This window comes from Variovorax sp. SG517 (genome assembly GCF_013376045.1).
Taxonomy (GTDB): domain Bacteria; phylum Pseudomonadota; class Gammaproteobacteria; order Burkholderiales; family Burkholderiaceae_C; genus Variovorax.
This window is the reverse complement of sequence record NZ_JABMJG010000003.1, coordinates 456,024-567,984: the sequence shown is the minus strand read 5'-3', so window position 1 is coordinate 567,984 and position 111,961 is coordinate 456,024. Positions and strand designations below refer to the sequence as shown.

105 protein-coding genes (2 of these 105 only partly in view) are annotated in these 111,961 nt (G+C 68.8%); 59 read left to right on the top strand and 46 right to left on the bottom strand.

Annotated elements, in window-relative coordinates:
* The 3 genes in view from FHT32_RS11945 to FHT32_RS11935 are tightly spaced (at most 38 nt apart) and all read left to right on the top strand, a layout consistent with a single transcriptional unit that may run on beyond the window.
* Positions 1-122: the end of a plastocyanin/azurin family copper-binding protein gene (locus FHT32_RS11945; RefSeq protein ID WP_176664833.1), read on the top strand. It extends 400 nt beyond the left edge of the window; only the last 122 of its 522 coding nucleotides appear in the window; its start codon lies off the left edge, out of view; the stop codon is at positions 120-122.
* Between the two features lie 11 nt (positions 123-133).
* Positions 134-589, top strand: coding sequence for a DUF411 domain-containing protein (locus FHT32_RS11940; RefSeq protein WP_176664832.1), 456 nt, complete (start codon positions 134-136; stop codon positions 587-589).
* A gap of 38 nt (positions 590-627) precedes the next feature.
* Positions 628-918, top strand: a complete 291-nt coding sequence (locus FHT32_RS11935) for a copper-binding protein (protein ID WP_176664831.1) — start codon at positions 628-630, stop codon at positions 916-918.
* Here FHT32_RS11935 and FHT32_RS11930 read toward each other — a convergent pair.
* On the bottom strand, positions 887-1,780 hold the full coding sequence (locus FHT32_RS11930; RefSeq protein WP_176664830.1) for an isocitrate lyase/phosphoenolpyruvate mutase family protein: 894 nt from the start codon (positions 1,778-1,780) through the stop codon (positions 887-889). The genes FHT32_RS11935 and FHT32_RS11930 overlap by 32 nt on opposite strands.
* 109 nt (positions 1,781-1,889) lie before the next feature.
* On the opposite strand from FHT32_RS11930, the gene FHT32_RS11925 reads away from it, so the two are divergent.
* The gene (locus FHT32_RS11925) at positions 1,890-2,786 is read left to right on the top strand and encodes a LysR family transcriptional regulator (RefSeq protein WP_176664829.1); all 897 of its coding nucleotides are present in this window, start codon (positions 1,890-1,892) and stop codon (positions 2,784-2,786) included.
* Here the strand turns inward: FHT32_RS11925 and FHT32_RS11920 are convergent.
* On the bottom strand, positions 2,783-4,078 hold the full coding sequence (locus FHT32_RS11920) for an FAD-binding oxidoreductase (protein ID WP_176664828.1): 1,296 nt from the start codon (positions 4,076-4,078) through the stop codon (positions 2,783-2,785). The two genes, FHT32_RS11925 and FHT32_RS11920, sit on opposite strands and share 4 nt — an antisense overlap.
* A gap of 41 nt (positions 4,079-4,119) precedes the next feature.
* On the opposite strand from FHT32_RS11920, the gene FHT32_RS11915 reads away from it, so the two are divergent.
* The 5 genes from FHT32_RS11915 to FHT32_RS11895 are packed head-to-tail and all read left to right on the top strand — an operon-like array spanning position 4,120 to position 9,277.
* Positions 4,120-5,151: a P1 family peptidase gene (locus tag FHT32_RS11915; protein ID WP_176664827.1), complete on the top strand. Its 1,032-nt coding sequence runs from the start codon at positions 4,120-4,122 to the stop codon at positions 5,149-5,151.
* Between the two features lie 17 nt (positions 5,152-5,168).
* Positions 5,169-6,566 (top strand): TAXI family TRAP transporter solute-binding subunit, encoded by a 1,398-nt coding sequence (locus tag FHT32_RS11910; RefSeq protein WP_176664826.1) that lies wholly within the window; start codon positions 5,169-5,171, stop codon positions 6,564-6,566.
* On the top strand, positions 6,556-8,349 hold the full coding sequence (gene pabB, locus FHT32_RS11905) for an aminodeoxychorismate synthase component I (protein WP_176664825.1): 1,794 nt from the start codon (positions 6,556-6,558) through the stop codon (positions 8,347-8,349). The genes FHT32_RS11910 and pabB overlap by 11 nt, the downstream gene beginning before the upstream one ends.
* A gap of 51 nt (positions 8,350-8,400) precedes the next feature.
* Positions 8,401-8,898: a MerR family transcriptional regulator gene (locus tag FHT32_RS11900; RefSeq protein WP_176664824.1), complete on the top strand. Its 498-nt coding sequence runs from the start codon at positions 8,401-8,403 to the stop codon at positions 8,896-8,898.
* A complete protein-coding gene (locus FHT32_RS11895; RefSeq protein ID WP_176664823.1) occupies positions 8,816-9,277 on the top strand; it encodes a carboxymuconolactone decarboxylase family protein in 462 nt (153 codons plus the stop codon). Before FHT32_RS11900 ends, FHT32_RS11895 begins: the two co-directional genes overlap by 83 nt.
* A 3-nt stretch (positions 9,278-9,280) precedes the next feature.
* On the opposite strand, the gene ettA is transcribed toward FHT32_RS11895, so the two are convergent.
* Positions 9,281-10,942, bottom strand: a complete 1,662-nt coding sequence (gene ettA / locus FHT32_RS11890) for an energy-dependent translational throttle protein EttA (RefSeq protein ID WP_176664822.1) — start codon at positions 10,940-10,942, stop codon at positions 9,281-9,283.
* A 300-nt stretch (positions 10,943-11,242) separates the two neighbouring features.
* Between ettA and FHT32_RS11885 the strand changes: the two genes are divergently transcribed.
* Complete coding sequence (locus FHT32_RS11885) at positions 11,243-13,030, top strand: DEAD/DEAH box helicase (RefSeq protein ID WP_176664821.1); 1,788 nt, start codon at positions 11,243-11,245, stop codon at positions 13,028-13,030.
* A gap of 86 nt (positions 13,031-13,116) precedes the next feature.
* Here the strand turns inward: FHT32_RS11885 and FHT32_RS11880 are convergent, their stop codons facing one another.
* Positions 13,117-13,857, bottom strand: a complete 741-nt coding sequence (locus FHT32_RS11880) for a hypothetical protein (RefSeq protein WP_256098969.1) — start codon at positions 13,855-13,857, stop codon at positions 13,117-13,119.
* On the bottom strand, positions 13,854-15,230 hold the full coding sequence (locus tag FHT32_RS11875; RefSeq protein ID WP_176664820.1) for a hypothetical protein: 1,377 nt from the start codon (positions 15,228-15,230) through the stop codon (positions 13,854-13,856). The genes FHT32_RS11880 and FHT32_RS11875 overlap by 4 nt, the downstream gene beginning before the upstream one ends.
* Before the next feature lie 121 nt (positions 15,231-15,351).
* Here FHT32_RS11875 and FHT32_RS11870 point away from each other — a divergent pair, with 121 nt between their 5' ends.
* Entirely contained in the window at positions 15,352-16,392 is a 1,041-nt protein-coding gene (locus tag FHT32_RS11870) for an endonuclease/exonuclease/phosphatase family protein (protein ID WP_176664819.1), read from the top strand.
* Between the two features lie 20 nt (positions 16,393-16,412).
* On the opposite strand, the gene FHT32_RS11865 is transcribed toward FHT32_RS11870, so the two are convergent.
* From FHT32_RS11865 to FHT32_RS11845, 5 genes are all read right to left on the bottom strand, one after another.
* Entirely contained in the window at positions 16,413-17,483 is a 1,071-nt protein-coding gene (locus tag FHT32_RS11865; protein WP_176664818.1) for an ABC transporter ATP-binding protein, read from the bottom strand.
* Between the two features lie 25 nt (positions 17,484-17,508).
* The gene (locus tag FHT32_RS11860; RefSeq protein ID WP_176664817.1) at positions 17,509-18,360 is read right to left on the bottom strand and encodes a carbohydrate ABC transporter permease; all 852 of its coding nucleotides are present in this window, start codon (positions 18,358-18,360) and stop codon (positions 17,509-17,511) included.
* Positions 18,357-19,238, bottom strand: coding sequence for a carbohydrate ABC transporter permease (locus FHT32_RS11855; protein WP_176664816.1), 882 nt, complete (start codon positions 19,236-19,238; stop codon positions 18,357-18,359). The genes FHT32_RS11860 and FHT32_RS11855 overlap by 4 nt, the downstream gene beginning before the upstream one ends.
* 46 nt (positions 19,239-19,284) lie before the next feature.
* Positions 19,285-20,667: an ABC transporter substrate-binding protein gene (locus FHT32_RS11850; RefSeq protein WP_176664815.1), complete on the bottom strand. Its 1,383-nt coding sequence runs from the start codon at positions 20,665-20,667 to the stop codon at positions 19,285-19,287.
* Positions 20,668-20,762: 95 nt separating this feature from the next.
* Positions 20,763-21,506: a FadR/GntR family transcriptional regulator gene (locus tag FHT32_RS11845; RefSeq protein ID WP_176664814.1), complete on the bottom strand. Its 744-nt coding sequence runs from the start codon at positions 21,504-21,506 to the stop codon at positions 20,763-20,765.
* Positions 21,507-21,655: 149 nt separating this feature from the next.
* Here FHT32_RS11845 and FHT32_RS11840 point away from each other — a divergent pair, with 149 nt between their 5' ends.
* From FHT32_RS11840 to FHT32_RS11820, 5 genes are all read left to right on the top strand, one after another.
* On the top strand, positions 21,656-23,392 hold the full coding sequence (locus FHT32_RS11840; protein ID WP_176664813.1) for an IlvD/Edd family dehydratase: 1,737 nt from the start codon (positions 21,656-21,658) through the stop codon (positions 23,390-23,392).
* Positions 23,393-24,301, top strand: coding sequence for a 2-dehydro-3-deoxygalactonokinase (locus FHT32_RS11835; protein WP_176664812.1), 909 nt, complete (start codon positions 23,393-23,395; stop codon positions 24,299-24,301).
* On the top strand, positions 24,298-24,945 hold the full coding sequence (locus tag FHT32_RS11830; RefSeq protein WP_176664811.1) for a 2-dehydro-3-deoxy-6-phosphogalactonate aldolase: 648 nt from the start codon (positions 24,298-24,300) through the stop codon (positions 24,943-24,945). Before FHT32_RS11835 ends, FHT32_RS11830 begins: the two co-directional genes overlap by 4 nt.
* A 30-nt stretch (positions 24,946-24,975) precedes the next feature.
* The gene (locus FHT32_RS11825) at positions 24,976-25,713 is read left to right on the top strand and encodes an aldolase (protein WP_176664810.1); all 738 of its coding nucleotides are present in this window, start codon (positions 24,976-24,978) and stop codon (positions 25,711-25,713) included.
* Between the two features lie 194 nt (positions 25,714-25,907).
* Positions 25,908-26,219: a hypothetical protein gene (locus FHT32_RS11820; protein WP_176664809.1), complete on the top strand. Its 312-nt coding sequence runs from the start codon at positions 25,908-25,910 to the stop codon at positions 26,217-26,219.
* A 42-nt stretch (positions 26,220-26,261) separates the two neighbouring features.
* Here the strand turns inward: FHT32_RS11820 and FHT32_RS11815 are convergent, their stop codons facing one another.
* From FHT32_RS11815 to FHT32_RS11800, 4 genes are all read right to left on the bottom strand, one after another.
* Positions 26,262-26,978, bottom strand: a complete 717-nt coding sequence (locus FHT32_RS11815; RefSeq protein ID WP_176664808.1) for an SDR family oxidoreductase — start codon at positions 26,976-26,978, stop codon at positions 26,262-26,264.
* A gap of 43 nt (positions 26,979-27,021) precedes the next feature.
* A complete protein-coding gene (locus FHT32_RS11810; protein WP_176664807.1) occupies positions 27,022-28,443 on the bottom strand; it encodes an MATE family efflux transporter in 1,422 nt (473 codons plus the stop codon).
* Between the two features lie 18 nt (positions 28,444-28,461).
* Positions 28,462-29,775: an MFS transporter gene (locus FHT32_RS11805; RefSeq protein WP_176664806.1), complete on the bottom strand. Its 1,314-nt coding sequence runs from the start codon at positions 29,773-29,775 to the stop codon at positions 28,462-28,464.
* 111 nt (positions 29,776-29,886) lie between these two features.
* A complete protein-coding gene (locus FHT32_RS11800) occupies positions 29,887-30,342 on the bottom strand; it encodes a MarR family winged helix-turn-helix transcriptional regulator (RefSeq protein WP_176664805.1) in 456 nt (151 codons plus the stop codon).
* Between the two features lie 75 nt (positions 30,343-30,417).
* Here FHT32_RS11800 and FHT32_RS11795 point away from each other — a divergent pair, with 75 nt between their 5' ends.
* Positions 30,418-30,966: a PaaI family thioesterase gene (locus FHT32_RS11795; protein WP_176664804.1), complete on the top strand. Its 549-nt coding sequence runs from the start codon at positions 30,418-30,420 to the stop codon at positions 30,964-30,966.
* On the opposite strand, the gene FHT32_RS11790 is transcribed toward FHT32_RS11795, so the two are convergent.
* Together FHT32_RS11790 and FHT32_RS11785 are read right to left on the bottom strand one after the other, a co-directional pair.
* Positions 30,963-31,310, bottom strand: a complete 348-nt coding sequence (locus FHT32_RS11790; RefSeq protein WP_176664803.1) for a hypothetical protein — start codon at positions 31,308-31,310, stop codon at positions 30,963-30,965. The two genes, FHT32_RS11795 and FHT32_RS11790, sit on opposite strands and share 4 nt — an antisense overlap.
* A gap of 22 nt (positions 31,311-31,332) precedes the next feature.
* Complete coding sequence (locus tag FHT32_RS11785; protein ID WP_176664802.1) at positions 31,333-32,046, bottom strand: hypothetical protein; 714 nt, start codon at positions 32,044-32,046, stop codon at positions 31,333-31,335.
* A gap of 240 nt (positions 32,047-32,286) precedes the next feature.
* Here FHT32_RS11785 and FHT32_RS11780 point away from each other — a divergent pair, with 240 nt between their 5' ends.
* The 6 genes from FHT32_RS11780 to FHT32_RS11755 all read left to right on the top strand — a co-directional run bounded on the left by FHT32_RS11780 (position 32,287) and on the right by FHT32_RS11755 (position 37,686).
* Positions 32,287-33,348, top strand: coding sequence for a Fe(3+) ABC transporter substrate-binding protein (locus FHT32_RS11780; RefSeq protein WP_176664801.1), 1,062 nt, complete (start codon positions 32,287-32,289; stop codon positions 33,346-33,348).
* Positions 33,349-33,470: 122 nt separating this feature from the next.
* Positions 33,471-35,153, top strand: coding sequence for an iron ABC transporter permease (locus tag FHT32_RS11775; RefSeq protein WP_176664800.1), 1,683 nt, complete (start codon positions 33,471-33,473; stop codon positions 35,151-35,153).
* Positions 35,150-35,833 (top strand): ABC transporter ATP-binding protein, encoded by a 684-nt coding sequence (locus FHT32_RS11770; protein WP_176664799.1) that lies wholly within the window; start codon positions 35,150-35,152, stop codon positions 35,831-35,833. Before FHT32_RS11775 ends, FHT32_RS11770 begins: the two co-directional genes overlap by 4 nt.
* Before the next feature lie 112 nt (positions 35,834-35,945).
* Entirely contained in the window at positions 35,946-36,629 is a 684-nt protein-coding gene (locus tag FHT32_RS11765) for a glutathione S-transferase family protein (RefSeq protein ID WP_176664798.1), read from the top strand.
* A gap of 66 nt (positions 36,630-36,695) precedes the next feature.
* On the top strand, positions 36,696-37,109 hold the full coding sequence (gloA, locus tag FHT32_RS11760) for a lactoylglutathione lyase (RefSeq protein ID WP_019654873.1): 414 nt from the start codon (positions 36,696-36,698) through the stop codon (positions 37,107-37,109).
* A 22-nt stretch (positions 37,110-37,131) separates the two neighbouring features.
* Positions 37,132-37,686 carry a DUF1697 domain-containing protein gene (locus FHT32_RS11755; RefSeq protein WP_176664797.1) on the top strand — a complete coding sequence of 185 codons (555 nt, stop codon included), beginning with the start codon at positions 37,132-37,134 and terminating at the stop codon, positions 37,684-37,686.
* A 16-nt stretch (positions 37,687-37,702) separates the two neighbouring features.
* Here the strand turns inward: FHT32_RS11755 and FHT32_RS11750 are convergent, their stop codons facing one another.
* The 4 genes from FHT32_RS11750 to FHT32_RS11735 all read right to left on the bottom strand — a co-directional run bounded on the left by FHT32_RS11750 (position 37,703) and on the right by FHT32_RS11735 (position 41,745).
* Positions 37,703-38,434, bottom strand: a complete 732-nt coding sequence (locus tag FHT32_RS11750) for a haloacid dehalogenase type II (protein WP_176664796.1) — start codon at positions 38,432-38,434, stop codon at positions 37,703-37,705.
* An 11-nt stretch (positions 38,435-38,445) separates the two neighbouring features.
* Positions 38,446-39,081 (bottom strand): bifunctional 4-hydroxy-2-oxoglutarate aldolase/2-dehydro-3-deoxy-phosphogluconate aldolase, encoded by a 636-nt coding sequence (gene eda / locus FHT32_RS11745; RefSeq protein WP_176664795.1) that lies wholly within the window; start codon positions 39,079-39,081, stop codon positions 38,446-38,448.
* A 54-nt stretch (positions 39,082-39,135) separates the two neighbouring features.
* On the bottom strand, positions 39,136-40,986 hold the full coding sequence (gene edd, locus FHT32_RS11740) for a phosphogluconate dehydratase (protein WP_176664794.1): 1,851 nt from the start codon (positions 40,984-40,986) through the stop codon (positions 39,136-39,138).
* Between the two features lie 195 nt (positions 40,987-41,181).
* Positions 41,182-41,745: an OmpA family protein gene (locus FHT32_RS11735; RefSeq protein ID WP_176664793.1), complete on the bottom strand. Its 564-nt coding sequence runs from the start codon at positions 41,743-41,745 to the stop codon at positions 41,182-41,184.
* 135 nt (positions 41,746-41,880) lie between these two features.
* On the opposite strand from FHT32_RS11735, the gene FHT32_RS11730 reads away from it, so the two are divergent.
* Entirely contained in the window at positions 41,881-42,579 is a 699-nt protein-coding gene (locus tag FHT32_RS11730; RefSeq protein ID WP_176664792.1) for a gamma-glutamylcyclotransferase, read from the top strand.
* Entirely contained in the window at positions 42,576-43,115 is a 540-nt protein-coding gene (locus FHT32_RS11725; protein WP_176664791.1) for a superoxide dismutase family protein, read from the top strand. Before FHT32_RS11730 ends, FHT32_RS11725 begins: the two co-directional genes overlap by 4 nt.
* Before the next feature lie 28 nt (positions 43,116-43,143).
* Here FHT32_RS11725 and FHT32_RS11720 read toward each other — a convergent pair whose 3' ends face one another.
* Positions 43,144-43,713 carry an NTP transferase domain-containing protein gene (locus FHT32_RS11720; RefSeq protein ID WP_176664790.1) on the bottom strand — a complete coding sequence of 190 codons (570 nt, stop codon included), beginning with the start codon at positions 43,711-43,713 and terminating at the stop codon, positions 43,144-43,146.
* 29 nt (positions 43,714-43,742) lie between these two features.
* Here FHT32_RS11720 and pdxH point away from each other — a divergent pair, with 29 nt between their 5' ends.
* Entirely contained in the window at positions 43,743-44,396 is a 654-nt protein-coding gene (gene pdxH, locus FHT32_RS11715) for a pyridoxamine 5'-phosphate oxidase (RefSeq protein WP_176664789.1), read from the top strand.
* 12 nt (positions 44,397-44,408) lie between these two features.
* On the opposite strand, the gene FHT32_RS11710 is transcribed toward pdxH, so the two are convergent.
* The 6 genes from FHT32_RS11710 to msrA all read right to left on the bottom strand — a co-directional run bounded on the left by FHT32_RS11710 (position 44,409) and on the right by msrA (position 50,430).
* Complete coding sequence (locus FHT32_RS11710) at positions 44,409-45,620, bottom strand: OmpA family protein (protein ID WP_176664788.1); 1,212 nt, start codon at positions 45,618-45,620, stop codon at positions 44,409-44,411.
* The gene (locus tag FHT32_RS11705; RefSeq protein WP_176664787.1) at positions 45,614-45,994 is read right to left on the bottom strand and encodes a hypothetical protein; all 381 of its coding nucleotides are present in this window, start codon (positions 45,992-45,994) and stop codon (positions 45,614-45,616) included. Before FHT32_RS11705 ends, FHT32_RS11710 begins: the two co-directional genes overlap by 7 nt.
* Before the next feature lie 179 nt (positions 45,995-46,173).
* Entirely contained in the window at positions 46,174-47,127 is a 954-nt protein-coding gene (locus FHT32_RS11700) for an AEC family transporter (protein ID WP_176664786.1), read from the bottom strand.
* 157 nt (positions 47,128-47,284) lie between these two features.
* The gene (locus FHT32_RS11695; RefSeq protein ID WP_176664785.1) at positions 47,285-49,393 is read right to left on the bottom strand and encodes a TonB-dependent receptor; all 2,109 of its coding nucleotides are present in this window, start codon (positions 49,391-49,393) and stop codon (positions 47,285-47,287) included.
* An 81-nt stretch (positions 49,394-49,474) separates the two neighbouring features.
* Positions 49,475-49,855, bottom strand: a complete 381-nt coding sequence (locus FHT32_RS11690; RefSeq protein WP_176664784.1) for a hypothetical protein — start codon at positions 49,853-49,855, stop codon at positions 49,475-49,477.
* Between the two features lie 23 nt (positions 49,856-49,878).
* A complete protein-coding gene (gene msrA / locus FHT32_RS11685) occupies positions 49,879-50,430 on the bottom strand; it encodes a peptide-methionine (S)-S-oxide reductase MsrA (protein ID WP_176664783.1) in 552 nt (183 codons plus the stop codon).
* A 101-nt stretch (positions 50,431-50,531) separates the two neighbouring features.
* Here msrA and FHT32_RS11680 point away from each other — a divergent pair, with 101 nt between their 5' ends.
* The 4 genes from FHT32_RS11680 to FHT32_RS11665 are packed head-to-tail and all read left to right on the top strand — an operon-like array spanning position 50,532 to position 53,890.
* The gene (locus FHT32_RS11680; protein ID WP_176664782.1) at positions 50,532-51,254 is read left to right on the top strand and encodes a TetR/AcrR family transcriptional regulator; all 723 of its coding nucleotides are present in this window, start codon (positions 50,532-50,534) and stop codon (positions 51,252-51,254) included.
* A 21-nt stretch (positions 51,255-51,275) separates the two neighbouring features.
* Positions 51,276-51,953, top strand: a complete 678-nt coding sequence (locus tag FHT32_RS11675) for a protein-L-isoaspartate O-methyltransferase (protein ID WP_176664781.1) — start codon at positions 51,276-51,278, stop codon at positions 51,951-51,953.
* 19 nt (positions 51,954-51,972) lie between these two features.
* Positions 51,973-52,317 (top strand): rhodanese-like domain-containing protein, encoded by a 345-nt coding sequence (locus FHT32_RS11670; protein WP_176664780.1) that lies wholly within the window; start codon positions 51,973-51,975, stop codon positions 52,315-52,317.
* 22 nt (positions 52,318-52,339) lie between these two features.
* Positions 52,340-53,890, top strand: a complete 1,551-nt coding sequence (locus tag FHT32_RS11665) for a TolC family outer membrane protein (protein ID WP_176664779.1) — start codon at positions 52,340-52,342, stop codon at positions 53,888-53,890.
* A gap of 37 nt (positions 53,891-53,927) precedes the next feature.
* Here the strand turns inward: FHT32_RS11665 and FHT32_RS11660 are convergent, their stop codons facing one another.
* Together FHT32_RS11660 and FHT32_RS11655 are read right to left on the bottom strand one after the other, a co-directional pair.
* Positions 53,928-55,319: a 3-deoxy-D-manno-octulosonic acid transferase gene (locus FHT32_RS11660; RefSeq protein ID WP_176664778.1), complete on the bottom strand. Its 1,392-nt coding sequence runs from the start codon at positions 55,317-55,319 to the stop codon at positions 53,928-53,930.
* 12 nt (positions 55,320-55,331) lie between these two features.
* Positions 55,332-56,714, bottom strand: a complete 1,383-nt coding sequence (locus tag FHT32_RS11655) for a phosphomannomutase/phosphoglucomutase (RefSeq protein WP_176664777.1) — start codon at positions 56,712-56,714, stop codon at positions 55,332-55,334.
* Positions 56,715-56,827: 113 nt separating this feature from the next.
* Here FHT32_RS11655 and FHT32_RS11650 point away from each other — a divergent pair, with 113 nt between their 5' ends.
* The 3 genes from FHT32_RS11650 to FHT32_RS11640 are packed head-to-tail and all read left to right on the top strand — an operon-like array spanning position 56,828 to position 59,935.
* Positions 56,828-58,432 (top strand): DNA-3-methyladenine glycosylase 2 family protein, encoded by a 1,605-nt coding sequence (locus FHT32_RS11650; RefSeq protein ID WP_176664776.1) that lies wholly within the window; start codon positions 56,828-56,830, stop codon positions 58,430-58,432.
* 6 nt (positions 58,433-58,438) lie between these two features.
* Positions 58,439-58,936, top strand: a complete 498-nt coding sequence (locus FHT32_RS11645) for a methylated-DNA--[protein]-cysteine S-methyltransferase (protein WP_176664775.1) — start codon at positions 58,439-58,441, stop codon at positions 58,934-58,936.
* A 45-nt stretch (positions 58,937-58,981) separates the two neighbouring features.
* Positions 58,982-59,935, top strand: a complete 954-nt coding sequence (locus FHT32_RS11640; RefSeq protein ID WP_176664774.1) for a DMT family transporter — start codon at positions 58,982-58,984, stop codon at positions 59,933-59,935.
* A gap of 18 nt (positions 59,936-59,953) precedes the next feature.
* Here FHT32_RS11640 and FHT32_RS11635 read toward each other — a convergent pair whose 3' ends face one another.
* Positions 59,954-60,619, bottom strand: a complete 666-nt coding sequence (locus FHT32_RS11635; RefSeq protein WP_176664773.1) for a DUF1345 domain-containing protein — start codon at positions 60,617-60,619, stop codon at positions 59,954-59,956.
* Between the two features lie 235 nt (positions 60,620-60,854).
* Between FHT32_RS11635 and FHT32_RS11630 the strand changes: the two genes are divergently transcribed.
* Together FHT32_RS11630 and FHT32_RS11625 are read left to right on the top strand one after the other, a co-directional pair.
* On the top strand, positions 60,855-61,679 hold the full coding sequence (locus FHT32_RS11630; protein WP_176664772.1) for a hypothetical protein: 825 nt from the start codon (positions 60,855-60,857) through the stop codon (positions 61,677-61,679).
* 99 nt (positions 61,680-61,778) lie between these two features.
* Entirely contained in the window at positions 61,779-63,392 is a 1,614-nt protein-coding gene (locus tag FHT32_RS11625; protein ID WP_176664771.1) for a class I adenylate-forming enzyme family protein, read from the top strand.
* Here the strand turns inward: FHT32_RS11625 and FHT32_RS11620 are convergent.
* From FHT32_RS11620 to FHT32_RS11610, 3 genes are read right to left on the bottom strand one after another with little or no spacing between them, the layout of a single operon-like run.
* Positions 63,374-64,927 carry a long-chain fatty acid--CoA ligase gene (locus FHT32_RS11620; protein WP_176664770.1) on the bottom strand — a complete coding sequence of 518 codons (1,554 nt, stop codon included), beginning with the start codon at positions 64,925-64,927 and terminating at the stop codon, positions 63,374-63,376. The genes FHT32_RS11625 and FHT32_RS11620 overlap by 19 nt on opposite strands.
* A 4-nt stretch (positions 64,928-64,931) precedes the next feature.
* Complete coding sequence (locus FHT32_RS11615; RefSeq protein ID WP_176664769.1) at positions 64,932-66,068, bottom strand: DUF5938 domain-containing protein; 1,137 nt, start codon at positions 66,066-66,068, stop codon at positions 64,932-64,934.
* Positions 66,069-66,101: 33 nt separating this feature from the next.
* Positions 66,102-66,905, bottom strand: a complete 804-nt coding sequence (locus tag FHT32_RS11610) for an SDR family NAD(P)-dependent oxidoreductase (protein ID WP_176664768.1) — start codon at positions 66,903-66,905, stop codon at positions 66,102-66,104.
* A gap of 241 nt (positions 66,906-67,146) precedes the next feature.
* On the opposite strand from FHT32_RS11610, the gene FHT32_RS11605 reads away from it, so the two are divergent.
* A complete protein-coding gene (locus FHT32_RS11605; protein WP_371132166.1) occupies positions 67,147-67,782 on the top strand; it encodes a TetR/AcrR family transcriptional regulator in 636 nt (211 codons plus the stop codon).
* Between the two features lie 13 nt (positions 67,783-67,795).
* On the opposite strand, the gene FHT32_RS11600 is transcribed toward FHT32_RS11605, so the two are convergent.
* The 3 genes from FHT32_RS11600 to FHT32_RS11590 form a co-directional block, all read right to left on the bottom strand.
* Entirely contained in the window at positions 67,796-68,755 is a 960-nt protein-coding gene (locus tag FHT32_RS11600) for a LysR substrate-binding domain-containing protein (RefSeq protein WP_176664766.1), read from the bottom strand.
* A gap of 73 nt (positions 68,756-68,828) precedes the next feature.
* Positions 68,829-70,256: an FAD-binding oxidoreductase gene (locus FHT32_RS11595; RefSeq protein WP_176664765.1), complete on the bottom strand. Its 1,428-nt coding sequence runs from the start codon at positions 70,254-70,256 to the stop codon at positions 68,829-68,831.
* A gap of 24 nt (positions 70,257-70,280) precedes the next feature.
* Positions 70,281-71,597 (bottom strand): MFS transporter, encoded by a 1,317-nt coding sequence (locus tag FHT32_RS11590; RefSeq protein ID WP_176664764.1) that lies wholly within the window; start codon positions 71,595-71,597, stop codon positions 70,281-70,283.
* A gap of 359 nt (positions 71,598-71,956) precedes the next feature.
* Here FHT32_RS11590 and FHT32_RS11585 point away from each other — a divergent pair, with 359 nt between their 5' ends.
* Both FHT32_RS11585 and FHT32_RS11580 read left to right on the top strand, forming a co-directional pair.
* On the top strand, positions 71,957-72,556 hold the full coding sequence (locus FHT32_RS11585; RefSeq protein ID WP_176664763.1) for a cytochrome P460 family protein: 600 nt from the start codon (positions 71,957-71,959) through the stop codon (positions 72,554-72,556).
* Between the two features lie 212 nt (positions 72,557-72,768).
* On the top strand, positions 72,769-73,152 hold the full coding sequence (locus FHT32_RS11580; RefSeq protein WP_176664762.1) for a helicase SNF2: 384 nt from the start codon (positions 72,769-72,771) through the stop codon (positions 73,150-73,152).
* Between the two features lie 137 nt (positions 73,153-73,289).
* On the opposite strand, the gene FHT32_RS11575 is transcribed toward FHT32_RS11580, so the two are convergent.
* Positions 73,290-76,205, bottom strand: coding sequence for a winged helix-turn-helix domain-containing protein (locus FHT32_RS11575; protein ID WP_256098967.1), 2,916 nt, complete (start codon positions 76,203-76,205; stop codon positions 73,290-73,292).
* 210 nt (positions 76,206-76,415) lie between these two features.
* Between FHT32_RS11575 and FHT32_RS11570 the strand changes: the two genes are divergently transcribed.
* On the top strand, positions 76,416-77,708 hold the full coding sequence (locus FHT32_RS11570) for an epoxide hydrolase family protein (RefSeq protein ID WP_176664761.1): 1,293 nt from the start codon (positions 76,416-76,418) through the stop codon (positions 77,706-77,708).
* A gap of 40 nt (positions 77,709-77,748) precedes the next feature.
* On the opposite strand, the gene FHT32_RS11565 is transcribed toward FHT32_RS11570, so the two are convergent.
* From FHT32_RS11565 to FHT32_RS11550, 4 genes are all read right to left on the bottom strand, one after another.
* Positions 77,749-78,837, bottom strand: a complete 1,089-nt coding sequence (locus FHT32_RS11565; RefSeq protein ID WP_176664760.1) for an ATP-binding protein — start codon at positions 78,835-78,837, stop codon at positions 77,749-77,751.
* Between the two features lie 157 nt (positions 78,838-78,994).
* A complete protein-coding gene (locus FHT32_RS11560) occupies positions 78,995-79,372 on the bottom strand; it encodes a response regulator transcription factor (protein WP_132797513.1) in 378 nt (125 codons plus the stop codon).
* Positions 79,373-79,509: 137 nt separating this feature from the next.
* Positions 79,510-80,157 carry a response regulator transcription factor gene (locus tag FHT32_RS11555; RefSeq protein ID WP_176664759.1) on the bottom strand — a complete coding sequence of 216 codons (648 nt, stop codon included), beginning with the start codon at positions 80,155-80,157 and terminating at the stop codon, positions 79,510-79,512.
* Positions 80,158-80,198: 41 nt separating this feature from the next.
* Positions 80,199-85,331, bottom strand: coding sequence for an AAA family ATPase (locus FHT32_RS11550; protein WP_371132165.1), 5,133 nt, complete (start codon positions 85,329-85,331; stop codon positions 80,199-80,201).
* Positions 85,332-85,751: 420 nt separating this feature from the next.
* Between FHT32_RS11550 and FHT32_RS11545 the strand changes: the two genes are divergently transcribed.
* A complete protein-coding gene (locus FHT32_RS11545) occupies positions 85,752-86,564 on the top strand; it encodes an alpha/beta fold hydrolase (protein ID WP_176664758.1) in 813 nt (270 codons plus the stop codon).
* 25 nt (positions 86,565-86,589) lie between these two features.
* Here FHT32_RS11545 and FHT32_RS11540 read toward each other — a convergent pair whose 3' ends face one another.
* Positions 86,590-87,381 carry a transporter substrate-binding domain-containing protein gene (locus FHT32_RS11540; RefSeq protein WP_176664757.1) on the bottom strand — a complete coding sequence of 264 codons (792 nt, stop codon included), beginning with the start codon at positions 87,379-87,381 and terminating at the stop codon, positions 86,590-86,592.
* Positions 87,382-87,716: 335 nt separating this feature from the next.
* Between FHT32_RS11540 and FHT32_RS11535 the strand changes: the two genes are divergently transcribed.
* From FHT32_RS11535 to FHT32_RS11525, 3 genes are all read left to right on the top strand, one after another.
* Entirely contained in the window at positions 87,717-90,731 is a 3,015-nt protein-coding gene (locus FHT32_RS11535; RefSeq protein ID WP_256098966.1) for a PAS domain-containing protein, read from the top strand.
* A gap of 148 nt (positions 90,732-90,879) precedes the next feature.
* Positions 90,880-91,719, top strand: coding sequence for a phosphate/phosphite/phosphonate ABC transporter substrate-binding protein (locus tag FHT32_RS11530; protein ID WP_176664755.1), 840 nt, complete (start codon positions 90,880-90,882; stop codon positions 91,717-91,719).
* A gap of 85 nt (positions 91,720-91,804) precedes the next feature.
* Positions 91,805-92,509 carry a glutathione S-transferase N-terminal domain-containing protein gene (locus FHT32_RS11525; RefSeq protein ID WP_176664754.1) on the top strand — a complete coding sequence of 235 codons (705 nt, stop codon included), beginning with the start codon at positions 91,805-91,807 and terminating at the stop codon, positions 92,507-92,509.
* 10 nt (positions 92,510-92,519) lie between these two features.
* On the opposite strand, the gene FHT32_RS11520 is transcribed toward FHT32_RS11525, so the two are convergent.
* The 4 genes from FHT32_RS11520 to nthA all read right to left on the bottom strand — a co-directional run bounded on the left by FHT32_RS11520 (position 92,520) and on the right by nthA (position 95,589).
* Positions 92,520-93,746, bottom strand: a complete 1,227-nt coding sequence (locus FHT32_RS11520; protein WP_256098965.1) for a glutamate carboxypeptidase — start codon at positions 93,744-93,746, stop codon at positions 92,520-92,522.
* A gap of 156 nt (positions 93,747-93,902) precedes the next feature.
* Entirely contained in the window at positions 93,903-94,271 is a 369-nt protein-coding gene (locus FHT32_RS11515; protein WP_176664753.1) for a nitrile hydratase accessory protein, read from the bottom strand.
* A complete protein-coding gene (gene nthB / locus FHT32_RS11510; protein ID WP_176664752.1) occupies positions 94,268-94,933 on the bottom strand; it encodes a nitrile hydratase subunit beta in 666 nt (221 codons plus the stop codon). Before nthB ends, FHT32_RS11515 begins: the two co-directional genes overlap by 4 nt.
* Positions 94,930-95,589, bottom strand: a complete 660-nt coding sequence (gene nthA, locus FHT32_RS11505) for a nitrile hydratase subunit alpha (RefSeq protein WP_176664751.1) — start codon at positions 95,587-95,589, stop codon at positions 94,930-94,932. Before nthA ends, nthB begins: the two co-directional genes overlap by 4 nt.
* A gap of 71 nt (positions 95,590-95,660) precedes the next feature.
* Between nthA and FHT32_RS11500 the strand changes: the two genes are divergently transcribed.
* From FHT32_RS11500 to FHT32_RS11425, 16 genes are all read left to right on the top strand, one after another.
* Positions 95,661-96,503 (top strand): thymidylate synthase, encoded by an 843-nt coding sequence (locus FHT32_RS11500; RefSeq protein ID WP_176664750.1) that lies wholly within the window; start codon positions 95,661-95,663, stop codon positions 96,501-96,503.
* 14 nt (positions 96,504-96,517) lie between these two features.
* Positions 96,518-97,045: a dihydrofolate reductase gene (locus FHT32_RS11495; RefSeq protein ID WP_176664749.1), complete on the top strand. Its 528-nt coding sequence runs from the start codon at positions 96,518-96,520 to the stop codon at positions 97,043-97,045.
* Positions 97,046-97,049: 4 nt separating this feature from the next.
* Positions 97,050-98,192 (top strand): App1 family protein, encoded by a 1,143-nt coding sequence (locus FHT32_RS11490; protein ID WP_176664748.1) that lies wholly within the window; start codon positions 97,050-97,052, stop codon positions 98,190-98,192.
* 451 nt (positions 98,193-98,643) lie between these two features.
* Positions 98,644-98,883, top strand: coding sequence for a hypothetical protein (locus FHT32_RS11485; RefSeq protein WP_176664747.1), 240 nt, complete (start codon positions 98,644-98,646; stop codon positions 98,881-98,883).
* A 485-nt stretch (positions 98,884-99,368) separates the two neighbouring features.
* Entirely contained in the window at positions 99,369-99,944 is a 576-nt protein-coding gene (tssB, locus tag FHT32_RS11480) for a type VI secretion system contractile sheath small subunit (RefSeq protein ID WP_176664746.1), read from the top strand.
* 58 nt (positions 99,945-100,002) lie between these two features.
* Positions 100,003-101,505 carry a type VI secretion system contractile sheath large subunit gene (gene tssC / locus FHT32_RS11475; RefSeq protein WP_176664745.1) on the top strand — a complete coding sequence of 501 codons (1,503 nt, stop codon included), beginning with the start codon at positions 100,003-100,005 and terminating at the stop codon, positions 101,503-101,505.
* A gap of 50 nt (positions 101,506-101,555) precedes the next feature.
* Complete coding sequence (locus tag FHT32_RS11470; protein ID WP_176664744.1) at positions 101,556-102,038, top strand: type VI secretion system tube protein Hcp; 483 nt, start codon at positions 101,556-101,558, stop codon at positions 102,036-102,038.
* A gap of 32 nt (positions 102,039-102,070) precedes the next feature.
* Positions 102,071-102,535, top strand: coding sequence for a type VI secretion system baseplate subunit TssE (tssE, locus tag FHT32_RS11465; protein WP_176664743.1), 465 nt, complete (start codon positions 102,071-102,073; stop codon positions 102,533-102,535).
* A gap of 10 nt (positions 102,536-102,545) precedes the next feature.
* Positions 102,546-104,327 (top strand): type VI secretion system baseplate subunit TssF, encoded by a 1,782-nt coding sequence (tssF, locus tag FHT32_RS11460; RefSeq protein WP_176664982.1) that lies wholly within the window; start codon positions 102,546-102,548, stop codon positions 104,325-104,327.
* Positions 104,291-105,331 (top strand): type VI secretion system baseplate subunit TssG, encoded by a 1,041-nt coding sequence (tssG, locus tag FHT32_RS11455; protein WP_176664742.1) that lies wholly within the window; start codon positions 104,291-104,293, stop codon positions 105,329-105,331. The genes tssF and tssG overlap by 37 nt, the downstream gene beginning before the upstream one ends.
* Positions 105,332-105,356: 25 nt before the next feature.
* Complete coding sequence (gene tssH / locus FHT32_RS11450; RefSeq protein ID WP_176664741.1) at positions 105,357-108,095, top strand: type VI secretion system ATPase TssH; 2,739 nt, start codon at positions 105,357-105,359, stop codon at positions 108,093-108,095.
* Between the two features lie 7 nt (positions 108,096-108,102).
* Positions 108,103-110,049 carry a type VI secretion system Vgr family protein gene (locus FHT32_RS11445; protein ID WP_256098964.1) on the top strand — a complete coding sequence of 649 codons (1,947 nt, stop codon included), beginning with the start codon at positions 108,103-108,105 and terminating at the stop codon, positions 110,047-110,049.
* A gap of 8 nt (positions 110,050-110,057) precedes the next feature.
* Positions 110,058-110,786, top strand: coding sequence for a toxin-antitoxin system YwqK family antitoxin (locus tag FHT32_RS11440; RefSeq protein WP_176664740.1), 729 nt, complete (start codon positions 110,058-110,060; stop codon positions 110,784-110,786).
* 3 nt (positions 110,787-110,789) lie between these two features.
* Positions 110,790-111,179, top strand: a complete 390-nt coding sequence (locus FHT32_RS11435) for a DUF4280 domain-containing protein (RefSeq protein ID WP_176664739.1) — start codon at positions 110,790-110,792, stop codon at positions 111,177-111,179.
* 40 nt (positions 111,180-111,219) lie between these two features.
* Positions 111,220-111,450 carry a hypothetical protein gene (locus FHT32_RS11430; RefSeq protein WP_176664738.1) on the top strand — a complete coding sequence of 77 codons (231 nt, stop codon included), beginning with the start codon at positions 111,220-111,222 and terminating at the stop codon, positions 111,448-111,450.
* A gap of 17 nt (positions 111,451-111,467) precedes the next feature.
* Positions 111,468-111,961, top strand: partial view of an ABC transporter substrate-binding protein gene (locus FHT32_RS11425; RefSeq protein ID WP_176664737.1) — the 5' end (the start) only. Its footprint extends 541 nt past the window's final position; the window shows 494 of its 1,035 coding nt (coding positions 1-494); it begins with the start codon at positions 111,468-111,470; its stop codon lies off the right edge, out of view.

Below are 111,961 nucleotides of genomic sequence, written 5' to 3'. Positions count from 1 at the left end.
GCATGGTCTGGACCTTCAACCGCGCCGGCGACTTCGACTTCGCCTGCCTCGTGAAGGACCACTACGAGCTCGGCATGGCCGGCCGCGTCCGCGTGCTGCCTGCAGCCGGCGGCAAGTCCTGAAGGAGAACGCCATGCACAGAAGGAACATGCTGCTGGCACTGGCCTCCGCGGCCCTGCCGTTCGCCACGACGACCGCGCGGGCCGCCGCGCCGATGGTCGAGATCTGGAAAGACCCGAACTGCGGCTGCTGCCAGGACTGGGTGAAGCACCTCAACAAGAACGGCTTCGCCACTCGCGTGCACGACGAAGGCAACACGGCCGCACGCAACCGGCTGGGCGTGCCAGCCAAGCTGGGCTCGTGCCACACGGGCCTGGTCGGCGGCTACGCCATCGAAGGCCACGTGCCCGCGCGCGAAGTGCAGCGGCTGCTGAAGGAAAAGCCCAAGGCCGTGGGCCTCGCGGTGCCCGGCATGCCGGTCGGCTCCCCGGGCATGGACGGCCCCGCCTACGGCGACCAGCGCGATCCCTACGACGTGCTGCTGGTGCTGGCCGACGGCAGCACGCGCGTCTACCAGAGCTATCGCTGAATCGAACCTCGAAACAGAAACAAGGAAGCAAACCGATCATGAAGAAACTGTTCACCGCCTTCTGCGCCGCCCTGCTCGCCGCCGCCGCCTTCGCTCAATCCGCCCTGCCCTCGGTCGAGGGCGAGGTGCGCAAGATCGACACCGACGCGAACAAGATCACGCTGAGGCACGGCGACATTCCCAACCTCGAGATGACGGGCATGACCATGGTCTTCCGCGTGAAGGACCCCGCGCTGCTCACGAAGGTGAAGCCCGGCGACAAGGTGCAGTTCACCGCCGACAAGGTCGACGGCGCGCTCACGGTGCTGTCGATCGCGCCGGCGAACTGAGGCTCTTGCGCAGCGCGGCCTCGAACAGCGCATTGAGTTCGCGCTGCGGGATCTGGCTGCTCGCGTAGGACACCGTTCCCAGCGCGTGCAGTTCCTGCGCGCTGCGCCTGACCAGCGCCATGACCGAGCGCGCGATCGATCCGCCCACGCTGATGCGCCGGGCGCCCGCCTCGATCAGGCTGAAGGCGCTGGCGCCGGCTTCGTTCAGCCCCATCACGATGTTGAGAGGCCCCGCGATCTCGCGCGCCAGCGTCGCCACCACTGATGCATCGGTGACGCCGGGCACGAACACGCAGTCCGCGCCCGCCTCGATGAAACGGTTGGCGCGCTGGATCGCGATGCGCAGCGCGCCATCGCCGGGCAGCTGGAAGGCATCGGTGCGCGCGTTCAGCACGAAGCCGCCGCCTGCCGCGCCGATTGCGGCGCGGGCCGCCGCGATGCGGGCAACGGCCAGTTCTTCGTCGAACAGACGCCCGTGCGCGGCGTCGGTGTCCTCGATGTTGCCGCCGGCCGCGCCGGCATCCATCGCCATGCGGACGGTGTCGGCCACGTCCTGCGGCTCGTCGCCATAGCCCGCCTCCAGGTCGGCATTCACGGGAATGTCCACCGCCTCGGCGATCCTGCCGACCACCTCGAGCATTTCCTTGCGCCCCACTGCGAGACGCGAGTCCCTGACGTTGTAGTCGGGCCTGCCCAGCGAGAACGCGATGCCCGCGCTGGTGGTGCCGATCGCCCCGAAGCCCTCCGCCGCGAGAAGCACGGCGCTGCCCGGATCCCAGGCGTTGGGCATGACGAACCCGCGGTTCGCGCGGTGCAGTTCGAGGAAGGTGCGGCCGCGCGCCATGCGTGTCTTCGGGTCCATTCCAGCTCCGGCTTGATCGACGAAGGCTCGATCGTCGCGACCGTGATGACACGCGTCAAACGCATAATATTTCTCGGACCCATCGATCTTTTGCATGGATTTTTGCCACATGGATTCCGAAGCTCTCGCCACCTTCCTGACGGTGCACCGGCAAGGCGGCGTATCTGCCGCCGCGACCGCGCTCTCGCGCACGCAGTCGGCCATCAGCCGCCGCCTCGCACTGCTCGAAGAGGAGCTCGACGCGCCCCTCTTCGAGCGCGTGGGCCGGGGCCTGCGGCTCAGCCAGGCGGGCGAGGCGCTGCTGCCGCACGCGGAGAAGGTGGCTGCGGCGATGGGGGACGCGGTGGCCGCCGTGCAGGCCGCGAAGTCCGACGCCGCGGGAACGGTGCACATCGCCGCCGTCGGCACGCTGGCAAGCTCGGGCCTCGCCACGGTGCTCGCGAAGCTGCGGCAATCGCTGCCGGGCCTCGACGTCCGTCTTCAGACGGCCACCAGCGCGGAGGTCAGCGAGAAGGTGCGCGCCAGCGACGTGGCGGTGGGCCTGCGCTACTACGAAGACCCGTCGCCCGACCTCCTGTGCAAGGTCATCCATCACGAGCAGCTGGTGGTCGCCTGCGCGCCATCGCATCCGCTCGCGGGCACACGGCTGAAGTCGCTGGTTCGGCTCTCGAAGGAGCGGTGGCTGGCCTTTCCGCAGCCGCCACGGCGTACCGAGCCGCATGCGGAGGCGATCTTTTCGCAGTTCCTGGTGCGGGGCGTGGAGCGCATCGACTGGAGCGCCGTCGACAGCCTCACGGCGCAGAAGCGGCTGGTCGAGGCGGGCTTCGGGCTCGCGTTCCTGCAGGAAAGCGGCATTGCCGAAGAAGTCGCGCGCGGGAGCCTCGCGCTGATCCGCATCGACGACCTGGACGTGCGCGTTCCCGTCGCCTGCGTGGTGCGCCGCTCGGCTTTTCTCAGTCGCGCCACGCGCGCCCTGCTCGCCGAGCTGGAACGCGCCGAACTCTAGAAGCGCGCCGGGTCGAAGGGCGCCAGCGGGATCTCCGGCGCGGCACCCGCGAGCAGTTGCGCAGCCAGCCTCCCCGTGCGCGCCGAACCGCACAGGCCGACGTGGCCGTGCCCGAAGGCCAGCACCACGTCTGAAGTGGCTGCCGCCGGCCCGATGCAGGGCAGGCCGTCGGGCAGGCTCGGGCGGTGTCCGAGCCAGTGCTTCACCGCGGTCGAGCCCGGTGCGGATGGCGCGAGCGAGGGAAACATCGATCGCAGGTGCGCGAGCAGGATCGCGGCGCGGCGCCAGTCGGGCGCGGCTTCGAGGCCGGCGATCTCCACCTGCCCGGCCGCACGCAGGCCGCCGTCCATCCAGTGCGCGATGAGCTTGCCGTCGGCCACCATGGTCGGCGTGCGCGGGCCGGCCGTCGCGTCCTCGACGACCACGTGGTAGCCGCGCTCCGACTCCAGCGGCACCGCCGAGCCGGCCGCCGCGGCCAGCGGGCCGGAGCGTGCACCGGCGCAGATGGCGGCGGCATCGCAGGCGATCTCGCCGGCCTCGGTGAGCACGGCGCGCAGCCGGCCGCCTTCGATGCGGAAGCCGGTCGCCCGAGCCATGACGCGCTCGGCGCCCGAGCCGAGCGTGTGCCGCGCCAGCGCGGCCACGTAGCGGCCCGGATCGCGGCAGTGGCCGGCCTCGGGCACGAAGACGCCGAGCGTGTAGCGCGCGTCGAGGTCGGGCTCGCGACGGCGCAGTTCGTCCTGCGGCCATTCCTCCCACTGCACGCCGGTGCGCTGGCGCACCCGCCAGCCGAGCGCGTCGCCATCGAACTCGGCGCGCGAGCGGTAGGCATGCAGCAGCCCGCGCTGCTCGATCAGCTGGGGCACGCCGGCCTCAGCTGCCAACCGCGCATGCAGCACGGGCGCATCGGCCAGCAGCGTGCGCAGCGCATCGGCGGTGCGCTGCACGCGCGCCTCGGTCCAGCCCGAGGCCAGGTAGCGCAGCAGCCACGGCATGGCGCGCGGCAGGTAGCGCCAGCGCAGGGCCAGCGGGCCGAGCGGATCGGCCAGCCAGCCCGGCACCTTGCGCCATGCGCCCGGCAGCGCGGGCGGCACCACCGAGTGCGACGAGAGCCAGCCAGCGTTGCCGTAGCTGGTGGCGTGCGGGCCGCCCGGCTCGCCGGGCTCCAGCACCGTCACGCGCAGGCCCGCGCGCAGCGCCTCGATGGCGCTGGCGCTGCCGACCGCGCCCGCGCCGATCACCACCACGTGGCGCGCACCACCCGGGGAAGAGAAACTTCTTGCAACCGTCATGGACGGCGATCGTAGAGGGTGCGGTCTCATAATCGGCCGCCATGTCAGCACCGTCTTCCTCTCTCCTCTCCCATTCCGCCGGCGCCATCACCGACGTCGCCGGCATCGAGGTCGGCCATTTCACCGAGACGCGCCGCCCCACCGGCTGCACCGTGATCATGGCGCGCGAAGGCGCCGTGGCCGGCGTGGACGTTCGCGGCGCCGCGCCCGGCACGCGCGAGACCGACCTGCTCTCGCCCGGCAACCTCGTGCAGCAGATCCACGCGGTGATGCTCGCGGGCGGCAGCGCCTGGGGCCTCGCGTCGGCCGAAGGCGCGATGCGCTGGATGGAGGAACGCGGCATCGGCATGGACGTGCGCTTCGGCACCCTGCCCATCGTGCCGGCCGCGGTGCTGTTCGACCTGCCCATGGGCGACGCGCGCATCCGGCCCGACGCCGCCGCCGGCTATGCCGCCTGCGAGGCCGCCAGCACCGCCGCGCCCGCCGAGGGCAACGTGGGCGCCGGTACGGGCGCGCTGGTGGGCAAGCTCTTCGGCGTGCATCGCGCGATGAAGGGCGGGGTCGGCACCGCATCGGTCAAGGTCGGCGGCGTCACCGTGGGCGCGCTGATCGCGGTGAATCCGCTGGGCGACGTGATCGACCCCGACACCGGCCAGCCCGTGGCCGGCGCACGCACCGAGGACGGCACCAGGTTGCTCGACACCCGGCGCGCGCTGCTTCGCGGCGACAGCCCCAAGCCGCTGCTGGCGGGCACCAACACCACCATCGGCGTGATCGCCACCGACGCGGTGCTGACCAAGGTGCAGGCCAACCGGCTCGCCATGGTTTCGCACGACGGGCTGGCGCGCTCCATCAACCCGGTGCACACCATGAGCGACGGCGACACCCTCTTCGCGCTGGCCACCGGTCGCGTGCCTCTGGAAGGCGATGCGCCCGGCATGACGGTGCTGAGCACCATGGCCGCCGAGGTCGTCGCCATCGCCACGCTGCGCGCGGTGCAGGCCGCGCGCACGGTGACGGTGGGCGAGCTGCACATTCCCTGCGCGGCGGACCTGGGCAAGGCGCGCGGCTGACCAAGGGAGGCAACACCATGGCGTTCCCCAGGACCCTGAAGCTGATATTGCTGTCGATCCGCGACCTGATCGCTTCGGCGGGGCCGATCGTCTTCATCGTCATCGGCCTGCTGGTCGCGGCCTACTGGTGGCTGCAGCCGCAGCCGCCCAAGCACGTGACGCTGGCCACCGGCCCCACGGGCAGCGCCTATGCCCAGTTCGGCAAGCGCTATGCCGAGGCGCTCAGGCACAACGGCATCGAGGTGGAGCTCAAGCCCACCTCCGGCTCGACCGAGAACCTGCAGCTGCTGCGCACCGGCGGCGCCGACGTGGGCTTCGTGCGCGGCGGCAGCGCCGACCCGGTGGCCGACGAGGAAGCCGGCCTCACCTCGCTGGGCAGCCTGTTCTACGAGCCGATCTGGCTCTTCTACCGCACCGACTCGGCCCAGAAGATCGACCGCAAGACCGCCACGCTGACATCGCTGACCCAGCTGCGCGGCCTGCGCGTGAACGTCGACCTGCCCGGCAGCGGGCTGCCGGACATCATGGAGCGCATGCTCAAGGCCAACAGGCTCGGACCCGACGACCTGCTGCTGTCGAACCTGGAGCAGGCCTCGGCCGCCGAGGCGCTGGAGGCCGGTCTCCTCGACGCCATCGTGCTGTCTTCCGCGCCGCAGTCGCCGCAGGTCCAGCGGCTGCTGCGCTCCGACTCGATCAAGCTCATGGACTTCGGGCAGGCCGACGCCTATTCGCGGCGCTTTCCCTTCCTCTCGGCCGTGACGCTGTCGCGCGGAATGATCGACCTGTCGAAGGACTCGCCGCCGCACGACGTGTCGCTGCTCGCGGCCACCACCTCGCTGCTGTCGCGCGACGAGACCCACCCCGCGCTGCGCCAGCTCTTCGCGCAGGCCGCGCAGACGGTGCACAGCGGCGCGGGCTGGTTCAACCGCGCGCGCGACTTCCCCAACACCCGCACCAGCGAACTGCCGGTGAGCCCCGAAGGCGACCGCGCCATCAACGGCACGCCGCCGGTGTGGCAGCGCTACCTGCCCTTCTGGGCCAGCAACCTCGTCGAACGCATGTGGCTGGTGCTCGGCGGCCTGCTGGTGCTGATGCTGCCGCTGAGCCGCGTGGTGCCGCCGCTGTACCAGTTCCGCGTGCGCCGGCGCGTGTTCCGCTGGTATGCGCGGCTGCGCGACATCGAGGCGAAGGTCGATACCCAGGCGCTGGCGAAGGAGGACGAGCGCAAGTCGCTGCTCGAGGAGCTCGACCAGCTCGACCGCGTGGTCAACAAGGTGGCCGTGCCGCTGTCGTACGCCGACGAGCTCTATGCGCTGCGCAACAACATCTACGCGGTGCGCAAGCGGGTGCTGGCCAAGGCCCCGCAGGCGGGCGTGGCCGGCGCGGCCACGGCAGCGGCGAACGATGCCGTCTGACAACACCCGAAAGACCCGGCCCGCGACCCCGCGCACGCTGATCGACTTCGCGCAGCCGCACGGCGAGGCGGGCAGGCTGCGCCTGTGCTTCGGCGCGCCTTCGCGCGTACTTGTGGCGCGCACCGCGGCCGATGTGCGACCCGTGCTCGACGCCGTCGAGGCACTGGCACACAAGGGGCGCTGGTGCGTGGGCTACCTGCGCTACGAGGCAGCGGCGGCCTTCGACCGCGCGTTCGCCGTGCATGCGGCGGATGGGCCGCTGGCATGGTTCGGCGTGCACGACGAAGCCCTGCCATGGCCCGAAGCCACGGGCGACGGCGTCTTTGCGCCCATCGACTGGCAACTCGATCTCTCGCGGGCCGACTTCGATGTCCGCATGCAGGCCATCCATCGCGCGATCGCGGACGGAAAGCTCTACCAGCTCAACTACACCGCCGCGCTGCACGCCGGCTTCCACGGCGACGCGCAGGCCCTGTTCATGGCGCTGCGGCAGGCCCAGCCTGACGGCTACACAGCCTTCATCGACACCGGCGAGGAGCAGGTGCTGTCGGTGTCGCCCGAACTCTTCTTCGACTGGCAGGACGACCGCATCCTGACGCGGCCCATGAAAGGCACCGCCCCGCGCGGCGCCACGCCCGCGGAAGACGAGGCGCTCGCGCAGCGGCTGCGCACCGTGCCCAAGGAACGGGCCGAGAACGTGATGATCGTCGACCTGATCCGCAACGACCTCTCGCGCATCGCCCGGCCTTTCTCGGTGCGCGTGCCGCGCCTCTTCCACACCGAGGCGCTGCCGACGGTGTGGCAGATGACCTCGGACGTCGAAGCCCGGGTGCGCGAAGGCACCACGCTGGCGGACGTGTTCGCGGCGCTGTTCCCGTGCGGCTCCATCACCGGCGCGCCGAAGGTGAGCGCGATGCGCATGATCCGCGAGCTGGAGCCCGAGGCGCGCGGCGTGTACTGCGGTGCGGTGGGCGTCGTGCGGCCGGGCGGGCACGCGACCTTCAACGTGCCTATACGCACAGTGACGCTGCGCGACGGCAAGGCCCGCTGCGGCATCGGCAGCGGCATCACCGCCGATGCGCAGGCCGACGCCGAATGGGAGGAGTGGCGCCACAAGCGGGCCTTCCTCGACCGCGCAGCCCGGGCCGGAGCGCCACCGTTCGACCTGCTCGAAACCCTGGCGCTGGCAAACGGCGAGCTGCGCGACGCGCCGGCGCATCTGGCGCGCATGGCAACCGCCGCCGCGCACTTCGGGCGCCCGTGGAACCAGGCGCTGGTCGCCTCCTGCCTCGACGAACTGAGGGCGCGGCACACCGCCGGCAGCTGGCGCGTGCGCCTGCTGCTCGATGCGCACGGCACGCCGCGCGCCGAAGCCTTCGCGATGGAGGCGCCGCCCGCGCGCGTGCGCCTGCAGCTCGCCACGCGCCCGTTCGACGAGGCCCACGGCGAATTCACCCGCTTCAAGACCACCCGCCGCGCCCACTACGAAGCCTTCGCGCCCACACAGCCCGGTGCCTTCGACACGCTGCTGTGGAACCGCGGCGGCGAAATCACCGAATGCACGCGCGGCAACATCGCCCTGCTGCTCGACGACGGCCGCTGGGTCACGCCGCCCTTGCACTGCGGATTGCTGAACGGCATCGGCCGCGCCAATCGCGTGCGAGACGGCCAGCTTGCCGAAGCGGTCGTGCGGGTGGACGATCTGCCCCGGGTGCAGGCCCTGGCCTTCGTGAACAGCCTGCGCGGCTGGCTGGATGCCGACCTGGAAGGCTTTCAAAAATAGTTCGACAAGGCGCTTGACTTAGAGCGCGCTCTAATTTCGAGAATCAATGCCATGGAAACCAGCCTGACCATCGCGGAAGTCGCAGAACGGACCGGCCTCACGGCCCACACGCTACGGTACTACGAACGCATCGGGCTGATCGCCGCGGTGTCCCGTGCACCGGGCGGCCAGCGGCGCTATGCGAGCGCCGACATGGACTTGCTGGATTTCCTGTTGCGCCTGCGCGAGACCGGCATGTCCATCCAGGGCATGCAGGCCTTCGTCAGGCTTCGAAGCCAGGGGGACGCCAGCGTCGGCGAACGGCGCGAGATGCTCGAACAGCACCTCGCCGAGGTTCAGGCCAAGGTGGCGGCGCTGCAGCAATCCATGCAGGCGCTGTCGCTCAAGATCGACCACTACCGCGAGATCGAGAAGACGAACGAGCGTCCTCCTCTGTCGGGCAAGGCCCGGAAAGGAAAGACGAGCAATGACGAACACACAGAACCAGGGCCAAAACGACAACCTGCGCTACACGCGTGGCCTGGCCAAGCTCCAGGAGATCGACGGTGAAGGCGGGGTCAAGGTGGTCGAGAGCCTGGCCGGCATCGCGCCGGACTTCGGCCGCCTGGTGATCGAGTTTCCGTTCGGCGACATCTACTCGCGCCCCGGCCTCGACCTGCGCTCCCGCGAGATCGCGACGGTGGCCGCGCTCGCCGCCATGGGCAATGCCACGCCGCAGCTGAAGGTGCACATCCAGGCCGCGCTGAACGTCGGCGTTACGCGCGACGAGGTGGTCGAGATCATGATGCAGATGGCGGTGTACGCAGGCTTTCCGGCAGCGCTCAACGGCCTCTTCGCGGCGCGCGACGTGTTCGCGGCGGACGATGAAAAAAGCGCGCAGGCCCTTGCGGAACCGCGCGCTCTTTCGGAAGCGGCCGAAGCCGCCTGAGGCTTACTTCAGCGCCTTGTAGCGCATGCGTTTCGGCTTGGCACCTTCCTCGCCCAGGCGCTTCTTCTTGTCGGCTTCGTACTCCTGGTAGTTGCCGTCGAAGAAGGTCCACTGGCTGTCGCCTTCGGCAGCCAGGATGTGCGTGGCGATGCGGTCGAGGAACCAGCGGTCGTGGCTGATCACCATGACCGTGCCGGCGAACTCGAGCAGCGCGTCTTCGAGGGCGCGCAGGGTTTCCACGTCCAGGTCGTTCGACGGTTCGTCAAGCAGCAGCACGTTGCCGCCGGCGATCAGCGTCTTGGCCAGGTGCAGGCGGCCGCGTTCACCGCCCGACAGCGTGCCGACCTTCTTCTGCTGGTCGGCGCCATTGAAGTTGAAGCGGCCCGCATACGCACGGCTGGCCATCTGGAACTTGCCGACGTTGATGATGTCGAGGCCGTTCGAGATGTCTTCCCACACCGTCTTCTGGTCGCCCAGCGCATCGCGTGACTGGTCGACGAAAGCCATCTTCACCGTCTGGCCGATGACGACCTCGCCCGAGTCCGGCTTCTCCTTGCCCGCCAGCAGCTTGAACAGCGTCGACTTGCCGGCACCGTTCGGGCCGATGATGCCGACGATGGCGCCCGCCGGGATGTTGAAGCTCAGGTTGTCAATCAGCATGCGGTCGCCGAAGGACTTGCTGACGTTCTTGAATTCGAACACCTGGCTGCCCAGGCGCTCGGCCACAGGAATGAAGATTTCCTGCGTTTCGTTGCGCTTCTGGTATTCGACGTCGCTCAGCTCTTCGAAGCGGGCCAGGCGCGACTTGCTCTTGGCCTGGCGTGCCTTCGGGTTCTGGCGCGACCACTCGAGTTCCTTCTTCAGGGCCTTGGCGTGGGCTTCCTCGCTCTTCTGCTCCTGCGCCAGGCGCTCGCCCTTCTGCTCGAGCCAGGTGCTGTAGTTGCCCTTCCATGGAATGCCGCGGCCGCGGTCCAGTTCGAGGATCCACTCGGCGGCGTTGTCCAGGAAGTAGCGGTCGTGGGTGATGGCCACCACGGTGCCCGGAAAGCGCTGCAGGAACACTTCGAGCCACTCGACCGATTCGGCGTCCAGGTGGTTGGTCGGTTCGTCGAGCAGCAGCATGTCGGGCTTGCTCAGCAGCAGGCGGCACAGCGCCACGCGACGCTTTTCACCGCCCGAGAGCACGCCGATCTTGGCGTCCCAGGCCGGCAGGCGCAGGGCGTCGGCGGCGATCTCGAGCTGGTGCTCGGAGTCGGTGCCGGCGGTGGCGATGATGGCTTCGAGCTCGGCCTGTTCGGCGGCAAGTGCGTCGAAATCAGCGTCTTCTGCGGCGTACAGCTCGTAGACCTCTTCCAGGCGCTTCTTGGCCGCGTTGACCGCGCCCATCGATTCCTCGACCGATTCGCGCACCGTGTGCTCGGGGTTGAGCTTGGGTTCCTGCTCCAGGTAGCCGATGGTCAGGCCGGGCATGGGCAGCGCCTCGCCCTCGATTTCCTTGTCGACGCCCGCCATGATCTTGAGCAGCGTGGACTTGCCCGAGCCGTTCAGGCCGAGCACGCCGATCTTGGCGCCGGGGAAGAAGGACAGCGAAATGTCTTTCAAGATCTGCCGCTTGGGCGGCACGGTCTTGCTGACACGGTTCATCGAATAGACGTATTGAGCCATGTGTGGTTTTGTTACCTTGGGTAGCGGGATTCGAGGGAATGCGCGGTCGCCGGAATGGAGGCATTCGGGCGCGGCAAACCACCGATTATCGACTCATGCGACAATAGGCTCCGTTGCCGGGTCCAGTTGCCCGCGACACCGGCTCTCTGCCGGGGACGAAGAAAGGCCCATTTCACCCTTTTGCGAGGGCGGACTTTCCGGCTCCCACCCCTGACCCTCATCTGCCTTGACTGGCTCGGCGTCAACAAGACGCCAAGCGGGCCGATGCCACTGCGCCGTGTATGGCGCTTATTGTTTTCAATGACTTTTGACGAACTGAAGCTGGCTCCCGCCATCTTGAAGGCTGTGCACGAGCACGGTTACGACACCCCCACCCCCATCCAGGCGCAAGCCATCCCCGCCGTCCTCGAAGGCCACGACCTGCTCGGCGGCGCCCAGACCGGCACCGGCAAGACCGCCGCCTTCACGCTGCCGATGCTGCACAAGCTCACCATGAGCCGCAGCGCCACCAACAAGTTCGGCGGCACCGGCATCCGCGCCCTGGTGCTGACCCCCACGCGCGAACTCGCCGCGCAGGTCGAAGAGTCGGTGCGCACCTACGGCAAGTACCTGCAGCTCGACTCGACCGTGATCTTCGGCGGCGTCGGCATGAACCCGCAGATCAGCAAGCTCAAGAAGGGCGTCGACATCCTCGTGGCCACCCCCGGCCGCCTGCTCGACCTGCAGCAGCAAGGCATGCTCGACCTGGGCCAGGTCCAGATGCTGATCCTCGACGAAGCCGACCGCATGCTCGACATGGGCTTCATCCACGACGTGAAGAAGGTCCTGGCGCTGGTGCCCAAGGAAAAGCAGAGCCTGCTGTTCTCGGCCACCTTCAGCGACGAGATCCGCGACCTGGCCGCCACGCTGCTGCGCAACCCGCAGAGCATCCAGGTCACGCCGCGCAACACCACCGTGCAGCGCATCACCCAGGTGATCCACCCCGTGGGCCGCGGCAAGAAGAAGGCGCTGCTCGCGCACATCATCAACGAGAACAAGTGGAGCCAGGTGCTCGTGTTCACGCGCACCAAGTTCGGCGCCAACAGCGTGGCCGAATTCCTCACCAAGAACGGCATCGAGGCGATGGCGCTGCACGGCAACAAGAGCCAGAGCGCACGCACGCAGGCGCTGGCCGGCTTCAAGAGCGGTGAACTCCGCGCGCTGGTGGCCACCGACATCGCCGCCCGCGGCATCGACATCGACGAGCTGCCGCACGTCGTGAACTACGAGATCCCCAACGTCAGCGAAGACTACGTGCACCGCATCGGCCGCACGGGCCGCGCCGGCTCCAGCGGCGAGGCCGTGAGCTTCGTGTGCCTGGACGAGGAAGGCTTCATGCAGGAGATCGAGCGCTTCACCAAGCAGACGATCCCCGTGCAGGTCATCGAGGGCTTCGGCCCCGAGGAAGGCGAGCGCGCCGAACCCATCGCCATGGGCCGCCAGACCATCTGGGGCGGCGCCGGCCGTCCGCCGAGCCGCGAAGTCATGCAGGCGGCCGCCAAGGCCGCACGCACCGAGATGCTGCAGCGCATCCGCGAGAACAAGGCTGGCCAGGGTGGCGGCAACGGCGGTGGCAATGGCGGCCAGCGCCGTGGCGGCAGTCAGGGTGGCGGCAACGGCCAGGGCCGTAGCGCCAACGGCGGCGGCCAGGGACAGGGTCAAGGCCAGGGCCCGCGCGGCCAGGGCGCGCGTCCGCAGCAGCAGCCTCGTAATCCGCAGGGCCCCGCACGCGCTCCGCAGCATCACCATCACGCGCCGCACGAGGAGCGCCAGCCGCGCCATCACGGCAACAGCCACAGCCCCACGCAGGCCAACCAGGTCGCGCACCTGCGCGCCGAATCGGTCGGCGGCGGCGCCGGCCAGCCTGATCCGCTTCGCACCAGCGTCGACCACATGGGCGGCCGCGGTCGCGGTGGCCGTTCGGGTGGCGGTGGCTACGGTGGCGGCAACCGTTCGGGCGGCGGTGGCCGCTCGGGTGGTGGCGGCGGCTACGGCGGTGGCAATCGCTCCGGCGGTGGCGGTGGTGGCGGCCGTTCGTTCGGCCGCTGACAAGGCACTGCGAGCAGCACGCCTGCTTGAAAACTGAAAGGGCACCTCGGTGCCCTTTCTTTTTTGTCCTCGCGCAGCAGCTGCCCTCAGCGGGGTGGTGCCGTCTGCGCCCGGATGTTCCTGGCGATGCGGGTCGCGAGCGCGACTACCGCGTCGTCATAGCTCGCGGCAACCGCCTGCGGCTGGGCAACCAGTTCGCCGAAACTGCCCCAGCGGTGGCCCGGGTTCGCCGGCACATTGACCGTTGCGTCTCCACTCGCATCGGCCCCGTAGTACAGGGTTTCTGAATAGACGGTGTCCCCGTCCTTCGAATCCATCAGGTAGGCGCTCACGTTGACCCGCGGAACATAGTCGGTCGAGAAGCGCGCCGAATACATGCCGACCTCGTTGAAGTACACGTGCAGCACCGGCTCGGTGGTCGGCAGCTTGCTGTAGTCGATGTTGTCCGGCGACGCCGCCGGTCGCGACACGGCCTCGAGTGCTTCTGCCCGGTAGCCTTGCGCATTCAGTTGCTGCACCAGCGCAGCCGTCAGTTTCGGGCCCATCCCGCGGCGCACGGCTTCCATGCGCTCATTGAAGTCGGCACCCTTGATTCGGTCGGCGATCGACTGCCACAGCACGCCCAGGGGGATGCCTTTGTTCTCGGTGTGCATCTTTTCGATGGGAGCGGCGGGGATCACCATGATGCGGGTGATCCTGGGCAATGGCGGCGGCGTCCTGGGACCGCCGGAGCCGCATGCGACGAGGGCGGGCAGGGCCGCGCAAGTCATCACCTGCCCCAGGGTGCCCAGAAAACCGCGCCGATGTGTCATGACCTCGCCGCTCATTGCTCGACCGCCGTAATCCTCTTAACCCCTTCGGAAGGCGGCTTGGCCGCGGCCTCCCCGAGCTGCACCGCGTAGCCGTAGTCGGTCAGATACACATAGCTGTTGGTCCGACCGAGCGAGTCGCGCTCCATGCGGCATTCCAGGCGCTTGGCCTCGCCGCTCAGTTCGGCATGGAGCTCAGCAGCCGCGCTGACACCGACGATCTTGCAGACAGTCGTGTAGTCGTAGGTCACTCCGCCCATCATGCTGAACAGGCTCAGTTTCTTTGTGGCGTAACGCAGCTCCGAGCCGACGGTCATGCGTTGCCAGTCCCCGGTCAGCGAGAGATCGGTCATGACCTGGCTGATGGTGGCGGAGCCGGGGAGGAAGTTGACGAAGGCGCTCAGATCGATCAAGCCTGCGAACGAGGCGAATTGCGCCCGTGTGCCATCCGCATCCCTGGAGCGGGCTCGGAAAATGGAAGCTGCCGCATCCGGCTCGATCTGCACCTCGCTGCGGGTCGAAGTCGTCTTCCCGTCTCGGGTCCATGTGCCTTCGAGCACGATGCGCTTCAGGCGCTTGGGCGCCGGCGGAAGCCCCAATTGCGAGATGGCGTTCGTCACCTGCGGGCTGATTGCCGTCAGGCCCCGGGGATCGGGCATTGCCTTGGCGCGAGGAGCGAAAACAGCCAACGCCTGCACTGCCGAAGCGCCGCCACAGGCCGCTTTGAAGAGCGCCAGGTAGTCCGAGTTCGTATCGGCGCCGATCACGCTGGGTTTCGCCTTGGTGCCTTCGACCCGACCGTCCGTGACCCGACCGCGCTCGTCGACGTCGAAGCCGCTCATCTGGGCATAGGACTTCGTCTGGCATTCGAGCCTGAAGCGCTCGCGCTTCTGGCCGAACGGGGCCCGGTAAGGCAGGTCGAAGTCCATTCGCGGATAGTCGAACGCACCCCAGAAGAAGAGTGCGCCGTCAGATGTCTCGACGCTTGCGATGTCGATGAGCGTGAATGTCCCGTCGGGGCTGCGTTGCACTTCGCGCCAATCGGGCCGCGCCGCCTGGCACGCACGCCCGACTTCGGGCAGCGCTTTCAGGGCCTGTGCCTGGCGCTCCACCAATTCCTTGCGCACGCCGTAGCGCGGCCCGGTGACTGGATAGCTTCGGCCAGCGCGCAGATCGGAGTAGAGCAACCACGCCTGCTCCGCATTGCACGAGACAGTGAAGTTGCGGGTCTCGGGCCCGTCTTCCAGCGCAAAGGAAACGTGATCGTCGATGCGCAGCAGGCTGTGTTCGACAAGTTTGCCGCCGAACGACATCGACGGATTGCCTCGGGATGCGCAACCGGCAACAAGCAACGTCGCCACGGCGCACGCGGTGATATGGGTGAGCTTCATACATTCCGCCCCCGGGCGGCTCCCTCGTTTCATTGTTGTTTCTGCAGCCGGCCTCGACGTCGAATGACATGGGCGGTGCATCTTGGCCCGGAATCGTAACCCGAGCCACAATCGTCACCCCATGCAATACATCCCGCCCAACTACGCCACTCTCTTCGTAGCCACCTGCAATCTCCTCAACCTCGCGGCCCCGAACCGCGTGTACTACGAGAACCAGGACGCCTACACCGAGCGCGAGTACGAGCGGAAGATCGACTGGATCGGCGAGCGCTTCCGCGCGCTCAACGCCGACGTGCTGGCGGTGCAGGAGGTGTGGGACGAATCGGCGCTGAAAGCCTGCATCGGGCGCAGCGGCCTGCGCTACGACTTCATCACGGTGCCTGGCGCGGAGAACACGGCGCCGCCAGGCAGCCCCGAAGGCACGCCCGCCCGGCCAGGCGCACAGGGCACGCCGCGCGTAGGCATCGCGACGCGGCTGAAGGTGGACGAGATTCGCTCCTTCGTCGACTTTCCACCCGGCTTCGGTGTCGATGTACCAGGGCTCGGCCCGCACACGCGCTTCGAGCGGCCTCCCCTGCTGGCCACGGTGCGCATGAAACACGGCCAGCAGGTGCACGTGCTCACGGTACACCTGAAGTCCAAGCGCCCCAAGTTCCTGCAGGACGCCCAGGGCAACCACCTGGAAGACCGCGACGACCGCAAGGTGGGCGTGATGGCCTCGCTGCGCTCGCTGCTGATGCGCGGCGCCGAGGCCGCCGCCCTGCGCTGCATCGTGATCGACCTGCTGCAGGGCACAAACGTGCCGCTCGTGGTGATGGGCGACTTCAACGACAACCCGCACAGCGTGACCACGCAACTGGTGGCGGCCACTTCGGAGGTGGCCTACGACAAGGCCGCGCGCGACGTGGCGCTCTTCAACGCCTACGAGATGCAGGGCGAGGCGGCGTTGAAGAAGGACGTGGCCTACTCGCACGTCCACCAAGGCTACCCGGAGGTGCTCGACCAGATCTTCGTGAGCGAGGAGTTCGTCGCCACCAGCCGGCACAGCCTGGGCGACGTGCGGCGCGTCGACTATTTCAACGACCACCTGCACGAAGGGCGCGACCGCTCGCGCTCGGACCACGGCTTCGTGCGCGCCCTGCTTCGGCTGCGCACGGCCTGAACGACGCCGCCCAGCGCGACTCAGCCCATGCGGCGGCCGGTCTGCCGGTCGAACAGGTGCACGTTCTCCGACTCGATGGCCAGGCGCACGATGTCGTCGGGTCCGGCATCGACGCGGCCGTGCACCGCGAGCACCAGCCTGGCTTCGCCGACCTGCACCAGCAGTTCGGTTTCCGCGCCCGTGGGCTCGACCACGATGACCTTGGCCTCCACGCCGTGCGAGCCGCCGCCGAGCGTCATGTCGCCAGGACGGACGCCGTAGTGCACCGATTGGCCATCGGGCACCGCGGTGGCCACGGGAACGGGCCAGCGCGCGCCCTGCGCCTCGACCCAGCATTCGCCGCCCGAGCGCCGCACCGTGCCCTCGATGACGTTCATCGACGGCGAGCCGATGAACTGCGCGACGAACAGGTTGTCGGGCCGGTCGTACAGCTCCAGCGGCGTGCCGATCTGCTCGATGATGCCGTCGTGCATCACGACGATGCGGTCGGCCATGGTCATGGCCTCGATCTGGTCGTGCGTGACGTAGACGGTGGTGGTCTTCAGCCGCTGGTGCAGCGCCTTGATCTCGGCGCGCATCGCCACGCGCAGCTTGGCGTCGAGGTTCGACAGCGGCTCGTCGAACAGGAACACCTTCGGGTCGCGCACGATGGCGCGGCCCATGGCCACGCGCTGTCGCTGGCCGCCCGAGAGTTCGCGCGGATAGCGGCCCAGCAGCGCGTCGAGGTTGAGGATCTTCGCGGCCCTGGCCACGCGCTCGTCCGTCACCGACTTGTCGGCGTTGCGCAGGCGCAGGCTGAAGCCCATGTTCTCGCCCACCGTCATGTGCGGATAGAGCGCGTAGCTCTGGAACACCATGGCGATGTCGCGGTCCTTCGACTCGAGGTCGTTGACCACGCGGCCGTCGATGACGATCTCGCCGCCGCTGATGTCCTCCAGGCCCGCGAGCATGCGCAAGAGCGTCGACTTGCCGCAGCCCGAGGGGCCGACCAGCACGACGAATTCGCCGTCGGTGATGTCGAAGCCCAGGCCCTTGATGATCTGGATCTTGCCGAAGGATTTCTGGATATTGCGAAAGGATACGGATGCCATTTTTTCGTTTCCTGCGTGAGCTCTTTCAGCTCTTGACCGCGCCGGCGGTGATGCCGCCGACCATGTAGCGCTTGAATGCGTAATAGATCGCCGCCGGGGGCAGCGCGTAGATCAGGCCGGTGGCCATCAGCAGCTCCCACGGCGAATCGTCGGCCGAGAGGAAGTTGCCCAGCGCCACCGCCAGCGTCACGCTCTTGTCGTTGGACAGCAGCAGGAAGGCATAGAGGTACTCGTTCCAGGCCAGCAGCAGCGAATACGTGCCCACGGCCACCAGCGACGGCACCATCAGCGGCAGGTACACGAGGCGGAAGAGCTGCAGCGGCGAGGCGCCGTCCATGCGCGCGGCTTCGTCGAGCTCGTAGGGCAGCTTGTCGGAAGCCTGCTTCAGCACCCAGATGCAATACGGCGAGGCAATGGTCACCATCGCGAGAATCAGCGCCCACTGGCTGTTGAGCAGGCCGTAGTTGCCCATGGTCTTGTACATGGGCACCGCAAGGAAGGCCGCCGGGATGAAGTACGTGAAGAGCGCCATGTTCATCACCGTGCGCCCGCCGCGCACGCGCAGCCGGCTGATGGCGAACGCGGCGGTCGTCGCCACGAAGAGCGTGAGCGCTCCCACCGAGACCGCGATCAGCAGCGAGTTCCACAGCTGCAGCCAGAAGTGGTCGAGGTAGAAGTGCTTCTGCTGGAACACGATGCGGAAGTTGTCCAGCGTCGCATTCTTGGGCCAGAGGTGACCGGAGGTCGCGGAGTCCTTCGACGAGATCGCGAACAGCACCATGTGGTAGACCGGGATCAGCGTCCACAGCAGCACCGGAATGCCGATCAGCAGCAGCCGGGCCTCGGTGAGCACGGCTTTGGGGGTCCAGCGCTTCATTTCGAGAGCCTCTTCATCATGAAGTACACGAGCGGCAGCACGAGCGGCATCGCCACCACGATCGAAGCCATCGACAGGTCGACCTGGTCCAGCCGCAGGTAGCGGATGCCCAGCGTGGCGAGCACGTGCGTGAGGTCGGCAGGGCCGCCGCCGGTCAGCAGGTAGACGCTGTTGAAGTCGCCCAGCGTCCAGATCATCGAGAGGATCAGCGAGGTGATGTAGAGCGTCTTGAGCGCCGGCCAGCTCACGAAGCGGAACTTCTGCCACGACGAGGCGCCGTCGACCGAAGCCGCTTCGTACTGCTCGGTGGGAATGGCCAGCCGGCCCGCCACGAGGATGAGCGTCCAGAACGGCAGCGACTTCCAGATGTGCACGATCATCGCGAAGGCCAGCGCCAGCGAGGGATCGTTGAGCCAGTTGGGGCCGTCGGCGCCGGTCAGGCGGAAGATGGTGCTGTTGATCACGCCCCACTCCGGGTTCAGCATGAATCGGATCGACAGGATCGTGGGAATGGAGGGCATCGCCCACGGGAGGATGAAGATCGCCGAGACGATCTTGATCCACCAGCGCGATGTCACGAAGAAGCCCGAGAGCACCAGCGCCACGAGCATCTTGAGGTTGATCGCCACGACCAGGAAGATGGCCGTGTTGATCACGGAGCGGAAGAAGATCGGATCTTCGACCAGCTTCACATAGCTTTGCGGGTGGCGGGCGAGCCAGAGCCCGTAGCCCACCGGGTACAGCACGAACACCACGAACACCAGCAGGTAGGGCACGACCATGACCGCGCCCCAGAACTGCCAGCGCGCATGCCGCGCTGCGGGATTGACGACAGGCGCCGGTGTGGTCGACGCGGCGGCGGTGGCAGTGGCGCTCATGGCATGCTGCTGTTGTTGGTGGCGACGTGTGCCGTACGTGCGCGGCTTACTGCCCCGCCACCGTCTTGATGCGGGCGATCATCTCGTCCACCGCCTTGTCCACCGGCACCTTGTCGGTGACGATGCGGTTCATGGCCTTGGCCCAGACGTTCTCGTTGTTCAGCACGGTGAACTTGTAGTTCTTCGTGAATTCGAAGGTCACGGTGCCGGCGGCGTACTGGTTGTAGACCGACAGGCGGTGCGGATCGGCCTTCCAGAAGTCACGCTGCTGCGCGGCCTTGGTCACCGGGAACCAGCGGCCCAGCGAGCCCTCGACATAGGGCGTGAGGTTCTCTTCCTGCATCAGGAACGACACGAACTCCTTGGCACGCGCCTTGTTCTTCGCGTCCTTGAACACCACGCCGGTCTTCACCGCCGTGCGGTAGACCATCTTGCTGCCGTCGGGCTTGTTCGGGAAGCCGGCCGTGCGGATGCGCTCGGTGTAGTTCTTGCGCGCCTCCTCGCGCTGCTCGGGCGTGAGCGAGGCGTTGTTCGAGTCGTCGAGCCACTTGGCAGCGATGGAGATGGTCGCGTTGTGCGTCATCACGGTCGTCTTGTTGTGGAAGGCGACGTTGTTGTCCGGGTCCTTCCAGCTGGTGGAGGAAGGCGGCGTGCAGCCCTTGGTGTAGGGCATGGTGTAGTCGGTCATGGCGCCGATCAGGCCGGTGCGCACCTTCGGGTCGTCGACCAGCAGCTTGCCGTTGTCGTCCACCAGCTTGACGTTGTAGGCGTCCATGAAGGTCAGGAACGAATAGAACGCGTCGCTCGAATCAACACCCATCGGCATGCCGATGCCGAAGTTGCGCTTGCCACTCTTCTGGCGGCTGGCGGGCTGCACCTTCTCGCACCAGAACGACCAGTAGTCCTTCCACGCGGTGGGAATGTCGGACTCCTTGAACCCGGCCTCGGTCAACATGTCGAGCCAGTACTCGATGTGCATGGTCTGCTGCTTGATCGGGAAGGCGTAGTACGCCTTGCCCTTGGTCTGGTCGTTGTAGAGGTAGGTGGTCTCCAGCGTGTTGGGCGCGAAGCGGTCCTTCATGGGCGTGAGCACGCTGCTGATGTCTTCCAGCTTGCCGTCGAAAGCCCACTTGCCGGTGACCTGGAAGTCGTACACGTCGGCGTACGCCACGTCGGGCGGGCTGCCGGAGTCGAGCGCGGACACGGTCTTGGGGATCATGTCTTGAATGGGGTACTGCGAGAGTTCGATCTTGACGTTCTTGTTCTTCTCCTCGAACTTCTTGATGGCGGCGTACAGCGCATCGTCCTCGGCCTTGTAGAAGCCCTTGACCCACCAGACGGTGAGTTTTTCCTGCGCGGCGACGTGGCCTGCCGACAGCAGGCCCATCGCGACCAGCGTCGGCGCGATCAGCGACTTGACGAGTTTCATGGACGTTGTCTCCTTCTCTTCTTGGGGTGGAATCTGCTCGGCGCGCGAGCGTGGGGTGGAAAACCTGATGAGGACTGCCGGCGGGACCCGGACGGCTAGCCGGCCTTGAGCCGTGGCGGCGGCCGGCTCAAGCGCGGCAACCTGCGGCGCGAGCCCAGCACGTCCTCGATGTCCTGGCGGGCGCCGTCGATGAGCCGGAGGATCGCGCGCTCCGCGACGTCGGGGTCGTGCACGATCACCGCGTCGAGCACCGCACGGTGCAGCGGCAGCGAGAGCGCGGGGCCGTCGGGCTTGGTGGTCGATATCTCGAAGCTGGTGCGCAGCAACGCGTTGAGCACCTTGCTCATCTGCGCAATCATCCTGTTGCGCGCGGCGCCCAGCAGGCCGTTGTGAAAGCGCAGGTCGAAGGTGACGTAGTCGCCGCCGTTCTCCACCGCTTCCTTCATGCCGGCATAGGCACGCTCGATCTCGTCGATGTCTTCGTTTGTGGCTCTCTCCGCGGCCAGCCGCACCGCCGCCGGCTCCACCGCGCGGCGCAGGTCCTGCAGGTCGCGCAGGAACTCGGGCGTGAGGCCGGCGCGCGCCTGCCAGGTGATGACGTCGGGGTCGAACCAGTTCCACTTGTCCTTGGGCAGCACGCGCGTGCCGACCTTCGGGCCCGTCACGATCAGGCCCTTGGCCGCCAGCGACTTCACCGCCTCGCGCACCACGGTACGGCTCACGCCCAGTTCCTCGCCGAGCACGGGCTCGGAGGGGATGGACGCGCCGATCGCATAGCGCCCCGACACCACGGCTTCACCGAGGAGTTCGAGCGTGCGACCGTGGATGTTCTTGATCATGCGTGATGTGAAAACTGGTATCCCGCCGCTCGAAAACACTAAGGCTCCGGCGTGTTGTTCGCGCTTATCATATGATGATTGAAACGCTCTATCGGCAGGACAAACCCTGAGGGTCGAGCCCACGCTTCGACAACAAAGAGAGACATTCCATGAGCACCTCCCCGAAGAAAAAGCCCGAAGAACTTCGCAGCCAGCAATGGTTCGGCCGCCACGATCGCGACGGCTTCATCTACCGAAGCTGGATGAAGGGCAAGGGTGTTCCGCACGACCAGTTCGACGGCCGACCGGTCATCGGCATCTGCAACACCTTCAGCGAACTCACGCCCTGCAATTCGCACTTCCGCACGCTCGCGGAGCAGGTGAAGATCGGCGTGTACGAAGCGGGTGGCTTCCCGCTCGAATTCCCCGTGATGTCGCTCGGCGAGACTCTGCTGCGGCCCACCGCCATGCTGTATCGCAACCTCGCGAGCATGGACGTGGAAGAAAGCATCCGCGGCAACCCGCTCGACGGCGTGGTGCTGCTCATGGGCTGCGACAAGACCACGCCCGCGCTCATGATGGGCGCCGCCAGCGTCGACCTGCCGACCATCGGCGTGTCGGGCGGCCCGATGCTCTCGGGCAAATGGCGCGGACAGGAGCTCGGCTCCGGCACCGGCGTGTGGCAGATGAGCGAGCAGGTGCGCGCCGGCACGCTCAAGCTGCAGGAATTCTTCGAGGCCGAGAGCTGCATGCATCGCAGCCACGGCCACTGCATGACGATGGGCACCGCCAGCACCATGGCCAGCATGGTCGAGTCGCTGGGCATTGGCCTGCCAGGCAACGCGGCCTACCCTGCCGTGGACGGCCGCCGCAACGTGCTCGCGCGGCAGGCGGGCCGGCGCATCGTCGGCATGGTTCATGAAGACATGAACATGTCGAAGATCCTCACGCGCCAGGCCATCGAGAACGCGATCAAGGTCAACGCGGCCATCGGCGGCTCGACCAACTTCGTGATCCACCTGCTGGCCATCGCGGGGCGCATGGGCGTCGAACTCACGCTGGAAGATTTCGACCGCCTCGCCTCCGAACTGCCCTGCTTGGTGAACCTGCAGCCCTCGGGCCAGTTCCTGATGGAAGACTTCTGCTACGCGGGCGGCCTGCCGGTGGTCATCAAGGAGATCGCCGACCACCTGCACAAGGACGTGATCACCGTCACCGGCCAGAGCATCTGGGAGAACGTGAAGGACGCGGAGAACTTCAACCCGCAGGTCATCCGCACCCTGGCCGAGCCCTTCAAGGACAAGGCCGGCATCTGCGTGCTGCGCGGCAACCTCGCGCCCAACGGCGCCATCATCAAGCCCAGCGCGGCCACGCCGGAGCTGCTGGTGCACAAGGGCCGCGCGGTGGTGTTCGAGAGCGCCGACGACCTGCACAAGCGCATCGACGACGAGAACCTCGACATCGACGAGCACTGCATCATGGTGCTCAAGAACTGCGGGCCCAAGGGTTACCCCGGCATGGCCGAGGCAGGCAACATGCCGCTGCCGCCGAAGGTGCTGCGCAAGGGCATCACAGACATGGTCCGCATCAGCGACGCGCGCATGAGCGGCACGGCCTACGGCACCGTGGTGCTGCACACCGCGCCCGAGGCGGCCGCCGGAGGCCCGCTGGCGCTGGTGCAGGACGGCGACATCGTCGAACTCGACGTACCCAACCGCAGGCTGCACCTGCACGTGAGCGACGAAGAGCTCGCGAAGCGCCGCGAGAAATGGGTCGCGCCCAAGGCGCCGCTCGAATCCGGTTACTGGAAGTTGTATGTCGATACGGTGCTGCAGGCCGACCAGGGCGCCGACCTGGCCTTCCTGCGCGGTCGCCGCGGTGCCTTCGTGCCGCGCGACAATCACTAGATGACAAGACTGGTAGCGATCGACTGGGGCACGAGTTCACTGCGCGGCGCGCTGCTTGACGCAGGCGGCAAGGTACTGGAAGAGCGCAGCGATGCGCGCGGCATTCTCACCGTGCCCGAAGGCGGCTTTCCCGCCGTCTTCGACAAGCTGTTCGGCGACTGGATGCGCCTCGAGGGCGCGCGCTGCCTGATCTCCGGCATGGCCGGCAGCAAGCAGGGCTGGGTGGAAGCGCCCTACTGCGCCTGCCCCGCCGGCCGCGTGGAAGTGGGCCGCACGATCATCGACATCGACGCAGTTCCGGGTGCGCGCATCGCGATCGTGCCGGGCCTGAGCGACGAGCATGCGGGCGTGCCCGACGTGATGCGCGGCGAAGAGGTGCAGATCTTCGGCGCGATGGAACTCACCGGCCTGAGCGAAGGCCTCTTCGTGCTGCCCGGCACGCACAACAAGTGGGCCACGGTGAAGAAGGGCCGCGTCGCGGGCTTTCGCACCTACATGACGGGCGAGTTCTACGCGCTGCTGAGCCAGCACTCGATCCTGGCGCGCACGCTCGATGCATCGGCGCCGCTCGACGAGGCGGCCTTCCTCGAAGGCGTGACCCGCTCCGAGAACGGACACGGCCTGCTCCACAACGCCTTCGGCACGCGCACCCTTGCGCTGTTCGAGCGCATGCCGAAGGAAGAGCTGTCGAGCTACCTCTCGGGCCTGCTGATCGGCGAGGAGCTGCGCACGCAGGCGCTGCAGGCGTCGGGCGAAGTGATCCTGATCGGCTCGTCGGCCCTCACCCAGCGCTACACGCTGGCGCTGCGCGCCACCGGCGTCGCCACGCGCACGCTCGGCGCCGAAGCCACCTGGGCCGGACTGCATGCGCTGTCCGGCTTTCTCGATTCCGACAGGACTCCCGCATGACCGCCCCCACTCCCCTCGAAAAATTCGACGCCGCGATGCGCGAGCTGCCGCTGGTGGCCATCCTGCGCGGCCTCTCGCCCGCCGAGGCTGCCGACGTCGGCGACGCCATCGTCGAGCCTGGCTTCCGCCTGCTCGAAGTGCCGCTGAATTCGCCGCAGCCGCTCGAGAGCATCGCGCTGATGCGCAGGCGCTTCCCGCAAGCGCTGGTCGGCGCCGGCACGGTGCTGGGCGCGCAGCAGGTGCGCGAGGTGCATGCAGCCGGCGGCGAGTTGATCGTCTCGCCGAACTTCAACGCCGAAGTCATCGCCGAGGCGGTGCGGCTGGGCATGGTCTGCCTGCCCGGCGTGATGACGCCGACCGAGGCCTTCGGCGCGCTCGCGGCCGGTGCCACGGGGCTCAAGCTGTTCCCGGCCGAGCTGGCCTCGCCCGCCGTGGTGAAGGCCCTGCTGGCCGTGCTGCCCACCGGCACGCCGGTGATGCCCGTGGGCGGCATCGCGCCCGACAACATGGCCGGATGGCGCGCGGCCGGTGCCGCCGGCTTCGGCATCGGCTCCTCGCTCTACAAACCCGGCAAGCAGGCCGCGGCGGTGCGCGAGGACGCCCGGAAATTCGTCGCGGCCTGGAAAGGCCTCACGCTCGCCTGACCCCCAAGAAGAAACAGGAGACCCCCACCGATGTCCGCCGATGCCCTCTACGCCAGCCCTGCCGTGCGCAAGCTGCGCGAAGACCTCGCCCTCGCCCTGCGCGCCGCCGACCATCACGGACTGTCGGAAGGCGTCTGCAACCACTTCAGCGTGATGCTGCCGGGCGCCCAGGACCGCTACCTCATCAACCCGCGCGGCCTGCACTGGAGCGAGATCGGCCCCGACGACATCGTGCTGATCGACGTGCATGGCGAGGTGCTGGCGGGCCGCCACCGCGTGGAGCCCACCGCCCTCTTCATCCATGGCGCGGTGCACCGGCTCACCGGCCATGCGGTGGTGCTGCACTGCCACATGCCGTACGCCACGGCGCTCACGATCACGGTCGACCGCGCGCTCGACCCCACCGCGAGCCAGAACGCGATGCGCTACATGAACCGCATCGCCATCGACGCCGAATACAACGGCCTCGCGCTCGACGACGCCGAGGGCGAGCGCATCGCCCGCGCGATGGCCGGCAAGGACGTGGCCTTTCTCGCGAACCACGGCGTGATCGTGGCCGGCGGCACCATCGCCCATGCCTACGACGATCTCTACTACCTGGAGCGCGCCTGCCTGCACCAGGTGATCGCGCAGTCGACCGGCCGCCCGCTGGTGCCCGTGAACCCGAAGCTGGCAGCCCACGTGGCAGCGCAGATCCAGGGCGAGCGCGAGCAGTCCGACCTGTTCTTCGAGGCATTGCGCCGCCTCCTGCCCGCTCCGCGCGGCTGAACCTTCGGCCGATAGAGCCGATGGCCTACCCGCGGAGGTGTTCCGCGGTGAAAAGTCCATTCACAATTGTGTCTTGCCCGTGCCGCACGCCGTGCGCACGGGTTACAGCTCTTCATCCGATTTCGCTTCAGCCTTACATCAACTTAACAAAGGGCAGCGAGGATGAGGCTTCCAACTCACAACCGGGGGATCAGATGAAAAAGCTCACTTTCGCATTCGGCGCCGCGGCCCTGCTCTCGCTGGCCGCCATCAGCGCACCCGCCCAGGCACAGACGGGCGGCTCGTTCATCCAGGCGCAGGTGTACGTCGTTCCGGCGCCGCCGCCGCCGCGCCGCTATTACGCGCCGCCGCCTCCGCCGCACCATTACTACGGCCCGGGCTACCGCCATGGCCACCACTACGACCGCCGCTGGGACGACCGCCGCCGCTATGGCCGCCGGGACAACGATGGCGATGGCGTGCCGAACCGCTACGACCGCCGTCCCAACAACCCGTACCGCTACTGAGCGGAATGAACGAGACCCGGGCCCCGCGCCCGGGTTTTCCGTTCAGGCTGCCTGGGGCACGCTCGCGTAGGGCGGCGTCGGGCTCGACAGGCCCTGCTTGAGCTGCCGCGACGTGTCGTCCGCAAGCACCTCGGCCTGGCCTGCTTCGAGGCCGGCCAGCGCCTGGCGCGCCACGTCGTCCGGGGATGCCTTGGGCAGGCCTTGGATGTGCGACGTCATGTCGGTGTCCATGTAGCCCACGTGCAGGCTCGTGACCTGCGTGCCCTGCCCGGCCAGTTCGTTGCGCAGCCCGTTGCTCAGCGACCACGCGGCCGACTTGGTCGCGCTGTAGGTCGCCACGCTCGGGAAGGTGGTCCAGGCCAGCGCCGACAGCACGTTGATCACGCCGCCGCCGCCGTTGGCCGCGAGCACTGGTGCGAAGGCCTGCGTCACCGCCCACAGGCCGAAGAAATTGGTTTCGAATTCGGCGCGCGCCGCGGCCACCGCATCGGGCGAACCGAGGAAGCTGGAGCCGCGCGAAATGCCCGCGTTGTTGACCAGCACCGTCACGTCACCGCAGGCACGCACGGCCGCCTCGATCTGCGCGGGCTGCGTCACATCGAGCGCCACCGGCGTCACGCCGGGCAGGTCGATGCTCTTGGGGTCGCGCGCCGCGCCGTAGACCTTGCGCGCGCCCGCTGCGAGCGCAGCCTTCGCAAAGGCGAGACCGAGGCCGCGATTGGCGCCGGTGATGAAGACCACGGAGTCCTTGATTTTCATGACGAGTCTTTCGTTGGTTGATGAATGAGTCGATAGCCGGATTTCAGGCCTGCGCCATGCGCCGCAGCAGTCCGGTGGTGGTGCGCGGCCAGCCCACGCGGCCGAACCAGGCACCGCCCGCGATGGCCGATGCGGTCACGACGCCGTACACCGCCAGCGCCACGCCCTGCGCCGCGAACACGCCGGTGAGCCCGGCGCCCCAGTTCAGCGCCAGCCAGCCGCCGCTGGCCGCCACCGCCAGGCGCGCGATGTTGCCGAGCATCGGCCACAGCAGCCGGCCCGCGCCTTGCGAGGCGAAGTACAGGACCAGCCCGACGCCGAAGAGGCCGTACATCGGCCCGACCACGCGCAGGTAATGCGCGCCGGTTTCCAGCATCGCGGGGTCGTTGCCGAACAGCAGCAGCCACGGGCGCGGGAACAGCGCCGCCGCGAGGCCGATGGTTTCCGTGAGCGTGAAGGCCAGCGCCGCGCCGGCCCAGGTGGCGCGCAACGCCCGCTCGCGCAGCCCCGCCCCCATGCAGGTGCCGACCATCGCCACCAGCGGTGCGCCCAGGCCGAACACCAGCGGCACCAGCAGGTATTCGAGCCGCGATGCCGTGCCGTAGCCGGCCAGCGCGCCGGAGCCAAAATGGCCGGTCAGCGCGGTGGCGATGCCGATGGAAAGATTGGTCGCCACCGTCGACACCGCGCCCACCAGCCCGATGCGCAGGATGTCGCGGAACAGCGGCCAGCGCAGCTTCAGCGCGTCGAGCGTGGGCTTGAGCAGGCTGCGCGGCGAGCGCAGGTAGGCGATGAGCGCGATGGAGCCCAGCAGGTAGTACAGCAGCAGCGCGATCGCGCCGCCCGCGATGCCCATGCCCGGCAGCGGCCCGATGCCGAAGATGAGCAGCGGCGATGCCGGAATGAGGAACACCACGCCCACCACCGTCACGTTGGCCGGCACCGACATGTTGCCGGTGCCGCGGATGATGGCGCCGAGCGAGTTGAAGAGCCACACCAGCGTCGCGCCCGCGAACACCCAGTTGGAATAGGTGAGCGCGGCTTCCAGCGCAGCCCCGGTGCCGCCCATCACGCCATAGAGCCAGCGCCCGCCCAGCAGCAGCGCCAGCGTGAAGCACAAGCCGAAGCCCAGCGCGATGACGATGGCGTGCCACACCAGCGCGTTCGCATCGTCGCGGCGGCGCGCGCCGAGTGCGCGGGCGATGGACGAGGCGATGCCGCCGCCCATGGCGCCGCTGGAGGTCATCTGCATCAGCATCACGATCGGAAACACCAGCGCCATGCCGGCGAGCGCATCGGTGCCGAGCTTGCCGACGAAGTAGGTCTCGATGAGGCCGACGCAGGCCTGCGCGACCATCACCAGCACGTTGGGCGCGGCAAGGCGCAGCAGCGTGGGGACGATGGGCGCCTCGAGCAGGCGGCGCGTGCGCGGGTCGAGTTCGGTGGAGCCGTGGGGTGCGGTCATTTCTGGCGCCTTCTTGGTTCAGGCGCGGGCCGCAGCCGGCGTGGCCGACGATCCGGACTTTGCCGCGGGACGGCGGATGGTCATCACGATCAGCGCCGCCATCAGGCAGGCTGCACCGGCGGTGTAGAGCGCCGGGGTGTAGGTCAGCAGCAGCGTGCGTGCGAAGCCGGCGCCATAGGCAGCAGTTGCGGCGCCCAGTTGGTGCGCGGCGAAGACCCAGCCGAACACCAGGCCGACCTTGGCGGGACCGAAGGCGGCGCCGGCGAGCTTGACGGTCGGCGGCACGGTGGCGATCCAGTCGAGGCCGTAGAACATCGCGAAGATGCCCAGGCCGTAGATGGTGAATTCCGAGTGCGGCAGCCAGAACAGCGACAGCCCGCGCAGGCCGTAGTACCAGAAGAGCAGCTTGCGGTTGTCGTAGCGGTCCGAGAGCCAGCCCGAGAGGATGGTGCCCACGAAGTCGAAGGCGCCCATCATCGCGAGCACCGAGGCGGCGGGAACCGCGCTCATGCCGTAGTCGCCGCACAGCGAGATGAAGTGCGTCTGCACCAGCCCGTTGGTGCTCAGGCCGCAGATGAAGAAGGTGCCGGCCAGAACCCAGAAGGTGCGGTTGGTCGAGACTTCCTTGAGCACGCGGAACGGCGTGGCGAAGTTCATTGCAGGTGCTGCCGCGGCGGGGGCTGCAGGCTGCGTGCCGGGCGCTTCGCCATACGGCAGCAGGCCGACGTCGGAAGGCCGGTTGCGCATGAAGCAAAGCGCCAGCAGGCCGATGAGGATGGTGCCGATCACGATCGGCACGATGGCCGAGCGCCAGCCCCAGTGCTCGATCATCCAGGCCGCCAGCGGCAGGAACGCCAGCTGCCCCGTCGCCGAACTGGCCGTGAGCATGCCCACCACCAGCCCGCGCCGTGCGACGAACCAGCGGTTGGCCACCACCGCGCCGAGCACCAGCGCGGTCATGCCGGTGCCCAGGCCCAGCATCAGGCTCCAGAGCACGAAGAGCTGCCACAGCTGCGAGGCCATGGTGACCAGCGCCATGCCCAGCCCGACCAGCGCGAGGCCGGTGCAGACCACCGCGCGCAGGCCGTAGCGCTCCATCAGCACAGCGGCGAAGGGGCCCATGAGTCCGAAGAGCGCGAAGCGCAATGCCAGCGAGGAGGAGATCTGCTCGGTGCTCCAGCCGAACTCCTTGCCCAGCGGCTGCAGCATGGCGCCCGGCAGGCCCAGCGCGGCCGACATGGTCAGCATGGTGAGGAAGGTGATGGCGGCGACGATCCAGCCGTAGTGGATGCCGCGGCGCTGCAGCCATGCGGAAACGGGTGTGGCGAACATGGGGCCTCTGCTGTTGGAATTGAATGGAGGAAAAAGAAGGCGAAACGGATCCCTCGCGCGGCCGGGCGCACGATGAGCGGGTTGGTCGTGGGTAAAGAAAAAGTTGAGGGGTCAGTCGTCGCTGGCGGGCTCTTCATCGCCGCCCAGCAGTTCCATGGCCTCGTCGATCAGCAGGTGCAGCGCGAGCACGCGCTCGACGCCCAGCAGCGCATTCAGCTTCTGCTGTGCGGTCTTCCAGTGCGCCAGGGCTTCGCGCCGCTTGACCTCGCCTTCCTCGGTGAGCTGCACCAGCCGGCTGCGCGCATCGGCGCCCGCGCTCTGCGCGATCCAGCCCGCGAAGATCAGCGGCTGCAGGTTGCGGCTGAGGGTGGAGGCGGTCATCTTGAGCTCGGCCGCCAGGTCGACCGGACGCGTGGGGCCGAGCCGCGCGAGGTGGGACAGCAGCGAGTACTGCGTGGTCTTGAGGCCGCTTTGCGAGACCTCGGCGTCGTAGTGCTGCGAGAGTCGTCGCGACAGCTGGCGCACCTTGAAGCTGGTGCAGCCGCGTGGCTTGGTGGGGGTGTCCATGGGCTATTATTGTATGTGCAACTATTGCATATGCAATCAACACCCCGGGACAAAGCCCCCAGAAGGAACACAGGCATGACACAAGCCGCCAGCCAGCTCGACGCATGGATCGCCGAGGAACAGAAGATCACCGGTCGCCTCGAGGCCGGCCCGGGCCCCGGCCTCGCCCGTCCCGACCAGATCGCCGGCAAGACCGGCCTCGAGATCATGCAGGCGATGCTCAACGGCGACATTCCCTACGCCGCCATCGCAAAGACGCTGGACTTCACGATCATCGAGGCGCGCCAGGGCGTGGCCATCTTCCAGGGCACGCCGCTGCCGCAACACCTGAACCCGCTGGGCACCATCCACGGCGGCTGGGTCGCGACGATGCTCGACTCGGCCCTGGGCTGCTCGGTCCACACGATGATGCCGCCGGGCCGCGCCTACACCACCGCCGAGCTCGGCGTGAATTACGTGAAGGGCCTCACGCCCAAGGTGCAGCGCGTGCGCGCCGAAGGCAAGGTGATCCACTGCGGCAAGCAGCTCGCCACCGCCGAAGCCCGCCTCTACGGCCCCGACGGCACGCTGTACGCGCATGCCACGACCACTTGCCTGGTGTTCGAGGTGCCCGCAGCGCGCTAGCGGACCGGGCAGGAAGGCGCCAGCACCACGAAGCGGGCGCCCCAGAGCAGTACCAGCCCCAGGCCCGCCCACAGCAGCCAGTGCGGCCTGCGCCGCCGCACGGACAGCACCGCGGCCACGACCAACAGCGGAACCAGGTACGCGAAGGATTCGATCCGCGCGTCCAGCCCGTGGTCGATGGGCAGGGTGCAGAAGGTCAGCCCGTCGCCGCGCATCGCCGGGTCTTCCAGCATCCACTCGTAGCGGTTGCGCGGGATGGCGAACAGCATCGCGGCGCAGAACAGCGCATAGAGCGCCGACACCACCGCGAAGATCGATGCGGAAGCGGACCTCTTCAGGCTCATCGAATCGCGCGCGTGCGTCGGCTCACCTGCTGAGCAGCGACTCGACGTGCTCGCGGTGCTTCACCATGGCGCGGCCATAGGACGAGTATTCGCGCCCCGAGCTGCCCGGCGTGGCCTTCAGCGAATCGACGATGTCGGAGAGCTTGCGCTCGATGCCGCGGTTGTAGCGCGCGCCGGCCACGACGAACTGCTCTTCCGACAGGTTCTCGGTGTCCGCCCCGGGATAGTCGTGCAGCACCAGCCCCTGCAGGTGCCTCGCGACGATCTCGAGGTTGAAGAGATCCTGCTCGAGGCAGGAGACCAGCCGCAGTTCTTCCTCGTAGCTCAGGCTGTCGGGGTCCAGCCCCAGCTCGCGCACCGCGGCGCGCATCTGGATGCTCACCGCGCCGAACGAGGTCTGGCCCGGCGGCCTGGTGACCGTGAGGTTGCGGTCGACCCAGTCGGGGCCGCTCCAGTCGAAGCTGCGCAGCGCGAACATGGGCCGCTTGCTCCCGTCGGGCTTGCCGCCCACCTCGGCCCACGCAACGCTGCCGAGCAGCACCGGGGATATCTGGTACTTCTTCGCCACCGCGACGATGCGCAGCCGGTTGTAGAGCACCCAGGCGTCCTTGTAGTCGCTCAGGTGCGGAAAACCGCCGCCGAGCCGCTGGGGCAGCATCTGCCACTTGAAGGCATCCCACGACGTCCACTTCGGATAGTTGGCGTTGTCCGGCGCGCAGAACTCTCGACCACTCATCGGCACTCCCTCCGTTTCGGGAAAAGGCTGGGGCCGTTTTAGCGGGCCGGTCGCGAGTTGTCGAGCGGCGCGGGCGCCTTGTTTGCAACGATGTGCAGTAGGCCTTCGATCTGTAAGTACAAAGGCATCCTGATCCTGGCGCCCAGTGATAATTATTCTCATCCGGTACCGACAATACCCAGCAATACATCTGCGGCCGGCGCCGGAGCTTTCTAGAACACCCGCTCCTGGAGGATCTTCATGACCGAACGCTCACGCGTCCAAGGCCGCGCCGCGCGCGCTTTGCTCGGCGCCGGCGCTGCCCTGCTCGCCGCCACCGCCATCCCCGCACAGGCCGCCGCCGACGAGCTCACGCTCTACACAACGCGCGAACCGGCGCTGATCCAGCCCCTCATCTCCGCGTTCAGCGCGCAGAGCAACATTAAGGTCAACACCGTCTTCGTGAAGGACGGCCTGCTGGAGCGCGTGAAGGCCGAGGGCGCCCGCTCCCCCGCCGACGTGCTGATGACGGTGGACATCGGCAACCTGATGGACCTGGTCGACGGCGGCGTGACGCAGCCGGTGAAATCGGCCGCGCTCGAATCGGCCATTCCGGCCAACCTGCGCGGCGCCGACGGCCAGTGGTTCTCGCTCTCGCTGCGCGCGCGCGTGCTGTACGCCGACAAGAACCTGCCGCTCACCAGCTTCCGCTACGAGGACCTGGCCAACCCCAAATACAAGGGCAAGGTCTGCATCCGCTCCGGCCAGCATCCCTACAACACCGCGCTGGTGGCCTCGCTGATCGCGCACGACGGCGAAGCCAAGGCCGAGCAGTGGCTGCGCGGCGTGAAGGCCAACCTGGCGCGCAAGGCCACCGGCGGCGACCGCGACGTGGCGCGCGACATCCTCGGCGGCATCTGCGACGTGGGCCTGGCCAACTCGTACTACGTCGGCCAGATGAAGAGCGCCAAGGAAGGCACCGACGCGCGCAAGTGGGGCGACGCCATCAAGGTGGTGCGCCCGACCTTCGCCAACGCCAAGAGCGGCGGCACGCACGTCAACATCAGCGGCGCGGCCGTGGCGAAGAACGCGCCGCAGCGCGCCAACGCGGTCAAGCTGCTCGAGTTCCTGGTGTCGGAGCCGGCACAGGCCCTGTACGCGCAGACCAACTACGAGTACCCGGTGCGCAAGGGCGTGGCGCTCGACCCGATCATCGGCCAGACCATCGGCGAGCTGAAGGTCGACCCGCTACCGCTGACCGAGATCGCCAAGTACCGCAAGCAGGCCAGCGCGCTGGTCGACAAGGTCGGCTTCGACCAGTAGCCGTGGCTCGCCCCCAGGCTGCGGCGCACTGCGTGTCGCCTCAGCCCCCATCCGGGGCAAAGCCGGTTCCACGGTGTTAATCGCAAAAACCAGAGCGCGCGCATAGGCATCTTTTGCTTCGCATGAACATAGGCGGTCGGTACGCGGGCCTGCAAGCCGCAGGCCCGGCCTGGCGCTGCGCGTCTTTCCTGATCGCCATCGGCGTGCTCGCGCCGGTGCTCACGCTGGCGTGGCTGGCATTCGGCTCGGGCCTCGGCCACTGGGGGCCGCTGTTCGCGCACGTGCTGCCGCAGGCCACGCTCAATACCGCCGTGCTGCTCGCGGGCGTCGGCACGCTGGTGCTGGTGATCGGCACCGGCTGCGCCTGGCTGGTGACGGCGCACGACTTCCCCGGACGCGGCATGCTGCACTGGGCGCTGCTGCTGCCGCTCGCAATGCCGACCTACATCGTCGCCTTCGCGTATCTCGACCTGCTGCACCCCATCGGCCCGGTGCAGGGCGCGATCCGCTGGATGCTGGGCTTCGACAGCCCGCGGCAGTTCCGCCTGCCCGATCTGCGCTCGATGCCCGGCGCGATCTTCGTGCTGGGCTTCGTGCTCTACCCGTACGTCTACATGACGGCGCGCGCGATGTTCATGACGCAGCCCGCGCACCTCATGGAAGCGGCGCGCATGCTCGGCGAAAGCCGGCGCGGCGCCTTCTTCCGCGTGGCGCTGCCGCTGGCACGGCCGGCGCTGGCGGTGGGGCTGAGCCTCGCGCTGCTGGAGACGCTCAACGACATCGGCGCTTCCGAATTCCTCGGCGTGAACACGCTCACGGTCGCGGTCTACACCACATGGATCACGCGCTCCGACCTCGCGGGCGCAGCGCAGATCGCCTGCGCGATGCTCTTCGTGGTGATCGCGCTGGTCTGGCTGGAGCGCAACGGCCGGCGGCACCAGCGCTTCGGCTCGGCGCAGCGCATGCGCGCGGTGCAGCCGCGGCGGCTGCGCGGCGCTGCGGCCTGGGCTGCGACGACGGCAGCCACGCTGCCGGTGCTGATCGGCTTCGTGGCTCCCGCTGCCTACCTGGTCTGGGAAAGCGCCAAGCGGCTGCGCCAGGGCGGCGGCATTTCGCAAGGACTGGTCGCGAGCCTGGGCAACACGCTGGCGCTGGCCGCGGGGGTCACCGCCGTCGCGGTGGCGGCCGGGCTGGTCGTGGCGTGGGCTGCGCGCAGCCAGGGCTCCGGCCCCGGCCGTGCCCGCTGGCAGGCGCGCGCTGCGACGCTGGGCTACGCGGTGCCGGGCACGGTGCTGGCCATCGGGCTGCTCACGCCGGCGCTGGCTTTCGACGCGGCCCTGGCCACGGCCTTCGGCTGGCAGGGGCTGCCGCTCATGAGCTGCGGCATGGTGCTGGTCGTGGCCTGCGCGATCCGCTTTCTCGCGATGCCGGTCGGCGGCATCGAGGCGGGGCTCTCGCGCATCCCGCCCGCCATCGAGCAGGCCTCGCGCCTGCTCGGCGAAACCACCGCCGGCACGCTGCGCCGCGTGCACCTGCCGCTGCTTCGCCCCGCCATGGCCTCCGCCGCGCTGCTGGTGTTCGTCGACGCGATGAAGGAGCTGCCGGCCACACTGCTGCTGCGGCCCGCCAACTTCGACACCCTGGCCACCTGGCTCTATGCCGAGGCCGCGCGCGGCACCTACGAGGAAGGCGCCATCGCCGCGCTCGCCATCGTGCTGGCCGGCCTGCTGCCCGTGGTGCTGCTCGCGCGCAACCAGCTGGGCACGCCTTCGGCCACACTGGCCGCCGAGAAGACACCGACATGAGCTCCCCACTGCATCTCGACGCGATCAGGCTGGCCTACGACACGCCGCGCGGCCCGCACACGGTCGTCGACGGCTTCTCGCTGGCGCTGGACGCGGGCGACATCGCCTGCCTCTTCGGCCCTTCCGGCTGCGGAAAGACGACGGTGCTGCGCGCCATCGCGGGCTTCGAGCCGCTGCGCGCCGGCACGATCCGCCTCGGTGACGTGCTGTTGTCGTCCACGCAAAAGCACCTGCCGCCCGAGCAGCGGCGCGTGGGCATGATGTTCCAGGAATACGCGCTGTTCCCGCACCTTTCGGCCGCGAAGAACGTGGCCTTCGGCCTGCGCCGGCTGGGCCGCGCCGAGCAGCAGTCGCGCGTGGCCGAGATGCTCGCGCTGGTCGGCCTTGCCGATGCAGGCGAACGCTATCCGCACGAGCTCTCCGGCGGCCAGCAGCAGCGCATCGCGCTCGCCCGCGCGCTCGCGCCCTCGCCCGCCCTGTTGCTGCTCGACGAGCCTTTCTCCAACCTCGACGGCGGCACGCGCGAGCGGCTGACGGCGGAAGTGCGCGGCATCCTCAAGCAGGCCGGGCAGACGGCCATCCTCGTGACGCACAACGAAGCCGAAGCCCACGCGATGGCCGACCGCATCGGCGTGATGCACGGCGGACGGATCACGCACTGGCTCGATACGGCGGCCTAGCACAAGCCGCCCGTTTCACGAATGGGCTTTCCGGGAAAAGGTTGTTCCGGCTCGCAAGAATCGCGGCGTTCCAGACCCACACCAGCCAAGCAAGAAAAGAACGGAAAGCCCCATGACGCAACAAGCCCTCACCCTCGTCAGCCACCTGCTGTGCCCGTACGTGCAGCGCGCCGCGATCGCCCTGCACGAGAAGAACGTGCCCTTCGAACGCGTGGTGATCGACCTGTCCAGCAAGCCGCAGTGGTTCCTCGACATCTCTCCGCTCGGCAAGGTGCCGCTGCTGAAGGTGCGCCGGCCTGACGGCGGCGAGGCCGTGCTGTTCGAAAGCAACGTTATCTGCGAGTATCTCGAAGAAACGCAGTCCGGCGCGCGCCTGCACCCTGAAGACCCGCTCACCCGCGCCGAGCACCGCGCATGGATGGAGTTCGGCTCGGCCATCCTCGGCGACCTCTGGGGCTACGAGACCACGCAGGACGCAGCCGTGTTCGAGCAGAAGCGGCAGGCGCTGCTGGCCAAGTTCCAGCGTGTGGAGGCGGCGCTGGGCGAAGGTCCCTACTTCGCGGGCGGCAGCTTCAGCCTCGTCGACGCGGTCTTCGCGCCGGTGTTCCGCTACTTCGAGGTGTTCGATGCGATCAGCGACTCGCTCATCTTCGATTCGCTGCCCAAGGTGGATGCATGGCGCAAGGCACTGGCCGCGCGCCCCAGCGTGCGCAACGCGGTGGTGCCCGAGTACCCGCAGCACCTGATGGAGTTCCTGAAGCGCCACCAGGCCCACCTGCTGACCCTGGCCGCTTGATCGCGGCGCCCGCAGGCTCACAATAGCGGGCTTCCCTCTCCACGACTACGAACAAGGCACCACGAGATGCGACTCCTCCACACCATGCTGCGCGTCGGCAACCTGCAGCGCTCCATCGACTTCTACACCAAGGTGCTCGGCATGAACCTGCTGCGCACTTCGGAGAACCCCGAGTACAAATACAGCCTCGCCTTCATCGGCTACGGCAACGGCAACCCCGACCAGGCCGAGATCGAGCTCACCTACAACTGGGGCACCGAGAGCTACGAGCTCGGCACCGCCTACGGCCACATCGCGCTCGGCGTGCCCGATGCCTACGCGGCCTGCGAGAAGATCAAGGCCGCCGGCGGCAACGTGACGCGCGAGGCCGGCCCGGTCAAGGGCGGCACCACCGTGATCGCCTTCGTCACCGACCCCGACGGCTACAAGATCGAACTCATCCAGCGCGACGAGAACGCCGCAGGCGGCGGCCTGCGCTGAGGGCCGCGCCGCCGACCCCGCCATGGCAGCCACGAAGAAACAGCCCGCGGCAACGCGCCATGTCGCGCTGCTGCGCGGCGTGAACGTCAACGGCATCACCATCAAGAGCGCCGAGCTGAAGGCGCTCTTCGTCGAACTGGGCTTCGGCGCGGTGCGCACGGTGCTCGCCAGCGGCAACGTGCTGTTCGACTCTGACGAGAGCGGCGCCGCGCTGCGCACCCGCATCGAGCAGGCGCTGCGCAAGCGCTTCGGCTACGACGCGTGGATCGTGCTGCTCACGCAGAAGACCTTGGCCGAGATCGCCACCGCCTACCCCTTCGAACGCATCGACGAGGAGCGCCATCCGTACATCGTGTTCGGCTCCGACAAGGCGATGCTCGACGAGATCATGGAAAAGGCCGGCGCGGTCGATGCCGCCACCGAGCAGTTGGAGCGCGGCAAGGGCGTTCTGTACTGGCAGTGCCCGCGCGGCGAGAGCCTCGATACGCCGGTGGCCAAGCTGCTCGGCAAGGCCCGCTACAAGTCGAGCACCACCACGCGCAACCTGCGCACGGTGGAGAAACTTCTCACCGACTGATTGATTCGTTGATCGATCAGCAGCCCAGCAGATCGGCCAGGTGGTCGATGTCGCGGGCGTGCAGGTTGTTGTCCGGCTGCGGCGACACGTCCTTCGGCCGGGCCTGGCCGAACTCGTGCGGGCGCTCGATGTAGGCCGTCTTCAGGCCGCAGGCGCGCGCGGCCGCGAGGTCGTCATGGTGCGCGGCGGCCAGCATCACCTGGCCGGGCGTCGCATCGAACACGCCCGCCACGCCAAGGTAGGTGCGCGGGTCGGGCTTGTAGGCCTTGAACACTTCGGCCGACAGGATGCAGTCCCAGGGCAGGCCCGCGCGCTTGGCCATCTCGGTGAGCAGGCCGATGTTGCCGTTCGACAGCGTGCAGATGGTGAACTTCTTCTTCAGCCGCGAGAGCCCGTCCACCGAATCGGGCCAGGCCGGCAGGCGGTGCCAGGCACGGCTCAGGTCGCGCTTGGCGCCGGCCTCGATGCTGTCGGCCAGGCTGAAGTCGTGCAGCACCTGGTCAAGCATGCTCAGGTGCAGTTCGTCGAGCAGCGTGAAGCCGCCCTCGCCCGCCGCGATGCGCTCCATCACCGCCTTCATGGCGGGCTGGTAGCCGGCGCGCCACGCGAGCGCGAAGGCCGCGCCGTCGATGCCCGGGAACACGCGCTCGACCTCGGCGGCGATGCCGCTGTGCCAGTCGACCACCGTGCCGAAGACGTCGAATGCGATGACCTTGAGATCGCTCGCGTCGAAATCCGCGCTGCTCATGGCGGCGGCGCTCAGCGCGACAGTTGGCTCGCGGCGCGTGCGAGCTGCTCGATGCGGGCCCAGTCGCCGTCGCGGATCGCGTCGGTCGGCACGATCCACGAGCCGCCCACGCAGGCCACGTTCGACAGCGCGAGGAACTCGGCCGCGTTGCCGGCATGGATGCCGCCGGTCGGGCAGAAGGTGACGTCGCCGAACGGGCCCTGCCATGCCTTGAGCATCGGCAGGCCGCCGGCCTGCAGCGCGGGGAAGAACTTCAGCTGCGTGTAGCCGTCTTCCTGCGCCGTCATGATCTCGCTGCCGGTGGCAACGCCGGGCAGAAGCGGCAGGCCGATGTCGTGGCAGGCCTTGCCGACGGAGCGCGTGTAACCCGGGCTCACGCCGAACTTCGCGCCGGCCAGCGCCGCGGCCTGCGCGTCGGCGGCGCTGCGGATGGTGCCAGCGCCGGCCACGGCCTCGGGCACGTCCTTGGCGATGGCCTCGATGCACTGCAGCGCCTGCGGCGTGCGCAGCGTGACCTCGAGCATGCGGATGCCGCCGGCCACGAGGGCGCGCGCGAGCGGGATGGCGTCCTTCACGTCGTTGAGCACGATCACCGGAATGACCGGGGCGTCGCGCATCACTTCGAGGGGGGTGAGTTTTTCAGTCATTTGCTGGCTCCAATCGGTTACGTATGCATCGCGCTCTGTGAGGACCGCCCCTGGTCACAGCCAGGTGCAGGCGCCCTCCTCGGCGGCCAGTGCATTGCGGCGCATGCCTGCGAACAGCTCGCGGCCGAGGCCGTGGCCGTCGGCGACGCGCTGCGCCTCGGACATGGTGGCGACCTCGCGGGCGGCCCATTCGTCCTCGGGCAGCAACACGGCGAGCGTACCCGCTACCGAATCGAGGCGAATCAGGTCGCCGTCGCGCACCTTGGCCAGCGGCCCGCCGGCGGCGGCCTCGGGCGAGACGTGGATCGCGGCCGGGATCTTGCCCGAGGCGCCGCTCATGCGGCCGTCGGTGACCAGCGCCACGCGGAATCCCTTGCCCTGCAGCACCGACAGCGGCGGCGTCAGCTTGTGCAGCTCGGGCATGCCGTTGGCCTGCGGGCCCTGCCAGCGCACCACGCAGACCACGTCGCGCTCCAGCTCGCCGGCAGTGAACGCCTTCTGCAGCGCGGCCTGCGAGTCGAACACGCGCGCGGGCGCCTCGATGACGTGGCGGTCGTCTGGCACCGACGACACCTTGATGACGCTGCGGCCCAGGTTGCCGCTCAGCAGCTTGAGGCCGCCGGTAGCGCTGAACGGATTGGCGACGGTACGGGTGACGGCATCGTTCTGCAGCGCGGCGCCCGGCGTCCATTGCAGGCGCTTCTGGTCCTGCTCGCCGGCTTGCTCCGTCAGCGACGGAATGTTCGCGAATTCGCGGATGCCGCCCGAACGCACCGTCAGCACGTCGGCGTGCATCAGGCCGGCATCGACCAGCTCGCCGATCACGAGGCCCGGACCGCCCGAGGCCTGGAACTCGTTCACGTCGGCGCTGCCGTTGGGGTACACGCGGGTCAGCAGCGGCACCACGTCGGAGAGTTTGGAGAAGTCGTCCCAGTCGATCAGGATGCCGGCGGCGCGCGCCACGGCCACCCAGTGGATCAGGTGGTTGGTGGAACCGCCCGTGGCGAGCAGCGCGACCATGGCGTTGACGATGCAGCGCTCGTCGACCATCTCGCCGATGGGCGGGCAGTCGAACGGAGCGTTGCCCGCCTTGCCAAGCACGGTGCGCACCGCCTCGCGCGTGAGCGTCTCGCGCATCGCGTCGCCGGGTTGGATGAACGCGGTGCCCGGCACGTGCAGGCCCATGGCCTCCAGCAGCATCTGATTGCTGTTGGCGGTGCCGTAGAAGGTGCAGGTGCCGACCGTGTGATAGGCGGCCATCTCGGCGTCGAGCAGGCCCTGGCGGCCGACGAGGCCCTGCGCCGCCTGCTCGCGCACCTTCGACTTGGCGCTGTTCGACAGGCCCGAGGGCATCGGGCCGGCCGGCACGAAAACCGTGGGCAGGTGACCGAAGTGCAGCGCACCGATCAGCAGACCCGGCACGATCTTGTCGCACACGCCGAGCATCAGCGCCGCGTCGAACATGTCGTGCGTGAGCGCGACGGCAGTGCTCATCGCGATGACGTCGCGGCTGAAGAGGCTCAGCTCCATGCCGGGCGTGCCCTGGGTCACGCCGTCGCACATGGCGGGCACGCCGCCGGCCACCTGGGCGGTGGCGCCGAGGCTGCGGGCCTCGTTCTTGATGATGTCGGGGTAGCCCTGGTACGGCGCGTGGGCCGAGAGCATGTCGTTGTAGGCGGTGACGATGCCGATGTTGGGCGCGCGCTCGGCGACCACGCGGAACTTGTCGTTGGCCGGAATGCCGGCCACGGCATGCGCGACGTTGGCGCAGCCCATGCGGTCGGAGCCGCGGTCGCGGTTGCGGATTTCGGCAAGGCGGGCGAGGTAGGCGCTGCGCAGCCCCTGGCTGCGCTCGCGGATGCGATCGGTGACGTCGCGGACGGTGGGGTTCGTGCTGCTGCTCATGGGGGTCGATGGCTCCTGCTGCATGTCGCCGGAGCGACTGTGGGCCTGGAAGGCCATGGTAACAAGCCAGGCGTGCGGGCCCGATGAAATCCGAGCGCAGGGCAATACGAATTTACCCGTTTGCATCCTGTGACGAAGCACACGCAAAAAAGCCCGGCGTGGCCGGGCTTCCTGGGGAATAGGCGCAAGGGGCTTTCAGTCGACCAGCTTGACCTCGACGCGACGCGCCTCGGCGTTGTTGCCCGAACCGGCCGTGACGGCGGGCTTCTGCAGATCGACCTTGGCGGCCGGCACGCCCAGGCCCACGAGCACGTCGCGCACCATCTCGGCGCGCTTCTTCGCGAGCTGCTCGTTGATGGCGGCGTCGCCGGTGGTGTCGTGGAAGCCCGAGATCACCGCCTTGCGGCCGCTCTCGACGCCCTTGATGACCGCGGCCAGCGCTTCGGCGGCGCCCGGCGCGAGGTCGGCGCTGCCGGTCGCGAAGTAGAAGTTCACCACGCCGTCGACCACGCGGATGCTCGCGCCGTCGGGGATGACCACGGTCACCGTCTCGGTGACCTCTGCCACCTTGGGCGCCGCGCCGGCGGGCGGCGCCGAAATCACCACCGCAGCCGCAGCGGGCTTGGCGACCGCCACGTTGGCCGCGTTGGTGTGGGCCTTGTGCCAGAGCACGATGCCGATCACGAAGAAGATCACCAGCGCGATCAGCGCCATGACGAATCCGAGGATGAAGTTCTGCTGGCTGTCGTCGTCGCTCATCGGGGGTCTTGCTCCGTAGGGAAGTGGCCGGTAAATAATGGTGCGGTGAACCATGATCAGGAAATTGTAGGTGCCGCTTCCGTCACGCCCGTGTCGGACCCTGCCCCGAACCCCGGTCCGCCGGGACTCGATCCCATGCCCAGGCCCCTGCGCGACCCGCAGCCCATGCTCGAGCGCGCCATCGCCGACTGGGGCGGGCACGAGGACCTCTGGCTCTTCGGCTACGGCTCGCTGATATGGCGGCCCGAATTCGGCTTCACCGAGCGCCGCCCGGCCTGGGTGCACGGCTGGCACCGCGCGCTGAAGATGTGGAGCCGCGTGAACCGCGGCAGCGTGCAGACGCCCGGCCTCGTGTTCGGGCTGCTGTCCGGCGGTAGCTGCCGCGGCATGGTGTTCCGCGTGCCGAAGGCCGACGGCCTCGAAACGCTGCGCCGGCTCTGGCTGCGCGAGATGCCCACCGGCGTGTACGACCCGAAATGGCTGCGCTGCGGCACCGCCCAGGGCGATGTGCGCGCGCTGGCCTTCACGCTCTCGCGGCGCAGCCCCAACTTCACGGGCGAACTCAGCGACGAGCGCTACCGCCACATCTTCGCCAATGCCGTGGGCCGCTACGGTAGCTCGCTCGACTACGCCCAGCAGACGCTGCTGGAGCTGCAGCGCCATTCGATCCACGATGCCGCGCTGGCGCGGCTGGTGGCGCTGGCCGAAGTGAAGCAGCAGCTCGCATCGGAGAATGCGGCTGATTGCGATGCGCCGCAGGCTCCGGTATATGTTCCGGGGTCGGCAGACAAGTCTTCATCCCAACCTTCCGGATCCAACAAGGAAAACACATGAACCAAAGTCGTCTCATCGCCACCGGCGGCGCCCTCCTCGCCTCGGCCCTCCTGGCCGCCTGCGGCAGCATGGGCGGCAAGCCGAGCACCGCCGTCGAGCTGGTGCCGACCGCCGCGATCACGCCCAACCCGACGCGCGGCACGGTGACCTTCACCGCCCTCGACCACGGCGTGCGCGTGGCAGGCGAAGTGCGCGGCCTGGTGCCGGGCAGCGAGCACGGCTTCCACATCCACGAAAAGGGCGACTGCGGCGACAACGGCAACGCCTCGGGCGGCCACTTCAACCCGACCGGCGGCACGCACGGCAAGTTCGGCGCGCCGGGCAGCCATGCGGGCGAACTGCCCAGCCTGCGGGCCGATTCCAGCGGCGTGGCGCGTTTCAGCCTCGAAGACCACTCGATCTCGCTCACCCCGGGTGCCGCCAACAGCGTGATCGGCCGTGCGCTGGTGGTGCACCGCGACCCCGACGACTTCACGACGCAGCCCGCGGGCAATTCGGGCCCGCGCATCGCCTGCTCGGTGATCGCGAAGCCCTGACGGCAGAAGACAGAGAAGAAAAGGAAGGCTAGGCGCCCTCGCGCGCCAGCCACAGCGCCTCGGCCTGCGCCAGCGCTTCGGGCGTGTCGATGTCGGTGACCACGCCCACGTCGTCCACCGCGAGGTCGGTGACCGAACCGGTGGCACGCATCGCTCGCAGGACCGACGCCGCGCCGGCCGCACCCTCCAGCGCCGCCAGCTGTGCGCCGCACACGGCGGCGAAGCCCACCGGGTGGCCCCGCTCCCCCCGATACTGCGGCTGAACGGCATTCACCGCGCCGCCCAGGGCGGCCGCCACGGCGTGCAGCGTCTGCGGCCGCACCAGCGGCAGATCGCCCGGCAGGATCAGCCAGCCCGCCGCGCCCGGCGTGGCGCGCACGGCGGCCGCTATCGAATCGCCCATGCCGGGGTGCCCGGCGTCTTCCACGTGCCAGGGCAAGCCGCTGGCGCGCACCGCGTCGAGCGTGCGCTCCAGCACCGGCCTGCCGGCCAGCAGCGCCCTGAGCTTGGAGCCGGTGCCGCCGGCCGCGATGAAGCGCTCTCCACGGCCCGAGGCCAGCACGATCACCACCGGGGAATTCGCCTTCTGCGTCGTCATGGGCCGAGTATGTGCGCAACAATCCCGGCATGACTTCCCCTCTTTCCAAAGACGCGCTGGCCGCGCTGCGCAAGAGCTACGAGCGCGCCGAGCTCGACGAGACCCGCAGCGCCGACGATCCGCTCAGGCAGTTCGAACGCTGGCTCACCGAGGCCGTCGAGGCGCAGGTGCCCGAGCCCAACGCGATGACGCTGTGCACCGTGGGCAGCGACCTGCGGCCATCGAGCCGCATCGTGCTCATCAAGGGCTACGACGCGCGCGGCATCGTCTGGTACACCAACTACGAGAGCCGCAAGGGCCGCGAGCTCGCGGGCAACCCGTATGCGTCGCTGCAGTTCCACTGGGTCGAGCTGGAGCGCGTGGTGCGCATCGAGGGCCGCGTGGAAAAGGCCGGCGCCGATGAAAGCGACGCCTATTACGCGAGCCGTCCGCTCGATTCGCGCATCGGCGCCTGGGCCAGCCCGCAGAGCGAAGTGATCAGCGGCCGCGAGGTGCTGGTGAAGAACGCCGCCGTGTTCGCAGCCAGGCATTTGCTCTCGCCGCCGCGCCCACCGCACTGGGGCGGCTACCGGCTCGTGCCCGACCGCTGGGAGTTCTGGCAGGGCCGCAAGAGCCGGCTGCACGACCGGCTGCGCTACAGGCTCGAGGGCGCGGATTGGGTGCGCGAGCGCCTGGCTCCGTGAAGCGGATCGTCGTCAAGCCTCGCAACCGACCACCTTGAATTCGACGCGCCGGTCCAGTGCGTCGCTCGCATCGTCGGCGCCCGTGCCGACGATATTCTCGCGGAACCCCATGCCCGATTCGCGCAGCTTCTTCGACAGCGGCGGGGCCTCGCCCACCAGTTTTGCTTTCACGCTGGTCGCGCGCTGCAGCGACAGCCGCTCGTTCACCGCTTCTGAACCGGTCCGGCTGGTGTGGCCCGTGACCACCACGCAAGAATCGATCTGCGCTGCCTGCCGCGCGATCTGGCGCAGCCACATCGGATAGGCGGCGCTGATCTTCGGATCGGAAAGAAAGTCGGTCGAGCCCGGCTTGAACAGGAACTTCACGCTCAGGTTGTTGGTTTCGAGCCCCAGCCGGGCGATGGTGCCGAATGTCTTCTCGGCATCGGCCGTGCGGCCCAGTTGCGACTGCGTGAGGTACAGCCCGCTGTAGATGCGCAGCTGCTGGCCGTCGGGCCGCTTCGACGCAGCTTCGTAGCGGCTCAGCGCCTCGCTCATGCGGCCGGCCTCGTAGGCGGCGGTGGCTTCCTGCAGCACGGTGGCAGTCGGCAGGCGTTCCAGGTACAGGGCGTCTGCGGCCTGGCCGGGCTGCGTTTCGGCGGTGCGGATGTAGCCCTCCACGCCGCGGTCCTTGCCGTTCACCGGACTGTCGCGGAAGAAGGCGGTGGGGCGGGTGTCGAGCGAGGCGTCGCTGATGCGCGTCACCGACTGCGCGATCACCACGCCGCTCTTGATCTCGGTGAGCGCGAGGTTCAGCCTGTAGGGCGCGCCCGAGGCGTCCTTGTCGCGCACCAGCGTGCCGTTGAGCACGTACTGCGCGTTGCCGATCTCCGTGGCGTTGAAGGGCGAGACGGTGAACTGCTTGAACTGCGCCTGCATGCGCTGGACGATGCGCTGCTCGGCCACGCGCGTCACCTCGGTCTGCTGGCCGCTCGCGCCCTCGAGCAGCGGGTCGATCACGATGCGGCGCTGCGTGAGCGTCGACTCCACCTTGGCCAGGAATGCCGGCAGCTTCTGCGTCTGCACCATCAGGTCGTCCACCGCCTGGTTCACAGCCTGGTCGAAGGGCATCGCGTTGCCGGTCGCGGGACGGTGCGCGCAGGCCGCGGCAAGCACGGCGGCGGCGCACAGCGCGAGCATGCGCAGCGCCAGGCGGGCTCGTTGGATGGTGGTCGTCATCAGCATTGGCTCCTCAATGTCTTCATGTCCTGGTCCGACAGCGGCTCGCCGACGGCGGCGCGCATGTTGATTTCGCTGCAGCGCTTCGACGGCGCGGGGCGCGGTGCCGCTGCGGCCTCCCTCTGCACCGGAGGGGGTGCCGACGGCGGCGGCGCGACCGGCTGCGGGCGTGCCCTGGCCGCCGGCTTCGGCTTCGACGGCATTTCCTCCGCCTTGTCCGCCTTATCCGCCTTCTCGGCCTTGCCGGCGCCGGACGATTCGGCCGGCTCGCGCGGCACGTTCGCCGACAGGCACGGCGTGCGGCATGGCTTGGCCTCGGCGGCATCCGCGGCCCGCACGGGACGGCCGTGCAGCGCGATCACCGTCGCGACCACCGCCATAGCAAGAAGGGCCGAAGAGCGCGCCGGGTGAATCATCAGCCGGCAAATGTAGGGGCCGGAAGGCCGCGCGGCATCTCGCCAAACGGCCACCCTGCCGAACGGCATAGGCGCGCCGCGTGAAAGCGCCAAGGTGCTAACGCGAAAGTGCGCGGCAGGCTATGGGGATGAGCGCGAAGGACTCAGCGCAGCCACTGCACGCACATCATCACGAGCGTGAGCGTGGCCAGCGCCAGCACCGTCGAGACGGCGACGCTGGCCGTCACCAGGTCTTCGGCCGTGCGATAGCGCTGCGAGAACAGGAACACGTTGGCGCCGATCGGCAGCGCCGCAGCCACCACCATCACCGTGAGCGGAATGCCGCGCACGCCCAGCAGCCAGCCGATGAGCGCCACCAGCAGCGGATGCAGCAAGTTCTTCACCAGCGCCTGCACCAGCGCGCCGCGCCAGTGCCGCCCGATGGGCGTGAGCGCGAGCGTGATGCCCACCATCACCAGCGCGATCGGCCCGAAGGCCTGGCCCAGCATCTGGATCGGCTTGTCGATGGCTTCGGGCATGACCAGCCCGGTCTGCGCGAAAAGCAGGCCCGCGATGATCGGCAAGGGCACCGGATGGATGATGGCGTTGCGCAGCGCGCGCATCACGGTGCGCGCCATCGAGGGACGCTTCTCACCGCCGGAGGCTCCGGCCTGCTCGCGCGCCACGGCCAGCTCCAGCACCACGGTGGCGCTGGTCAGCAGCACCAGCGAATGCAGCGAGATCAGCGTGAGCAGCACCACCATGCCCGCCTCGCCGTAGGCCAGGCCGATCAGCGCGATGCCGATCATCACGGTGTTGCTGTAGGTGTTGGCCAGCGCGATCACCGCGGCCGTGCGGTTGAATCCGCGCAGCGCCAGCGTGCCCGCGAACAGCAGGCCGGAGGCGATGAAGTACGCCGCCACCGGCTTGAGGCTCAGTTGCTCGACGTGCACCGTGCTCATTGCGCGGAACAGCAGCGCCGGCGCGAGCAGCAGGAAGATGAGGTGAGAAAGATCCTTCACCGCGCCGCCGCCGATCCAGCGCCGCTTGCCGGCCAGGTAGCCCACGGCGATCAGCACGACCACGGGGACGAGCGAGGAGATGACGAAGGAATTCACCCGGCGAGGATAGCCGAGGGGTCAGTCGCCTTGCTCCTTCCCCCTCTGGGGGAAGGTCGGGATGGGGGCAGGCGGCGCTCGAATGGCTGCGGCTTCATCGGACGCCGCTTGCCCCCACCCCTGCCCTCCCCCAGAGGGGGAGGGAGACAGGCACCGATCAGAACGTCACGCGCAGCCCGACCTTCATCGAGCGGCCCGGCAGCGGCGCGTTCGGATACACCGTCGTCGTCAGGATCGAAGTCGCGCTGTAGGCCAGCTTGTTGGTGATGTTGTCCATGCGCGCGTACCAGGTGAGGTTGGCGCGCTGCACCTTCATGCGGTAGGTGATGGCGGCGTTCCACAGCGTGTAGGCATCGGTCTCGCGCGCGCCCACCGAGGGCACGCGGCGTTGCGCCGCGTTGTAGTCGAAGCCGAAGCGCGCGCCCCAAGGGCCGTTGTTGTAGGCCAGCGTGGCCCCCAGGCGCAGCGGCGCGATGCGCGGCAGCGGCTCGCCGGTGTCGAGGTTCTTGGCGCGCACGATGTCGCCGCGCCACTCCAGGTCGAGCGTGCCCGCATCGCCCATGCGCGCGAAGCCGTCGGAGCCCAGCAGGCGCAGGTTGCCGTTGGCCTCGATGCCGGTGAAGCGCGCGCGCACGCCGCCGTAGACGTACTCGGCCAGCGTATCGGTGGCGCCGGGCTCGGCCACGTTGCCTTCCTCGTCGAGGCTGCGTCCCGTCGCCGTCAGGCCGATGTAGTTGCTGAAGCGCGTGACATAGGCATTCACGCGGGCCGTATTGGGGCCCGACTTCCATTGAGCGCCCAGGTCGAAGCCGGTGGACTTCTCCTTCTTCAGGTTCGGGTCGCCCACTTCCCAGGCGCCCGTTGCCACGTGGGGGCCGTTGGCCAGCAGCTCGTAGTCCTTGGGCGCGCGCTCGGTATAGGCGAGGTTCGAGGTCAGCTGCCACTGCGGCGCGAGATTCACCAGCGCACCGAATGCCGCGCTGTGCGGATTGAAGGTGCGCTCGCCGATGGCGAAGCGTGTCACCGTCGGATCGTCCGGATAGCCCAGCGAGCGGATGCGCACCTGCTCGCTGCGCGCGCCGAAGCTCAGGCGGCCCCACGACGTGCCGTATTCCTCGAACAGGAACAGAGCGTTGGTGCGCGTGCGGCTATGCGGCGCAAAGGCTTCCTCCCCATCGGCGGCGAAGCGGTTGGTCTCGCTGCTGAAGCCGACCAGGCCCTCGAAGTTGCCGATCTTCTGGTGGCGCGCCTCGATGCGCAGGTCATTGCTCATGTTCGAGAAGGTGGTGCCGGGCGTGCCGCCCTCGAACTCGGTGTGGCGGTAGTTCGTGTGGCTGAGCTTGGCGTGGATGCTGCTGATGAAGCCGCCCGGGCGCCATTCGCCTTCCAGCGCGTAGCGGTCGGACTTCATGTTGATGGTCACGTCGTCCTCGGCGACCGTGCCGTACTTGCTGCGGTAGCTGCTGACCGACGCGCCGATGTAGCCCTGGTCGAAGAACACCGTGCCGCCGAACGCGCCGCCGTTCGCCTCGTTGGCGGAGTTGCAGATCTTGCGCGCAGTCCAGGGCGAGCCGGGCTTGCTGCATTCGAGCGTGATCGGCACCGAGACATCCTTGGAGTCGCGGTTGAAGGCGTCGACGTGCACCGCGACGCGGTCGTTGCCGCCTTCGAGCACCACGCCGCCGTTCTTCTCCTTGTTGCCGGTGGAATAGCCCATGTCGGCGCGGCCGCCGAAGCCGTTGATCGGCTCCGTGGGAATGCGGTTGTCGATCACGTTGACCACGCCGCCCACGGCGCTGCCGCCGTATTGCAGCGCCGACGGGCCGCGCAGCACCTCGATGCGCTCGGTGACGAGCGAGTCGACGGGCACGGCATGGTCGTAGCTGAGCGACGAAGCATCGGGCGCGGCGCCGCCGTTCTGCAGGATGCGGATGCGGTCGCCGTCCTGGCCGCGAATGATCGGCCGGCTGGCGTTGGGGCCGAAGTAGCTGCTGCTCACGCCGGGCACGTTGTCCAGCGTCTGGCCGAGGGTCGATTCGGAGCGCAGCAGAAGCTTGTCGCCCGAGAGCGTGGTGGTCGGCGCGATCAGTTCGGAGGCGCCGAGCGGATTGCCTGTGACGGTGATCTCGCGCAGGCTCGCGGCGTCGGCGGGTTGGGGCTGGGCGGCCGGGGCGGCATCAGTTGCCTGCGCCTGGGCCATGCTTGCGAAGGAGGCAAGCGAAAGAACGGCAACGCCGATGGCGTTGCGACGGAAATTGGGGGTCATGAATGGACACTCGGTGAATCAAGAGACGACCGACCGCCACCGCGCGCGAAGCGGGTGCAGCAGCAATCGGGAACAGGGGATTCAGCGAGTGGAAGGCGGGCCGCGCGCGTCGAACAGCGCGACCCAGCGGGCGATGGCCTCGCCCTGCAGGAAAGCGAAGGTGGCCGACGGCAGCAGCATCGGCAGCACCACCAGCGGCACGCCGGGCGCGGCCGAGCCGTGGGAAAGCTGGTCGTACAGCCGGCACTCGGCATCGGTGTGATCGCCGAACAGGCCGGCCAGCTGGTGCCCGGCATGCTTGTGGGCGACCTGCAACGCCTGCTCCGCCGCGGCTGGCAGGCCCGGCACGTGCAGGGCACGGTGCATCAGCCCCAGCGTGCCCGCGAACCACAGCGCGACCGCCAGCGCGAACACGAGCGCGCGGGTCGAGCGGGTGCGGTGCTGGCGGATGGCGAGGTGCACGGAAAAGGGGGTTGGCCGGCCGGTCAGGCCTTCAGGCGCGAGGCGAAGGTCTTCTGGAACTTCTCGACCTTCGGGCCCACGACGAACGCGCAGTAGCCCTGGTTCGGGTTGTTCAGGAAGTAGTCCTGGTGGTAGGCCTCGGCCGCCGAGTAGTTGGAAAGCGGCGCCACCTCGGTGACCACGGGGGAGCGGTAGGTCTTGCTGGCCTCGATCTCGCGGATCACGTCTTCGGCCACCTGCTTCTGGGCATCGTCCGTGTAGTAGATGCCGCTGCGGTACTGGGTGCCGACGTCGTTGCCCTGGCGGTTGAGCGTGGTCGGGTCGTGCACGACGAAGAAGATCTCGAGGATCTCGCGCAGGCTGATCTGCGCCGGGTCGAATTCGAGCTTCACCACCTCGGCATGGCCGGTGCGGCCGGTGCAGACCTGCTCGTAGCTCGGATTGATGGTCTGGCCGTTGCAGTAGCCCGATTCGACGTCGAGCACGCCCTGGACGCGGTCGAAAACCGCCTCGGTGCACCAGAAGCAGCCCCCGCCCAGAACGATGGTTTCGGTGGGCGACGATGAAGTGGACATGGTGCTGCTCCGGCGGAGGTTGAAAAGGCGAACCCGATATTGTCGCGGCTTGACGTGACGGATGCCCGTCACTACATTACTAACCAACGAGTCATTAAGACATGCCTACGCCCCGCTCCTTCGTCGACAAGATCTGCCCGGTGCGCGCCAAGCGCGAGCGCCGGAAAGAGGCACGCCCCGGCGAACTGCTGGCGGCCGCGCTCGATCTGTTCGTGGAAAAGGGCTTTGCGGCGACACGCTCGGAAGAAGTGGCGGCGCGTGCCGGGGTTTCCAAGGGCACCCTCTTCCTCTACTTCCCGAGCAAGGAAGAGCTGTTCAAGGCCGTGGTCGTCGAAAACCTCGGCGGCCGTTTCACTGAGTGGAATGCCGAGTTCGAGGCCTTCGAGGGCACCACCGCCGACATGCTGCGCTACTGCATGACCGTATGGTGGGAACGCGTCGGCAAGACCCAGGCCTCGGGCCTGACCAAGCTCATGATGAGCGAGGGCGCCAATTTTCCCGCGCTCGCGGAGTTCTACCGCGAGCAGGTGGTCCGGCCCGGCCACGACCTGCTGCGGCGCATCTTCCAGCGCGGCATCGACAGCGGCGAGTTCGCGCCGATGGACGTCGACCACGCGATCTACTCGGTGGTCGCGCCCATGGTCTTTCTCATGCTCTGGAAGCATTCGGCCATGGTCTGCGTCGACGGCGCCGCGGCGCTCGACCCCGAAAAGTACCTGGCGACCCAGGCCGAAGTGGTGATCAACGGCCTCAGCGTGCGTCCCGGAAGGCCGACCGAACCGGGGGTGTCATCGGCGGCACCTAAAATTGAAGGTTTGTCCTGAGCCCACAAGGAAAGCCACGCCATGAACCCCACCCCCACCCTCGAGCGCTTGCGCTTCAACATGATCGAGCAGCAGATCCGTCCCTGGGACGTGCTCGACAACGACATCCTCGAGCTGCTGGCCCAGATCCACCGCGAGGACTACGTGCCCGACGCGCACCGCACCCTCTCGTTCTTCGACATGGAACTGCCGCTGCTCGACGGCTCCGTGCCCGGCGAGATCATGCTGTCGCCCAAGGTCGAGGCCCGCACGCTGCAGGACCTGCACATCCAGAAGCACGAGAGCGTGCTCGAGATCGGCACCGGCTCCGGCTTCATGGCCGCCCTGCTGGGCGCCCGCGCCGCCCAGGTGCTCTCGCTCGAAATCAACCCCGTGCTGGCCGCCCGCGCCGCCGAGACGCTGCGCCGCAACGGCGTGACCAACGTCGAAGTGCGCAATGCCGACGGCGCCGTGCCCCTGCCCAGCGGCCCCAGCTTCGACGTGATCGTGCTCAGCGGCTCCGTCGCGCGCATTCCACAGAACCTGCTGGGTTCGCTGAAGGTCGGCGGCCGCCTCTCGGCCATCGTGGGCGAAGAGCCGATGATGCGCGCGCACTTCGTCACCCGCACCAGCGAGAGCAAGTGGGACACCATCCAGCCCTGGGACACGGTGGCCCCGCGCCTGCTGAATTTCCCCGAGCCCTCGCGCTTCTCGTTCTGAGCAGACGGTTGACCGAAGCATGATCGACCAAGTCCGCCCCGCCGACCTCGCCGCCTGGTTCGCGCAGAACGCCGACGCAGCCCCCGTGCTGCTCGACGTGCGCGAGCCCTGGGAGCTGCAGACGGCGAGCGTCGCGCCCCAGGGCTTCACCCTGGTGGCGATTCCGATGAACGAGATTCCCGGGCGGCTGGCCGAGCTGAGCGACGGCCAACCCGAACTCAGGATTGCCTGCTTATGCCATCACGGCGCGCGCAGCCAGCGCGTGGCCGCCTTCCTGAACCAGAACGGCTTTGACCAGCTCGCCAACGTGGCGGGCGGCATCGACGCCTGGTCCTCGCACGACCCATCGGTCCCGCGCTACTGATTCTTTCCCCCAAGGACGTTCAATGCCCCCCAGGCCCCGGCTTTCGCCTCTTTCCGCAGCACTCGCAACCACCTTCGCAGTCCTGCTCGCATCGCCGGCCCTGACCCAGGCCCAGACACTGAACGAACTCTACGAATCCGCCCGCGGCTTCGACGCCACCTACCAGGGCGCACGAGCCCAGTACGACGCGAGCATCGCCCGCGCCGCGCAGGCCAAGGCCGGCATCCTGCCCGCCGTGGGGCTCACGGCCGGCGTGACGCGCAGCGACCTCGACATCGACACCCTCACGGGCGCCGGCCGGGGCACCTCGGCCTCGCGCGACTTCACCACGCAGAACGTCGGCATCAACGCCACGCAGCCGCTGTACCGGCCCGCCAACTGGGCCACCTACGAGCAGGGCAAGCGGCAGGCCGATATCGCTCAGGCAGTGCTCACCATTGCCGAGCAGGACCTGATCGTGCGCGTGAGCCAGGCCTACTTCGACGTGCTCGCGAGCCAGGACAGCCTGGCGCTCGTGCGCGCGCAGAAGGTCGCCGTGGCCGAGCAGCTGGCTTCGGCCAAGCGCAACTTCGAGGTAGGCACCTCCACCATCACCGATTCGCGCGAGGCCCAGGCCCGCTACGACCTGGTGATCGCGCAGGAGATCGCGGCGGAGAACGACCTGCAGGTGAAGAAGGTGGTGCTCGACCAACTGGTCGGCCGTCCCGGCAGCGTGCCGGTGCCGCTTGCCGTGCCCGTGGTGCTGCCGACGGCGACGCCCGCCGACATCAACGCCTGGGTCTCGCAGGCCGACGAGGCGCATCCCGCCATCCGGCAGGCCCGCCTGGGCCTGGACGTGGCCGGACTCGAGGTGGACAAGGCCAAGGCCGGCCACAAGCCCACGCTGGACGCCAACCTGGGCTACAACGTCACCCGCAACCCGACCGCCACCAGCACGAGCACCGTGGGCACGCGCGTCAACGCGGCCACGGTGGGCGTCACCTTCAACCTGCCGCTTTTCGCCGGCTTCGCCACCGAGAACCGCATCAAGGAAACGCTGGCGCTCGAAGACCAGTCGCGCAGCGTGCTCGACGGCACGCGCCGCAGCGTGGCGCAGGCCACGCGCGCGGCCTACCTCGGGCTCGTCTCGGGTGCGGGGCAGGTGAAGGCGCTCGAAGCGGCCGAGGCCTCCAGCCAGAGCGCGCTCGACGCCAACCGGCTCGGCTACCAGGTCGGCGTGCGCATCAACATCGACGTGCTGAACTCGCAGAGCCAGCTCTACCAGACCAAGCGCGACCTCGCGCAGGCGCGCTACAACGTGCTGCTGGGCAACCTGAAGCTACGCCAGGCCAACGGCACGCTGACCACCGACGACATGAACGCGATCAACGCGACGCTGGCGAGCAGCGGCAGCGTGCCGGCCGTGCCGCCGGCCATCGGCCCCGACCGCGGCACGACTTCGCCCGCGGTGCCCGTGGCGCCGCAGAGCATTCCCGTGGTTCCGCCGGTGCAGACGCCGCAGTTCAATCCCCCGGCGCCAACGATGCCGACGGCACCCGTGCCGCCGGTCATTTTGAATCCGCCGGTGCGCTGAGCCTTCCCCCCCAGAGGGGGAAGGAGCCGGAGGCAATTCAGTCCAGCGTGGGTTCCGCGCGCGGCGGTTGTTGCGGATCGTCGTCCAGCGGCGCATTCACCGTGTCCACCGGCTCGGCCGCCTGCGCAATCGCCAGCACGGCAGCCGCCGTGCGCTCGGCCGCTCCACGGTTCGAGGATGCAAAAGCCAGCGCAGCCTGCGCCATCGCGGCACGGCGCTCGGGGTTTTCGACCAGCTTCAGCGCGGCCGTCACGGCCTGCTCCATGCCCTCGACGCGCAGCGACGCGCCGGCAGCCAGCGAGAGCTGCGCCGCCTCCGCGAAATTGAAGGTCGACGGGCCCATCACCACCGGGCAGCCGCAGGCCGCCGGTTCGATCAGGTTCTGCCCGCCCAGCGGCTCGAAGCTGCCGCCAAGCAGCGCCACGTCGGCCAGGCCGTAGTACAGCGCCATCTCGCCCAGCGAGTCGCCCAGCCAGATCTCGGCCTCGGCCGGCTGGCCGGCGGCGCTGCGGCGCGCCACCGCGAAGCCTTCGGCCTCGATCAGCGCCGCGACCTCGTCGAAGCGCTGCGGATGGCGCGGCACGATCATCCATTGCACGTCGTGCACGCGCTTGGAAATCGAGCGGATCGCGCCCTGCTCCGGCGGCACCGGCGACGTCGCGCCGAAGCGCTTGAGCACTTCGAGCAGCATGCGCTCCTCGCCGTCGCGCGAGCTTGCGAGCACCACCATCGGCTTGGGCAGGCGCTCGCGCAGCGAGGCGGCCGTGGCGAGCTGGCGCGCGTCGGGCGTGGCGTCGAACTTCAGGTTGCCGTAGATGCCGGCCACCTTGGCGCCCAGCGACACCAGCCGGTGCGCATCGGCTTCGGTCTGCGCCCACACGGCCGTGAGAGACGAATATGCGGGCCGCGCCAGCCATGCGAGGCGCTCGGCCGCCGCCAGCGACTTCTCGTTGAGACGCGCGTTGGCCAGCACCAGCGGAATGCGGCGCTCGGCGCAGGCGGCCGTCATCTCGGGCCAGACCTCGGTTTCCATCAGCACGCCGATGCGCGGCTGGAAGCGGTCGAGGAAGCGGCGCACTGCGCCCGGCGTGTCCCAGGGCTGCCAGACCTGCGTATCGCCAGGCTCAAGCAGCTTGGCGCCCTCCTCTCGGCCGGTGGCCGTGCCGTGCGTGAGCAGGATCGGCACGCCCGGATACTGGCGCCGCAGCTCGGCAATCAGGATCGCGGCCGCGCGCGTCTCGCCGAGCGAGACCGCATGCACCCAGCACTGGGCCTGGCCGGTGGTGGCTTCGTCGTAGTAGCCGAAGCGCTCCTCCACGGCCACGCCATAGCCCGGCTCGGCCTCCGCGCGGCGCCGCAGCTTGCGGCGCACCAGCGGTTGCACGACGGTGGTGAAGGCGCCGTAGAGGCGCAGCAGCAGGGAACGCACGGGCTCGGCTGTTCAGTGGGCGGCTTCGCCCACCTTGGCGTCGGGCTTGGCGGTTTTCAGAAGCGCCAGCATCTCGGCCTCGATGCGCTTGAGCGCGGCATCGGTCTGGCCTTCGAAGCGCAGCACCAGCACGGGCGTGGTGTTCGAAGCGCGGATCAGCCCGAAACCATCGGGCCAGTCGACGCGCAGGCCGTCGATGGTCGAGACCTTGGCGGGGGCCGCGAAATTCGCGCTCTTCACCAGCTTGTCGACCACGGCGTGCGGTTCGCCCTCGGCGCAGGCCACGTTCAGCTCGGGGGTCGAGAAGCTCGTGGGCAGCGCATTGAGAACGGCGTTCGCGTCCGGGCTCTTGCTCAGGATCTCGAGCAGCCGGCAGCCCGCGTAGGTGCCGTCGTCGAAGCCGAACCAGCGCTCCTTGAAGAAGATGTGGCCGCTCATCTCGCCGCCCAGGGGCGAGTCGATTTCCTTCATCTTGGCCTTGATGAGCGAGTGGCCGGTCTTGAAGATCATCGGCTTGCCGCCCGCCGCCTCGATGGCCGGCGCCAGGCGCTGCGAGCACTTCACGTCGTAGACGATGGTGCCGCCGGGCACGCGCGAGAGCACGTCCTGCGCGAACAGCTGCATCTGGCGGTCGGGGAAGATGTTCTGGCCGTCCTTGGTGACGATGCCCAGGCGGTCGCCGTCGCCGTCGAAGGCCAGGCCCAGTTCGGCGTCGCCGGTGGCGAGCGCCGCGATCAGGTCCTTCAGGTTCTCGGGCTTGCTGGGGTCGGGATGGTGGTTGGGGAAGTTGCCGTCGACCTCGCTGTAGAGCTCGGTCACCTCGCAGCCCAGGGCGCGGAAGATGGCCGGGGCCGAGGCGCCGGCGATGCCGTTGCCCGAGTCGACCACGATCTTCATCGGCCGCGCCAGCTTGATGTCGCCCGCGATGCGCTCGATGTAGGCCTGGGTCACGTCGACCTTGCGCACGCTGCCGCCCGGGGCGAGTTGGGCGGAGCCGGCTTCCATGGTCCTGCGCAGGCCCTGGATCTCGTCGCCGTAGATCGCGCGGCCGGCCAGCACCATCTTGAAGCCGTTGTAGTCCTTGGGGTTGTGGCTGCCGGTGACCTGGATGCCGCTCGTGCACAGCGTGTGGGCCGCAAAGTACAGCATCGGGGTGGTCACGGCGCCGACGTCGATCACTTCGATGCCGGTGGCCACCAGGCCCTTGATCAGCGCCTGGGCCAGCGAGGGGCCCGAAAGGCGGCCGTCGCGTCCCACTGCCACCGACTTCTCGCCAGCCGCGCGGGCGGCGCTGCCGAAGGCCCTGCCGAGCGCTTCCGCCACCTCCTCATCGAGAGTGGCCGGCACGATGCCGCGAATGTCATAGGCCTTGAAGATCGACGCGCTGAGCTGCATGAAAGGCGGTTCCCTGCTATGGATTTGTAAACGGGGCATTGTAGGCAAGGCCCAGGGTGCCCACATGTCCGAAAACGGCCAGTTGAAACGAGTCGAAACCGTATCATTTCTCCATGCCCGCCAACCACACCTCCACCGAAGCGCTCGAGAGCGACGCCTGCTACCTGGCGATGAAGACGCATGACGCGCGCTTCGACGGGTCGTTCTTCACCGCGGTGACATCCACCGGCATCTACTGCCGCCCGGTCTGCCGCGTGAAGCTGCCGCGGCGCGAGAACTGCCGGTTCTTCCGCCATGCGGCACAGGCCGAGGCCGCGGGCTTCCGCCCCTGCCTGCGCTGCCGGCCCGAACTCGCTCCTCGTGCTTCAGGCGCAGCCACCTGGTCGACCGAAGACGCATCGCGCATCCTCGCGCAGCAGGCTGCGCGGCTGATCGACGAGCCCGACGCCTGGTCGGAAGACGGCCCCGGCGCGGCGCAGATCGCGGCCCGCCTGGGCGTGAGCGACCGCCACCTGCGGCGCATCTTCGAGGCGCAGTTCGGCGTCTCGCCCCTCCAATACCTGCAGACGCGCCGCCTGCTGGCCGCAAAGCAGCTCATCGCCGACACGCGACTGCCGATGACGCAGGTGGCGCTGGCCAGCGGCTTCGCGAGCGTGCGGCGCTTCAACGCGGCCTTTCTCGAGCACTACGGACTGAACCCCAGCGCACTGCGACGGGCCGGCGGCGCCATCGCCGAAGGCGGCGAAGGCAGGGCCATCGAGGTGCGGCTGGGCTTGCGGCCGCCCTACGACGCCAACGCGATGCTCGGCTTCTTCGCGCGCCGTGCGCTGCGCGGCGTGGAGGTCGTCTCCACGGCCGACGGCAAGGAGCCCGCCAAGGGCAGCACGCCGGTCTTTTCGAAGCTGACCCGCACGCTGCGCATCCAGCACGGCGGGCAGGCCCACGCCGGCTGGCTGCAGCTGCGCTTCGACATGGAGCGCGAGCAGATGCTGCTGTCCGTCAGCGATTCGCTGGCCGCGGTGCTGCCCATCGTCATCAGCAGGGCCCGCGCGCTGTTCGACCTCGACGCCGAGCCGATGGCGATCAATGCGGCGCTGCACGCGGCCTTCCCGCACGGCGACGGACTGCGCGTGCCCGGCGCGCTCGACGGCTTCGAGCTCGCGGTGCGCGCGGTGCTGGGCCAGCAGATCACGGTGGCCGCGGCGCGCACGCTGGGCTCGCGGCTGGTCGAGGCCTTCGGCGAAACGCTGGCCACGCCCGTCGAAGGGCTGAACCGGCTCTTTCCCACGCCAGCGGCCATCGCCGCCGCAAGCGGCGACGAGCTGGGCCGGCTCGGCATCGTGCGGCAACGGCAGACGGCGCTGCAGGCCATCGCGCGCGAAGTCGCTTCCGGCAAGCTGGCGCTCCATGCGGGGGCCGACGTGCCCTCCACCATCGCCGCGCTGCAGGAGCTGCCCGGCATCGGCGCCTGGACCGCGCAATACATCGCGATGCGCGCGCTGCGCTGGCCCGACGCCTTTCCGGCCGGCGACGTCGCGCTGCAGAAGGCGCTGGGCGTGACCACCGCCCGCGCCGCCAGCGAGGCCTCGCAGGCTTGGCGGCCCTGGCGCAGCTACGCGGTACTGCGGGCCTGGCATGCGCCCGGTGCGGCCCCTTCTCCTGTTCCGGCGAACGACGCCGGTTCTCCCCTTGTTGCAACGGCAGGCGTCGCAGCCTGAAGCGTCATGAAGTTCAAGAGCAAAGTCATCTACACATCGCACATCGACACGCCGCTGGGCGGCATCACGATGGCGGCCACCGACCAGGGACTGGCCGGCGTCTGGTTCGACCAGCAGCGCCACTGGCCCGACACCACCGGCTGGATCGCGAAGGACGACCACCCCGCGCTGGTCGAGGCGGGCGCGCAACTGCGCGACTACTTCGCCGGCAGGCGCGACAGCTTCGACATGAAGCTCGACCTGTCGCACGGCACGGCTTTCCAGCAGAGCGTGTGGCAGCAGCTGCTGGCCATTCCGACCGGCGCCACCACCAGCTACGGAGCCCTGAGCATCAACGTGGGCAACCCGGCCGCGGTGCGCGCGGTGGGCGCGGCCGTGGGGCGCAACCCGATCAGCGTGATCGTGCCCTGCCATCGGGTGCTCGGCTCGGACGGCTCGCTGACCGGTTACGCTGGCGGGCTCGAACGCAAGACAGCATTGCTGCAGCTCGAAAAGGCGATCTGAGCCATCCGGGTGTGCAGCAGAAAAGAAGAGAACGACCGAGGACTCATGAGCACAACGAACAACAACGCCGCCACGCCAACCACCGCCGCCAAGCCCCTCGCCCCCACTGCCTGGCTCATCGACCTCGTGCTGCTCGGCGCGCTGTGGGGCGCATCCTTCCTGTTCATGCGCATCGGCGCCGCCGAGTTCGGCGCGCTGCCGACGGCCGCGGTGCGGGTGGCGATTGCAGCGCTGTTCCTGCTGCCCATCGCGCTGCTGCGCGGCCAGGGGCCGTCGCTCGCGAAGCACTGGAAGGCCAGCCTGCTGGTCGGCGTCTTCAACTCGGGCATGCCGTTCGCGCTCTTCTGCTTCGCGCTGCTGACCATCAACACCGGCCTCGCGGCGGTGCTCAACGCCACCGTGCCGATGTTCGGCGCGCTGGTGGCCTGGGCCTGGTTCCGCGAGCGCCCCGCGAACTGGCGCCTGGTGGGGTTGCTGATCGGCTTCGCCGGCGTGGCGATGCTCGCCAGCCGCAGTGCCGGCCTGCACGCCGGCGCCAGCAGCAATGCCGCGCTCTTCGCCGTGCTGGCCTGCCTGGGCGCGTGCCTGTGCTACGGCATCTCGGCCAGCGCCACGCGGGCCTACCTGGGCGGCGTGCCCGCGCTCACCACCGCCACCGGCAGCCAGATCGGCGCCACCGTCTTCCTCGCCCTGCCCGCCTTCTTGTTCTGGCCGCCACAGATGCCGAGCCTGCGCGCATGGCTCGCGCTGCTGGCGCTAGGCATCGCCTGCACGGGGGTGGCCTACATCCTGTTCTTCCGGCTGATCGAGCGCGCCGGCCCGGCCCGCGCCCTGACGGTGACCTTCCTGGTGCCGGTGTTCGCGCTCTTCTACGGCGCGGTGTTCCTCGGCGAGAACATCACGCAGTGGATGCTGATCTGCGCGCTGGTGATCGTGTGCGGGGTGGCGCTGTCGACCGGCATCGTCAAGCCCGGCTGGCCGCGCAAGGCCGCAGCCTGAGACTGCATCGCACGGCGCCTACACGGCGCCCGCGACCACGTTCACCGAAAGCGCCAGCACCAGCATGTTGAAGGCGAAGGCCAGCACGCTGTGCAGCAGCGTGATGCGCCGCATCTCCTTCGAGGTGGCCTGCACGTCCGAGACCTGCGAGGTCATGCCGATCACGTACGAGTAGTAGAGAAAGTCGAAGTAGTCGGGCGCGTCCTCGCCCTTGCCCGGAAAGTCGAGGCCGCCGTCGGGCGTTCCGTCGCGCTGATCGATGTAGTAGCGGTGGGCGTAGTGGAAGGCGTAGATGGTGTGCATCGTCAGCCATGACCCCGCCAGCGCCACGAGGCCCAGCACCACGTGCCCGGCGCGCTCCCAGCCGCCCAGCCCCTTCCCCTGCTGGAGCAGCATGGCGATGGCCACCACGCTCATGGCCACGACCACCAGCATCGACACCAGGATCATCACGTTGGGCTGGTCCAGCGACTGCGCACGTTCGCGCGTGCGCTTCGCATCGAAGGTGCAGGCCAGCCACCAGGCCAGCAGCTGGTGCACGACCACCGCCGCGCACCATCCCGTGAGCCCGCGCGCCATGCCGCTCATGGGCACCGGCATCAGCGCGGCCGCGACGGCGCAGCCGGCGATGGCACCGTAGAGAAGACGCTGAGGGCCGGTGGTGGTGGAGAGGTGTCTGCGCATGGCGGCACTTTAGCGCCGGGCGAAGGGGCGGCACCGTCACGCCACGGCAACAGCGCTGGGCACGAGTCCTACAAGCACAGCGGCATTCCGCTCATCCACGGCAGGTGCGCGCGCCCCTATGGTCTTCGCTGTTCAAGGGAGCCTCGCCGGCAAGCACCGCACAGGACGCAGCGTTCGCGTCCGCTTCACGAGGTGCCCGCGGCATTCGTCTTTCGGGTCATCAAGGATCTGCTTCATGCTGCTCACGCGCTTTCGCTCACGTCCTTCCGGCCGGCCTGCCATGGTCGTCGCCGGCCTCCTGCTTTCCGCCTCGCCGGCTTTTGCCGACCCCTCGCCCGCACTCGACCGCTTCAGCCTCTCGGTCGGCGGCTTCAGCGCCGATCCGAAGCTCAACGCCTCCTTCGGCACGGCCTACGGCGCGCTGCAGACGGGCGACGTCAAGCCGGGCCGCGTCACCATGCCGCGCATCTCGGCAGACGTGCTGCTGGGCGACAGCCAGGGCATCTCGTTCGACTACTACCGCTACAAGCGCGAATACTCGGGCGGCGTTGACAGCTCCACCTCGCTGGGCCCCTTCGGCACGCTCAACACCTTCGGCAACGCGAACATCAGCACCAAGCTCGACTTCGCCAAGCTCTCCTACAAATGGTGGATAGGCTCGGGCAACACCGTGCTGGGCCTCGGCGCAGGCGCCGCCTACTACCGTGCGACGCTGGGCACCACCGCGCTGGCATCGGTGAACGGCCAGGTCGGCACGCTGAGCGAAAGCTCCAGCGGCAGCACCGTGGCGCCGCTGCTCGAAATAGGCGTGCGCCATGCCATCACGCCCGACCTGCGCCTGTTCGCCGACGCCTCGGGCGTGTGGAAGAGCAGCGGCCGCTTCCACGGCAACATCTACAACGCCTCCGCCGGCGTGGAGTGGTTCCCGGTGAAGAACGTGGGCGTGGTGCTGGCCTATGGCGTGACCAACATCGACCTGACGCGCGAGAACGATTTCGCCGACTCGCGCCTGAAGGTCAGGCTGCAGGGGCCGTCGGCCTTCCTCAAGGCGCGCTTCTAGCAGCGTGCCCCGGCTGCGGGCGGCAGCCAGTCTTCGCAAGACGCGGTACGGCGCACGGCCTTAGGCTGCGCCCACCATCGAAGAACGGAGACGAAGAGCATGCCCGCAGCCGCCAACGGCCCTGTGCCGCCGCAGTTCCATTCGCGCATCTCGCGCATCGCGCTCGGCGACGTGATCCATCGCAGCGCACGCCGCTTCGGCGCACGCACGGCGCTCGTCGAAGGCGAGCACCGCATCACCTACGGCGAACTCGACGCCGCCTCCAACCGCTTCGCGCACCACCTGCTGGGGCTGGGCCTCGCGCTCGGCGACCGCGTGGGCATGCTGTGCAACAACTCGATCCAGATGGTGGTCGCCATGCTGGGCATCCAGAAGGCGGGGCTGGTGTGGGTGCCGATCAACACCGCACTGGCCGTCGATGCCATCGGCTACATCCTCGGTCATGCCGAGGTGCGACACATCGTGATCGACACCGCGCTGCACGCCCGGCCCGAGCTGCGCGAGCTGCTGCACGCGAAGAGCGTGGCACCCATCCTCTGCGTGCTCGACGGCGACACGCCGCCGCAGGACGTGCCCACGGTGCCGCAAGCCATCGCGCAGGGCCCGACGACCTTGCCCGAGGTGCCCATCGACAGCGCGCAACTCGCTCTCATCATGTACACCAGCGGCACCACCGGCCGCCAGAAGGGCGTGATGCATTCGCACGCCTCGGTGCATTCGGTGCTGCTGAGCAACATGGTCGAATGGGGCAGCAGCCCCGAGCGCGCCGACGTGTGGAGCAGCGTGCTGCCGCTCTTCCACTGCGGCCAGCACACGGTGCTGATGTCGGCGCTGGCGGTGGGCGGCTCGCTCGTGGTGCTGCGCGGCTTCGACCCCGGCGCGGTGCTCGCGGCCATCGAGCGGCACCGCATCACGGTGATGGTCGGCCTGCCGATGATGTACGGCGCGCTGCTCGCACATCCGCAGCGCGCCGCGCGGGACATCTCGAGCCTGCGGCTTTGCGTGTATGCGATGGCGCCGATGTCGCGCACGCTGCTGCTGCGCCTGCTCGACGAGTTCTGCCCGAACTTCGCGCTCGTCTCGGGCCAGACCGAGATGTACCCCGGCGCCACCATCTTCGAGGCGCATGAGCAGCGCAGGCGCTTCGGCTCCTACTGGGGCGTGGGCACGCTGGTGAACGAGGTCGCGGTGATGGGCGACGACGGCGAACTGCTGGGCCCCGAGCAGGTCGGCGAGATCGTCTTCCGCGGCCCCAACGTGATGCTCGGCTACTACAACGACCCCGAGGCCACCGCTAACGCGCAGCGCTTCGGCTGGCACCACTCGGGCGACCTGGGCAAGCTCGACGCCGACGGCCAGCTGATCTTTCTCGACCGGCTCAAGGACATGGTCAAGTCGGGCGGCGAGAACGTGCCCTCGATCAAGGTCGAGGAGGTGCTGCTGCGGCACCCCGCCGTGCTCAACGCCGCGGTGGTGGGCCTGCCGCACGAGCGCTGGGGCGAGGCCATCACCGCCTTCGTCACGCGCAGGCACGACGCGCCGGCGGACTTCGACGAGAACGCGCTCGCCGCGCACTGCAGGGAGCACCTGGGCGGCTTCGAGGTGCCGAAGAAAATCATCTTCCTGCCGGCGCTGCCGATGACATCGACCGGCAAAATCCAGAAGTTCGAGCTGCGCCGGGCGCACCACGACCACTACGAGCGCGGCGGCTGATCCGCGCGCTGCAGCAGCGTCGCGCGCACTTCCTTCTTCAACACCTTGCCCACCCTGGAGCGCGGCAGGTCGAGCCACACCTCGATCTGCTTGGGCGCCTTCACGCTGCCGATGCGCGCCTTGACGAAGGCCTTGATTTCCTCCGCGTCCACCTGCCTGCCTTCGTGCAGCTGCAGCACGGCCACCACGCGCTCGCCCCACTTCTCGTCGGGCAGGCCGACGACCGCGCTGTCCTGCACGTCGGGGTGCTGCAGCAGCGCCTGCTCGACCTCGGCCGAATAGACGTTGAAGCCGCCCGAGATGATCATGTCCTTGGCGCGGTCGACGATGTAGAGGAAGCCGTCCGCATCGAGGTAGCCGATGTCGCCCGTGTGGTGCCAGCCATGGCGCGAAGCCTCTTCGGTGGCGCCCGGGTTCTTGTAGTAGCCGAGCATCACGAGCGAGCCGCGCACCACGATCTCGCCGCTCTCGCCCGTGGGCAGCAGCACGCCGTCGCCGTTCATCACGCCGACCTGCACCAGCGGACCCGGCCTGCCCGCCGAAGACAGCCGGTGGCGCGCGATGGTGCCGTCGGCGTTGAAGTGCTCGCGCGGCGACATCATCGAGATCATCATCGGCGCCTCCGTCTGGCCGAAGAGCTGCGCCATGACGGGGCCGATCTTCTGCAGCGCCTCTTCGAGCCGTGCGGCCGACATGGGCGCGGCGCCGTACCAGAAGCACTGCAGCGAATCGAGCCTGGTCTGCGCGAGCTGCGGATGCTGCAGCAGCATGTAGATCAGCGTGGGCGGCAGGAAGGTGTGGGTGACGCGATGTTCCTCGATGAGGCCCAGGAACTCGCCGAGATCGGGCCTGGGCATGATCACGACCTGCCCGCCCAGCGCCATCACCGGCAGGCACAGCACGCCGGCGGCATGCGTGAGGGGTGCCAGCGCGAGGTAGACCGGCCGCCCCTCGAAGGGATAGCCCATCAGCGTCAGCGCCGACATCGCCTCGAGATTGCGCCCCGACAGCATCACGCCCTTGGGCTGGCCGGTGGTGCCGCCGGTGCCGGCGATCATCGCGAGGTCGTCGGGCGGTGCGATGTCGAAAGGCGAATCGTCCAGGCCCTCGAGCCAGTCGTCCAGCGACGGCGCGAAGGCCTGCCGCTGGTCGAGGCACACCAGCGCCTGCAGCTTGGGCAGCTGCGACCGCATCTGCTCGACCATGGCCGCGTAGTTGCCGTGGAAGACCAGGCAGGCGCAGTCGAAGGCGTCGAGCACGTAGGCGTTCTCGCTCGCCTCGTTGCGCGGATTGATCGGGCACCACACGCAGCCCGCGCGCGAGATGCCGAACACGGTGGCGAAGGCCGTCGCGTCGTTGCTCGACAGCACCGCCACCTTGTCGCCGGGCCGGATGCCGGCGCGCTGCAGGCCCCGCGCCACGCGCCAGCTGATGCGCTGCACCTGGGCATAGCTCAGGCTGCTGGCGCCCATGGTCAGGCAGGGCGAATGGGCGCCGAGCTGGGCGCCCTTGTCGAGGTAGTCGACCAGGCGCATGGGATCAGCCCATCCGGGTAATCACGGGCTCCTGCACCAGCCCGAAACCGCGCAGCGCACCCAGCAGCTCGCGGTGACCGAAGGCCTGGCAGCCCGAAGCGAAGCCGGCGCGCCGCGGCGGCTGCTGCAGCAGCGAGGCGGCCGCGTAGGCCTGCAGCAGGCCGGTCTGCTTGTAGTTGCAGTTGCCGAAGATCACGCAGTGCACGCGGCCCAGCGGACCGGAGGCATGCACCGAGTCGACCGACTTGTTGATGCGCGGGTTCTCGCGTGGCGGCATGGTGTTCATCACGCCCGATGCGGTCTGGGCCAGCGCGGCATAGCGGTCGTCGTCGTTCATGCCCTCGGTGGCCTTGAGCGCGGCAGCCACGATCTGCGGTACGCCCTGCATCAGCGCCTTGTTGAAGACGCCGCCGAGCACCTTCACGTTGGCCACGCGCGGATCGCGCTTGAACCACACCGGGTGCGAGGTGCCGCCCCAGGGCAGCGCCAGCGCGGCCTCGTGCTGGCCGGGAATCGAGAGGTGGTACAGGCCCGCGTCGGGCTGCCACTCGACGTATTCGTTCTGCTCCAGGTAGTAGGCCTTGGAGGTGGCCGCATTCACCAGGATGGTCTGGGTGGACGCGATGGTCGGGCTGCCGCCCCAGAACACGGCGATGTCGAGCGTGTCGAGGCCGGGCGTCTCCAGGCACAGCTGCGCGGCGATCTCGCCGGTGGTGTACATGTGGGCCAGGCCCGGCGACAGCAGCAGGCCCGCGGCGGCGAACCTGGCGCCGTACTTCTGGTCGAGCGTGATGAGCCAGTCCTGCTCGCCGGTGGTGTCGGTGTAGTGGCAGCCCGCCGCCAGGCAGGCATCGACCACCTCGTGGCCGAAGCGGGCGAAGGGCCCCACCGTGTTCAGCACCACCGAGGCGCCGGTGAAAAGCTCGGTGAGCGCACCCACCGAATGCGCCACTTCCACCACCTCGTAGTTCGCGGTCTCGATGCCGGGCACGTTCGACTTCATCGCCGCTTCGACCTTCTGCGCGCTGCGTCCCGCGGCGACGAAGGGGATGTTGTACTCGCGCAGGTATTCGCACACCAGGCGGCCCGTGTAGCCAGAGGCGCCGTAGACGACGACGGGTTTCTTCTTGCTGCTGCTCATGCTGTGTCTCCTTGCTGTTGCTCGCCTGCGCGACTACATGCCCATGCCGCCGTCCACCGCGATGCCGGCGCCGGTGATGAACCGGGCCGCGTCGGAGCAGAGGAAGACCACCACGTCGGCCATGTCGCCGACTTCGCCGAGGCGCCCGAGCGGCGTCTGGCCGACCACGTCGCCCACGGCCGCTTCCACGCTGGGCGCGAGGCCCGCGGCGACGATGTCATGGGCGAGCTTCATGCCCATGTCGGTGGGCACGAGGCCCGGGTAGATGCAGTTGACTCGAACGCCGTAGCCCAGCTTGCCGGATTCCATTGCCGCGACGCGCGTGGCGCGGTCGACGGCGGACTTGGTGGCCGAGTAGCCGGCAATGGCGGGGAACGCGATGGTCGCGGCGACCGAGGCGATGTTGACCACCGCCCCGCCCTTGCCCGCGCTGCCGCCGGGGCGCATCGCGCGGAACGCGTGCTTCATGCCGAGCAGCGTGCCGGCCACGTTCACGTCGAGCATGCGGCGCAGGTCGTCGGCGTTCACGTCGACCACCAGCGAGGTGATCTCGATGCCGGCGTTGTTGACGAGGATGTCGAAGCCGCCGATCTCCTTCACCGTGGTCTCGGCGGCCGAGGCCCAGTCGCCGTCCCTCGTGACGTCGAGCGGGACGAAGCCCACCTTCGCCCCCGAGGCGGACAGCCTGGCGGCGGTTTCGCGCCCCAGGTCGGCGAGCACGTCGCCGATCATCACGGAAGCGCCGGCCGCGGCCAGCGCCTCGGCGATGCTCGCGCCAATGCCGCGCGCACCGCCTGTCACGAGCGCACTGCGCCCCATCAAGTCGTACTTGGCCATCACTTGTCTCCTGTGGATATGTTGTGAGATGGAGCGGCCATGCTAGAAATCGACTTTACGACTGTCAAGATTTTTCTTGGCACTCGTCAAGTTTTTCTAGAATGGCATCCGTGGCGCGCCGGATGCGGGTTCTCCCGCTTGCGTGCTATGGTCTGCGATCAAGAGGAACACAGGGGCCGGCACGCATGCGGCCCGGCTTTCAATGACGACACATCAACGGGTAAAGAAACACGCTGAACGAGTGCCCAAGGCGCGGGTCGACAAGTTCTCCGAGCGCCGCGCCGAACTGGGCGAGGCCGCGCTGACCACGCTGGCGGCACTGGGCTACGCACGCACCAGCCTGCGCGAGATCGCGCAGAACTCCGAGTTCTCGCACGGCGTGCTGCACTACTACTTCAGCGACAAGGTCGACCTGATCATCTGCAGCGTGAAGCAGTACAAGGCCCGCTGCGTCACGCGCTACGACCACGCCGTGGAAAGCGCCACGACCTACGACGAACTGATGGAAGGCTTCCTGCAAAGCCTCGGCGACACGCTGTGCGACGAAGGCCACGTGCACCGCCTCTGGTACGACCTGCGCTCGCAGGCGCTGTTCGAGGAAGCCTTCCGCGCCGACGTCGTGCAGATCGACAAGAGCCTGGAAGAAATGATCTGGCGCATCATGAGCCGCTTCGCCGAGCTCTCGGGCGAAGAGCCCGGCATGTCGCCCTCGGCCACCTATGCGCTGTTCGACGGGCTCTTCCAGCAGGCGCTGCTCAAGCACATGTCGGGCGATGCGAAGGCCGTGGAGAACATGAAGGCCGACGTGCGCGAGGCCATCGGCCGCCTCTTCACGCCGCCCGCGAAGGCCGCGGCGCCCCGCACGCGCGGCGCCTGAAGCGCGAAGAAGCTCAGCTCGCCTTCCTCGCCGGTGCGAGCGCACGCGCGCCGGCCCACTGGCCGCTCTCGCACAGGTCGCGCACCACATCGGCGATCAGCGTGCACACCGCGCGCTTGGCATTGGTGACGGGCAGGTGCACGGAAACGCACAGCCCCAGCGTGCGGCGCATCGACGGCCAGTCGATGCGGTGCGCGACGAGCCGCCCCTCCTGCACTTCGCGCTGCGCGAGGCCGAACGGCATGATGGTCGGCCCCAGCCCCGCCTCCACCGCGGCCTTCAGCGTGTAGACCGAGTTGATCTCCGCCGCCACCCGTGCCGCGGAGTACCCCGCCTGCTCCAGCACCGCATCGACCAGCCAGCGCGTGCAGTGGCCGTGCGCATGGGCGGGCCACACCAGTGGCCGCGCGATGGCCTGCTCGATGCTCACGTCGCCGGGCGGCAGCGCGTGCGGGCTCTGCGGGGCGTCGAGGAACACGAAGTCTTCCTCGACCAGCGGGGTGAACTGGATGTCCTCCGCCGCCATCGCGGGCGAGAACATCGCCACGTCGACGCGGCCGCGCAGCAGCTGGTCGGCCATGTTGCCGGTGAGTTCCTCGTTCAGGTGCAGCACCACGTCGGGATAGCGGCGCGCGGCCGCGCGCATCAGCGGCAGCGCGACCATGGGCGACACGCTCTGCGGCAGCGCCGCGACCACCGACCCCGCCACCGACTCGGCCGCGACATGCACAGCGGCCCTGGCGTCACGCACCTGCTTGGTGATGCCCTGCGCGTATTCGTAGAAGACCTTGCCGGCCTCCGTCATCGCCACGCCGTTTCGGCTTCGCAGCAGCAGCTGGGTGCCGAGCTCGCCCTCCAGCTCGGCCATCTGCTTGCTCAGGGCCGACTGCGCGATGAAGAGCTGCTGCGCGGCGCGCGACAGGCTGCCGCAATCCACGATGGCAACGAAGTACTTGAACTGGCGCAACTCCATCGAGGGACCTCCGGCCGTTCGCCGCGAGGCGCGGGCGAGGCCGGAAATTCTAGAGCGCACACCAGCCTGCTCTTCAGCCCTCGGCCAGAGCGACGACCTTCCCGGGGTTGAAGATGTCGTGCGGGTCCAGCGCCTTCTTCACCGCGCGCATCAGTGCCACGCCGTGCTCGCCGTGCTCATCGACCAGGTACTTCATCTTGTGCAGCCCCACGCCGTGCTCGCCGGTCGACGTGCCGCCGTGGCGCAGCGCACGCTGCACCAGCCGGTGGCTGAAGGCCTCGGCCGCCTCGTTCTCCTGAGCGCTGCCAGGGTCGACCAGCACGAGGCAATGGAAATTGCCGTCGCCGACATGGCCCAGCACCGGCGCGAGCAGGCCGTGTTCGGCGATGTCGGCCTGCGTCTCCTCTATGCACTGCGCGAGCGCGGACAGCGGCACGCAGGCATCGGTGCTCAGGCTGCGGCAGCCCGCCTTCAGCTGCAGGCAGGCAAAGTAGGCGTGATGGCGCGGGGTCCACAGGCGCGAGCGCTCCTCCGGCAGCCTTGCCCACTGCAAGTCGCCGCCGCCGTGGCCGCCCGCGATCTCGCGCACCACCGCCGCCTGCTCGTCGACCTGCCCCTGGCTGCCGCCGAACTCCAGGAACAGCGTCGGATGCTCGCCCAGCGCGGTGCGGCTGTGCGCGTTCACGGCGCGGATGGTCAGCGCGTCCAGCAGCTCCGCGCGCGCCAGCGGCACGCCCATCTGGATCGACTCGATCACGCAGCCGACCGCCGCGCGCACCGATGGAAAGTGCACCACCGCCGCGGCGTACGTCTCCGGGTGCGGATGCAGGCGCACAGTGGCCTCGGTGATCAGCCCCAGCGTGCCCTCGGAGCCGCAGTAAAGCTGCGTGAGGTTGTAGCCCGCCGAGCTCTTGCGCGCCCGCGACGCGGTGCGCACGATCTCGCCCTCGGCCGTGATGACCGTCAGGCTCACGAGGTTGTCGCGCATGGTGCCGTAGCGGACGGTGTTGGTGCCCGAGGCGGCCGTCGCGACCATGCCGCCGATGGACGCATCCGCGCCCGGATCGACCGAGAAGAAGAAGCCGGTGCCCTGCAGCGCCGCGTTTAGCTGTCCGCGCGTGACGCCTGCCTCCACGGTGGCCGTGAGATCGCCGGGCCGGATCGCCAGCACCTTGTCCATCTGCGAGAAGTCGACGCACACACCGCCCTCGACGGCCAGCAGATGCCCCTCCACCGACGACCCCACGCCGAAGCCGATGACCGGCACTCGCTCGCGCGCGCAGGCACGCACCACGAAGGCCGCGTCCTCGGTGCTGCGCACGAACACCACCGCGTCGGGCGGCTGAGGCGGGTAGGTCGATTCGTCGGTGCCGTGCTGCAGCAACACCACCTTGCTCGTCGAAAAGCGTTCGGCGAACCTGCCCTGCAGCAAGGCGAGCAGTTCCGGCGACGGGGAGCGCCGCGTATTCGAACGCACGGGAATATTCACGACCGAGTCCATGGGAGCCTCCTGACTGAATGCCGCTCAGCGCTGCGACAGCGCGCGGGCCGGCCTGACGAACAGCACCAGCACCGCGCCGATCACCAGCAGCGCCGCCAGCATGTGCAGGCCCGCATCGGTGCTCTGCGTCGCATCCTTGATGAGCCCGATCAGGTACGGCGCGCTGAAGCCCGAGAGATTGCCGAACGAATTGATGAGCGCGATGCCCGCGGCCGCCGCCGCACCGCCGAGAAAGGCCGTGGGCAGGCCCCAGAAGACGGGGAAGGTCGACATGATGCCCATGGTGGCCAGCGTGAGCCCTGCCATCGCGAGCGTCACGTTGCCGTGCGAGGCCACGCTGAGCACCAGCCCCGCCGCGCCGACGACCGCGCCGATCGCGCTGTGCCAGCGGTACTCCAGCCGGCGGTCGGCGCTGCGGGCCATGAAGTACATCGCGACCACGCCGAAGGTCCACGGGATGGCGCTGAGCAGGCCGATGTCGAGCGCGCCCTTCACGCCCGCCGCCTTGATGATGCTGGGCAGCCAGAACGAGATGCCGTAGAGCCCCGAGGTGTAGGCGAAGTACACCAGCGCCAGCAGCCACACGCGGCCGTTGCCCAGCACGCTCAGGATGCGCGGCTCGGCCTTGCCGGCGTCTTCGGCGGTGATCTCGCGGGCGATGAGTTCGCGCTCGGCGGGCGTGAGCCAGCGCACGTCCTTCACGCGGTCGTCGAGGTAGCGCCACACGACCAGGCCCAGCGCCACCGTCGGCAGGCCCTGCAGCAGGAACAGCCACTGCCAGCCGGCCCAGCCGTTGACGCCGCCCATCCCCTGCAGGATCCAGCCCGAGAACGGGCCGCCGAGGATGCCCGCGAACGGGATCGCCGCGAGGAAGAGCGACGTGGCCTTGCCGCGCCGCGCGGCCGGGTACCAGTAGGTGAGGTACAGGATGATGCCGGGGAAGAAGCCCGCTTCGGCCGCGCCGAGCAGGAAGCGGATCACGTAGAACGACGTGGGCGAGTTCACGAACATGGTGCCCGCCGACAGCACGCCCCAGGTGATCATGATCCGCGCGATCCAGCGGCGCGCGCCCACGCGGTGCAGCACCACGTTGCTCGGCACCTCGAAGAGGAAGTAGCCGATGAAGAAGATGCCCGCCCCCAGCCCGTAGACCGCGTCGCTGAACTGCAGGTCACCCTGCATCTGCAGCTTGGCGAAACCCACGTTCACGCGGTCGAGGTAGGCCACGATGTAGCAGAGGAACAGCAGCGGTATCAGCCGCCATCCCACCTTACGGTAGACGGCGTCGGAGGTGCTGTCGAAGCGGCCCTCGTAGGGCTGCGCGATGGTGCTGGTGCTCATGGGTGCGTCGCTTTCCTTCGTCTGGTTCGACTGCAGGCGATGGTCGGGTCCGCACCCGCCGCGCGGCTGCGGGTTTCCACGCAATATTCATATGGATTGAAGATCGCCGTATCTCGCAACGAGATGCGCGACGCAGGTGCACGTGGCGAAGACGGTGCGCATCGCGCTGAAGACGCACCGGAGCGATGCGCGTGGCACGCCGGCCACCGTAACGCAGTGTGTGGAGCGGCCAGGCGCGATACATGCGCATACGCAAGGCGCAGGAACGAGGAAAAGACGGCAGACCATCGGACGCGCCCCGGGGTGCGGGCCCGCGTCCCGTCGGCATGCCGACTCTGTCCAACCAACTCAGCTCACCCATGAACCATCCCCACACCCATCAGCCTCGCGGCACTCGCGCAACGAAGGCATCGCCCCGCTTCCTCCAAGGTGCGCCAGCCAGGCTCGCCAGCTTCGGCCTCCTCGCGCTCGCTGGCGCGCTGGCCGCCTTCGCGGTCGCGCCCATCGCGGCCAAGGAGACCCGCAGCGCCGCTGCAGGCCCCGACGCATCGCCGATCTACGGCGTCACCATTCCCAAGGGCTACCGGCAGTGGCAGCTGATCGCGCCCGCCATCGAGGCGGAGCCGCTGAATGAATTGCGCGCCGTGCTCGGCAACGCCAAGGCGATCAAGGCCTACGACCAGGGCACGCTGCCCTTTCCCGACGGAACCGTGCTCGTCAAGCTCGCCTGGAGGCACGTGCAGTCGCCCGAGTTCGCACCGGCATCCGTTCCGGGCGCGGCCACCACCGTGCAGGTGATGGTGAAGGATTCGAAGAAATACGCCGCCACCGGCGGCTGGGGCTTCGGGCGCTTCATCGACGGCAAGCCCGCGGACCTGGCACAGCACCAGACCTGCTTTGCCTGCCATCAGTCGCTGGTGAAGAACCACGACTACGTGTTCACGCGGCTCGCGCCCTGACGAGTCGCAATCGATGGGGTGCAGTTGATGGGTCGTGCCTGCGATTTTGAAATTTAGTGTTGACGAACACGGCCCGGATACAGAGGCATACGCAATCCGATCACCAGGTGCCTCATGAGCCGAACAATCTCTCCATCAGTTCGGAAAAGCCCATGCGATCCGACTGACAACCGGTCTTCCGAATCGTCATCACCTACCCGAAAGGATTCATCATGAAAGCTTCCGTACTCCTCGCCGCCGCTGCCGTCTCTTCGTTGTTCGCCTTGAGCGCGAGCGCCGAGGAATACCAGGGCGTGCTGCAGTTCCATTCCAGCGCGAGCCGCGCCGGTGTCAGGGCCGAGGCCGTCGTTGCCTCGCACAGCGCCGATCCCTACCGCGAAGGCGCTTCGGCAGATGTCGCTCCCGCGCTGCCCACCCTGGCCAAGCGCTCCGACACGCGTGCCGAAGCCGTCGCGGCTGCCCGCGCCGGCAACATCTACGCTGATGGCGCCAATGCCGACGCACCCCAGTCATTCACCAGCACGCTCGACCGCGCGATGGTGCGTGCGCAGGCACGCGCAACGGCGGCCCGCGGCGTGACCGAGGGAACGCTGTAAGCGGCCACCGATGCGCATCCGCTTCCATCGCTCCCGCCGCCGGGAAACCCCATGATCTTTTCCCGGCGGCAGCCCGCCGCGCGCGCCTCATCGACGCAGAGCGCGGCGTGGCCGCAGGCGGCGGACCGCGCCCTTCCCTAATCCATCGACCCGCCGAACAGCCGCTCGGCTTCCTGCAGGTCCGCAGTCTCGAAGCCCTCGGTGTAGCGGGCAAGCACGCCGGCCAGCAGGTTCCTGCCCTCCTGCCCGCGTCCGGCGTCTTCCAAAAGGCGCGCCAGGTCCATCGCCACGCGCAGTTCCCACGAGCGGGCGCCCTGCTGCCTGCTGACTGCCAGCGCTTCGAGCAGCGACTCCTCCGCGCCCGCGGTGTTCGGCGGCACGGCACCCGAGAGGGCACGCGCCTTCACGCGAAGAAGCTCCGGCAGGTTGTAGAGGTCGCCCTTGGCGTGCACCAGCGCGAGCGTGTCGTTCATCAACTCAAGCGCGTCACAGTTCCTGCCCATGGCATTCAGGCCTTCCGCGAGCGTGATGTTGAACGACGTGGTGAGCAGTTCGTAGCGCGACGCACGCAGCTCGACCAGAGAATCCTGGATCGCTCTCACGCCGCGTGCGGCGTCGCCGCGCTTGATGGCGAGCTCGCCCCTGACCCCGCGGCCCACCGCGAGATACGGCGTCAGCGAGTGCGATTCCGCATAGGCGATGAAGCGATCGATGTCCTGCTCGGCACGCGCGAGGTCACCTACCCACATGTAGACCGACACGGCCCATATCAGCGCGATGCAGAGCGTCACGGGGTGGTTCAGGTGCCGGGCCTCCTCGACCGCGCGCCCGGCGACGACCACGGCCTGCGAGGGCTGCCCCTGCAGCCACAAGGTCCTGGCCAGCGCGATGCACGCGCGATTGTGGAAATCGAAGCCGGCGTGGATGCTGCTGCGCTGCCGCGACACCGAGGCGCCGGCGATCGCAGCTTCCAGGAAATGCCGCGCGCGGGCCTGGTCTCCCACCAAATGATGGCAGAGGCCCACCAGTGAATTGGCGGTCGCCTGCGCCGTCGCGTCGTCGATGGAGGCGGCCACGGCGGCGCAGCGCCGGGCATGGCTGAGCGACTCGACGAAGTCCCCGATGCGCTCATGAAAGATCTGCAGCCGTCCCAGCAACTCGACCTGGCTGCGCGAGTCGCCGAGCGCCTCCGCCACCTGGAGGCTGCGTTCGAGCGCGTGCCGCACCTCGTCGCTGTGGCCGCGAGTGAACATCTGCGAGAGGCCGACGGCCGCCTGCAGGTGCATCTCGGCGGCGCTGCCGAGCAAGGCCGGGCCCAGTTCGGCGAGCGCGCGCTTCGACCAGTCGTGGCACTCGGCCAGCAGTGACATCGCCATGAAGGCCGGCACGGCCGCCAGAACGAGGGAAACGCCGAGTTCCCTGGAATCGACGCGATCGAAGCACCAGGCGAGCGCGGCCCTCACGTTGCCCAGGTCCGCGAGATCCGACGCGCGCGCCGTGTCGCGGGAGAAGGCGTCGTCCTGCTCTGCCATCTGCTCCAGCCGCTTGCGGAAGTAGATCGCGTGGCGCCGCGCCGCCGAATCGGCCAGGTCCGCGCCGGCCTTCGAATGCGCATACGCGCGGGTGCTCTCGAGCAGCCGGTATTGCGTCGAGGCGACGGAGCGCCGGATGGAGAGCAGCGATTTCTCCGCCAGGCTTGCGACGGCATCGACGACCTGCGCCTGCGTCAGCTCGCCGTCCGTTGCCACTTCTCGCGCGGCTTCCAGCGAAAAATGGCCCACGAAGACCGACAACCGGCACAGCACCTGGCGCTCCGGCATGTCGAGCAGTTCGTAGCTCCAGTCCAGCGTGGCCTGCAGGGTCTGGTGCCTTGGCTGCGCGGTGCGCTGCCCGAGCCACGAAAGCGCCAGTCGCTCGTCGAGCAGGGTGGCCGTCTGCTGTAGCCCGTAGGCGGCGACGCGCCTAGCCGCGAGTTCGATGGCGAGTGCGACGCCATCGAGCTTCCGGCAGATGCTCGCGATGACGGGCGCGTCGTCGTCGTTCAGGTCGGGCATGGCGCCGCTGGCGCCGGCCCGGTCGACGAACAGGCGCGTGGCGGGGTACATCAGGATGTCGCGCGCCACTAGCCCGGGCTGGTCGGGCGGGTTGTCCAGCGGATCGAGCAGATGGATGTGCTCGCCCTGGACGCGCAGCGCCTCGCGGCTCGTAGCGAGGATGTGTATGCGCGGCGCCGCCTGGAAGATGCGCTCGGCCAGCGAGGCGGCCGCCGCGATGACGTGCTCGCAGTTGTCGAGTATCAGCAGCATCCGCCTTTCCCGCAGGTAGGCGATCAGGCTGGGCACCGGGTCGGCGGAGCGCACCGAGAGCCCCAGCATCGATGCGATGGCGCTCGGCACCAGGCCGGGGTCCAGCAGCATGGAAAGATCCACGAACACCACGGCCCCGTTGAATTCGCCGAGCATGTCCTGCCCCGTGCGGACCGCGACGCTCGTCTTGCCCACGCCGCCCGAGCCCACGATGGTGACGAACCTCGTCCTGGCCAACTGGACCGGGATCGCGGCCAGGTCCTTTGCACGGCCGAGCAGTTCCACCAGCTGCGCGGGAAGACCGGGTTCGACAGGGCCCGCCTCGGGTTCAGGCGGCAGGTCGGGAGCGACGGCAGCCGGTGTGATGCGGGCGACGAAACAGTAGCCGCGGCCGACCACGTTCGACAGGTAGCGCGCGCCGTGCTGCCCGTCGCCCAGCGCCTGCCGCAGCATCGCGATCTGGTAACGCAGGCTTCCGTCCGAAACCACCATGCCGGGCCAGGCTAGCGCCATGAGCTCCCGCTTGCTCACGATCGTGTTGGCGTTGGCGACCAGGGCGAGGAGAACATCCATCGCCCGCCCGCCAAGGTCCACCGGCATGCCGTCGCGCTCGAGGAGCCGCTGCGCGACGCGCAGGGTGAACGGCCCGAAGGAGATGGAGCCGGCGGTCTTGAAGGAGTTGTCGTCGCTCATGGAGATGGGGAACTGCAGCGTGCCGCGCAGGCGACGCGATGCCAGGCCGGACATGGTCGATCCGATCGGCCCGGCGAACCCGCCGGCCACCTCGGCAGCGCGGGCGGACGGAGCATAACCGAGGGTCGCAGCATGCCGATTTGTATGGCCGTGTGTCGGTCCGCCCCCGAGGTACCTGCGCATGCGATTCGGCTGTTTCTTCACACACGCGGGATACATCCGCTGTCTTCAATGGAGGCGTTTCAACTTCACGGAAATGCCTGCATGAACAACCTCCATCCATCCCTCTCGCGCCGCCACCTCCTGGCCACGTCGATCGCCTTCGGCGCGGCGTCGGCGGCTACCGGCGCCTTCGCCATGCTGCGGCCACCCGGAGCCTCCGGTCCGGACGATACCTCGGTGCGGCCGTTCCGCATCGGCGTCGACCGCGAGGCTCTGGCCGACCTGCGCCGCCGGCTCGGCGCCACCCGGTGGCCGAGCGCCGAGACCGTCGCGGACGACTCGCAGGGCGTGCGGCTCGCCACGCTGCGCTCGCTGGTGCGCCACTGGGCCACCGACTACGACTGGCGCAAGGGCGAGGCCCGGCTCAACGCCGTTCCGCAGTTCGTGACCACCATCGACGGGCTCGACATCCAGTTCGCGCACATCCGCTCGCGGCACGCCGACGCGATGCCGCTGATCATGACGCACGGATGGCCGGGCTCGATCTTCGAGCTGCTCAAGGTCGTGGGCCCGCTGACCGATCCCACTGCCCACGGTGGCCGCGCGGAGGATGCGTTCCACCTCGTGCTGCCCTCGCTGCCCGGCTTCGGCTTCTCGGGCCAGCCGCAGGCCACCGGCTGGGGCTCCGACCACATCGCGCGCGCCTGGGGCGTGCTGATGGCGCGCCTGGGCTACAGGCAGTTCGTCTCGCAGGGCGGTGACTGCGGCTCGGTCATCTCGCACCGCATGGCGATGCAGAAGGTGCCGGGCCTGATGGCGATCCACGTCAATATGCCGGGCACCGTGCCTGCCGAGATCGCGTCGATCCTCGCCGCGGGCGGCCCCGCGCCCACCGGGCTGTCGCCCAAGGAACGCGCGGCCTTCGACAAGCTGGATGCCTTCTACAGGAACAGCTCCGGCTACTCCGCGATGATGGTCACGCGTCCGCAGACGCTGGGCTACGCGCTGGCCGACTCGCCCGTGGGCCAGGCCGCCTGGATCTACGACAAGTTCGCCACCTGGACCTACTCGGGCGGCGTGCCCGAACGGGTGCTCCCGCGCGACGAGATGCTCGACGACATCTCGCTGTACTGGCTGACCAACAGCGCGACCTCGGCCGCGCAGATTTACTGGGAAGACCACTCGAACAACTTCAACGCCGTCGACATCTCGCTGCCGGCTGCCGTGACGGTGTTTCCCGGCGAGATCTACCAGGCTCCGCGCACCTGGGCCGACCGCGCATACCACGACCTGATCTACTGGAACGAGGTAGACACCGGCGGTCATTTCGCCGCGTGGGAACAGCCGGCACTGTTCAGCCAGGAAGTGCGCGCGGCCTTCAGGTCGCTGCGCTGACCGGGGAAGAAGCAACCCCGTCGGTTCGCCAGGGGTTGCTTCATGCGACCACGAGCGGCAGCGTGAGCCGTGCCTCGAGCCCTCCGCAGCGGCGGTTCTGCAGCTGCAGGTCGCCCTGCATCGAGCGGGCCAGGCGCCTGGCGATCGCGAGGCCGAGGCCCGAGCCGGCCTTGCCTTCGACGCTGGCCTGCTCCGCCCTCACCCATGGCGCGAAGACCGCCTCCATCTGCGCCGGCCGGATGCCCGGCCCCGAGTCCACCACGGCCAGCACCAGACTCGTCGCATCGACGCGGGCGCTGACCCTCACGTCGCTGCCGTAGCGCAGCGCGTTGTCGATCAGGTTGGCGAGCACGCGGCGCAGCGCGAGGGGACAGGCCATCACCGGCTGCCCGATGCGGCCGTCGACGGCGATCGCCCTGCCTGCCTCGCGATAGTCGCGCATCAGGCTGCCGAGCAGGCCGTCGGCATCGACGCGCTGCAGCGGCTCGGCCACGCTGCGCTGAAGCCGCGCGCTGGCCACGCTGGCCTCGACCAGTTCGCGCATCTGGGCGAGATCACGCTCCATGGCTTCGCGCAGCGAGGCGTCTTCCAGCATCTCGCAGCGCAGCCCCATGCGGGTCAGCGGCGTGCGCAGGTCGTGCGCATAGGCGGCCTGCACATCCAGGTGCGCTACGTCGCGCTCGGCCTGGCGGCGGCGAAGGTTGTTGATCGCGCGCGCCAGCCGCACGATGGCGCGCGGGCCGCTTTCGGCGAGCTCGGGCATGCCGGCGCCGTGCTGCTCCAGTGTGCGAGCCAGGCGCGCCGCCCCCGCGCGGTGGTCCATCGCCTCCAGCCAGAGGACGACGGCGAGCAGCATGAGGCCGACGAGCACCGACACGCACAGCATCCACCGCAGGCTATCGTCGAGCGGGCAGCTCAACGGCGACAGCGTCGCGGCATGGACGTTCTGACCGAGCGTGGCCAGCGCGAGGGCGCGTGCCGCGATCAACGCCAGGCGGTGCGAACGGCGGTCAGGCTGGGTGGATTTGGAAGCGGCGCCGGCGAACGCCACGGATGCGCGCGCCCGGTGGAAGGAGCCGAAGTAGGAACAGATGAAGGAACTGATGGATGCGCGGGACTTCTTCGTCATTGGTTTTCTCCTGCTGCCGGCGCACGGGCCGGCGTGGGAGGGATGACATCACGCGAGGGGGAGCACTGACCATTGCATCAGCGTTTGCCGCACCCCTACGAAGGTTTGCCCTCTTCATGCACGAGGGTGGCGCGCGGCCGGCGCTCCTTCCCGGGTCTCAGGCCCGGCCCAGCGCGCGGCCGATCCAGGTCTCGAGTTCGGCGGCGTCGATGGGTTTCTCGATCAGGCAGAGTGCCGGGCTGGCCTGCACGCGCTCCCGCGTGCGGGCGGTGGCCAAGGCGCTGATGAAGATGACGGGCAGGCGCAGTCCTTCGCGCTCGAGGCACTCGACCAGTGCGATGCCGTCCATGGCCGGCATGTGAATGTCGCAGACGAGGCAGCGCGTACGCGCCGGAACGTCGGAGGCAAGAAAGTCGACGGCCGACTCGAACGCGCGGGCCTCCCATCCGAACGAGCGCACGAGACTGCTTGTCGCGGCGCGCACGAAGGGATCGTCGTCGACGATGGAAACGAGTTCGATGGCTGAAAAGGACAAGGACGCGGACAAGGAGGAAGCCCGTTCTCTACCCCGAAGGGTTCCGGTGAAGGCACAGGAACATTCCCGCCCCTGCCCAGAGCTGCAGGATACCGGCGCCAGTGCGCGGCGCCATCATCCATAGGTATGGCACCAGTTCAGCAAGCGCTCTCCACCACGCCCAGAGCCTCCATCTTGCGCACCAGCTCGGCGACCGAGCGCGCGTTCATCTTGCGCATCGCCTGGCCGCGGTGGATCTTGGCCGTGATCTCGGCAATGCCCATGCGATCGGCGATCTGCTTGTTCATCAGGCCGCCGGCCACGTGCTGCACCACCTCGCACTCGCGCGGCGTGAGCGATTCCCAGCAGGCACGCGCCGCCTGAAGCACGCGCGCGCTCTCGAGGCGCCGCGCATCGCGGTCCAGCGCGGCGATGACCGCGTCGATCATGTCCTGGTCGCGGAAGGGCTTCGCCAGGAAATCGACGGCCCCGGCCTTCATCGCCTTCACGGTCATGGCGATGTCGCCGTGGCCGGTCATGAACACGATCGGCAAGTGATGCTCGCCGCGCTCCAGCAGCGCTTGCTGGAAGGCAAGGCCGCTCTGGCCGCGCAGGCGCACGTCGAGCACCAGGCAGGAGGGCCAGCCGGAGCGCGGCGCGGCCAGGAATTCCTCCGTCGTGGCGAAGGCGTGCACCGTCAGGTCGATGGAGCGCAGCAGGCTGCACAGCGCGTCGCGCACGAGCTCGTCGTCATCGACGATGAACACGCAGCGAAGGGGCACCGGAGGCGGATCGGAAGGACGCATGAAACGAAGGGTTGGTGAGGGCATCGGGGTCGCCTGCGCTTTCATCGATGGCCAGGGGCCGGCCGCGGCAGGCTGAAGACGGCGCGCATGCCCGTGGGCTCGCGCGGCCGCAGCTCGAGCGTTCCGCCATGCGCATCGAGGATGGACTTGCAGATCGCCAGCCCCATGCCCATGCCGTTGGGCTTGGTGGTGAAAAGAGGCTTGAGCAGGTGCTGCGCCGCCTCGGGGCCGATGCCCGGGCCCGCGTCTTCCACCACGATGCGCACATGGCCGTCGCCCTGCGCGCAGGCCATGGACAGCGGGCGCGGACCGGGCGCAAGGGAAGCCATCGACTCGGCTGCGTTCATCAACAGGTTGACGGCCACCTGCTGCAGCTGCACGCGGTCGCCGTGAACGGCCAGCGGCGTGTCCAGGCCCTTCATTTCCAGCGTGACACCCATGGTGTCGAGCGCCCCGGCGACCAGCGCAGCGGCCTCGCGCAGCGCTTCGCCCAGGTCGAAGGCGGCGAACTGCGGCTCTGCGTTGCGCGCCTTGGCGCGAAGGCCCTGGATGATGGTGCGGGCGCGCAGCGCGCTCCTGCTGATGTGCGTGAGCATCTCCCTGGCCTCGCCGATGTCGGGCGGACTGCGGTCGAGCCAGCGCAGCGCGGCGCTGGCCGAGGTGTCCACCGCGGCGATCGGCTGGCCGACCTCGTGCACGATGGACGCCACCAGCTCGCCCATCGCCTTCAGACGGGTCGCGCGCTCCAGTTCGGCGAGCGTGCTCCGCAGCTGCTCCTCCGCCTGCGCGCGCTGCTGGTTCTGGTCGACCAGTTCCTCGTAGAGGCGCGCGTTCTCCAGCGCGAAGGCCGCCTGCGAGGCGATCACCTCCAGCACCTCGGCCTTGGCGGGCGTGAACACATGGGAGGCGAGGTTGTTCTCCAGGTAGAGCACGCCGACGAGCATCGCCTGGCGCATCAGCGGCACGCACAGGATCGAGCGCGGGCGCCGGCGGCGGATGTAATCGTCCTGCGCGAGCGATGCGCTCTCGCGCGCATCGTCCACCACGATGTGCTGCTGGCTGCGCGCGACCGCCTGGACGATGGAGACCGGCAGCGTCCCTGCATCGAAGGACATGCCCTCCTGCGTGAGCACGACGGCACCGTCGAGCACCCGCGCCTGGGCGCGCACCTGCCACGCCTCGTGCCGGAACAGCGCCAGCGTGCCCGACTCGGCGCCGGCGTTCTCGAGCGCGGTGCGAAGCAGCGTCTCGACCAGGCGGACGGGCACGATCTCGCCGGCGAGGGCCGTCGAGATGCGCAGGACGGCCTGCGCGTCGAGCCCCTGCATCCGCCGCGTGTTCGGCAGCGGGTCCTCGATCTCGAAGAGCCCCGGGTGCGAAGCCTGCAGCTGGCGCACCTTGGCCGTGGCGCCCCAGCGCTGCCATGCACCGCGTGCGTGGCGCAGGTTGCCGTGCGCGGACAGATCGTCGCCTCGCCCGGCATGGAAGGCCGCGGCAAGCTCGGCCGCCAACGCCTCCACCTGGGTGAAGCCGTGGCGCCGCGCATGCGACACCGCCCGCGCATAGGCCTCCACCGCCGCGAGCGGATCGCCGTCGATGCGGCACATCTCGGCGCGCACCAGCTGGAAGCGGGCCAGGAAGTTGGCCGGGCAGGCCTGGCTCCAGGCCTGGAGCTGCTTCGCGTCCCGCTGCAGCGCGGCCTGCTGGGAGGCATCGCGCGCGGGAAGCGCGAGCAGGGCGAGCGCGCCGTAGAACGGCAGGTCGCCGCTCTCGGCGAAGGTACGGCCCGAGGCCGCGCAGGCCTCGGCCCGATGGCGAGCCTCTATTGCCTCCGCCAGCCTGCCACCGAGCAGCGCCGCCTGCAGCCTGTACACCCAATAGGCGAAGTCCACCAGCGTGGCGGGCTGGCCTTCGCAGGGCGGACTCGGCTGCTCGTCGCGATTGCCGAATGTGCCGTCCTGCAGTTGCGCCAGCAACAGCTTCTGCGCCAGCAGCGCCTCGATCACGAGCTGGAAATTGGCATCGCGCGCAATGGCCAGCCCACGCTCCACCGTGTCCCGCACGTCGCCGAGGTACTCGCCGGCGAACAGCATGCCCGTCGCCTGGTTGCGTCCGCAGTAGATCGCGAAGGTGTGGTCGCCGCTCGCCACGGCCACGTCGTAGGCGCGCCGGATGTAGTCGCGCGCTGCGCGCGCCGGCTGCGTCCACGGGACCACCATGGTGCCGAAGGTCATGTAGACCCTGCCCCGGTACAGCGCGAGGCCGCGCTCGTCGACCAGGTGCAGCGCGAGCGCGCCGAACTCCCGCGCGGCGGCGTAGTTGCCGTAGCGCACGCCGAAGACCTGCGTCATGCAGGCATAGCCGTCCGCCGACGCGTCGGAATGGCCCTGCGCAATGTTGAGGCCGACCATGCGCAGCAGGATCAGGTCGACCAGGTTCTGGTCGGTGTACAGCGCCGGCGGAATGAGGTCCGCGAAGATGTCGGTGATCGCCCGGCGCAGCGGGTCTGCCACGATGGGCAGCTGGCGCAGCGCCCCGATGCCGTGCCGGTCGATCCATTCCTGCAGCGCCGCATGCTCCCGATCGACCGCCGCGGCATCGGGCCGCCTCGGCATGACGATGCCGGACTTGCGCAGGAAGGCCAGCCCCACGTCGAGTGCCCGGTCGAAGTTGCCGAGCGTGGTGTACAGCGCCGCACGCAGGCGCGCGAGATCGGCCCCGAAGATGCCGTCCCCCGCGACCTCCTCCAGTGCCGACAGGCGGCTCTCCGCGGCCTCCAGCGCCCCGGTCATGAACTCGGCCTCACCGCAGAGAGCGCGCGCGTGCAGGCCGTCTTCGCTGGTGTCGGCTTCGCCCAGGAAGGCGAGCGCGGCGCGGAAGAAGCCGAGCGCCGAATGGTGTGCGGCCGCGGCCTTTGCCTGCCGGCCGGCCCGCAGATTCAGCCGCGCGAAGTCGCATCGCTCCTGCGGTGCCTCAACGGCCGGGTGTGCGAGGCCGGCCTGCGCGGCGAGCGAGAAAATCCGCGCGGGATCGGACGCAAGCCGGAGTTGGCGGCGCACGATCTGCAGGTGCATGCGCGGCCGCTCCCCGTGCGGGATCGATGCGTAGGCGGCCTCGCGGATGCGGTCATGCCAGAAGACCCAGTCATCGCCCTCGCGCTGGATGCTGCCTGCTTCGCGCGCATTGTCGAGCGCGGCGTGCAGGCGCGAGGCTGCATCGGTGCCGGGCTGCACGTCCATCGCGAGCGCAAGCTCCACGTGCGGGGTGCGGTGGCCTAGGCATGCCATCAGGCGCAGTACCGCCTGCGTCGCCGAGGGCAGTTGCTCGAAGCGGTGCGCCATCAGGTCGCCGACGGTGTCGGCGCCGGGGTGGGACGCGAGCTGTTCCAGGCTCCAGCGCCACGAAGCGGTCTTCGCGTCGTAGGCAAGCAGGCCGTCGTCGGCCAGCAGATGGAGCAGGTGCCGGGCGAAGAGCGGATTCCGCTCGGTCTTCCGGCCGATGAGCTCGGCCAGTTCGCCAACGCCGCTCGCGTCCTGCTGCAGCGTGAGCGCGATCATCTCGCGCAGGGCGCCCTCGTCCAGCGGACCGAGCTCGATGCGCACGGCCCGAGGCACTTCCGCGAGCCGGCCCGCGCGCAGCGGATGGGTCACGTCCACCTCGTTGTCGCGAAAGGTTCCGACGAGCAGCAGCGCTGCATCGTCATGCTGATGCAGCAGGCGCTCAAGCACCTGCAGGGTCTCGACGTCGGCCCATTGCAGGTCGTCGAGCAGCATCACGAGCGGACGCGTGGGCACGGCGAAACAGGCGATCAGCCGCGCCATGCCCTGCAGCACGCGCTCGCGTTCGAGCGCGGGTGCCGCATCCGGGGAGGCGGGAACTGGCTGCCCCGATGGCGCGCCGAGGATGACGCCGAGCGCCGGCATCAAGCCCGCCAGGGTCCGCTCCACCGGCCTCGCGGCGGCGGCGATGCGATTGCGCCAGGCCGCGAACTCCTCGTTCGCACAGCCGATCACGTGCTGCAGCAGCGGATCGAGCACCTCCACCAGCAGCGCATACGGCTTGCCGCGGTGCCCTTGCTCGCTCTTGGCCGCAGCCAGCAGCGGCGCGCCCGAGCGCTGCATGCGCGCCACCACCTCGCGCAGGAGCGTCGATTTGCCGATGCCCGACGGGCCCGAGATCCAGGCTGCCGCCGAACCGGCGCTGTCCGCAACCTTGCGGTAGAGCGCCAGCAGCGCCTGCAGTTCGGCGTCGCGCCCCAGCACGAGGCCGGTGCCGCCGGGCTTGCACAGGGCCGAATAGGCATCGAGCGCAAACCGGGGAATGCGCCCGTGCTGGCACAGCAGGGTCTCGCAGCGCCGCAGGTCGGCCAGTACGCCGGCAGCGTCCGCATACCGGAGCTCCGGCGTCTTCTCGAGCAGCTTCATGACCAGCAGCGAGAGTTGCTCCGGAAGCCCCGGCACCAATTCCACGGGTGCGCGCGCGAGCCGGGTCGCATGCGCGTGCACGCGCGCGGCGGCATCGGCGCCCTCGAAGGGAAGCCTGCCGGTCATCAGCTCGTAGAAGATGCAGCCGAGCGCGTAGAGGTCGGCCCGCCCATCCACGCGCAGGTTCATGCGCGCGCCGAGTTCCGGCGCCATGTAGTTGAAGCTGTCCTCGTCCCAGGAGAGCTGGTCGTCGCCCGCGGACTTGTCCTCGTCCTCGACCGTGACGGCCTGGCCGAATCCGGTGAGGCAAACCCGGCCGTCTTCGCCGAGCAGCATGCGACCGGGCGTGAGCGCGCGATGCTGCACGCCGGCCGCATGCATCGCGCCCACGGCGGCGGTGAGGCGCAGCGCGATCGCAACGAAGGTGTGTGCGTCGGTACACGGCGCCGCACCGCGCAGAAGCGGCTCGCCGCCGGAGTCCTTCAGGATCAGCAGGAAGCTCTCTCCATGAGGCACCAGCGCGATCGGCACCGCGGCCCACTCGTCGCGAAGCACGTGGCGCAACGAGTACTCCCGCTGAAGCAGCGCGGCAATGGCCGGCGTGCTCTGGCCGCGCCCGGCCACGAGCGAAGAGGCTGTGCCATGCGCGCGTGCGCGTTCCAGGCGCGGCGTGCCCGCGCCCAGTTCGCGAAAGTCGCGGTATCGCACCGACGATGCCCCGTGCTGCGCGACGACGGGAGCATCTGGCAAGACCGCCTCTGGCTCTTCTTGTCCGGCGAGTTCCTGGTGTTGCATGGGCATGGATGTGGGCCTCTTGCGGCCGGCCGGGGCCGCGAAATGCGTGGGCACCGAGTCGAGTCCGCCGTTGTTCTTGTGTCTTCCCGTCTCCGGGCGCGCTGGGCGCGGATGCCATTGGAACTCCGCCGATCGCGAGATGGACGCTGCGGCCGTTGGCTGGTGTTAGGTGTTGTTAGGCGCGGGTATGCGCCACCGCAAACCGGGCGCGCCGCGGCGGTTCCGGCCGGGCCGCTTGAAAAGTAATGTCACGTCACGCCCTTCGGACACACAGGCATACAGACCGGCCCCGGCTTCCTTCGCATCGCCCCTAGATTCAGCGCCGTCGACCCAGGTCGATCCCGTTCCACCCGAATCAACCAAGGAAGAATCGTCATGAAGAAGTTCTCTCGCCGTCTCGCCGCGACCCTGATGGCCCACACGCTCGGCCTGGCCGCGCTCGCGCCCCTGCACTCGTTCGCGCAGCCGGCGGCCCCTGCCCCATCCACCAAGCCGACGATCGTGCTCGTGCATGGCGCCTTCGCCGATTCGTCGAGCTGGGACGGCGTGGTGCAACGCCTGGAGGCACGGCACTATTCCGTGATCTCCGCGGCGAACCCGCTGCGCGGACCTTCGTTCGACGCAGCCTCCGTCGCCAGCGTCGTCGATTCGGTCAAGGGGCCGGTGGTGCTCGTCGGGCACTCGTACGGCGGCTCGGTCATCTCTGCCGCCGCGAACGGCAAGCCGAACGTGAAGGCGCTGGTCTACGTGGCGGCCTTCGCGCCCGAGGCCGGCGAAACGGCGATCGGCCTCACGGGCAAGTTCCCGGGCAGCACGCTCGGCCCCACGCTGGCGCCCGCGGTGCCGCTCGCCGATGGCGGCAAGGACCTGTACATCGAGCAGGACAAGTTCCCCGCGCAGTTCGCGGCCGACGTTCCGCTCGCCAAGGCGCGTCTGATGGCCGTGGGGCAGCGGCCCATCGCCGAGGCGGCGCTGAACGAGGCGGCGCAGGCTCCGGCATGGAAATCGGTGCCGTCGTGGTTCGTGTACGGCGATCGCGACAAGAACATCCCGCCGGCGGCCATGGCCTTCATGGCGCAGCGCGCCAATGCGCAGAAGACGGTGGTGGTCAAGGGCGCCTCGCACGTCGTGATGACGTCGCAGCCCGAGGCGGTGACCAGGGTGATCGTCGAGGCGGCCGGGCGCTGAGCATCGGCGGCCCGCTTTCAGGTGCTTACTGCGGCAGGTCCCCGGCCGGGCGCTCCAGCCACTTCACGGACAGCCGGTCGAGCTCGCCGCTCTTCTTCGCCTCGTCGATGATGGCGTTGACCCGCTGGCGCAGCGCGTCTTCGCCCTTGGCCACGCCGATGTAGTTGGGGCTCTCCTTCAGCAGCAGCTTGTAGGTGGTGCCCAGCGCGGGGTTGCTGGCCATGATGGTGTTCGCAACGGAAGCGCCCGTGGCGATCAGCTGCGCCTGCCCGGACACGAATGCCGCGACGGTGCGGGTGTTGTCGTCGAAGCGGCGGACGTCGGTGCCCGGGGGCGCGACCTTGTTGAGCTCCTGGTCCTCGACCGAGCCGCGCGTGACCGCGATCGACTTGCCCGACAGGTCCGCGAAGCTCCTGATGTTCAGGCTCTTCGCGCCGAAGATGGCCTGGTAGAACGGCGAGTACGCGGCGGTGAAGTCGATCTGCTTCTCGCGGTCGGGGTTCTTGCCCAGCGTGGCGATCACCAGCGCGGCCTTCTTCTTCTGCAGGGTGGGGATGCGGTTGGCGCTGGTCACGGGGATCAGGTCGACTTCCACGCCGAGCTTGCTGCCGATGTAGTTGGCCATGTCGATGTCCAGGCCGTGCATCTTGAAGTCGCGGTCCATCGAACCGTAGGGCGGGAAATCGGGGGGAACCGCGATGGCGATCTTCTTGTTCTTGAGGATGGTGTCCAGCGCGGTTTGCGCGTGGACGGCCCCGGTTGCCATGAGGGCGCCGAGCGCGAGCCCCAGAACGAATTGCAATCTGCCGAATTTCATGATGCCTGAACGATGACGAGTGGTTGTGGGTTTGATGTCGGGCGCACGGCCGAGCCCGGCTGCGCCTGCCCCGAGCCGCACGAACCGTGCCAGTGGTATACAAGACTCATGCACCGAACCAGAACGACAAAGGTGCTGCGCAATCCGCGAAGAAGCCCCGATTGAGGGATCGGAGCCCCATATTGGGGACGTCCGCCATCCCGCGCCGGGCGCAGGGGCCATCGCTCGAGCGCTCGGGAAAAGCCCCTTGCTATCATCGATTCATGCAGTCACGGCCACCCCGTGGTGGCGGAGGAAAGCGAGTGCGGTTCAAGCTGAGAACGAAGACGGCACTGTTGATCACGTCACTGGTGCTCGTGCTGGTCGGCATGACGGGCTGGTGGCAATACCGGAGCCTGTCCAGCGAGTACATCGGGCTGATGCGCGAGCAGCAGCAGGCGCTGACCGACAGCGCTGCCGCCGACCTCGACTACAAGCTCGGCGTCCATCTGTCCGCCCTGGCGCGCGCGGCCCGCGAACTCGGCGCACACGGTTTCGCCGACCCTGCGGCGCAGCAGCGCTTCCTCGGGGACCAGGACCTGCGCACGATGTTCGACAACGCCGCGCTGGCCACGCCGGACGGCGCCATCGTGGCGATCAACCCTCCCACCGCGCGGCCGTCGAGCGTTGCCGACCGTGACTACTTCCGCCGCGTGCGCGACACGGGCCGGCCCACGATCTCGGCGCCCCTTCTCACCAGGAGCGCCCAGCACCCCGCGGTCATCATGGCCGTGCCCGTGGACGAAACGGACGGCCGCCTCGCCGGCGTGCTGGGTGCGGCGCTGAACCTGCAGCGCGCCAACGTGCTCGGCGATCTCAGCCGCGCCACCGTCGGCCGGGGCGGCCACTACGTGATCGTCACGCGCGGCCCGTCCCCGCAGATCGTCATGCACCCCGATGCGAGCCTGCTGCTCAAGCCCGCGAGCGCCCTCGCCTCTGACGACGGCATCGGCAAGGACATGACCACGCATGCCGCCATTCCCGCCGCCGGCTGGGAGTTGCGCCTGGTCGTGCCAGCCGCCACGGCCTACGCGCCGCTGGAGCAGGTGCGGCGGAACCTGCTGCTGCAGCTGCTCTGGCTGGGCCTGGGCTGCGCGCTCCTGGTCTGGGCGGGAACCGCGTGGGTGATGCGCCCGCTGGAGGCGCTGAGCAGTGCGATCCGCACCCTGCGCCGCTCGCCCGACAGCCAGGTCAGGCTCGATGTCGTCGCCAACGACGAGCGCGGAGACCTCGCACGCGAGTTCGACGCGCTGATGGCCGAGCTGCGCGAGCAGCGGCTCGAGATGGCCGCGGTCACCGACGCTTCGCCCGTAGGCCTGTTCCGCTGCGACAACCAGGGCCGCATGACCTACGTGAACGACGAGTACCTGGCGATCCACGGTCTCGCGCGCGGGGATGCGGCCGCGGGCTGGCTCACGCTGGTGCGCGAGGAGATCCGCGAGACGGTTCGCCAGGAGTGGGTGCGCCTGGCGAGCTCGGCCACATCGGTGGCAGTCACGCGCCGGCTCCATCGCAGGGACGGCACCCGCGTGCTGGTTGCGCTGAAGAGCCGGCCGGTGCTCGCGGCGGACGGCCGCGTGCTCGGCCATGTGGGCACGGTGACCGACATCACCGAGCGAACCCGCGCCGAGCAGGCGCTGCGCACGCTGACCGCCATCTTCGACATGACGACCGACTACATCGTCCAGCTGGACGCGAAGGGGCGGCTCATCTACATGAACCCGGCCGCACGGCTGCGCACGGGCCTGGCGCTCGACGCACCGATCGAGCAGTTCAGCGTGGCCGACTTCAATCCGCCGGAGACCCTGGAAAGGCTCCGCGCGGAGATCGTGCCAACCGCCGTGCGCACGGGCATCTGGGTGGGCGAGTCGATGGTGTGGGACGCCAGGCGCCAGGCGTTCCCGGCGAGCCACATGGTGATCGCGCATCGCGACAAGCACGGCAAGGTGGAGTACTTCTCCGGCCTGACGCGCGACATCTCGGCGGCCAAGGCCGCGGAACGCGCGCTGCGCGACAGCGAGCATCGCCTGCGTATGGTAACGGACCACCTGCCGGCGCTGATCTCCTACCTCGATCGCGACCTGCGGTTCCGGTTCGTCAACAAGGCCCACCAGGACTGGTTCGGCATTCCCGCCGAGCAGTTGCTGGGCATGGGGCTGTGGAAGTTCTACGGCGAGGAAGCATGGGCCGAGATGGAGCCGCACCTGCGGGCGGCACTGGCCGGGCGACAGGTCACCTACGAGCGCCGGTTGAAGACGCCCGGCGGGCGCCGCGACGTCCAGGCCACGCTGGTGCCGGAGCGCGACGAGCACGGCGAAGTGATCGGCCTCTACACGCTGGACAGCGACATCACCGCGCACCACGAGGCGGAGGAAGCGCTGCAGGAAAGCGAGGCACGCCTGCGCACCGTGGCCGATGCGCTGCCGATGCGCGTGGCCTACATCGACGCGGAGGAGCGCTACCGGTTCAACAACCTGGCCTACGAGCGCGGCTTCGGGCTCTCGCGCGAGCAGATCCAGGGGCATACCGTGCAGGAGCTGCTGGGCGAGCCCGACTACCAGGCCCTGCGGCCGCACATCCGCGCGGCATTGGCCGGCGAGACCGTCACCTTCCAGAGCGAGGTCGCCAAGAGCGACAGCTACTACTGCTACGAGGCCCAGTACATCCCGCAGCCCGCGGTCAACGACGAGGCCATCGTCGGCTTCCATGCCGTGATCACCGACATCACGCGGCAGAAACTCGAGGAGAAGCGCCTCGTGAATCTTGCCCAGGTCGATCCCCTGACCGGCCTCGCCAATCGCTCGGGCTTCGAGGCGCGCCTGGAAGAAGCGATGGAGCGCGCCCGGGTCGCCGGCGCGCTGATGGCGCTGATGTACCTGGACATCGACGGATTCAAGAAGATCAACGACCAGTTCGGGCACCAGGTGGGAGACGAGCTGCTGCGCGGCTTCGCGGGCAGGCTGTCGCAGGCGCTGCGCTCCGGCGACGTCCGCGCGCGCCTGGGCGGCGACGAGTTCACTGTGATCATGGAAGGCCTGCCCGGCGCGGATGCCGCGATCTCGGTGGCCTCCGAGCTGATCGACGCCATGCAGCTGCCATTCGATCTGGAGGAGCGCACGATCCTCGTCAGGACGAGCATCGGCGTGGCCTTCTACCAGGGCGGCGACGCGACGGCCGCCGCGCTCGTCAGGCAAGCCGACGAGATGCTCTACCAGGCCAAGGGCGCGGGCCGCAACAACTACCAGGTGGCGCCGCATCCGGTCGGCGGGCATCCGGCGGACGTTCGGCCTCCCGAAGCTGGCGCCCGTTGACCGGCGTCAATGCGCGGTCCTTAGCACGAACCTACTATCTGCCGCCATCGGAGCTTTCATCGAACGCGGGCGCCTGTTGCACCAGGCTGGATCAATGTAATAATTTAGTTACAAATCCATTACACCCACCTCCGAAGAAAGCCCCGCCATGCAACGCCTGCCCCTTCATCCTTCGCTTCGCCTCGTTGCCCGCGTCGCCGCGGGCGCGCTCCTCGCGGCCGGCGCCTCGGCGCACGCCCTCGTGATCGGGGTCAGCGAAGGCGTGAGCTACGACGTGTCCGACGCGCAGATCACCGCCCGCTTCGAGCCCATCGCCGACGTGCTCTCCAAGGCGCTCAAGCAGCCGGTGACGGTGAAGGTGCTCAACTCGTACAACGGCGCGCGCGAGGCGCTGAAGCAGCAGCAGGTCGACCTCGCCTTCGTGCATCCCTCGCACGTGGCGCTCGGCGCCATCAAGGGCGGCCAGTACAAGGCCTTCGCATGGACCACCGGCTACACCGACTACAAGGTGTCGTTCCTGTGCAAGGAGCAGCAGCCCATCTCCGACTGGAAGAGCGTGGCCGGCAAGCAGCTGGTGATGCCCGACGCCGACTCCATCACCGCCGTCATCACGCGCGCCATGCTGCGCGAACAGGGCCTGCAGGGCGCGACGGCCGTGAAAGTGACGAACACGCGCTTCCAGGAGGCCGTGCCCTTCTACGTGCAGAACGGCTTCGCGGCCTACGGCGCCACCGCCGCCTCGAGCGTGATCAAGACCTGGAAGGACGGCGGCGGCAAGATCTGCGCGGAATCGCGCGCGGTGCCCGTCAAGCAATGGCTCGCGTCCGGCAAGCTCGACGCTGCCACGGTGAACGCGGCGCGCGACGCGCTGCTGGGCCTGGCACAGAACGACGCCGGCAAGCGCGCGCTCGCGGCATCGAGCTACGTGGGATTCGTCAAGCCTTCGGCCGACGTCGAGGCCTCGCTGATGAGCTGGCTCGGGATCTGAGGCAGGGGCAAGACCGCACGCGCACGCCCGGGAGTCGGCCCGGGCAGAATCCCGCGCTTGCAGTCTTCTCCCCCAAGGATCTTTCATGACCGATCTCTCGAGCTTTCCCATCACGAAGAAATGGCCCGCGCAGCACCCCGAGCGGCTGCAGCTGTATTCGCTGCCCACGCCCAACGGCGTGAAGATTTCGATCATGCTGGAGGAAACCGGCCTGCCCTACGAGCCGCACCTGGTGAGCTTCGAAACCAACGACCAGATGTCGCCCGAGTTCCTGTCGCTCAACCCGAACAACAAGATCCCGGCCATCCTCGACCCCAACGGCCCCGGCGGCAAGCCGCTGGCACTGTTCGAATCGGGCGCGATCCTCGTGTACCTTGCCGAGAAGACCGGCAAGCTCATCCCGCAGGACGCCGCCGGCCGCTACGAGACGCTGCAGTGGGTGATGTTCCAGATGGGCGGCATCGGCCCGATGTTCGGCCAGCTCGGCTTCTTCAACAAGTTCGCCGGCAAGGACTATGAAGACAAGCGCCCGCGCGACCGCTACGTGAACGAGTCGAAGCGCCTGCTGGGCGTGCTCGACAAGCGGCTGGCCGATCGCGCATGGATCATGGGCAGCGACTACACCATCGCCGACATCGCCACCTTCCCGTGGATCCGCAACCTGATCGGCTTCTACGAGGCCGGCGACCTGGTCGGCTTCAAGGACTTCCCGAACGTCGCGCGCACGCTCGAGGCCTTCGTGGCGCGCCCCGCCGTGGTGGCGGGGCTGGGCATTCCGAAGCGCGGCTGAGCCTGGACGTTCAGTTGCCGCTGCTGGACAAGTCCATCAGCATGCGCGAGAGCAGGTAGAGCCGCGGCACCACGCTCTCGACTTCCGCGTACTCCTCCGGCGTGTGGATGCCGCCGCCCACGATGCCGAAGCCGTCGAGCACCGGCACGCCGACGCCCGCCACCAGGCTCGCGTCGGCCGCGCCGCCGCTGCTCTCGATGGTGAGCTTCTTGCCGATCTCCGCGTAGATGCCTTCGGCCATGGCAACCAGCTTGTCGGACGCGGGCGAGCGCGGCATCGGCGGCAGGCCGCGAATCAGGCGCACGCGCACCTCGGTCTCGGGAATCAGCTTGTTCTGCGAGATGCGCACGAGATCCTTCTCGACGCGGTCGAGCTCCTCGGGCGTGGCGGCGCGCACGTCGCCCTTGGCGCTCGCGGTCGCGGGAATCACGTTGGTCGGGCCGTTGGCCGTGAGCACCGTGAAGTTGACGGTGGTCTTCTTCGCCGCGTCGGCCGTCCTCGAGAGCTGCAGCACCTGGTGTGCGACCTCCATCGCCGCGTTGCGGCCGGCCTCTGGTGCCACGCCCGCGTGGGCGGCGAGTCCCTTCACCTCGACGAGCGCAGTGGCCGAGCCCTTGCGCTCGACCACCAGGCCATCGGCCGGGCGGCCCGGCTCCAGGTTCAGCGCCACGTCGTGCTGCTTCGCCACGCGCTCGATCAGCGCGCTGGTGCCCACGGAGCCGGTCTCCTCGTTGGTGTCGAGCAGGAAGGTGATCTGCCCATAGTCCTTGAAGCCGATCTGCTGCAGGATCTTCAGCGCGTACAGGCCGGCCACCACGCCGCCCTTGTCGTCCATCACGCCGGGACCGTAGGCGCGGCCGTCCTTGATGTAGAAGGGCTTGGCCGCGGCCGTGCCTTCCTTGAAGACGGTGTCCATGTGCGCCAGGATCAGGATCTTCTTCTTGCCCTGCCCCGTCAGCGTGGCCACCACGTTGGTGCCCGGATGCGGCTCGGCCGGAAAGGTCTCGATGCGCGCGCCGAGCTTGCGCAGCTCTTCCACCGCCAGATCGCTCACCTTGGCAAGGCCCGCCGTGTCGGCAGAGCCCGAGTCGATGTTGACCATGGTCTCCAGCATCTTGAGCGCGCCGTCCTTGCTCTGCGTAGCCGCGTCGAGCACGCCCTGGTGCGGCTTCTGGGCCATCGCGCTGCCGGCGAGGAGCGCGCATGCGAGCGCGGAGCACTGGGCGATGGCGAGCATGCGGCGGCGGGCAGGCGGCCGGGATTTCATGGCCGAAGGAGCCGACGAGGCGGATGCGGGATGGCGCGAGTGAATCGTCATTGTTTTCCGTTCTGTTGAAGGAGGTTCCGGGAAGGCGCGGCAGCGCCGCCGCGCCTCGCTGACTCTACCGACACTTCAGCCGGGAAAGTCTTCCGCGCGCAGCTCGATCGGCTGTCCGTGCGGGGTTCGGTCCGCCGCCTGCGCCCAGGCATGGCGGTACCGCGCCAGTTCGCCGTCGGAGCTGGCGCCCTTGCTGGCCACGAGCTTCTCGAGAGCGGCCAGCCAGTGCAGGTAGTAGGTCTGGCCGGTATCGGGGTCGCCCGCCGCTTGCGCCTGGGCGATCTGCGCCGCCAGCGCCTCGGCCCATTCGGGCCAGGTGAAGAGGCCGCGCTCGTGCAGCGCCAACGTCATCGCGAAAGCCTGTGCCTCCCAGGGCGCGCTGAAGACGGGCCCGTCCGCGTCACGCGGCATGCCGGGCGACAGCGGCATGCGTTCGCTGCTCATGCCACAGCCTCCAGATAACTTTCCCACGCATCGACCGACACCGACAGGTTCTGGCGCGGCGCATCGTCGCCCCAGAGCTCGGCTTCGTCGAACTCCACCGTGTAGAGCCACTGCGGCTGCTCGCCGAGCCCTTGCGCATTGGTGTCGGCGAACACGTGCGCGCCATGCACGCGGACGATGGTGCCGCGCTTGCCCTGCACGTAGCCCGGTAGCCGCGTGTGATGGTCGACCTTGCCCAGGTGCATGCGCACTGGCTGGCCAGCTGCGAAGCGCGCCGGGGCCGGCGCCGGCCGCTCGGTGGGCGAGCCCTTGGCGAGGACGGCGGGTACGTTGGCCGCCTGCAGCACGCGGGCCACGGGCGCGGCCGCGTGGCGCATCTCGCCGCTGGCGATCTCGTCGGGAAAGACCTGCCCGCGCTGCAGCATCAACTGCTCCAGCGCGCGAAGCCAGATCTGGTAGTAGCTCAGCTCGCCGTAGTCGGGCAGCGTTTCGCGCACGGCACGGCTCGCGTCGATGTTCCACGAGCCCGTCGCGCCCATGGCCAGCACCAGCGCCAGCGCGCGCGGCTCCCAGGCGGCATGGAAGAGCTCGACTTCGGCTTCGGGCACCACCTTGCCGAAGCCCGGCTGGCCGCCGAGGTCGGCCTTCGTCACGTAGCTCATGCGGCGCTCCCCGCTTCGGCCGGCGCGCCGGCCAGCCGCGTGCCGATCATCGAATCGCGCGAGACCAGTGCGGCGAGTTCTTCCTCGTTCATGCCTTCGGTGCCGGCGGGGCGCTGCGGGATCACCAGATAACGCACCTCGGCGGTCGAATCCCACACGCGGATACGCGTGCTCTCGGGCAGCGCGGTGCCGAAATCGGCGAGCACGCCGCGCGGGTCCTTCACCGCGCGCGAACGGTACGGCGCGCTCTTGTACCAGGTGGGCGGCAGCCCCAGCACCGGCCACGGGTAGCAGCTGCACAGCGTGCACACGACCATGTGGTGGGTATCGTCGGTGTTCTCCACCGCCACCATGTGCTCGCCCTGGCGGCCCGTGTAGCCCATCGAGGCGATCGCCGCGGTGGCGTCGGCCAGCAGCCACTGCCGGAAGGCCGGATCGACCCAGGCCCTGGCCACCACCCGCGCGCCGTTGCGCGGGCCGACGCGGGTCTGGTAGGTATCGATCAGCACGTCGAGCGCGGCCGGGTCGATGTAGCCCTTCTGCGCGAGCACGCTCTCGAGGGCGCGAACGCGCAGGTCCATCTCGCCGAGTTCGCTGTGTTCGTGGTCATCGTCGTGGTGGTGGCCGTCGCCGACGTGGGGGTTGGTGGAGCTCATCCGGACGATGCTACGCCCGGGCACTTAAAATTCGAAGCCTCCCGCCAGTTCCCCTCCGGAAGCCCTCCCCCATGACCTCCACGCCCGCCCGCCCCGTCCGCTCCCAGTACGAAGATTTCATGCGCCACGTCGACACCCATGGCGTCTTCAAGAGCGACCGCACGGGCACCGGCACCAAGAGCGTGTTCGGCCACCAGATGCGCTTCGACCTGAACGAGGGCTTCCCGCTGGTCACCACCAAGAAGGTGCACCTGAAGTCCATCATCCAGGAACTGCTGTGGTTCCTCACCGGCTCCAGCAACAACAACTGGCTCAAGGAACGCGGCGTCACCATCTGGGACGAATGGGCGCGCGAGGACGGCGACCTCGGTCCCGTGTACGGCGTGCAATGGCGCAGCTGGCCCACGCCCGACGGCGGCCACATCGACCAGATCGCCGAAGTCATCAAGACGCTGAAGACCAATCCCGATTCGCGCCGCATCATCGTGAGCGCATGGAACGTGGCCGAGCTCTCGAAGATGGCGCTCATGCCCTGCCACGCCTTCTTCCAGTTCTACGTGGCGCCGCCGCAAGCCGAGGGCGAGCGCGGCAAGCTCAGCTGCCAGCTCTACCAGCGCAGCGCCGACATCTTCCTGGGCGTGCCCTTCAACATCGCGAGCTATGCGCTGCTCACGCACATGATCGCGCAGCAGTGCGACCTCGACGTGGGCGACTTCATCTGGACCGGCGGCGACTGCCACATCTACAGCAACCACGCCGAGCAGGTGGCGCTGCAGTTGAGCCGCACGCCCTACCCCTACCCCACGCTGAACATCAAGCGCAAGCCTGCGTCGATCTTCGACTACCAGTACGAGGACTTCGAGGTGCTCGACTACCGGCACCACGACCCGATCAAGGCGCCCGTGGCGGTATGAGCGGTGTGAGCCCGATGAGCAAGCCGCGCATCAACCTCATCTTCGCCCGCGCCGCCAACGGCGTGATCGGCGTGAACAACACCATTCCCTGGCACATCCCGGAGGACATGGCGCACTTCAAGCAGCAGACCGCGGGCGCGCCGGTGATCATGGGCCGCAAGACCTGGGACTCGCTGCCGCCGCGCTTCCGCCCGCTGCCGGGCCGGCGCAACATCGTGGTCACGCGGCAGGCCGACTGGCAGGCCGAAGGCGCGCAGCGCGCAGCGAGCCTGCAGGAGGCGCTGGCGCTTTGCGAACAGCCGGGTGTCGACACCGCATGGGTCATCGGCGGCGCGCAGATCTACGCCGAGGCCGAGCCGCTCGCGCAGCGCGCGGTGGTGACCGAGGTCGCGCGCGACTACGAAGGCGATGCCTACGCACCGGAACTCGATGCCGCCTCGTGGCGCGAGACGCAGCGCGAATCGCATGTCTCGGCCAAGGAAGGCCTGGGCTTCAGCTTCGTGACCTTCGTGCGCATCGCACCGGCCCCGGCGGCGAAATGAGGCGATGAACGAAGGCGTCGCGCACCGGCCACTTCCGTCCGGCTTGCGGCGCCGCTCGGTGATCGCCGGCGCGGCCCTGCTCGCGGGCCTTGCGCCGGTGCGGCTCCTGCATGCCGCGGAGCCCCTGGAGCCCGACGAGGAAGCGCTCTTCATGACCGGCACCGCGCGCCCCACCGCCGACGGCCGGCTCGAAGTCGACATCCATGCGTGGATCTTCGAGCGCGAGACCCGCTGGGGCCTCAACCCGGCTTTCGCGCGCTACCTGGGCCTGAGCCTCAGGAAGCTCTCGCCCGCCGCGCGGCTGCGCTTCAACCAGCGCACCGCGCTCTTCCATGCGGAGTCGGAAGAAGGCAAGGTCATCGACATCGATTTCGACGGCGGCCCCGCGCGCGTGACGATGCCGCCATCGGGCAAGGACGGCCGGTGCAACCTGCGCATCGTGATCGACATGCCGCGCGCACCGCTGCTTTCGACGTCGCCTTCTCCGCAGGAGTGGGTGCACTTTCATGGCGTGACCGGTCCGGGCGAACTGCTGCACCGCTTCAGGGGTCAGGCGCTCGTGGTGCCCGAGCAGGGCATCTCCGTCATCTCGGACATCGACGACACCATCAAGCGCACGCAGGTGCGCGACCGGCGCGAGATGCTGCTCAACACCTTCGCGCGCCGCTTCGAGCCCGCACCGCGCATGGCAGCCTGGTATCGCGCATTGGCGAAGACGCCCGGCACGCGCTTCCACTATCTTTCGGCGAGCCCGATACAGCTCTATCCGTCGCTGTCGGACTTCATCCGCAACGCCGACTTTCCGCAGGGCAGCATGCACCTGCGCGAGAGCACGACGTGGCGCACGCTCATTCCCGGCGACGAGGATTCGCGCGCGCACAAGCTCGGCGTGATCCAGCGGCTGCTTGCGGAGTTTCCGCAGCGGCGCTTCGTGCTGGTGGGCGATTCGGGCGAGGCCGATCCCGAGATCTACGCGCAAACGTTTCGCTCGCATCCGCAGCGCATAGAGAGCATCGTGATACGCGACGTGACCGGTGAAAGCCGCAGCTCCGATCGCTATCGCGAGACCTTCGAGGGCATCGAACCGGTGCGGTGGCACGTCGTCATGCCGGACACCACGGCGTGGCCTGTCCAGTCCACTGGCTAGGGCCTGTTCACACTATTTCCGGGGTCGCGTTGGTGCTCCAAGGGGCTGGCTGCAAGGCGCCCGTGCGCAGCAAGGCTGAAGCCTTGCAAGCGCGGGCAACGCCGCAGACGGCCCCTTGGAGCGCCAACCCTGCGGGAAGGGCAGCAAGGGCGGACCACTCGGCGTTGCGCTCCTAGCGTGTGCGCATGCACACGCGTCGTCACGCGCCTTGATTGGCCCGCCCTTGCTGCCCTTCGCGACCCCGGAAATAGTGTGAACAGGCCCTAGACGCAGAAACCGCCGAACCCACGGACCGGCCACCAGAAACAAACTGGCACCTTCGTCGCTTCCTTCGTGCGAAAGGAACACTTCGGTACACGCGAAGAAAGGCACGCGCAGCACAGGGTTTAGACAAGGCTAATTGTTTGTGCGCACAATGTCCGGAACGCCCTCAACCAAAAGGAGACGGCTCATGTCCATGGAATTTCTTCGGGCTATCGCCGAGCAGAAATTGCCATATGTCATCCACACGCCGGCCGACATCGACAGGGTGCGCGTGCTGCGTGCGGCGGAGTTGGTGACGGCCTTCATCCCGCCTTCGGATCGCGCTCCCGATGCGCGCGCGATCCGCCAGCTTGCGCAGGTCGAAACGATCACGGCCAAGGGCATGCTGGCGCTCAACAAGGCCACCTCGGCATTCATCGAGCTCTAGGAAAACGCGGCGAGCGCCGCGGCGTTTTCCCCGGCGCAAACCTTCCTCCCCCGATGTCGCCGCCAAGGCCGCGGCACCTCGATTTCGGCTGTTACAAATAGGCCGCTTTTTCGCGTGCGCCGGCCGGCTCACGCCCTCCCCACATCCCCTCCTCCCATGGCATCCGCTCGGCCGGATGCACCTGCTCGCGCGCTGATTCGGTAGCACGCAAGCCATTTGCGTGTCAATTACGTGACGAAACCCTCAAAAGACGAGTTTTCAGTCACTGCAGCTCTTGCTTTTTTCAATGACTTTTCCTCGCCCATGGGGTACCTACCCAATTCTGGGGATTGTTAGCAGATATCTCGATTTGTATCTTTCGTACCGTCTCTGAGGCATTGCCGGACTGCAACGGCAACGGACCGCGCGCCGCCCCGACCAGGCGACGGGCGTCGAAAACCGCAACGAGTGTTCCTGTCACTTCAACCTTTTCTGAGAGCGAAAAAATGTCGAATAGCCTGCAAAAATGGGTTGGGCGCAACCGTCCGCCGCGCGTCCAGATCACCTACGACGTCGAGATCGGCGACGCAGTCGAGAAGAAGGAGCTGCCGCTGGTGGTGGGCCTGCTGGCCGACCTCTCCGGCCAGCCCGAGCAGCCGCTGCCCAAGCTCAAGGAGCGCCGCTTCGTCGAGATCGACCGCGACAACTTCGACGGCGTGCTCGGCAACATCTCGCCGCGCCTGGACCTCTCGGTGCCCGACACCATGAAGGGCGACGGCAACCTGAAGATCGAGCTGAACTTCAAGGAGTTCGCCGACTTCCATCCCGAAGCCATCGTGAGCCAAGTGCCGCGCCTGGCCAAGCTGCTCGAGGCACGCCAGCAGCTGCGCGACCTGCTCGCCAAGCTCGACGGCAACGACGAACTCGACGGCCTGCTCGAGCGCGTGGTGAAGAACAGCGAAGAACTGAAGACGGTCCAGAGCCAGGCCAGGGCCGAAGCCGGCGCCGCTTCCACGCAAGCGGCAGCGCCCGACGCCGCGCAGACCCAATCGTCCCCCGAAGCCGAAGCACCGGCAGCGTGATCAACCACGCCGGTGCCGCGCCCGCGCGCGATCCGGCACTTCATGAATGGTGATAGAGATGGCCAACAAATCCAAAGCCGCCGAAGCCGGCAGTGCAGCAGCAACCACCGTCACGACCAGTGACCTGAGCCTGCTCGACAAGATCGTCTACGAAGGCAACATGACGACGGAGCCCTCGCAGGGCGCCTACGCGAAGAAGCTGATCGGCCAGCTGGCTTCGCAGATCCTCGACGAAGGCATGAAGACCAGCCCCGACAAGGGCGTGGTCACGCTGATCAACGAGCGCGTCGCCGAGATCGACCGCCTGCTGACCGACCAGCTCAACGCGATCCTGCACGCCCCCGAGTTCCAGGCCCTCGAAGCCTCGTGGCGCGGCCTGCACGACCTGGTGTTCGGCACCGAGACCGGCAGCAACCTCAAGCTGCGCCTGCTCAACGTGAGCAAGAAGGACCTGCTGAAGGACCTGGAGACCGCCGTCGACCACGACACCAGCGTGCTCTTCAAGAAGATCTACGAAGAGGAATACGGCACCTACGGCGGCCACCCCTACTCGCTGCTGATCGGCGACTACTACTTCGGCCGCCACCCGCAGGACATCGCCCTGCTGGAGCGCATCTCCCGCGTGGCCGCCGCCGCGCACGCGCCCTTCATCGCCGCGGCCGCGCCCGCCCTGTTCGACTTCAAGTCGTTCACCGAGCTGGGCATTCCGCGCGACCTGTCCAAGACCTTCGAGAGCGCCGAACTCGCCTCGTGGCGCGGCTTCCGCGAATCGGAAGATTCGCGCTACGTGTCGCTGGTGCTGCCGAGCTACGCGGCCCGCCTGCCCTACGGCGCCAAGACCATTCCCGTGGAGAACTTCAACTACGAGGAAGACGTGGACGGCACCGACCACGGCAAGTACCTGTGGGCCAACGCGGCCTACCAGCTGGGCCTTCGCATCACGCAGGCGCACTCGCTGTACGGCTGGACCACGGCCATCCGCGGCGTGGAAGGCGGCGGCAAGGTCGACGGCATGGTGGCCCACGCCTACAAGACGGACGAAGGCGACATCGCCCTGAAGCCGCCGACGGAAGTGACCATCACCGACCGTCGTGAGAAGGAGCTGAGCGACCTGGGCTTCATCGCCATCGTCAACTCCAAGGGCTCGAACACCGCCACCTTCTTCGGCGGCCAGACCGTGAACAAGCCCAAGGTGTACGACAAGGACGCGGCCAACGCGAACGCAGCAGTGTCGGCGCGCCTGCCCTACATCCTGGCCGCATCGCGCTTCGCGCACTACCTGAAGGTGATCGTGCGCGACAAGATCGGCAGCTTCCAGACGCAGGCCGACATGCAGAAGCACCTGAACAACTGGGTCGCGAACTACGTGCTGGTGAGTCCCTCGGCGCCGCAGGCCATGAAGGCCAAGTACCCGCTGAGCCAGGCCCGCGTCGACGTGACCGAGGTGCCGGGCAAGCCGGGCTCGTACCGCGCCATCGCCTTCCTGAAGCCGCACTTCCAGCTGGAAGAGCTCTCGGCCTCGATCCGCCTCGTGGCCGACCTGCCGGCGGCTGCGGCCTGACGCTCCTCAACTTCCACGTCGATCTACAGACAAACTGAAAGAACATTCACATGCCTATCTATCTCAAGATGCCAGGGGTCAAAGGTCAGACCCAGATCAAGGGCCACGAAGACCAAATGGAAGTCCAGAGCTTTCAGTTCGGTGCCGGCCTCGCCGTGACCACGGGCACTTCCAACCAGGAACGCACCGCGGGCAAGCCCAGCTTCTCCGAGATCACGGTGACCCGCACGACCGACTCCGCCACGCCTCAGCTGCTGCAGAAGCTCGCAGGCGGCGAGGTGCTGGCGGGCGACACCGTCATCACCTTCCCGCGCGAGGACAAGAGCGGCCTGCTGCCCCTGATGATCGTGACGCTGACCGACGTGATCCTCAGCGGCTTCTCGGTTTCGAGCGGCGGCGACCTTCCATCGGAAAGCGTCTCCCTGAATTACGCGGCCATCAAGGTCGAGTACACGAAGCAGAAGGAAGAAGGCGGCCAGGAAGGCGTCGCACCGTTCGGCTGGGATATCTCGAAGAACGTCGCGGCCACCTGATGATGGCCCGACGCTGAAACCCGGCGCCCACCGTGTCCGAACTCGTCAAAGGCGGCGTCGCGCCCCTGTTCGACCGGCTGGCGTCGCCTCAGCAATCCGAGCCCGTCCGTGGCGGCGCGCATCTCGAGACGATGGAGTCCGTGCAGGACTCCATCGGTCGCGAGTTGCGCCGCCTTTTCAACACGCGCTCACCGCTGTCCGCCGAAGAATTCGCGCAAGCCAGCGGTACGGTGCTGGAGTACGGCATTCCCGACTTTTCCTCGCTCAGCGCACAGAACGCAGCCGACCTGCAGCAGTTGGCGGCGCTGCTGCGCACGGCCGTTTCGCGCTACGAGCCGCGCCTCACCGACGTGAGCGTGCAGGTGAGCGCCGCGGCCAACCGCCACGAGGTGGCGCTGGTGCGCATCGGCGCGCAGGCGCGCGCGGGGCTGGCGCTGCGCCGCGTGGACTTCGAGATGCTGCTCGGCGCGCCGGACAGCCTGATGAAAGTCGCCTGACGTGTCCGACATACAGCACAGCGACCTGCTGCAGTACTACAAGCGCGAGCTGTCCTACCTGCGCGGACAGGGGGCGGACTTCGCGCAGCGCTACCCCAAGGTCGCATCGCGCCTGTCGCTGCACGGCGGCGAGTCGCTCGACCCTCACACCGAACGGCTGATCGAGTCGGTGGCCTTCCTGTCGGCGCGCGTGCACCGCGACCTCGACCAGGAATTTCCCGACGTCGCCTACGCCCTGCTCGACAACCTCTGCCCTTCGCTCGTGCAGCCGCTGCCCTCGATGTCGGTGGCGCAGTTCGGGCTCGACCCCGCGCAGGGCAAGGTCACGGCGGGATTCCGCGTGCCGCGGCACACGATGCTGCATGCGCGCACGTCGCCGCACGCGCCGGGAGCTTCGTCCCAGGACTGCCGCTTCCGCACCGCCTGGGACACCGTGCTGTGGCCGCTGCGCATCGCGCACGCCTCCATCGACTCCGACGCCGTGCTGCGCCTCGCGCTCGAATGCGACAGCGAGGCCGACTTCTCCGAGCTGGAGATCGACAGCCTGCGCATCCACCTGCAGGGCGACTGGATGACCACCATGCCGTTGTACGACGCGCTGGTGTCCGGCGTGAAGTCGGTGGCCGTCATTCCGGAAGGCGGCATGGCACAGACGCTGCCGGCCGACGCATGGCGCGAGGTCGGCTTCGCCGAGGGCGAGGAAGTGCTGCCCCAGCCTGCCAACGCGCAGCCCGCCTACGGCCTGCTGCAGGAGTACTTCGCGTTTCCGCGCAAGTTCCACTTCTTCGACCTGCACCACCTGCGCTCGCGCCTGGGCGGCGGACGCCGCTGCGAGATCGCCTTCCAGCTCGACCGCTCCACGCGCGCGCTGCGCTACATCGACGCCGAGAACTTCCAGCTCGGCTGCACGCCCATCGTCAACCTGTTCCCGCGCGTGAGCGAGCCGCTGGCGATGGACCAGCGCCACTACGAATACATGCTGGTGCCCGACCGCCAGCGCGACGCGACCACCGAGGTGCACTCCATCGTCTCGGTGGTCGCCTCCGACCCCGACGCCGACAAGCCCGTCGACGTGCCGGGCTTCGCAGCGCTGGGCCACGTCGATGGCGCCAGGGGCGCGCAGGAGGCGGTGTTCTGGTCGGCGCGGCGCGAGCCCTGCCTGCGCCAGAACATTCCCGGCACCGACGTGTTTCTTTCCTTCGTCGACCAGGGCAAGGCGCACACCCGCCCTGCACAGCCCGTGGTCTACGCGCACCTGCTGTGCACCAACCGCCGCCTGGCCGAGCAGGTGCCCGTTGGCGCGCGCCTGCTGGCCGAGGGCCCGCCGCAGCCCACGCACGTGCGCTGCCTCTACGAGCCCACCGCGCAGCGCGATCCGCCGCTGGGCAGCGAGACGCTGTGGCGGCTGGTGTCGCTGCTCACGCTCAACCACCAGTCGCTGGTGGACGGCTCCACCGGCCGCGAGCAGCTGCGCGAGATGCTGCTGCTGTTCGCCTCCGACAGCCGGCGTGACCATGCGCAGATCCGCGGCATCGCAGGGCTCTCGGCGCGCGGCGTTACCGCGCACGTGGGCACCGAGGCCTGGCGCGGCTACTGCCGCGGCACGCAGGTCACGCTCGAATTCGAGGACGACGCCTTCGTCGGCGCCTCGCCGCTGATGATGTCGGCGGTGCTCGCGCGCTTCTTCGCGATGTACACCTCGGTCAACTCCTTCGTGCGCCTCGCGGTGCGCAGCGGCGAGGAGATCCGCAAGCAATGGGCCCCGATGACGGGCCGGCAGGTGGTGCTGTGATCGTCGAAGAACTCGCCGCCCGCCCGCAGGACTTCAACCTGTTCCAGGCCATCAGCCTGCTCGAGCGCGCCGCGCCCGACGCGGTGCCCGTGGGCCGCTCGCAGGGCCCGCGCGAACGCGAGGCCGTGCGGCTGCATGCCTTCGTCTCGCTCGCTTTCGAAGCCAGCGACGTGCGCGACGTCGGCACCGATGCCGCCACCGGCGAGCCTTATGCGCTCACCACGCCCGCGCTCTCGCTGGCCGGCAGCGGCGGTCCGCTGCCGATGCCCTTCACCGAGATGCTGCTGGAGCGCCGTCAGCAGCGCGACTACGCCACACAGGACTTCCTCGACATCTTCAACCACCGCTTCCTGGCTTTTCTCTACCGCAGCCGGCGCAAGCACCACATCGCGCTGAACCCGCAGTCGCCCGCACGCTCGACGCTGGCCACCACGCTCGACGCGGCCAGTGCGCTGGGCCTGCGCGCCGGCGTGCGCGCGCCCGACGGCTCGGCCCAGTGGCTGCGGCATGCCGGCCTGCTGGGCGGTGCGCCGCGCGGCATGACTGCGCTGCTCGCGCTGCTGCGCGACCGTCTCGGCGTGCAGGTGGACGGCACGCAGTTCCGCGGCCGCTGGCTGGCGCTGGAGCCCGATGCCTCGGCGCGGCTCGACATGCGTCAGCCGTTGGGCGGCGGCGCGGTGCTCGGCAAGCGCGTGTGGGACCAGGGCGCGGGCATCCGCCTCGTCTTCAGCAACCTGAGCCAGCAGCGGCTGCGCGGCCTGCTGCCCAAGGGCGCCGACCACGCGCTCGCCAAGTGGCTGGTGCGCCGCTTCATACCGCAGGACCTGAAGGTCGAGATGGAGCTGCGGCTGGCACCGTCCGAATCGCGCGGCAGCGTGCTCGGCGCATCCAACCCGATGCGCCTGGGCTGGACCTCGTGGGTCGCCGGGCCGGCCTTCCGCGGCGCGCTGCCGCCCGTTCAACACACCCTGACCAGCGACGGCGGCGACGCGCCCCACGGCTGATCCGACCACGCTCTCCCGCTCTCCTATGGACATCGACATCCGCACCCTGCTCGGCCGGCTCAACCCGGAATGCAAGCGCGCCATGGAACAGGCCGCCGAGCTGTGCGTGCAGCAGACGCACTACAACGTGGACATCGAGCACCTGCTGATGAAGCTGGTGGACAACGAGGCGCCCGACCTTCGGCTGGTGTTCGGCCGCTTCGGCATCCGGCCCGACGCGGTGCAGGCGCAGCTTCAGAAGTCGCTCGACACCTTCAAGCGCGGCAACGGCCGCACGCCCAGCCTCGCGCCCGACTTCGCGCCGCTCTTCCAGGAAGCCTGGCTCATGAGCTCGGTGCTGCTGGGCCAGCAGCACGTGCGCTCGGGCACGCTGATGCTGGCGCTGCTCGAGGTCGACCGCCTGCGCGGCCGGCTGGTCGATGCGGCGCCCGCGTTGCTGCAGATCCCGCGCGGTTCATTGCGCGACGAACTCGCGGGCCTGCTGCAGTCGTCGCCCGAAGACGCGGCGGGTGCGGCACTGGCCGCCGCGCCCATCGCACAGGCTCCTTCCGCGCCCGCAGCCAACCCGGCCGCCGCGACGCAACCAGCGCCCGAAGCCGGCGCGATGCAGATGCCCACCGCGCGCCGCAGCAGCTCTGCCACGCCCTCGCTCGACCAGTACACGGTCGACATGACGCAGCTCGCGCGCGACGGCGCCATCGACCCCATCCGCGGCCGCGACGGCGAGATCCGCCAGATCATCGACGTGCTGCTGCGCCGCCGCCAGAACAACCCCATCCTCACCGGCGAGGCCGGCGTGGGCAAGACGGCCGTGGTCGAAGGCTTCGCGCAGCGCGTGGTGCAGGGCGACGTGCCGCCTGCGCTGCGCCAGGTGTCGGTGCGCTCGCTCGACCTCGCGCTGCTGCAGGCCGGCGCGGGCGTGAAGGGCGAGTTCGAGAACCGGCTCAAGTCGGTCATCGCCGAGGTCAAGGCCTCGCCCACGCCTGTGATCCTCTTCATCGACGAAGCGCACCAGCTCATCGGCGCGGGCGGCGCCGAGGGCCAGGGCGATGCGGCCAACCTGCTCAAGCCGGCGCTCGCGCGCGGCGAACTGCGCACCATCGCCGCCACCACCTGGGCCGAGTACAAGAAATACGTGGAGCGCGACCCTGCGCTCGCGCGGCGCTTCCAGGTCGTGAAGGTGGAGGAGCCCAGCGAGGAAGTCGCCATCGACATGCTGCGCGGCATGGTCGAGACGCTGGAGAAGCACCACGGCGTGGAGATCGTGGACGACGCGGTGCGCGAGGCCGTGAAGCTCTCGCACCGCTACATCACCGGCCGCCAGTTGCCTGACAAGGCCATCAGCGTGCTCGACACCGCCTGCGCGCGCGTGGCCATCGGGCAGAACGGGCTGCCGGCCGAACTCGAATCGACGGCGCGCGACATCGCCACCGGCGAGAACGAGCTGCGCGTGCTGCGCCATGAAGCGGCCACGGGCAGCGACCGGCAGGAAGCCATCGCCACGCTCTCGGCGCGGCTCGACGAACTGCGCCAGAAGCACAAGCGCCTGAGCGACAAGGTCGACGAGGAAAAACACGCGGTGATGGAGATCGTCGCGCTGCGCCGCAAGATCGCAGAGAACCTGCGCAGCGACGCACCGCCGGCCGACGAGGAGAACGACCCCGCCCTGCTCACTGCCGCGCTGCGTCGCCTGGAGAAGGGCCTGGAGGCGCTGCAGAACGACGAGCCCATGGTGCCCGTGTGCGTGGACGGCACCATGGTGGCCGAAGTCATCTCCGGCTGGACCGGCATTCCGGTCGGCAAGATGATGACCGACGAGCTTCACACCGTGCTCAACCTGAAGGAGAAGCTGGCCGAGCGCGTGGTCGGGCAGGACGACGCGCTCGACGCCATCTCGCGGCGCATCCGCACCTTCCACGCCGACCTGGACGACCCCGGCAAGCCCGTGGGCGTGTTCATGCTGGTGGGCCCGAGCGGCGTGGGCAAGACCGAGACCGCCTTCGCGCTGGCCGACCTGCTGTACGGCGGCGAACGCAACGTCATCACGGTGAACATGTCGGAGTTCCAGGAGGCGCACACCGTCTCCAGCCTCAAGGGCGCGCCGCCCGGCTACGTGGGCTACGGGCGCGGCGGCGTGCTCACCGAGGCGGTGCGGCGGCGCCCCTACAGCGTGGTGCTGCTCGACGAGATGGAGAAGGCGCACCCCGACGTGCTGGAACTCTTCTTCCAGGTGTTCGACAAGGGCACCATGGAAGACGGCGAAGGCGTGCTGATCGACTTCAAGAACACGCTGATCCTGCTCACTTCGAACGCCGCGCAGGACGTGATCACGCAGGCCTCGCAGGGCGGGCGCAGGCCCGACCCCGACGAGCTCGTGGAGCGCCTGCGCCCCGAGCTGCTCAAGCAGTTCAGCCCCGCCTTCCTGGGCCGGCTCGCGCTGGTGCCCTACCACCACCTGGGCGACGGGCAGATCCGGTCCATCGTCAACCTCAAGCTGGGCAAGCTGGCACGGCGCTTCGCGCTGAATCACCACGCCGGGTTCACCTGGGACGCGCAGGTGGAAGACGCCATCACCGCGCGCTGCACCGAGGTGGACAGCGGCGCGCGCAACATCGACCACATCCTGGCGCACGCGGTGCTGCCCGAGCTGTCGCGCCAGGTGCTAGAGCGCATCTCGATGGCGGCCGCCTTCACCGGCGTGCACATGAGCGTGGGCGCCGACGGTGCCTTCGCCTTCGGCTTCGAGCCGGCCACGCTGAGCTGACGAAGCGATGAACATGCGCGAAGGCTTTACCCAGCACGCCGCCTTTCTGACGGTGAAGACGGCGTTCGGCCCCGACAAGCTGCTGCTCGAATCCTTCCAGGCCACCGAGGGGCTATCGCAGCTCTTCGCCTGCTCGCTGACCATGCGTTCGTCCGACGACGCGCTGGACGCTGCCGCGGTGATCGGCACCTCGGCCACGGTCGTGCTGCAGCGGCCCGGGAAGGAAAGCCGCTTCTTCAACGGCATCGTCTCGCGCTTCACCTACATGGGCAGCAACCGCGACTTCGCGACCTACACGCTCGAACTGGTGCCGCGCATGTGGCTGCTCACGCTGGGCCGCGACCGCGTGATCTACCAGAACATGAGCACGCCGGACATCGTGCAGAAGATGCTCGGCGACTTCGGCGTGAGCTTCGCGCTCCAGCTCAGCGGCAGCTACACGCCGCGCGAGTACTGCGTGCGCTACGACGAGACGGCCTTCGACTTCGTCTCGCGGCTGATGGAAGAGGAAGGCATCTTCTACTTCTTCACTTTCGCGGACGGTGAACACACGCTGGTGCTGGCCGACAGCAATTCGGCATGCCAGCCGTGCCCGCATGCCGACAAGCTTCTGGTTCGCAGCGCCGAGGAAGGCTTCGCGCACGCCCACGCCGTGACCCGCTTCGAGTCGGACGCGCGGCTGGCCACCAAGGCGCAGGAAGTCGACGACTACGACTTCCTCACGCCCGACACCAGCCTGCTGAAGGAGACGCAGGGCAAGGACGGCCGCGGCACCGACTACGAGTACCCCTCGCGCGTGCCGCTCTCGGCGGCACAGTCGCGCGCGCGCATCCGGCTGGAGGCACACCGCAGCGGCAGCCAGTCCGGCCGCGGCGACAGCCATTGCCACTACCTCACGCCCGGCACCACCTTCACGCTGGAAGACCATCCGCGCGCGGACCTCAACGTGGCGCACATGGTGCACAGCGTGCGGCACCACGCCGACCTCGAGCACTACGGCAACAGCTTCGAGACCCTGCCTCCCGCCCTGCCCTTCCGCCCGCCGCGCGTCATGCCCCGGCCGGTGGTTGCCGGCAGCCACACGGCGCGCGTGGTCGGCCCTGCCGGCGAGGAAATCTGGACCGACCAGCACGGTCGCATCAAGGTGCAGTTCCCGTGGGACCGCCTGGGCAAGAAGGACGAAAAGAGTTCCTGCTGGATCCGCGTCTCGCAGATGTGGGCTGGCGAAGGCTGGGGGGCGCTTTTCCTGCCGCGCATCGGGCAGGAGGTGGTCGTGAGCTACGTCGACGGCGACCCCGACCGGCCGCTCGTCTCGGGCAGCGTCTACAACGGCACGCACGCGACGCCGGTCGCGCTGCCGGGCAGTTCGTCGCAAAGCACCATCCGCTCGAACTCGACGAAGGGCGGCGGAGGCTTCAACGAGATGCGCTTCGAGGACAAGAAGGGCTCGGAGGAGTTCTACCTTCATGCGCAGAAAGACATGCGCGTGGAGATCGAGAACGACCTGGCCACCACCGTGAAGGCCGGCAACGAGACGCACACCGTCACCAAGGGCAATCGCACCGTGAAGGTCGACACCGGCAACGAGACCCACTCGGTGAAGGGCACGCGCGCGCTCGACGTCACCGGTAACGAGACGCACGACAACAAGGCCAACTTCACGCAGACTGTGACGGGCAACTACGAGCTCAAGGTCACGGGCAACCTGGTGATCGACGTGACGGGCACGCTGCTCATCAAGTCGGCGCAGACGCTGGACCTGAAGGCCGGCACCAACCTGGGCGCCAACGCCGGCATGAACTTCGCGGCCGAGGCCGGCGTGGCGCTGTCGGCCAAGGGCGGCGCCACGCTGTCGAACGAGGCGCCTTCCATCAGCAGCAAGGCCTCGGGCATGAACTCCGTCGAGGGCGGCGGCATGGTCACGCTCAAGGGCGGGCTGGTGAAGATCAACTGAGCGGCGCCATGGCAATCCCTTCCTCCCTGCCCGTCAAGGACATCGCCGCCCTGCCGGCCGCCGTCGTGCGCGAGACGCTGGACGATGCGGGCCAGACGGTGGTGCGCGCCTCCTTCGTGGGCGAGCTGCCGTACGGGCCGATGCAGGTCTTCTCGGCACCGGGCAAGCCGGCGCTCGATGCGTCGTACCAGGCCGGCCTGCCGCACGGCCCCATGCGGCTCTTCGACGAACGCGGCCAGCTGCTGCAGGAAACCCAGCGCATCGGCGGCCTGGCCGAGGGCGTCACGCGCAGCTACTACCCCAGCGGCAAGCTGATGCAGACGCTGCAGCACGTGCGCGGCGTGCAGCACGGCGAGGCGGTGTCGTATGCCGAATCGGGCGACGTCACCGCGCGCCTGCCCTACGCGGCCGGACGCCTCGAAGGCGAGGCCACCTATTTCCACGAGGGCCGCATGCTGCGGCGCGAGCGCTACCGCGCCGGACTGCTCGACGGCGAGGTCATCGACTACGCGCCCAACGGCGGCGTCGCGCAGTCCTCCACCTACGTGGCCAACGTGCTGCACGGCCCCCTGCGGCGCTACTGGCCCAACGGGCAACTGATGGAAGAAGTCGCCTACCGCCAGGGCAAGCCCTACGGCGGCGCGCGCCGCTTCGACCAGGCGGGCCGCGAGATCGTGGAGACCGCCGCCTCGCCAGGCTTCATGAAGAGCCTCGAAAAACTCGTGAGGGGGAGCTGAGCCATGGGCATGCACGTCTGCATGGGAGCCACGTTGCAGTGCAGCTTCGGCGCCGCGCCGTCCAACCTCGTGGTGCTGCCCGTGAGCGGCGTGCTCACGGGCAGCACGCCGGGCGCCAACATCATGGACAACAAGCCGATCGTCAACATCCTTCCCTTCGGCACCTGCAACAGCATGTCGAACCCGATGGTGGCCGCGGCAACCGCCGCCGCGCTCGGCGCCTTCACGCCCATGCCCTGCATCCCGGTGACGGCCGCGCCCTGGGCGCCGGGCTCGCCCACGGTGCTGGTCGGCAACATGCCCGCGCTGCAGGACAGCTCCAAGCTCGCCTGCAACTGGGGCGGCGTGATCCAGGTGGTCGCGCCCGGGCAATTCACCTCCATGGTTCCCTGAAACGAACGACGACCAACGAACGGCACGCACCGACAACCCCATGTCCCAATACGTTTTCACGATGAGTTCCCGCATGGTCGCCATCACGGCGGCCTGCCTGGTGCTGCTGTGCGTCCTGCTGTTCCTGATGGGCGTCGAGATCGGCAAGCTGATGGCGCCCGCGCCTGCTCCCGTACCCGCTGCCGCGGCGCCGTCGCAACCTCCACCGCCCGCCGCCGCGCCCGCAACGGCTCCCGCGGCCCCCACGGCCCCCGCTGCCTCCACCCAATGACCAAAGTGAATACAAGCATGTCGACCAACGCACGACACCTCACGGGCATGCACAACGCGCTGCGGCGCCTTGCCCTTCCCACACTGCTGGCGATCGCCGGCCTTTGCACAGGTGCAAGCGCGCTCGCCGCGGGCGAACGGCCCGTGGCGCAGGGCACGCTCGCGGCACCCGCTGCGCCCGTGGCGGCGACGCCGGTTGTCGCCGCACCTGCGACACCCGCAGCACCGGCAGCGGCCGCCTTTGCCGTCGAGCCTGCCGCTCCCGCCACGCCGCCCGTGCTCGTCAACGGCCTCGTGCGCGTGCCCGACGGACGGCTGCTCGCACCCGACATCGCCCGCATCGTGACGCGCGGCGAGCTGGTGGTGGCCATGCTCAAGGTCGACACGCCCCCGTTCTTCTTCTTCGACGACAGCGGCCAGTGGACCGGTCTGGAGGTGGGCCTCGCCCAGTCGCTCGCCAAGGAGCTGGGCGTGAAGCTGCGCTTCAACCGCGAGGCCGGCACCTTCAACGC

Excerpts from the sequence above, each read along its gene's own strand:
- FHT32_RS11940 (WP_176664832.1), top strand. The coding sequence starts at position 134 with ATGCACAGAAGGAACATGCTGCTGGCACTGGCCTCCGCGGCCCTGCCG.
- FHT32_RS11935 (WP_176664831.1), top strand. The coding sequence starts at position 628 with ATGAAGAAACTGTTCACCGCCTTCTGCGCCGCCCTGCTCGCCGCCGCC.
- FHT32_RS11930 (WP_176664830.1), bottom strand. The coding sequence starts at position 1,780 with ATGGACCCGAAGACACGCATGGCGCGCGGCCGCACCTTCCTCGAACTG.
- FHT32_RS11925 (WP_176664829.1), top strand. The coding sequence starts at position 1,890 with ATGGATTCCGAAGCTCTCGCCACCTTCCTGACGGTGCACCGGCAAGGC.
- FHT32_RS11920 (WP_176664828.1), bottom strand. The coding sequence starts at position 4,078 with ATGACGGTTGCAAGAAGTTTCTCTTCCCCGGGTGGTGCGCGCCACGTG.
- FHT32_RS11915 (WP_176664827.1), top strand. The coding sequence starts at position 4,120 with ATGTCAGCACCGTCTTCCTCTCTCCTCTCCCATTCCGCCGGCGCCATC.
- FHT32_RS11910 (WP_176664826.1), top strand. The coding sequence starts at position 5,169 with ATGGCGTTCCCCAGGACCCTGAAGCTGATATTGCTGTCGATCCGCGAC.
- pabB (WP_176664825.1), top strand. The coding sequence starts at position 6,556 with ATGCCGTCTGACAACACCCGAAAGACCCGGCCCGCGACCCCGCGCACG.
- FHT32_RS11900 (WP_176664824.1), top strand. The coding sequence starts at position 8,401 with ATGGAAACCAGCCTGACCATCGCGGAAGTCGCAGAACGGACCGGCCTC.
- FHT32_RS11895 (WP_176664823.1), top strand. The coding sequence starts at position 8,816 with ATGACGAACACACAGAACCAGGGCCAAAACGACAACCTGCGCTACACG.
- ettA (WP_176664822.1), bottom strand. The coding sequence starts at position 10,942 with ATGGCTCAATACGTCTATTCGATGAACCGTGTCAGCAAGACCGTGCCG.
- FHT32_RS11885 (WP_176664821.1), top strand. The coding sequence starts at position 11,243 with ATGACTTTTGACGAACTGAAGCTGGCTCCCGCCATCTTGAAGGCTGTG.
- FHT32_RS11880 (WP_256098969.1), bottom strand. The coding sequence starts at position 13,857 with ATGAGCGGCGAGGTCATGACACATCGGCGCGGTTTTCTGGGCACCCTG.
- FHT32_RS11875 (WP_176664820.1), bottom strand. The coding sequence starts at position 15,230 with ATGAAGCTCACCCATATCACCGCGTGCGCCGTGGCGACGTTGCTTGTT.
- FHT32_RS11870 (WP_176664819.1), top strand. The coding sequence starts at position 15,352 with ATGCAATACATCCCGCCCAACTACGCCACTCTCTTCGTAGCCACCTGC.
- FHT32_RS11865 (WP_176664818.1), bottom strand. The coding sequence starts at position 17,483 with ATGGCATCCGTATCCTTTCGCAATATCCAGAAATCCTTCGGCAAGATC.
- FHT32_RS11860 (WP_176664817.1), bottom strand. The coding sequence starts at position 18,360 with ATGAAGCGCTGGACCCCCAAAGCCGTGCTCACCGAGGCCCGGCTGCTG.
- FHT32_RS11855 (WP_176664816.1), bottom strand. The coding sequence starts at position 19,238 with ATGAGCGCCACTGCCACCGCCGCCGCGTCGACCACACCGGCGCCTGTC.
- FHT32_RS11850 (WP_176664815.1), bottom strand. The coding sequence starts at position 20,667 with ATGAAACTCGTCAAGTCGCTGATCGCGCCGACGCTGGTCGCGATGGGC.
- FHT32_RS11845 (WP_176664814.1), bottom strand. The coding sequence starts at position 21,506 with ATGATCAAGAACATCCACGGTCGCACGCTCGAACTCCTCGGTGAAGCC.
- FHT32_RS11840 (WP_176664813.1), top strand. The coding sequence starts at position 21,656 with ATGAGCACCTCCCCGAAGAAAAAGCCCGAAGAACTTCGCAGCCAGCAA.
- FHT32_RS11835 (WP_176664812.1), top strand. The coding sequence starts at position 23,393 with ATGACAAGACTGGTAGCGATCGACTGGGGCACGAGTTCACTGCGCGGC.
- FHT32_RS11830 (WP_176664811.1), top strand. The coding sequence starts at position 24,298 with ATGACCGCCCCCACTCCCCTCGAAAAATTCGACGCCGCGATGCGCGAG.
- FHT32_RS11825 (WP_176664810.1), top strand. The coding sequence starts at position 24,976 with ATGTCCGCCGATGCCCTCTACGCCAGCCCTGCCGTGCGCAAGCTGCGC.
- FHT32_RS11820 (WP_176664809.1), top strand. The coding sequence starts at position 25,908 with ATGAAAAAGCTCACTTTCGCATTCGGCGCCGCGGCCCTGCTCTCGCTG.
- FHT32_RS11815 (WP_176664808.1), bottom strand. The coding sequence starts at position 26,978 with ATGAAAATCAAGGACTCCGTGGTCTTCATCACCGGCGCCAATCGCGGC.
- FHT32_RS11810 (WP_176664807.1), bottom strand. The coding sequence starts at position 28,443 with ATGACCGCACCCCACGGCTCCACCGAACTCGACCCGCGCACGCGCCGC.
- FHT32_RS11805 (WP_176664806.1), bottom strand. The coding sequence starts at position 29,775 with ATGTTCGCCACACCCGTTTCCGCATGGCTGCAGCGCCGCGGCATCCAC.
- FHT32_RS11800 (WP_176664805.1), bottom strand. The coding sequence starts at position 30,342 with ATGGACACCCCCACCAAGCCACGCGGCTGCACCAGCTTCAAGGTGCGC.
- FHT32_RS11795 (WP_176664804.1), top strand. The coding sequence starts at position 30,418 with ATGACACAAGCCGCCAGCCAGCTCGACGCATGGATCGCCGAGGAACAG.
- FHT32_RS11790 (WP_176664803.1), bottom strand. The coding sequence starts at position 31,310 with ATGAGCCTGAAGAGGTCCGCTTCCGCATCGATCTTCGCGGTGGTGTCG.
- FHT32_RS11785 (WP_176664802.1), bottom strand. The coding sequence starts at position 32,046 with ATGAGTGGTCGAGAGTTCTGCGCGCCGGACAACGCCAACTATCCGAAG.
- FHT32_RS11780 (WP_176664801.1), top strand. The coding sequence starts at position 32,287 with ATGACCGAACGCTCACGCGTCCAAGGCCGCGCCGCGCGCGCTTTGCTC.
- FHT32_RS11775 (WP_176664800.1), top strand. The coding sequence starts at position 33,471 with ATGAACATAGGCGGTCGGTACGCGGGCCTGCAAGCCGCAGGCCCGGCC.
- FHT32_RS11770 (WP_176664799.1), top strand. The coding sequence starts at position 35,150 with ATGAGCTCCCCACTGCATCTCGACGCGATCAGGCTGGCCTACGACACG.
- FHT32_RS11765 (WP_176664798.1), top strand. The coding sequence starts at position 35,946 with ATGACGCAACAAGCCCTCACCCTCGTCAGCCACCTGCTGTGCCCGTAC.
- gloA (WP_019654873.1), top strand. The coding sequence starts at position 36,696 with ATGCGACTCCTCCACACCATGCTGCGCGTCGGCAACCTGCAGCGCTCC.
- FHT32_RS11755 (WP_176664797.1), top strand. The coding sequence starts at position 37,132 with ATGGCAGCCACGAAGAAACAGCCCGCGGCAACGCGCCATGTCGCGCTG.
- FHT32_RS11750 (WP_176664796.1), bottom strand. The coding sequence starts at position 38,434 with ATGAGCAGCGCGGATTTCGACGCGAGCGATCTCAAGGTCATCGCATTC.
- eda (WP_176664795.1), bottom strand. The coding sequence starts at position 39,081 with ATGACTGAAAAACTCACCCCCCTCGAAGTGATGCGCGACGCCCCGGTC.
- edd (WP_176664794.1), bottom strand. The coding sequence starts at position 40,986 with ATGAGCAGCAGCACGAACCCCACCGTCCGCGACGTCACCGATCGCATC.
- FHT32_RS11735 (WP_176664793.1), bottom strand. The coding sequence starts at position 41,745 with ATGAGCGACGACGACAGCCAGCAGAACTTCATCCTCGGATTCGTCATG.
- FHT32_RS11730 (WP_176664792.1), top strand. The coding sequence starts at position 41,881 with ATGCCCAGGCCCCTGCGCGACCCGCAGCCCATGCTCGAGCGCGCCATC.
- FHT32_RS11725 (WP_176664791.1), top strand. The coding sequence starts at position 42,576 with ATGAACCAAAGTCGTCTCATCGCCACCGGCGGCGCCCTCCTCGCCTCG.
- FHT32_RS11720 (WP_176664790.1), bottom strand. The coding sequence starts at position 43,713 with ATGACGACGCAGAAGGCGAATTCCCCGGTGGTGATCGTGCTGGCCTCG.
- pdxH (WP_176664789.1), top strand. The coding sequence starts at position 43,743 with ATGACTTCCCCTCTTTCCAAAGACGCGCTGGCCGCGCTGCGCAAGAGC.
- FHT32_RS11710 (WP_176664788.1), bottom strand. The coding sequence starts at position 45,620 with ATGCTGATGACGACCACCATCCAACGAGCCCGCCTGGCGCTGCGCATG.
- FHT32_RS11705 (WP_176664787.1), bottom strand. The coding sequence starts at position 45,994 with ATGGCGGTGGTCGCGACGGTGATCGCGCTGCACGGCCGTCCCGTGCGG.
- FHT32_RS11695 (WP_176664785.1), bottom strand. The coding sequence starts at position 49,393 with ATGACCCCCAATTTCCGTCGCAACGCCATCGGCGTTGCCGTTCTTTCG.
- msrA (WP_176664783.1), bottom strand. The coding sequence starts at position 50,430 with ATGTCCACTTCATCGTCGCCCACCGAAACCATCGTTCTGGGCGGGGGC.
- FHT32_RS11680 (WP_176664782.1), top strand. The coding sequence starts at position 50,532 with ATGCCTACGCCCCGCTCCTTCGTCGACAAGATCTGCCCGGTGCGCGCC.
- FHT32_RS11675 (WP_176664781.1), top strand. The coding sequence starts at position 51,276 with ATGAACCCCACCCCCACCCTCGAGCGCTTGCGCTTCAACATGATCGAG.
- FHT32_RS11670 (WP_176664780.1), top strand. The coding sequence starts at position 51,973 with ATGATCGACCAAGTCCGCCCCGCCGACCTCGCCGCCTGGTTCGCGCAG.
- FHT32_RS11665 (WP_176664779.1), top strand. The coding sequence starts at position 52,340 with ATGCCCCCCAGGCCCCGGCTTTCGCCTCTTTCCGCAGCACTCGCAACC.
- FHT32_RS11655 (WP_176664777.1), bottom strand. The coding sequence starts at position 56,714 with ATGCAGCTCAGCGCGTCGATCTTCAAGGCCTATGACATTCGCGGCATC.
- FHT32_RS11650 (WP_176664776.1), top strand. The coding sequence starts at position 56,828 with ATGCCCGCCAACCACACCTCCACCGAAGCGCTCGAGAGCGACGCCTGC.
- FHT32_RS11645 (WP_176664775.1), top strand. The coding sequence starts at position 58,439 with ATGAAGTTCAAGAGCAAAGTCATCTACACATCGCACATCGACACGCCG.
- FHT32_RS11640 (WP_176664774.1), top strand. The coding sequence starts at position 58,982 with ATGAGCACAACGAACAACAACGCCGCCACGCCAACCACCGCCGCCAAG.
- FHT32_RS11635 (WP_176664773.1), bottom strand. The coding sequence starts at position 60,619 with ATGCGCAGACACCTCTCCACCACCACCGGCCCTCAGCGTCTTCTCTAC.
- FHT32_RS11630 (WP_176664772.1), top strand. The coding sequence starts at position 60,855 with ATGCTGCTCACGCGCTTTCGCTCACGTCCTTCCGGCCGGCCTGCCATG.
- FHT32_RS11625 (WP_176664771.1), top strand. The coding sequence starts at position 61,779 with ATGCCCGCAGCCGCCAACGGCCCTGTGCCGCCGCAGTTCCATTCGCGC.
- FHT32_RS11620 (WP_176664770.1), bottom strand. The coding sequence starts at position 64,927 with ATGCGCCTGGTCGACTACCTCGACAAGGGCGCCCAGCTCGGCGCCCAT.
- FHT32_RS11615 (WP_176664769.1), bottom strand. The coding sequence starts at position 66,068 with ATGAGCAGCAGCAAGAAGAAACCCGTCGTCGTCTACGGCGCCTCTGGC.
- FHT32_RS11610 (WP_176664768.1), bottom strand. The coding sequence starts at position 66,905 with ATGGCCAAGTACGACTTGATGGGGCGCAGTGCGCTCGTGACAGGCGGT.
- FHT32_RS11600 (WP_176664766.1), bottom strand. The coding sequence starts at position 68,755 with ATGGAGTTGCGCCAGTTCAAGTACTTCGTTGCCATCGTGGATTGCGGC.
- FHT32_RS11595 (WP_176664765.1), bottom strand. The coding sequence starts at position 70,256 with ATGGACTCGGTCGTGAATATTCCCGTGCGTTCGAATACGCGGCGCTCC.
- FHT32_RS11590 (WP_176664764.1), bottom strand. The coding sequence starts at position 71,597 with ATGAGCACCAGCACCATCGCGCAGCCCTACGAGGGCCGCTTCGACAGC.
- FHT32_RS11585 (WP_176664763.1), top strand. The coding sequence starts at position 71,957 with ATGAACCATCCCCACACCCATCAGCCTCGCGGCACTCGCGCAACGAAG.
- FHT32_RS11580 (WP_176664762.1), top strand. The coding sequence starts at position 72,769 with ATGAAAGCTTCCGTACTCCTCGCCGCCGCTGCCGTCTCTTCGTTGTTC.
- FHT32_RS11575 (WP_256098967.1), bottom strand. The coding sequence starts at position 76,205 with ATGTCCGGCCTGGCATCGCGTCGCCTGCGCGGCACGCTGCAGTTCCCC.
- FHT32_RS11570 (WP_176664761.1), top strand. The coding sequence starts at position 76,416 with ATGAACAACCTCCATCCATCCCTCTCGCGCCGCCACCTCCTGGCCACG.
- FHT32_RS11565 (WP_176664760.1), bottom strand. The coding sequence starts at position 78,837 with ATGACGAAGAAGTCCCGCGCATCCATCAGTTCCTTCATCTGTTCCTAC.
- FHT32_RS11555 (WP_176664759.1), bottom strand. The coding sequence starts at position 80,157 with ATGCGTCCTTCCGATCCGCCTCCGGTGCCCCTTCGCTGCGTGTTCATC.
- FHT32_RS11545 (WP_176664758.1), top strand. The coding sequence starts at position 85,752 with ATGAAGAAGTTCTCTCGCCGTCTCGCCGCGACCCTGATGGCCCACACG.
- FHT32_RS11540 (WP_176664757.1), bottom strand. The coding sequence starts at position 87,381 with ATGAAATTCGGCAGATTGCAATTCGTTCTGGGGCTCGCGCTCGGCGCC.
- FHT32_RS11530 (WP_176664755.1), top strand. The coding sequence starts at position 90,880 with ATGCAACGCCTGCCCCTTCATCCTTCGCTTCGCCTCGTTGCCCGCGTC.
- FHT32_RS11525 (WP_176664754.1), top strand. The coding sequence starts at position 91,805 with ATGACCGATCTCTCGAGCTTTCCCATCACGAAGAAATGGCCCGCGCAG.
- FHT32_RS11520 (WP_256098965.1), bottom strand. The coding sequence starts at position 93,746 with ATGCTCGCCATCGCCCAGTGCTCCGCGCTCGCATGCGCGCTCCTCGCC.
- FHT32_RS11515 (WP_176664753.1), bottom strand. The coding sequence starts at position 94,271 with ATGAGCAGCGAACGCATGCCGCTGTCGCCCGGCATGCCGCGTGACGCG.
- nthB (WP_176664752.1), bottom strand. The coding sequence starts at position 94,933 with ATGAGCTACGTGACGAAGGCCGACCTCGGCGGCCAGCCGGGCTTCGGC.
- nthA (WP_176664751.1), bottom strand. The coding sequence starts at position 95,589 with ATGAGCTCCACCAACCCCCACGTCGGCGACGGCCACCACCACGACGAT.
- FHT32_RS11500 (WP_176664750.1), top strand. The coding sequence starts at position 95,661 with ATGACCTCCACGCCCGCCCGCCCCGTCCGCTCCCAGTACGAAGATTTC.
- FHT32_RS11495 (WP_176664749.1), top strand. The coding sequence starts at position 96,518 with ATGAGCAAGCCGCGCATCAACCTCATCTTCGCCCGCGCCGCCAACGGC.
- FHT32_RS11490 (WP_176664748.1), top strand. The coding sequence starts at position 97,050 with ATGAACGAAGGCGTCGCGCACCGGCCACTTCCGTCCGGCTTGCGGCGC.
- FHT32_RS11485 (WP_176664747.1), top strand. The coding sequence starts at position 98,644 with ATGTCCATGGAATTTCTTCGGGCTATCGCCGAGCAGAAATTGCCATAT.
- tssB (WP_176664746.1), top strand. The coding sequence starts at position 99,369 with ATGTCGAATAGCCTGCAAAAATGGGTTGGGCGCAACCGTCCGCCGCGC.
- tssC (WP_176664745.1), top strand. The coding sequence starts at position 100,003 with ATGGCCAACAAATCCAAAGCCGCCGAAGCCGGCAGTGCAGCAGCAACC.
- FHT32_RS11470 (WP_176664744.1), top strand. The coding sequence starts at position 101,556 with ATGCCTATCTATCTCAAGATGCCAGGGGTCAAAGGTCAGACCCAGATC.
- tssG (WP_176664742.1), top strand. The coding sequence starts at position 104,291 with ATGGGCCCCGATGACGGGCCGGCAGGTGGTGCTGTGATCGTCGAAGAA.
- tssH (WP_176664741.1), top strand. The coding sequence starts at position 105,357 with ATGGACATCGACATCCGCACCCTGCTCGGCCGGCTCAACCCGGAATGC.
- FHT32_RS11445 (WP_256098964.1), top strand. The coding sequence starts at position 108,103 with ATGAACATGCGCGAAGGCTTTACCCAGCACGCCGCCTTTCTGACGGTG.
- FHT32_RS11440 (WP_176664740.1), top strand. The coding sequence starts at position 110,058 with ATGGCAATCCCTTCCTCCCTGCCCGTCAAGGACATCGCCGCCCTGCCG.
- FHT32_RS11435 (WP_176664739.1), top strand. The coding sequence starts at position 110,790 with ATGGGCATGCACGTCTGCATGGGAGCCACGTTGCAGTGCAGCTTCGGC.
- FHT32_RS11430 (WP_176664738.1), top strand. The coding sequence starts at position 111,220 with ATGTCCCAATACGTTTTCACGATGAGTTCCCGCATGGTCGCCATCACG.